109 protein-coding genes (2 of these 109 running past the window's edge) are annotated in these 115,343 nt (G+C 49.4%); 65 read left to right on the top strand and 44 right to left on the bottom strand.

Annotated features, from left to right (window positions below; all coding sequences use genetic code 11):
- Positions 1-244: the final stretch of a hypothetical protein gene (locus tag P6574_RS06380; protein WP_310619539.1), read on the top strand. Its footprint begins 551 nt before the window's first position; 244 of the gene's 795 nt are visible here — the last part of the coding sequence; its start codon lies beyond the left edge, outside the window; its stop codon occupies positions 242-244.
- A 36-nt stretch (positions 245-280) separates the two neighbouring features.
- Here P6574_RS06380 and P6574_RS06375 read toward each other — a convergent pair whose 3' ends face one another.
- The 3 genes from P6574_RS06375 to P6574_RS06365 are packed head-to-tail and all read right to left on the bottom strand — an operon-like array spanning position 281 to position 2,506.
- Positions 281-1,363 (bottom strand): glycosyltransferase, encoded by a 1,083-nt coding sequence (locus tag P6574_RS06375; protein ID WP_310619538.1) that lies wholly within the window; start codon positions 1,361-1,363, stop codon positions 281-283.
- 2 nt (positions 1,364-1,365) lie between these two features.
- Entirely contained in the window at positions 1,366-1,779 is a 414-nt protein-coding gene (locus tag P6574_RS06370; RefSeq protein ID WP_310619537.1) for a 6-carboxytetrahydropterin synthase, read from the bottom strand.
- A 1-nt stretch (position 1,780) separates the two neighbouring features.
- Positions 1,781-2,506, bottom strand: coding sequence for an SDR family NAD(P)-dependent oxidoreductase (locus P6574_RS06365; protein ID WP_310619536.1), 726 nt, complete (start codon positions 2,504-2,506; stop codon positions 1,781-1,783).
- A gap of 433 nt (positions 2,507-2,939) precedes the next feature.
- On the opposite strand from P6574_RS06365, the gene P6574_RS06360 reads away from it, so the two are divergent.
- Entirely contained in the window at positions 2,940-3,197 is a 258-nt protein-coding gene (locus P6574_RS06360; protein WP_310619535.1) for a YjhX family toxin, read from the top strand.
- Between the two features lie 68 nt (positions 3,198-3,265).
- On the opposite strand, the gene P6574_RS06355 is transcribed toward P6574_RS06360, so the two are convergent.
- The 3 genes from P6574_RS06355 to P6574_RS06345 form a co-directional block, all read right to left on the bottom strand.
- Positions 3,266-4,744, bottom strand: a complete 1,479-nt coding sequence (locus P6574_RS06355) for a multicopper oxidase family protein (RefSeq protein ID WP_310619534.1) — start codon at positions 4,742-4,744, stop codon at positions 3,266-3,268.
- Positions 4,745-4,979: 235 nt separating this feature from the next.
- Positions 4,980-6,092: an NAD(P)/FAD-dependent oxidoreductase gene (locus P6574_RS06350; RefSeq protein WP_310619533.1), complete on the bottom strand. Its 1,113-nt coding sequence runs from the start codon at positions 6,090-6,092 to the stop codon at positions 4,980-4,982.
- Positions 6,093-6,358: 266 nt separating this feature from the next.
- Positions 6,359-6,823, bottom strand: coding sequence for a hypothetical protein (locus P6574_RS06345; protein ID WP_310619532.1), 465 nt, complete (start codon positions 6,821-6,823; stop codon positions 6,359-6,361).
- Between the two features lie 122 nt (positions 6,824-6,945).
- On the opposite strand from P6574_RS06345, the gene P6574_RS06340 reads away from it, so the two are divergent.
- Positions 6,946-7,482, top strand: a complete 537-nt coding sequence (locus tag P6574_RS06340; RefSeq protein ID WP_310619531.1) for a chorismate mutase — start codon at positions 6,946-6,948, stop codon at positions 7,480-7,482.
- A gap of 64 nt (positions 7,483-7,546) precedes the next feature.
- Here the strand turns inward: P6574_RS06340 and P6574_RS06335 are convergent, their stop codons facing one another.
- The 4 genes from P6574_RS06335 to gatC all read right to left on the bottom strand — a co-directional run bounded on the left by P6574_RS06335 (position 7,547) and on the right by gatC (position 11,169).
- Positions 7,547-8,758, bottom strand: coding sequence for a DUF3179 domain-containing (seleno)protein (locus P6574_RS06335; RefSeq protein ID WP_310619530.1), 1,212 nt, complete (start codon positions 8,756-8,758; stop codon positions 7,547-7,549).
- Positions 8,759-8,912: 154 nt separating this feature from the next.
- A complete protein-coding gene (gatA, locus tag P6574_RS06330; RefSeq protein WP_310619529.1) occupies positions 8,913-10,391 on the bottom strand; it encodes an Asp-tRNA(Asn)/Glu-tRNA(Gln) amidotransferase subunit GatA in 1,479 nt (492 codons plus the stop codon).
- A gap of 5 nt (positions 10,392-10,396) precedes the next feature.
- Positions 10,397-10,870, bottom strand: a complete 474-nt coding sequence (locus P6574_RS06325; RefSeq protein ID WP_310619528.1) for a GNAT family N-acetyltransferase — start codon at positions 10,868-10,870, stop codon at positions 10,397-10,399.
- Positions 10,871-10,881: 11 nt separating this feature from the next.
- Positions 10,882-11,169 carry an Asp-tRNA(Asn)/Glu-tRNA(Gln) amidotransferase subunit GatC gene (gatC, locus tag P6574_RS06320; RefSeq protein ID WP_310619527.1) on the bottom strand — a complete coding sequence of 96 codons (288 nt, stop codon included), beginning with the start codon at positions 11,167-11,169 and terminating at the stop codon, positions 10,882-10,884.
- A 294-nt stretch (positions 11,170-11,463) separates the two neighbouring features.
- On the opposite strand from gatC, the gene P6574_RS06315 reads away from it, so the two are divergent.
- Positions 11,464-11,760 carry a putative quinol monooxygenase gene (locus P6574_RS06315; RefSeq protein WP_310619526.1) on the top strand — a complete coding sequence of 99 codons (297 nt, stop codon included), beginning with the start codon at positions 11,464-11,466 and terminating at the stop codon, positions 11,758-11,760.
- Between the two features lie 139 nt (positions 11,761-11,899).
- Here the strand turns inward: P6574_RS06315 and P6574_RS06310 are convergent, their stop codons facing one another.
- Positions 11,900-13,102 carry an MFS transporter gene (locus tag P6574_RS06310; RefSeq protein ID WP_310622111.1) on the bottom strand — a complete coding sequence of 401 codons (1,203 nt, stop codon included), beginning with the start codon at positions 13,100-13,102 and terminating at the stop codon, positions 11,900-11,902.
- 183 nt (positions 13,103-13,285) lie between these two features.
- Here P6574_RS06310 and P6574_RS06305 point away from each other — a divergent pair, with 183 nt between their 5' ends.
- Complete coding sequence (locus P6574_RS06305) at positions 13,286-14,311, top strand: GlxA family transcriptional regulator (protein ID WP_310619525.1); 1,026 nt, start codon at positions 13,286-13,288, stop codon at positions 14,309-14,311.
- An 83-nt stretch (positions 14,312-14,394) separates the two neighbouring features.
- On the top strand, positions 14,395-14,880 hold the full coding sequence (locus P6574_RS06300) for a TetR/AcrR family transcriptional regulator (RefSeq protein ID WP_310619524.1): 486 nt from the start codon (positions 14,395-14,397) through the stop codon (positions 14,878-14,880).
- 936 nt (positions 14,881-15,816) lie between these two features.
- On the opposite strand, the gene P6574_RS06295 is transcribed toward P6574_RS06300, so the two are convergent.
- Positions 15,817-15,993 carry a hypothetical protein gene (locus P6574_RS06295; RefSeq protein WP_310619523.1) on the bottom strand — a complete coding sequence of 59 codons (177 nt, stop codon included), beginning with the start codon at positions 15,991-15,993 and terminating at the stop codon, positions 15,817-15,819.
- A gap of 272 nt (positions 15,994-16,265) precedes the next feature.
- Here P6574_RS06295 and P6574_RS06290 point away from each other — a divergent pair, with 272 nt between their 5' ends.
- Positions 16,266-16,616, top strand: a complete 351-nt coding sequence (locus P6574_RS06290) for a hypothetical protein (protein ID WP_310619522.1) — start codon at positions 16,266-16,268, stop codon at positions 16,614-16,616.
- Between the two features lie 51 nt (positions 16,617-16,667).
- Here P6574_RS06290 and P6574_RS06285 read toward each other — a convergent pair whose 3' ends face one another.
- Together P6574_RS06285 and ung are read right to left on the bottom strand one after the other, a co-directional pair.
- Positions 16,668-17,381 carry a metal-dependent hydrolase gene (locus P6574_RS06285; RefSeq protein WP_310619521.1) on the bottom strand — a complete coding sequence of 238 codons (714 nt, stop codon included), beginning with the start codon at positions 17,379-17,381 and terminating at the stop codon, positions 16,668-16,670.
- 165 nt (positions 17,382-17,546) lie between these two features.
- Positions 17,547-18,233 (bottom strand): uracil-DNA glycosylase, encoded by a 687-nt coding sequence (gene ung / locus P6574_RS06280; protein ID WP_310619520.1) that lies wholly within the window; start codon positions 18,231-18,233, stop codon positions 17,547-17,549.
- 102 nt (positions 18,234-18,335) lie between these two features.
- Between ung and ruvX the strand changes: the two genes are divergently transcribed.
- Positions 18,336-18,830, top strand: a complete 495-nt coding sequence (gene ruvX, locus P6574_RS06275; RefSeq protein WP_310619519.1) for a Holliday junction resolvase RuvX — start codon at positions 18,336-18,338, stop codon at positions 18,828-18,830.
- A 54-nt stretch (positions 18,831-18,884) separates the two neighbouring features.
- The gene (locus P6574_RS06270) at positions 18,885-19,814 is read left to right on the top strand and encodes an AEC family transporter (RefSeq protein ID WP_310619518.1); all 930 of its coding nucleotides are present in this window, start codon (positions 18,885-18,887) and stop codon (positions 19,812-19,814) included.
- A 22-nt stretch (positions 19,815-19,836) separates the two neighbouring features.
- On the opposite strand, the gene P6574_RS06265 is transcribed toward P6574_RS06270, so the two are convergent.
- Both P6574_RS06265 and P6574_RS06260 read right to left on the bottom strand, forming a co-directional pair.
- Positions 19,837-20,829, bottom strand: a complete 993-nt coding sequence (locus P6574_RS06265; RefSeq protein ID WP_310619517.1) for a Rossmann-fold NAD(P)-binding domain-containing protein — start codon at positions 20,827-20,829, stop codon at positions 19,837-19,839.
- Positions 20,830-20,928: 99 nt separating this feature from the next.
- Positions 20,929-22,560, bottom strand: coding sequence for an acyl-CoA dehydrogenase family protein (locus P6574_RS06260; RefSeq protein WP_310619516.1), 1,632 nt, complete (start codon positions 22,558-22,560; stop codon positions 20,929-20,931).
- A gap of 152 nt (positions 22,561-22,712) precedes the next feature.
- On the opposite strand from P6574_RS06260, the gene P6574_RS06255 reads away from it, so the two are divergent.
- The 4 genes from P6574_RS06255 to dprA are packed head-to-tail and all read left to right on the top strand — an operon-like array spanning position 22,713 to position 26,783.
- Entirely contained in the window at positions 22,713-23,669 is a 957-nt protein-coding gene (locus tag P6574_RS06255) for an aspartate carbamoyltransferase catalytic subunit (RefSeq protein WP_310619515.1), read from the top strand.
- 10 nt (positions 23,670-23,679) lie between these two features.
- Complete coding sequence (locus P6574_RS06250; protein ID WP_310619514.1) at positions 23,680-24,984, top strand: dihydroorotase; 1,305 nt, start codon at positions 23,680-23,682, stop codon at positions 24,982-24,984.
- Between the two features lie 21 nt (positions 24,985-25,005).
- A complete protein-coding gene (gene plsY / locus P6574_RS06245; protein ID WP_310619513.1) occupies positions 25,006-25,623 on the top strand; it encodes a glycerol-3-phosphate 1-O-acyltransferase PlsY in 618 nt (205 codons plus the stop codon).
- Complete coding sequence (dprA, locus tag P6574_RS06240) at positions 25,623-26,783, top strand: DNA-processing protein DprA (protein WP_310619512.1); 1,161 nt, start codon at positions 25,623-25,625, stop codon at positions 26,781-26,783. Before plsY ends, dprA begins: the two co-directional genes overlap by 1 nt.
- 79 nt (positions 26,784-26,862) lie before the next feature.
- Here dprA and P6574_RS06235 read toward each other — a convergent pair whose 3' ends face one another.
- Positions 26,863-27,057 carry a hypothetical protein gene (locus P6574_RS06235; protein WP_310619511.1) on the bottom strand — a complete coding sequence of 65 codons (195 nt, stop codon included), beginning with the start codon at positions 27,055-27,057 and terminating at the stop codon, positions 26,863-26,865.
- 289 nt (positions 27,058-27,346) lie between these two features.
- On the opposite strand from P6574_RS06235, the gene topA reads away from it, so the two are divergent.
- The 5 genes from topA (at position 27,347) to rpmG (ending at position 34,145) form a co-directional block, all read left to right on the top strand.
- Positions 27,347-30,157: a type I DNA topoisomerase gene (gene topA / locus P6574_RS06230; protein ID WP_310619510.1), complete on the top strand. Its 2,811-nt coding sequence runs from the start codon at positions 27,347-27,349 to the stop codon at positions 30,155-30,157.
- Positions 30,158-30,191: 34 nt separating this feature from the next.
- Positions 30,192-32,519 carry a ribonuclease R gene (gene rnr, locus P6574_RS06225; RefSeq protein ID WP_405048075.1) on the top strand — a complete coding sequence of 776 codons (2,328 nt, stop codon included), beginning with the start codon at positions 30,192-30,194 and terminating at the stop codon, positions 32,517-32,519.
- A gap of 5 nt (positions 32,520-32,524) precedes the next feature.
- Positions 32,525-32,965: a DUF983 domain-containing protein gene (locus P6574_RS06220; RefSeq protein ID WP_310619509.1), complete on the top strand. Its 441-nt coding sequence runs from the start codon at positions 32,525-32,527 to the stop codon at positions 32,963-32,965.
- Between the two features lie 8 nt (positions 32,966-32,973).
- The gene (locus tag P6574_RS06215; protein ID WP_310619508.1) at positions 32,974-33,723 is read left to right on the top strand and encodes an NUDIX hydrolase; all 750 of its coding nucleotides are present in this window, start codon (positions 32,974-32,976) and stop codon (positions 33,721-33,723) included.
- A 254-nt stretch (positions 33,724-33,977) separates the two neighbouring features.
- Positions 33,978-34,145, top strand: a complete 168-nt coding sequence (gene rpmG / locus P6574_RS06210) for a 50S ribosomal protein L33 (protein ID WP_310619507.1) — start codon at positions 33,978-33,980, stop codon at positions 34,143-34,145.
- 516 nt (positions 34,146-34,661) lie between these two features.
- Here the strand turns inward: rpmG and P6574_RS06205 are convergent.
- Both P6574_RS06205 and P6574_RS06200 read right to left on the bottom strand, forming a co-directional pair.
- A complete protein-coding gene (locus P6574_RS06205) occupies positions 34,662-36,038 on the bottom strand; it encodes a PleD family two-component system response regulator (protein ID WP_310619506.1) in 1,377 nt (458 codons plus the stop codon).
- Between the two features lie 24 nt (positions 36,039-36,062).
- Positions 36,063-36,437, bottom strand: coding sequence for a response regulator (locus P6574_RS06200; protein ID WP_310619505.1), 375 nt, complete (start codon positions 36,435-36,437; stop codon positions 36,063-36,065).
- Positions 36,438-36,583: 146 nt separating this feature from the next.
- On the opposite strand from P6574_RS06200, the gene P6574_RS06195 reads away from it, so the two are divergent.
- From P6574_RS06195 to P6574_RS06180, 4 genes are all read left to right on the top strand, one after another.
- Positions 36,584-36,883, top strand: coding sequence for a DUF3572 domain-containing protein (locus P6574_RS06195; protein ID WP_310619504.1), 300 nt, complete (start codon positions 36,584-36,586; stop codon positions 36,881-36,883).
- Complete coding sequence (locus P6574_RS06190; RefSeq protein ID WP_310619503.1) at positions 36,876-37,544, top strand: hypothetical protein; 669 nt, start codon at positions 36,876-36,878, stop codon at positions 37,542-37,544. The genes P6574_RS06195 and P6574_RS06190 overlap by 8 nt, the downstream gene beginning before the upstream one ends.
- A 29-nt stretch (positions 37,545-37,573) precedes the next feature.
- Positions 37,574-38,893 carry a DNA polymerase IV gene (locus tag P6574_RS06185; protein WP_310619502.1) on the top strand — a complete coding sequence of 440 codons (1,320 nt, stop codon included), beginning with the start codon at positions 37,574-37,576 and terminating at the stop codon, positions 38,891-38,893.
- Positions 38,894-39,073: 180 nt separating this feature from the next.
- Positions 39,074-39,619: an AAA family ATPase gene (locus P6574_RS06180; protein ID WP_310619501.1), complete on the top strand. Its 546-nt coding sequence runs from the start codon at positions 39,074-39,076 to the stop codon at positions 39,617-39,619.
- 5 nt (positions 39,620-39,624) lie between these two features.
- Here P6574_RS06180 and P6574_RS06175 read toward each other — a convergent pair whose 3' ends face one another.
- On the bottom strand, positions 39,625-40,473 hold the full coding sequence (locus P6574_RS06175; protein WP_310619500.1) for a cell envelope integrity EipB family protein: 849 nt from the start codon (positions 40,471-40,473) through the stop codon (positions 39,625-39,627).
- 259 nt (positions 40,474-40,732) lie between these two features.
- Between P6574_RS06175 and P6574_RS06170 the strand changes: the two genes are divergently transcribed.
- The 4 genes from P6574_RS06170 (at position 40,733) to P6574_RS06155 (ending at position 44,116) form a co-directional block, all read left to right on the top strand.
- Positions 40,733-41,197 carry a RidA family protein gene (locus P6574_RS06170; protein WP_310619499.1) on the top strand — a complete coding sequence of 155 codons (465 nt, stop codon included), beginning with the start codon at positions 40,733-40,735 and terminating at the stop codon, positions 41,195-41,197.
- 98 nt (positions 41,198-41,295) lie between these two features.
- Entirely contained in the window at positions 41,296-42,084 is a 789-nt protein-coding gene (locus P6574_RS06165) for a glycerophosphodiester phosphodiesterase family protein (RefSeq protein ID WP_310619498.1), read from the top strand.
- A gap of 97 nt (positions 42,085-42,181) precedes the next feature.
- The gene (locus P6574_RS06160; protein ID WP_310619497.1) at positions 42,182-43,423 is read left to right on the top strand and encodes a GNAT family N-acetyltransferase; all 1,242 of its coding nucleotides are present in this window, start codon (positions 42,182-42,184) and stop codon (positions 43,421-43,423) included.
- Positions 43,424-43,684: 261 nt separating this feature from the next.
- Positions 43,685-44,116: an HIT family protein gene (locus P6574_RS06155; protein WP_310619496.1), complete on the top strand. Its 432-nt coding sequence runs from the start codon at positions 43,685-43,687 to the stop codon at positions 44,114-44,116.
- A gap of 58 nt (positions 44,117-44,174) precedes the next feature.
- Here P6574_RS06155 and P6574_RS06150 read toward each other — a convergent pair whose 3' ends face one another.
- From P6574_RS06150 to P6574_RS06105, 10 genes are all read right to left on the bottom strand, one after another.
- Entirely contained in the window at positions 44,175-44,525 is a 351-nt protein-coding gene (locus P6574_RS06150) for an AzlD domain-containing protein (protein ID WP_310619495.1), read from the bottom strand.
- Entirely contained in the window at positions 44,522-45,214 is a 693-nt protein-coding gene (locus P6574_RS06145; RefSeq protein WP_310619494.1) for an AzlC family ABC transporter permease, read from the bottom strand. The genes P6574_RS06150 and P6574_RS06145 overlap by 4 nt, the downstream gene beginning before the upstream one ends.
- A gap of 500 nt (positions 45,215-45,714) precedes the next feature.
- Positions 45,715-46,026, bottom strand: a complete 312-nt coding sequence (locus tag P6574_RS06140) for a DUF1905 domain-containing protein (RefSeq protein ID WP_310619493.1) — start codon at positions 46,024-46,026, stop codon at positions 45,715-45,717.
- On the bottom strand, positions 46,019-46,705 hold the full coding sequence (locus P6574_RS06135) for a helix-turn-helix transcriptional regulator (protein WP_310619492.1): 687 nt from the start codon (positions 46,703-46,705) through the stop codon (positions 46,019-46,021). Before P6574_RS06135 ends, P6574_RS06140 begins: the two co-directional genes overlap by 8 nt.
- Positions 46,706-47,008, bottom strand: coding sequence for a hypothetical protein (locus P6574_RS06130; RefSeq protein ID WP_310619491.1), 303 nt, complete (start codon positions 47,006-47,008; stop codon positions 46,706-46,708).
- Positions 47,009-47,152: 144 nt separating this feature from the next.
- Positions 47,153-47,839: an HAD-IA family hydrolase gene (locus tag P6574_RS06125; RefSeq protein ID WP_310619490.1), complete on the bottom strand. Its 687-nt coding sequence runs from the start codon at positions 47,837-47,839 to the stop codon at positions 47,153-47,155.
- Positions 47,805-48,158 carry a GFA family protein gene (locus P6574_RS06120; protein ID WP_310619489.1) on the bottom strand — a complete coding sequence of 118 codons (354 nt, stop codon included), beginning with the start codon at positions 48,156-48,158 and terminating at the stop codon, positions 47,805-47,807. Before P6574_RS06120 ends, P6574_RS06125 begins: the two co-directional genes overlap by 35 nt.
- A gap of 167 nt (positions 48,159-48,325) precedes the next feature.
- Entirely contained in the window at positions 48,326-50,749 is a 2,424-nt protein-coding gene (gene clpA / locus P6574_RS06115; protein ID WP_310619488.1) for an ATP-dependent Clp protease ATP-binding subunit ClpA, read from the bottom strand.
- Positions 50,750-50,761: 12 nt separating this feature from the next.
- A complete protein-coding gene (gene clpS / locus P6574_RS06110) occupies positions 50,762-51,091 on the bottom strand; it encodes an ATP-dependent Clp protease adapter ClpS (protein ID WP_310619487.1) in 330 nt (109 codons plus the stop codon).
- A 554-nt stretch (positions 51,092-51,645) separates the two neighbouring features.
- Positions 51,646-51,978, bottom strand: coding sequence for a phasin family protein (locus P6574_RS06105; RefSeq protein WP_310622109.1), 333 nt, complete (start codon positions 51,976-51,978; stop codon positions 51,646-51,648).
- 409 nt (positions 51,979-52,387) lie between these two features.
- Here P6574_RS06105 and P6574_RS06100 point away from each other — a divergent pair, with 409 nt between their 5' ends.
- Positions 52,388-54,064 carry a serine hydrolase gene (locus tag P6574_RS06100; RefSeq protein ID WP_405048074.1) on the top strand — a complete coding sequence of 559 codons (1,677 nt, stop codon included), beginning with the start codon at positions 52,388-52,390 and terminating at the stop codon, positions 54,062-54,064.
- A gap of 18 nt (positions 54,065-54,082) precedes the next feature.
- Here the strand turns inward: P6574_RS06100 and P6574_RS06095 are convergent, their stop codons facing one another.
- Together P6574_RS06095 and P6574_RS06090 are read right to left on the bottom strand one after the other, a co-directional pair.
- Positions 54,083-54,805, bottom strand: a complete 723-nt coding sequence (locus P6574_RS06095; RefSeq protein WP_310619486.1) for a DnaJ domain-containing protein — start codon at positions 54,803-54,805, stop codon at positions 54,083-54,085.
- A 14-nt stretch (positions 54,806-54,819) separates the two neighbouring features.
- Positions 54,820-55,551, bottom strand: coding sequence for a vWA domain-containing protein (locus P6574_RS06090; RefSeq protein ID WP_310619485.1), 732 nt, complete (start codon positions 55,549-55,551; stop codon positions 54,820-54,822).
- Positions 55,552-55,721: 170 nt separating this feature from the next.
- Here P6574_RS06090 and panC point away from each other — a divergent pair, with 170 nt between their 5' ends.
- The gene (panC, locus tag P6574_RS06085; RefSeq protein ID WP_310619484.1) at positions 55,722-56,573 is read left to right on the top strand and encodes a pantoate--beta-alanine ligase; all 852 of its coding nucleotides are present in this window, start codon (positions 55,722-55,724) and stop codon (positions 56,571-56,573) included.
- Positions 56,574-56,585: 12 nt separating this feature from the next.
- Here the strand turns inward: panC and P6574_RS06080 are convergent, their stop codons facing one another.
- Complete coding sequence (locus P6574_RS06080; RefSeq protein WP_310619483.1) at positions 56,586-57,020, bottom strand: DUF1489 family protein; 435 nt, start codon at positions 57,018-57,020, stop codon at positions 56,586-56,588.
- Positions 57,021-57,531: 511 nt separating this feature from the next.
- Between P6574_RS06080 and P6574_RS06075 the strand changes: the two genes are divergently transcribed.
- The gene (locus P6574_RS06075) at positions 57,532-58,236 is read left to right on the top strand and encodes a DUF599 domain-containing protein (RefSeq protein ID WP_310619482.1); all 705 of its coding nucleotides are present in this window, start codon (positions 57,532-57,534) and stop codon (positions 58,234-58,236) included.
- Between the two features lie 159 nt (positions 58,237-58,395).
- Here the strand turns inward: P6574_RS06075 and P6574_RS06070 are convergent, their stop codons facing one another.
- A complete protein-coding gene (locus tag P6574_RS06070) occupies positions 58,396-59,010 on the bottom strand; it encodes an ATP-dependent Clp protease proteolytic subunit (protein WP_310619481.1) in 615 nt (204 codons plus the stop codon).
- Positions 59,011-59,364: 354 nt separating this feature from the next.
- Between P6574_RS06070 and P6574_RS06065 the strand changes: the two genes are divergently transcribed.
- Together P6574_RS06065 and P6574_RS06060 are read left to right on the top strand one after the other, a co-directional pair.
- Entirely contained in the window at positions 59,365-61,428 is a 2,064-nt protein-coding gene (locus P6574_RS06065) for a putative bifunctional diguanylate cyclase/phosphodiesterase (protein WP_310619480.1), read from the top strand.
- A 312-nt stretch (positions 61,429-61,740) separates the two neighbouring features.
- Positions 61,741-62,625, top strand: a complete 885-nt coding sequence (locus P6574_RS06060; RefSeq protein WP_310619479.1) for a DMT family transporter — start codon at positions 61,741-61,743, stop codon at positions 62,623-62,625.
- Positions 62,626-62,747: 122 nt separating this feature from the next.
- On the opposite strand, the gene mgtE is transcribed toward P6574_RS06060, so the two are convergent.
- Positions 62,748-64,130 (bottom strand): magnesium transporter, encoded by a 1,383-nt coding sequence (mgtE, locus tag P6574_RS06055; protein ID WP_310619478.1) that lies wholly within the window; start codon positions 64,128-64,130, stop codon positions 62,748-62,750.
- Positions 64,131-64,587: 457 nt separating this feature from the next.
- Here mgtE and P6574_RS06050 point away from each other — a divergent pair, with 457 nt between their 5' ends.
- The gene (locus P6574_RS06050) at positions 64,588-64,839 is read left to right on the top strand and encodes a hypothetical protein (RefSeq protein WP_310619477.1); all 252 of its coding nucleotides are present in this window, start codon (positions 64,588-64,590) and stop codon (positions 64,837-64,839) included.
- Between the two features lie 209 nt (positions 64,840-65,048).
- On the opposite strand, the gene P6574_RS06045 is transcribed toward P6574_RS06050, so the two are convergent.
- A complete protein-coding gene (locus tag P6574_RS06045) occupies positions 65,049-66,017 on the bottom strand; it encodes a glutathione S-transferase family protein (protein ID WP_310619476.1) in 969 nt (322 codons plus the stop codon).
- Between the two features lie 244 nt (positions 66,018-66,261).
- Between P6574_RS06045 and P6574_RS06040 the strand changes: the two genes are divergently transcribed.
- Positions 66,262-66,681: a DoxX family protein gene (locus P6574_RS06040; RefSeq protein WP_310619475.1), complete on the top strand. Its 420-nt coding sequence runs from the start codon at positions 66,262-66,264 to the stop codon at positions 66,679-66,681.
- Positions 66,682-66,713: 32 nt separating this feature from the next.
- Here P6574_RS06040 and P6574_RS06035 read toward each other — a convergent pair whose 3' ends face one another.
- The gene (locus tag P6574_RS06035) at positions 66,714-67,628 is read right to left on the bottom strand and encodes a LysR family transcriptional regulator (protein WP_310619474.1); all 915 of its coding nucleotides are present in this window, start codon (positions 67,626-67,628) and stop codon (positions 66,714-66,716) included.
- 174 nt (positions 67,629-67,802) lie between these two features.
- On the opposite strand from P6574_RS06035, the gene P6574_RS06030 reads away from it, so the two are divergent.
- The 11 genes from P6574_RS06030 to P6574_RS05980 all read left to right on the top strand — a co-directional run bounded on the left by P6574_RS06030 (position 67,803) and on the right by P6574_RS05980 (position 78,045).
- Positions 67,803-68,498 (top strand): pirin family protein, encoded by a 696-nt coding sequence (locus tag P6574_RS06030; RefSeq protein WP_310619473.1) that lies wholly within the window; start codon positions 67,803-67,805, stop codon positions 68,496-68,498.
- A gap of 257 nt (positions 68,499-68,755) precedes the next feature.
- On the top strand, positions 68,756-69,814 hold the full coding sequence (locus P6574_RS06025) for a C4-dicarboxylate TRAP transporter substrate-binding protein (protein ID WP_310619472.1): 1,059 nt from the start codon (positions 68,756-68,758) through the stop codon (positions 69,812-69,814).
- A 50-nt stretch (positions 69,815-69,864) separates the two neighbouring features.
- Complete coding sequence (locus tag P6574_RS06020; RefSeq protein WP_310619471.1) at positions 69,865-70,356, top strand: TRAP transporter small permease; 492 nt, start codon at positions 69,865-69,867, stop codon at positions 70,354-70,356.
- A gap of 14 nt (positions 70,357-70,370) precedes the next feature.
- A complete protein-coding gene (locus tag P6574_RS06015; protein ID WP_310619470.1) occupies positions 70,371-71,711 on the top strand; it encodes a TRAP transporter large permease in 1,341 nt (446 codons plus the stop codon).
- Between the two features lie 202 nt (positions 71,712-71,913).
- Positions 71,914-72,348, top strand: a complete 435-nt coding sequence (locus P6574_RS06010; protein WP_310619469.1) for a translation initiation factor 2 — start codon at positions 71,914-71,916, stop codon at positions 72,346-72,348.
- A 159-nt stretch (positions 72,349-72,507) separates the two neighbouring features.
- Positions 72,508-72,723 carry a YqaE/Pmp3 family membrane protein gene (locus P6574_RS06005; protein ID WP_310619468.1) on the top strand — a complete coding sequence of 72 codons (216 nt, stop codon included), beginning with the start codon at positions 72,508-72,510 and terminating at the stop codon, positions 72,721-72,723.
- A gap of 103 nt (positions 72,724-72,826) precedes the next feature.
- Complete coding sequence (locus P6574_RS06000) at positions 72,827-73,735, top strand: helix-turn-helix domain-containing protein (RefSeq protein ID WP_310619467.1); 909 nt, start codon at positions 72,827-72,829, stop codon at positions 73,733-73,735.
- 112 nt (positions 73,736-73,847) lie between these two features.
- Positions 73,848-74,138, top strand: coding sequence for a putative quinol monooxygenase (locus tag P6574_RS05995; RefSeq protein WP_310619466.1), 291 nt, complete (start codon positions 73,848-73,850; stop codon positions 74,136-74,138).
- Positions 74,139-74,504: 366 nt separating this feature from the next.
- Positions 74,505-76,679 carry an FUSC family protein gene (locus tag P6574_RS05990; protein WP_310619465.1) on the top strand — a complete coding sequence of 725 codons (2,175 nt, stop codon included), beginning with the start codon at positions 74,505-74,507 and terminating at the stop codon, positions 76,677-76,679.
- A gap of 11 nt (positions 76,680-76,690) precedes the next feature.
- Positions 76,691-76,903, top strand: a complete 213-nt coding sequence (locus tag P6574_RS05985; RefSeq protein ID WP_310619464.1) for a DUF1656 domain-containing protein — start codon at positions 76,691-76,693, stop codon at positions 76,901-76,903.
- Positions 76,900-78,045, top strand: a complete 1,146-nt coding sequence (locus tag P6574_RS05980; protein WP_310619463.1) for an HlyD family secretion protein — start codon at positions 76,900-76,902, stop codon at positions 78,043-78,045. Before P6574_RS05985 ends, P6574_RS05980 begins: the two co-directional genes overlap by 4 nt.
- Positions 78,046-78,225: 180 nt before the next feature.
- On the opposite strand, the gene recQ is transcribed toward P6574_RS05980, so the two are convergent.
- The 3 genes from recQ to ilvC all read right to left on the bottom strand — a co-directional run bounded on the left by recQ (position 78,226) and on the right by ilvC (position 85,115).
- Positions 78,226-80,055, bottom strand: coding sequence for a DNA helicase RecQ (gene recQ / locus P6574_RS05975; RefSeq protein ID WP_310619462.1), 1,830 nt, complete (start codon positions 80,053-80,055; stop codon positions 78,226-78,228).
- A gap of 552 nt (positions 80,056-80,607) precedes the next feature.
- On the bottom strand, positions 80,608-83,394 hold the full coding sequence (locus tag P6574_RS05970) for a bifunctional aconitate hydratase 2/2-methylisocitrate dehydratase (RefSeq protein WP_310619461.1): 2,787 nt from the start codon (positions 83,392-83,394) through the stop codon (positions 80,608-80,610).
- Between the two features lie 701 nt (positions 83,395-84,095).
- On the bottom strand, positions 84,096-85,115 hold the full coding sequence (gene ilvC / locus P6574_RS05965; RefSeq protein WP_310619460.1) for a ketol-acid reductoisomerase: 1,020 nt from the start codon (positions 85,113-85,115) through the stop codon (positions 84,096-84,098).
- Between the two features lie 496 nt (positions 85,116-85,611).
- On the opposite strand from ilvC, the gene P6574_RS05960 reads away from it, so the two are divergent.
- The 4 genes from P6574_RS05960 (at position 85,612) to P6574_RS05945 (ending at position 92,370) form a co-directional block, all read left to right on the top strand.
- Entirely contained in the window at positions 85,612-86,484 is an 873-nt protein-coding gene (locus P6574_RS05960) for an acetoacetate decarboxylase family protein (protein ID WP_310619459.1), read from the top strand.
- A complete protein-coding gene (locus P6574_RS05955) occupies positions 86,485-87,525 on the top strand; it encodes a ketopantoate reductase family protein (RefSeq protein WP_310619458.1) in 1,041 nt (346 codons plus the stop codon).
- Positions 87,526-87,992: 467 nt separating this feature from the next.
- Complete coding sequence (locus tag P6574_RS05950; RefSeq protein ID WP_310619457.1) at positions 87,993-89,195, top strand: efflux RND transporter periplasmic adaptor subunit; 1,203 nt, start codon at positions 87,993-87,995, stop codon at positions 89,193-89,195.
- Between the two features lie 37 nt (positions 89,196-89,232).
- On the top strand, positions 89,233-92,370 hold the full coding sequence (locus P6574_RS05945) for an efflux RND transporter permease subunit (protein ID WP_310619456.1): 3,138 nt from the start codon (positions 89,233-89,235) through the stop codon (positions 92,368-92,370).
- Positions 92,371-92,694: 324 nt separating this feature from the next.
- On the opposite strand, the gene P6574_RS05940 is transcribed toward P6574_RS05945, so the two are convergent.
- Positions 92,695-93,821 (bottom strand): IS3 family transposase gene (locus P6574_RS05940; protein WP_310619455.1). Its coding sequence is split into 2 segments (ribosomal slippage): positions 92,695-93,557 and positions 93,557-93,821, totalling 1,128 coding nucleotides; the frame shifts between segments, so codons are not numbered across the junction.
- Between the two features lie 43 nt (positions 93,822-93,864).
- Between P6574_RS05940 and P6574_RS05935 the strand changes: the two genes are divergently transcribed.
- The 12 genes from P6574_RS05935 (at position 93,865) to P6574_RS05880 (ending at position 110,435) form a co-directional block, all read left to right on the top strand.
- On the top strand, positions 93,865-94,155 hold the full coding sequence (locus tag P6574_RS05935) for an IS66 family transposase (protein ID WP_310619454.1): 291 nt from the start codon (positions 93,865-93,867) through the stop codon (positions 94,153-94,155).
- Between the two features lie 88 nt (positions 94,156-94,243).
- Positions 94,244-95,188, top strand: coding sequence for a hypothetical protein (locus P6574_RS05930; RefSeq protein ID WP_310619453.1), 945 nt, complete (start codon positions 94,244-94,246; stop codon positions 95,186-95,188).
- Positions 95,185-96,069: a HesA/MoeB/ThiF family protein gene (locus P6574_RS05925; protein WP_310619452.1), complete on the top strand. Its 885-nt coding sequence runs from the start codon at positions 95,185-95,187 to the stop codon at positions 96,067-96,069. Before P6574_RS05930 ends, P6574_RS05925 begins: the two co-directional genes overlap by 4 nt.
- A gap of 1 nt (position 96,070) precedes the next feature.
- Positions 96,071-97,276 carry a hypothetical protein gene (locus P6574_RS05920; protein WP_310619451.1) on the top strand — a complete coding sequence of 402 codons (1,206 nt, stop codon included), beginning with the start codon at positions 96,071-96,073 and terminating at the stop codon, positions 97,274-97,276.
- Positions 97,276-98,385, top strand: coding sequence for a GNAT family N-acetyltransferase (locus P6574_RS05915; protein WP_310619450.1), 1,110 nt, complete (start codon positions 97,276-97,278; stop codon positions 98,383-98,385). Before P6574_RS05920 ends, P6574_RS05915 begins: the two co-directional genes overlap by 1 nt.
- Positions 98,386-99,402 carry a hypothetical protein gene (locus P6574_RS05910; RefSeq protein ID WP_310619449.1) on the top strand — a complete coding sequence of 339 codons (1,017 nt, stop codon included), beginning with the start codon at positions 98,386-98,388 and terminating at the stop codon, positions 99,400-99,402.
- 119 nt (positions 99,403-99,521) lie between these two features.
- Positions 99,522-100,853 carry a M16 family metallopeptidase gene (locus P6574_RS05905; protein WP_310619448.1) on the top strand — a complete coding sequence of 444 codons (1,332 nt, stop codon included), beginning with the start codon at positions 99,522-99,524 and terminating at the stop codon, positions 100,851-100,853.
- A 1-nt stretch (position 100,854) separates the two neighbouring features.
- Complete coding sequence (locus P6574_RS05900; protein WP_310619447.1) at positions 100,855-102,234, top strand: insulinase family protein; 1,380 nt, start codon at positions 100,855-100,857, stop codon at positions 102,232-102,234.
- Positions 102,235-102,463: 229 nt separating this feature from the next.
- A complete protein-coding gene (locus tag P6574_RS05895) occupies positions 102,464-104,785 on the top strand; it encodes a type I restriction-modification system subunit M (RefSeq protein ID WP_310619446.1) in 2,322 nt (773 codons plus the stop codon).
- A complete protein-coding gene (locus P6574_RS05890; RefSeq protein WP_310619445.1) occupies positions 104,785-106,194 on the top strand; it encodes a restriction endonuclease subunit S in 1,410 nt (469 codons plus the stop codon). The genes P6574_RS05895 and P6574_RS05890 overlap by 1 nt, the downstream gene beginning before the upstream one ends.
- A gap of 22 nt (positions 106,195-106,216) precedes the next feature.
- Positions 106,217-107,128, top strand: a complete 912-nt coding sequence (locus P6574_RS05885) for a GIY-YIG nuclease family protein (protein ID WP_310619444.1) — start codon at positions 106,217-106,219, stop codon at positions 107,126-107,128.
- A 34-nt stretch (positions 107,129-107,162) separates the two neighbouring features.
- A complete protein-coding gene (locus tag P6574_RS05880; protein ID WP_310619443.1) occupies positions 107,163-110,435 on the top strand; it encodes a type I restriction endonuclease subunit R in 3,273 nt (1,090 codons plus the stop codon).
- Positions 110,436-110,680: 245 nt separating this feature from the next.
- Here the strand turns inward: P6574_RS05880 and P6574_RS05875 are convergent, their stop codons facing one another.
- Positions 110,681-110,830 carry a hypothetical protein gene (locus tag P6574_RS05875; protein WP_310619442.1) on the bottom strand — a complete coding sequence of 50 codons (150 nt, stop codon included), beginning with the start codon at positions 110,828-110,830 and terminating at the stop codon, positions 110,681-110,683.
- 1,170 nt (positions 110,831-112,000) lie between these two features.
- Between P6574_RS05875 and P6574_RS05870 the strand changes: the two genes are divergently transcribed.
- From P6574_RS05870 to P6574_RS05855, 4 genes are all read left to right on the top strand, one after another.
- Positions 112,001-112,207, top strand: a complete 207-nt coding sequence (locus tag P6574_RS05870; protein ID WP_310619441.1) for a helix-turn-helix domain-containing protein — start codon at positions 112,001-112,003, stop codon at positions 112,205-112,207.
- On the top strand, positions 112,200-112,670 hold the full coding sequence (locus tag P6574_RS05865) for a hypothetical protein (protein WP_310619440.1): 471 nt from the start codon (positions 112,200-112,202) through the stop codon (positions 112,668-112,670). Before P6574_RS05870 ends, P6574_RS05865 begins: the two co-directional genes overlap by 8 nt.
- A 103-nt stretch (positions 112,671-112,773) precedes the next feature.
- Positions 112,774-113,076, top strand: coding sequence for a hypothetical protein (locus tag P6574_RS05860; protein WP_310619439.1), 303 nt, complete (start codon positions 112,774-112,776; stop codon positions 113,074-113,076).
- Positions 113,077-113,097: 21 nt separating this feature from the next.
- Positions 113,098-113,403 carry a hypothetical protein gene (locus P6574_RS05855; RefSeq protein ID WP_310619438.1) on the top strand — a complete coding sequence of 102 codons (306 nt, stop codon included), beginning with the start codon at positions 113,098-113,100 and terminating at the stop codon, positions 113,401-113,403.
- Positions 113,404-113,447: 44 nt separating this feature from the next.
- Here P6574_RS05855 and P6574_RS05850 read toward each other — a convergent pair whose 3' ends face one another.
- The gene (locus P6574_RS05850; RefSeq protein WP_310619437.1) at positions 113,448-113,939 is read right to left on the bottom strand and encodes a tyrosine-type recombinase/integrase; all 492 of its coding nucleotides are present in this window, start codon (positions 113,937-113,939) and stop codon (positions 113,448-113,450) included.
- 27 nt (positions 113,940-113,966) lie between these two features.
- Positions 113,967-114,734, bottom strand: coding sequence for a hypothetical protein (locus P6574_RS05845; protein WP_310619436.1), 768 nt, complete (start codon positions 114,732-114,734; stop codon positions 113,967-113,969).
- A gap of 133 nt (positions 114,735-114,867) precedes the next feature.
- Here P6574_RS05845 and P6574_RS05840 point away from each other — a divergent pair.
- The gene (locus P6574_RS05840; protein WP_310618446.1) for an IS630 family transposase occupies positions 114,868-115,343 on the top strand; it runs 588 nt beyond the window's last position. Within the gene, positions 114,868-115,343 belong to an annotated coding region that runs on past the window's edge; the region does not span the whole gene.

The raw sequence follows: 115,343 nt of genomic DNA, 5'->3' as shown, positions 1-115,343 counted from the left end.
TAGAAGGCGGATTCTGGACATCTATGATATTGCACCTCCCCCAAGAAACCTATGCTTAGAAGAAGAGTTAAAGAAATTTGGGCAGTCGGTTAAAGACCGAAAAGTGGATAAACTGTATCGAACATCATATGAGATACCCTCTACACTCGAATGGCTCGCTGACTTGAGCGATGATGAGCGCTTGCTATTGCTCTCAGAAAGTCGGGATTCAATGCCTGAATGGTGGGTCATACATCCAAAATAAACGGCTACCTAAGGTTTCGCAGAAGAGACTCGCTGATCAGGAGACAATCTCAATACCTTCCATAGAAAACCATGAGGATAGCCTGCCAAAAAGTGCCTCCAGTGAGAATGTTGCCGCCGCAGTTTCTCTGACTGACCTCCTGTTGAGCTCCAGAGCTGCATGGTAGTAGCCAGCAATTGATGTGGGCGTTGCCTCTGGGGAGATAAATCCAGTTTTTCCATGAAATATGACTTCAGATATCCCCCCTCGATCATATGCCAGGACTGGGACACCTGATAAAGTTGACTCAATATTTGCTATGCCCATCGCTTCGTCCCACTTGGGTGTTGCAATAGCTACGCGCGCATTTCCAACTTTCCGAACAAATTCATCGTGCCCCACAAAGCCAAGCCAATTGACTGCGACTTCCTTGTACTTATCCATAAGATAGAGCTTGTAAGCTTCATTTTCTGTTACCCCCATTATTTTTATAGGTAAATTTAACAGTTTTGCCACCTCAAGCGCATCTTCAATCCCTTTTTCCGGCGCAACCCGTGATGCAGTTATCAGGTGTCTTTCCGAGTTTTCGTAAAAGGTGTATTTCTCACTTTCAAATCCTGCATAAATAGGGTCTGTAAAATCTAGAATTCCAAAACTCTTTGCCTGAGCGACAGTATGGAATGCCATTCGTTTGGGCGTTCGCCTGTACACCTTATTAATAATATAGTTCATGGGCCCTGTCGTATTACCCATTGATATTAGATGGAAAATTGGCACATCAAACATTTCTGTCATGAAAATTGGAACATAATCGTAGGAAAGATTCAGGATTAAATCGTATTTCTCTTGAACTTTGTAGGCTGTTTCCACGAAGGACAAAGACATATCATCTTCGAAAAGAACAATTTTATCCTGCGGCTCCAAATGCTGCATCGGTATACTGCAGGTACCAGAAGAAAAAAGTACCCTTCCTGTATCGCTTTTGATCATTGAGCCTTTTGGAGCAAGTATATCAATTTTGCAGTTGCCATACTTGTGAATGCAGTTGAGAAGCGACGCCAAAGTGATATCCACGCCTCCTGCCCTCCCATTGCCAACAGGTGCAACAGAGCTGGAAATAACTAGCATGTTGGTGGACATTCTTAGCCCCCCATATATACAACGCTGTTGTTTGGAGTCTCTTCCAGTTCAATTGAATAAAGGTAGCGGGAAAGCGGCGTTTCCTCTAATATCTGCCATATAACGATTGCGATATTTTCCGCCGTAGAGACACGATGACGAAAGTAGGGCGAATCCAGATCCAAGTTCTTATGGTCAAAATTACCGGTAATTTTATCATCCAGAACCTTCGCAACATCTGCAAGGTTAAGCACCATGCCAGTCTTTTCATCAACCGGGCCTTTCAGGCAAACAACCACACAGTAATTATGGCCATGACCATTTGGATTATTACACTTCCCATAAATTCTCGTATTCTCTTCGTCCGTTAAGAAGCTTGAATGCAATCTGTGGCTTGATGAGATCCAAACTTTTCTTTTTATAATTACTTCGGGCATCTCAGCCTCCTAGTGTATCGGACATTAAGTCCATGGTTACCCCGGTAATTGAAGATGCACCAAAGTCGCCACAGAGCTTAAACCCAATCTCCGCAACTCTCTCTGCGCTGGATGCGGCATTAATACTTGGAAAGTTTGACGAAAACATCTGAGTATCTATTGAGCCAGGGGCAAGGCAATTAACATTGATGCCATATTCCATCCCCTCGACTGCCAAACTCTCAGTTAGGCCAACGATTGCATGTTTGCTTGCGATATAGGCCGACATACCTTTGAACTTTTGAGCAAATCGTATTCCAGAAAGAGAACTGATATTCAAAATATTCTTCTTCCCTTCGTGCCGTTTCATATACTCAAAGGAGTAACGGCACCCCAAGAAGCAGCTATCAAGGTTCAATTGAATACTTTTTTGCCATAGCTGGTAGTCATAGTCTGCAAAATCTCTTAATTCCAAATACCCAACATTGTTGATCGTAATGTCAATGCGGCCAAACTCCTCATGGATACCATTAAATAGCTTAGTGACGTCTCCCTCATCGACCATATTGCACACGACACCACGAACAGTTTCACAGCCAAATTGCTCCTGTAACGCATTCATGGCAGCAGTCAGATTTGTTTCATTGGAGGAGCAAATTACCACATTAAAATCTCGTTTCGCCAAAAGTTCAGCGAACGCAAATCCGAGACCCCGACTGGCTCCTGTCACTAAGGCAACTTTGCGCATCTGACCTCCTCATAAAACATCACTATACACACACCTAAGAAAATGCGGCGTAATTCATAAGTAAAAATGAAAAAATCATTAAAATATCGCTCATTTTATACCAGAACAAACCCAAGCAATAGATGAAGCTAGGAAGGTTTATATCACCACCACAAGCAATCGCGCAAAAGAACGGATTCAAAGAAAAAATTTATTGCTCCCAGCATTTAAATTAAACTGTGCCCCTTCTGCACTTGCGTTAATATTATGGTCTCTGCTAAAAGCAGCCGGTACCAAAATTGGAGATTTTATGCGCTCTTCACGAGAGGCCCATTAAAGCCCTGTCTACTTAGCGTTGACGGGGCCTGCACATAAGTAACCTTCCTGCCACTCGCGGCGAGCAACAGCCGTTCGAGACAGGGTTCGTGCAACTAAAATCTTCGAAAATTATACAATGGACATATCAAAAGCTGAACAGCGCATCATGCATGTGCTGGCACAAGGCGGCTGTATTGAAGTACGCCGAGACGAAAATGGTAAAATCCAAAAACTAAATTGTGTCACCCGTGATGGTTGGCATTTCAACGCTCTGAACTTGAAACTCTTTCGCAAACTAAAGCAGCGGAAAATGATCAGCTCTAAAAACAGTGCGCCCTACCGTATTACCAAACTGGGCTTAATCCGCGTTCGATCTCAAGTTGATAACCGTTAAACTCCCGTAAACGCAGGGGAGATTCTTGGCTCGTCAGTCATTTCAGGCGAGCCAAGAACCATAGGCGATCACGCTTTGGGCACATACCGCACCGGTTGCAGCATTCCCACAACCAAGTGCCATATATTGTGGCAATGATAGGCCCACAAACCCGGGTTATCCGTATAAAACTCAATTTCAAGCGTAGTTCCGGGCGCAACCCAGACACTATCCTTCACAGGCGCAAAGGCCGAGGGGCCGCCCAACCCAAGCACCCTAAATGTATGCCCATGAAGATGCATGGGATGCACCATGGGAGACTTATTCACCATTTTCAAACGAATGACCTCTCCCTCGGACACATCTAAATATGTCTTCTCGGGGTTTGGGCCTGCATAGGGTTCTGGCCAGTAGTTTTTATTCATCATCCACTCGAACTTGGGCATATTGCCAGAAAGCAATACATCCAGCGTACGCGGCTCCACACTGGGTAAAGTAGACGGCTCCAGACTTTCCAGATTACGAAAGCTCACTGATTTTCCTGAAAGCACCGCCGGTTTATCATTGGCTTGGGGAACAATGTCACTTGTATGCAGAACTCCAAGAGCTTGCTTACTATCCCCCATAGCTGCTGCATGCAATGTATAGTTCCCGCTCTCAGGAATTTCTACAATCACATCATAACGCTCTGATGTTCCGATGAGCACATCATCGGCAACGATCGGCTTCACCTTATGCCCATCACTTTCGATCACCGTCATTTTTAGGCCATCAATTGTAACCCGAAAAAAACTACTTCCCGAAGCATTGATAATCCGCAGGCGCAGCTTTTCTCCGACTTTAACCTGCAATAGCCAAGGGTCAGTTGGAGGTTTGCCATTCACAGTGTATTTGTCGTAGGGAACATCCACTTCAAAGCGGCGGACCCCTTCAGGCAAATATGGCTCGTTGGGCTTTTCCCTTTCCTTTCCGGACCTGAGGGACTTGATAACTTCATCCCCGTCTTTTGCGATAATATCGTTCAACATGACCACCACATCCCTATCATAGGCAACTGGCGGATTATTTTCCTCAATGATCAGCGGCCCGAGGAGCCCATACTGCTCTTGAGTACTCAAGTGGGAGTGGTAGTAATAGCTCCCTGTTTGAACAAGTGGAAATTCATAGTACTGGGAACTTCCCGCGAGAATAGGAAGCTGAGCTATGCCCGGCACTCCATCCATGAGGGAGGGTAGAATAAGCCCATGCCAATGAAGGCATGTATCCTCGCTCATGCGATTATTGATGAGAACTTTGAAGGTATCACCTTCTGCGTATCTTATGGCGGTTCCCGGAAATATCCCCCCTGACAGGAGAGCATTTACACTGGTTCCACCAATATTGAGGGGTTTTTCCTCCACATTCAAAACAAAATCCGGGTCTGCAAATTCTACAGGCGGCATTCCCACTTTATCACCGGAGGTGGAATTAGCTTCCTGCGTGGTTTGTGCATGGGCCCTTCGAAAAGATGTAGAGGCGAGTGCAGTTGCTCCACCAGCAAGAACATCCCGACGCAATAAACCGGCCATGCATTTCCTCCATTTCTGCCTCTATTGCCTTGAAGTGTTTTGCTGAAACACCTCGAGGCGATAATTTATTGTTTTCACGTATCTTTATCCAAAAATCGGCATCCACTTTTCGAAGATACGCCCTAGGCTTTCTTTAAAAAGCCATTTGCAAAGCCATGAAGACAGAAAAACACAGGAGGCTATAGAAGCTTCTAACAATCCCTAGCAAATCCCGCAGGAAAGCTTCAGGAGACATTTAGAAAGCCGACTGAACTGATAGCAAGCGCGATGCCATGCGCCCTAGGCATAATGAAGCCGTGAGACCGGGTGATTCAACGCCACAAAACGCCAGCAAGCGGGAATGGTCACCATGCCCACCGCCCAGAATCTGGAAATCGGCAGCACGTGCGCCTTGAGGCGCTATTTTGGGCCGAATTCCTGCGAAACCCTCATGAAGTGAGTTATCGGGGAGTTCCGGCCAATAATGGCGAATTTTCTCATAGAATATATTTTTACGTGCTGGATCAACCGTGTAATCCACGTGGTCAACCCACTCTACATCAGGGCCAAAGCGGGCCTGTCCGCCCATATCCAGCGTGAGGTGCACACCAAGCCCGCCATTTTCGGGCAAAGGATAAATGAGGTGAGAAAACGGAGCAGACCCCGTCAAAGAAAAGTAATTCCCTTTAGCATAATAAAGCGGCGGCACTTCAAGGGAAGGGCTTTCCTTCTTGAGAGTCGAAAGCAGTTGATTACCACCAAGGCCAGCAGCAACAATTACATGCTCCGCCCTAAGTGAGTAGCCACCCACCATTGTCAATTGGTAGGCTTCACCAGTTTTTTCCAAGGCACTGACAGTCTCTCCAAGAACGACCTGCCCTCCGCGGGCCTCCAACGCACCTTGCAAAGCCAGAAGTAGAGCATGCGTGTCCACAATACCTGTAGAGGGAGAAAGCATGGCAGCATGACACGATAACGCTGGCTCCAATGCACGTACGTCTTGGGCACTGAGCATCCTCACGTCATCAACATGATTGATCCGCGCCTGCTCGTACAACGCCTGTAGTTGCGGCTCTTGTTCAGTGCTGGTTGCAACAACAAGCTTGCCTATGCGCTTGTGAGGCACCCCATATTCGCAGCAAAACTCATAGAGGAGCGCTTTACCTTCCACGCACGCCCGAGCCTTCAGGCTGTGTGCAGGGTAGTAAAGACCAGCATGAATGACACCACTGTTGCGAGAGCTGATCTCCTGCCCTACAGCATCGTGCTTTTCCAGCACCATCACCTCACGCCCTTCACAGGCAAGGGCATAGGCACAGGAAAGCCCGATAACACCTCCACCAACGACAATTGTGTCTACTGTTTCCATCTGGAAGCCCATAGCTGCCCATTATGTGAAACCAAACCAATGGGACCATACGTTTTCTAGATGCAAGCATACTTATATCGCCAAAACAAGCAGGCTAATCGAAGAACACAAGATTTGAGAGAGAGACAGCCACTCATGAATCTATTCAAGCTTGGCTTGTCTAAACGGATCAAACCACCTCCGCCCGCAAAAGTTTGTGTAATAATATAAGGGCAAGCAGCACGCAAAAAGCTTGCCCTCATACTACGGATTTTAATTGGGATAGACTAAAACTCACCAGCCGCCAGTTCTTCACGTTCCTGCGCTGCCTTTTCTAGGGAGTTGGCCTTCTTCTCGCCATCCTTATTCGTTCCATGGTCATCACCGGCACGCTCATGTGCTTGCGCGGCCCTCTCCTTGGCGGCTCGGGCATTTTCACGCTCTGCAGCAGCCTTTTTCTCGGCTTTTATTTTTTCAGCCTTATTCGTAGAAGCCTTGGCAACTTTATCCCAGTTTTTTGCTGATTTTGAGTGGTTATCAGAGGCTTTGTTTTCCTCATCAGCTGAGCTGTCTTCGCCGTCGCCCGCTTCACCATATTTATGCTTGCCACGCGCTTTATCCGCTGCCGCCCTGTGCTTTTTCGCGTTATCTGCACGGGTTTTACCAGCTTCAGACCAGTTACTTGCTGCTTCCTTCAACTGTTTAATAGTATCACTGGCAAGAGCTTCAATGTCTTTCAGCATCTGATCCATAACTTTTCCTCCCAAATGGAACAGCACTTCAGGGAAGCCCATAATTTTACAGTATCTTTAGTATAAGGGGGAGACAAACACCGGAATGACCGCAGCTGAACAGGAATTATAATATCATTTTCATGAATAAATTATTTTCAAGTCTTCTCATCCTCTTCTCTATTGCACACTGGGGCGCTTTCGCCTCTGAGCCAGCGACCTTTCAGCTGATCAACGAGCGGCTCTCCTACATGCGTGATGTTGCCCTTTATAAGGCGCAGAACCACCTGCCCGTTGAGAATGTAGCGCGAGAGGCTATTGTGCTTGAAAAAGCACAGGAGCAGGCACAGAAGTTAGGGCTCGATCCTCAAACCACGCTCAATTTCTTCAAAGCACAGATCAGCGCAGCCAAAGCCATACAATATCGTTACCGTACCCATTGGCTTTCCAGCCCAGACACTCTTCAAAAACAACCAAGAGATCTGGATAGCACCGTTCGCCCTGCTTTGATTACTTTAGGAAATCAGATTCTTAACCAGATAGCTGTGCACTTGCGCGAGAAAGGCCCCTATACTGAAAAAGATCGAAGTCATTTCATGATGAGCGTTAATGTCCCAAACCTATCACAGGCAAACAAAAATGGTCTCTTTGAGAGTTTGATGGAAGTACGCCTTAAGTGAAGGCGTCCTATATCCTAGTAGAGATCGTGGGCGTCGTTCCAGAGGAATTAAGTGGCGGGAAGTTCTACCCATTAAGTCCACTTTCAGGGTACCAATGTGACCAAATCATCCAGAAGAGCCCGTTATGCATAGGGAGCTTAGTCAATTTACCCTGTGCGACATTCCCATCTATATCGATAGCCTCCACTCGCGCGGTTTGGCCATTGAGTTCCCTATCAAATAGGCTCACTGTGTCCAAGTCCTTGTCATAGACCAGCACAAGCGGTTTTCCGGCTAACTGAAACTGGTAGATCGGGTTATCTTCTATAAATTCTTTTGAAAACGCCGTTTGTTCCCCATTTAAATCCACCCCCCAAACAGTTTCTTTTTGCGGTAATCTGTTGTCTTTCAAATCCAGTGTGGGAAACATGGGACCGTGATCAGGATCGAACTGGCGCTCCATAGGCCCTTCAAAAAGAGACAACAAAACCGCATCTAAGGGGCGATTATATTGATATTCGAAGATCTTTGCTTCTGGATACCGTTTCTTAAAATTGCCCCAGCTCATTAAGTCGTTGGGGTACACCTTAAGTTTGTCACCCGAAAACTCTTTTGTGCCCGTTATTTGCTGGATCAGGTCACCTGAGTTCTTATCCTTCATTACCATGTTATTATGAACCTGAATCAAAATAGCGAGGTTCATTTTCTTGTCATCAGAATTCTGGTCAACGACAACAGGAAGATTACTCAGCGCACAGAAGGTCATGGCAACCTCCTCCCCGCCAATGGTATCACCCGCTATATGTGGAATTTCTAGGTGTTTGCGCGGAAAGCCACGCACATCTCCGTTTATCTCCACGGCATAAATTACATCCTGATCTTTAAGAAATTTGTCGGCCTCTTTCATTGAAACGTAAGTTGCAGTGCTTTGAGACGTCGGGAACAACCATGGCAGAAGAAAGTTTGCGATTATAATACAAAGCAACACGCCAATAGTGGCCAACATCATCAGTATTCGGCTCATGAATTGGTGGCGACGGTTAATACCCCACATGGAGGCCAGCAAGATCAGGTTGATAACGATATAAACCCAACGAAATGAATAATAACCGATAACCCAATCGCGGGGGACATTAAGCGCTTGCCCTGCCTCTGTCATCACAATAGCAGGATAGATTGCTAAGAGGGCTGTCACCAACCCCAAAATAAGAAAAAGAAATATGGCAAGCCAGCTGTTGGAAGTCAGTTGCTTTTCTACCATTTTCTTCGCCTTTTCCATTTTCCACGGCATATTCATGCACTTGAGTGGGTTTGAAAGTTCTAGTGGCAAATCCCCAAGATTACCCTAATTTCCGTCCTTAATGCATGGTGAAGATGGATGAATAAAAATACCCGCTGCACAAGCATACAGCGGGTAAAAGGTGTTTTAACAATTAAACCAAATTGGTTGCTTATTTACTCCACCAATCCTTGGCATCAAAGCGGCCAGCAGACTGCTCAATGACTTCGCCCAGCTGGAACAGTGTTCCTTCGTCGAATGGCTTACCTATGAGCTGGAGGCCGAGGGGCAGGCCGTCTTTGTCGACACCTGCAGGGACGGAGATGCCCGGAACACCTGCCATGTTTGCTGTCACGGTGAAGATATCGTTCAGGTACATGGTGACAGGGTCAGTGATCTCACCCGGTGCGAATGCAGCGTTTGGCGTGGTTGGGGTGAGGATGGCGTCCACACCGTTTTCCCAAGCCAGATCAAAGTCGCGTTTGATGAGTGTGCGCACCTTCTGGGCTTTCAGGTAGTATGCGTCATAGTAACCGGCGGACAGCACATAGGTGCCGATCATCACGCGGCGCTTGACTTCATCGCCAAAACCTTCACCGCGGGTGTTCTCGTACATCTCTACGATGTCATCACCCGGGACGCGCAGGCCGTAGCGTACGCCGTCATAGCGGGCAAGGTTGGAAGAAGCCTCAGCTGGCGCCACGATGTAGTAGGCAGGCAGGGCGTACTTGGTGTGCGGCAAGGAGATTTCAACGATTTCCGCACCAGCTTCTTTCAGCCAGTTGATGCCCTGCTGCCAGAGCTGATCGATGATCTCGGGCATACCATCCAGACGGTACTCCTTTGGAATGCCGATTTTCATACCCTTAACGGACTTGCCGATAAAGCTTTCATAGTCCGGTACAGGAAGGTCTACAGAGGTTGTATCTTTGGCATCAACAGACGCCATGGACTTCAGCAGGATGGCGTTGTCGCGCACGGTGCGGCCAATGGGGCCAGCCTGATCCAGAGAAGATGCGAAAGCAACCATGCCATAGCGAGAACAGCGGCCATAGGTTGGCTTGATGCCCACGGTGCCTGTCAGTGCAGCTGGCTGACGGATGGAACCACCCGTATCAGACGCAGTAGCAGCAACACAGATTTTTGCTGCAACAGCCGAGGCAGAGCCACCGGATGAACCACCGGGAACCAGCGCTGTATCAGACCCCTCACGGCGCCACGGGTTCACCACGTTGCCATAATAGGACGTCTCGTTGGAAGAGCCCATGGCGAACTCGTCCATGTTCAGCTTGCCTAGCATCACCGCGCCGTCATCAAACAGGTTCTGGGTAACGGTGGATTCGTATTCGGGTTTGAATCCGTCAAGGATGTGGGAGCAGGCCTGAGTGTGTACGCCTTTGGTGGCGTAAAGGTCTTTGATGCCCAGAGGAATACCTTCCAGCGGGCGCGCTTCACCGCTGGCGATTTTGGCATCAGACGCTTTTGCCTGTTCGCGGGCGATATCACCTGTCACTGCCACATAGGCGTTCAGCGCACCATTGGCGTTGTCGATGGCAGAAAGGTAGCTCTCGGTGAGTTCGGTTGCAGTAAATTCCTTTGCGCTCAGCTTATCGCGAGCTTCGGCAATGGTCAGGTCAGTGAGCTTGGTCATAGGATTTAAATCTCAACAGTGGCCGCAAGCGGCTTTACATAAAACACAGATTCAGGGTGCTCGGGATAATCCAGAATAGGGCCGCAGCGGGTAAACCCTTCGCTCTCATAAAGATGAAGCGCGGCCTCATAGTTCCAGCCGGTCTCTAAGACCAGCTCCGACAGTCCCTTTTCCTTCGCAAGGGCTGTTATCTCATTTAGAATTTTCCTCCCGGCTCCCAGCCCTCGTGCCTGGCGCGAGGTAAACATGCGCTTGACTTCGCCAACGGCACTGGAATGAACTTTCAACGCACCGCAAGCAACCGCCACGCCATCGTTACGGGCCACAAACACCGTGGTGCCCGCCTCCTTCATCTGCTCAGGTGTCAGATGATGGCAGGCATCTGCAGGCGTCAGCTCGTGCAGTTCATCAGTGAGCCTCTCAACAAGAGCAACCACATCTTTCTGGAGCGGGTCTTCAATTTTAATGGATAAGCCCAAAGCAAATGTCCCTATTCAACAACCTTGGGCACCATGAAGAAGTTATCTTCAGAGACTGGCGCGTTGGAGATGATCTCGTCGGCTTTGTCGCCGTCGGTCTTACCGTCAACGCGCTTTTTCATGGACTGCTCAACGACGGAAGTCATTGGCTCCACGCCGTCAATATTCACTTCGTCCAGTTGCTCAACAAAGCCAAGAATGGTGTTCAGCTCGCCGGTCATCTTTTCTGCTTGCTCATTGCTCACTTTAATGCGGGCAAGGCCGGCAACACGCTTTACCGTGCTCAGATCCACTGACATGGTTCTCTCCATATGCGCACCGGCAAAAGCGCCGGATTAAAACACTAATGAAAAAGCTATAGACAAGGGAATGCGGCTGAGCAATGGGAAGCCTCTGATTACTCCTCAGCTAAAAAAGATTAACGGAACTTATTGGGACCGTTATTCTTAGAGTTTAAACCAGTAGATTTTACCTATTAAATGATAGTAGATTCTCTCTACCTTCCTTATCACCGAAAACTCGGGTATTTAACTTAATGCCGGGGGAGACGTCCCCATTCCTCCCAGACCCAGCAGCACAACAAGAGGCACCTAATGTCCAGTGATTATTATGTTACAGCGCAGGTTCGCGTGAAATCGGATGCTATTCAAGAAGCGAAGGATGTTCTTGGCGCCCTTGCAATTGGCTCGCGTACAGAAGCTGGGTGTGTTTCCTATGACTATTTCCAGTCGGAGGACGATGCATCTGTGTTTATCTCGGTTGAGCAGTGGCGTAGCGTGGAAGCCGAGGAGGAGCACTGGAACACCCCGCACCTCAAAACAGCACTGGAGAGTTTGGCTCCGTTGCTCGAAGGTGAAGCTGTCATAAACAAATATCGCAAGTTCACTTAGAGATACTGGAGCGTACCACCGAAAAGTGGATACCGGTTTTTAGGTGAAGGTACGCGCCTAGACAATAGGTTAAAGCAGCGAGCTGTTTTAGTAAAACCTCTCACTGCTTTAATACCAGTCAGTATTTTAGAGGCCGCTTCTAAACCATATTCACTGGCCGCTGGCGGAGGCTTTGCGCTCCAATGTACAGCAGGCACATTGCAAACAAGGGCAGACACAGCAGAACGAGGTTCTCCCACCCCAAGTTTTCCAGTGCAACACCAGAGACAAGGGATGCAATCACAGTCGCCAAGCCAACCAATGTGTCATTGAGCCCCTGCATGGCAGGGCGTTCATTGTCCTTCAAATTGGCATTCAAGTAACTTGAGGCACCCACAAAGCCAAAGTTCCAGCCAAGCCCAAGCAGAATGAGGCCACCGTAAAAATGGAAGAGCTCCACGCCGCTGTAAAGCGTGAGGCAGCTTGCCGTCAGCAGCACCATCCCAAGGGAAATTATCAAAGGAGCCCCAAACCGGCTGATCAATATGCCCGTAAAGAAACTGGGAGCAAACATGGCGATGACATGCCAGCCGATCACCTCGCTGGCCGGATCCACATCAAAGCCGCAAAACGCCATGGCAAGGGGCGTTGGAACCATGACAAGCGTCATGACACCATAGGAGACAACACCGCCCACAATCGCAGTGCTAATGGCTGGACGGCGCAAGATTTCACGCAGTGGCGGGCGCTGTTCATGTACCTCTTGAGCCTTCTTCGCTATAGGTAGGTTGATAAAAAGTGTCGGCAAGGCGCTCAAGAAGCCAACCACCGAAATAGCAAGGTAAATACCTGCAAAGGGTATGGGTTCGAACACGTCCCGAGTTGCTTTAACAATTTGGGGAGCAACAAGAGCTGCAACCAGTCCCATGGTCATAGCCAATGACAGGGCCGTTGATTTCCAGCGTTCAGTGGCCGCATCTGCAGCTGCAAAGCGGAAAAGCCCGACGGCAGAGGCGGAAATACCAAAAAGAAAGTGCCCAAAGCACAGCAGCCAGAAACTGCCTGAGAGCAACGCGAAGGTTGCCACACCTCCCCCTATCATGCTGGCACATGACCCCATAAGGAAGCCCGGCTTGCGCCCGAAACGCCCCATGAACAAAGAAAGAGGCACGGCCCCCATCAACAACCCCAGCATCTGCATTGTCAGCGGCAGAGTGGAAAGAGACGACAAAGGTGCAAGATAGGCTCCCGCCAAGCCGCCTGTTGCAATGAGCGCGGGAAGCTGAATGGCAAGGATGCCATTCGCCGCAAGCAAAAGCGGTAGGTTACGCCGCATAAGTGAGTTTTGAACAATTGGTGCCACGGTCAAATTCTAAGTATCCCAAACGATTAATTTACGAATGTTATCATTATTCCTGAAAAGTGCCTCGGCACATATGACAATCAAACATCAAATAGTGCCAAGCCCTTCAATAGTCGCAGGTCTGTGCCTTGTAACCACATCAGGGGGCCTTTAGAGTGCCCTCACCATGACATGAAGAAGCCAATGAGCCATACAACGCGATCTATTGATATCTTTGTTTTTGACGGGGTCAACCTGTTGGACCTTGCAGGGCCCAGTCAGGCTTTCACCAGCGTTTCACAACCTGCGATCCAATCCAGAATGAACTACAAAATTCGGTGCCTCAGTCTGGATGGAAACCCTGTGACAAGTGATCCGGGCATCAAAATTGCCGTTGATGGAAAATTGGCTGACTGGGATCGCTCCGCAGACTTTCTGTTTCCCGGCGGGCATGTGAACAGGTATCTAAATGACCCGCGGATCACGCAGGCCGTCCAGCGCGCAGCTGACCGCGATGGAAACCAGCGCCTCATTTCTGTATGCTCCGGGGCGCTGTTTCTTGCCAGTGCCGGCGTTCTGGATGGGCGACACGCCACAACGCACTGGTGCCGCAGCCAACAGGTAAAAGCAAATTACCCCAATGTGCAGTGGCAGGTGGACCGCATTTTCGTTAGAAGCGAGAATATCTATACCGCCGCGGGTGTGACCTCCGGCATTGATCTGGCCCTTGCACTCATCGAGGAAGATTGCGGCAGTACGGTTGCACTGCGCGCGGCGCAGTATCTGGTGGTCTATATGCAGCGTTCCGGTGGACAGGCGCAGTATTCTGCCCCGCTTGCCTTGCAATCCGCCTCCCTGCCTGCCCTCGCCAAACTGAGCGAAGTGATCCTTTTAAACCCCGAACAGGACTGGAACGTTGAAGCTCTGGCAGATTGTGCTGCCATGAGCCCGCGCAGCCTTTACCGGCATTTCCAGCGGGATCTAGCAATGTCACCTGCCCAGTTTGTAGAAAAAACACGACTGGACCTTGCTGTTTCCCTACTTCACGGGGGGATGCCCCTCCAAAAAGCGGCGGATCGTGCGGGTTTTGGCACACTTCAAAACCTGCGACGCGCTTTTGATAGGCGCTACGGCGTTACACCAAGTGAATATATCGCCCGTTTTCCCTCCAGTATTCGCCCTCGCAACACTCATGGGCACCAAACCACGCAGCCCTCCCGCCTGTCATGAGTACTCCTGTTCAAACCTTCCCTCCCCCCCACTCACCAACGAAAAGGGGACGCCCACGGCAAAAGGATTTGGGAAAGCGTATATTGAGCCAGACCCTAAAAGACTTGGCAGAGCAGGGATATACGAACCTTAACCTTCAAGAGATTGCACAAAGCGTTGGCACCTCCAAGCAGGCTATTTACAGGCGCTGGCCCGACAAAAGAACGCTTGCAATAGAAGCGGTGCGTTTGGGGTTCCGGCAAGTCCCCCCCGTCCCTCCAATTTCCGGATCTTTGCAGGCGGACCTCAACGCGACACTCCTGCAACTTGCCACAAGTCTGTTTGAAGGACCTCTGGGCCGAGCTTTTCTGGCGCTTTTATCGGAACCATCCTTAAGGCAAGAAGCGCAGTATATTGAGGGCGAGCAAAGAACGCTGATGCGCCAACTTTTCGTTTTTGCAGGGCAAACCGAAAAGATGGAAGACCAAATTGATGCTTTGCTGGGGCCAATTTACTTCAGATGCGCTATTCGCGGCCAAAAGGTGGAGACCAGATTTATTTATGACCTAGTTCGAAATACCCTCTCATAACGTGATCCAGCACCGCATGGAAGCCATACTGAGAAAAACAATTCTGTTCTAGCAAAAGCTCAAAGCAGGACGACACCATGGTCTGGTTTTACTATAGGCCATAGCTTCCAAGGAGCTGTGTGGCTGGTGACATAACATGCCTTTAATGCAGGCAACGGATACCTGTTAAATACAGCGATACAATCTTACTTTAGTTACGCCAATTCTTATTTAGAGAATAAGAAAATTGATCGTATATGTGGGAAAATGAAATTGCGGTTACATTCGAAATGAAAAGCGAATTCAAAGACCTAATATTCAGCATCTCATATTTTATAGCTTGCCTATTGATACTGACGTTGATGTTCTATCCTGCGCTTTATTCATACCAAATTATTCCAGTTCCATTATTTATTATGATCTCAATTTTAACTTCGATAACTGGGGTAATGTTGGCAATTACAACAAGATGGTACCTTATAATTATTTCGTTAGGAGCCGCATATTACGTCACACTACAGATGTCACCTCAATTCAAGCAGATGAACAACTTACGGATATTACTGACGGATACCAAACAGCTTCCAGATTATGGTGAGATAATTAAGTGGGGGGAGTTCAATTGGTTCCCCTCACAAGACTATTTTTATCTTACAAGAGAAAAGAAAGAAAATATGAAATCTGATACACCTAATGTGCGCTTACAAACCAAATGTAATGTTAAAGTTACTCAACTTATCGATGATTACTACTTGATAAATGTTAACTGCCTTAAAGGCGAACTATTTTTTTAACCTACCGTTATGTTATCAAGTAACTGCCGAGGACTAATATCCTACGAAGCGGCGTAACAGGAGCGCATCCACTTATAAATATCGCTCACCTGTCCAAACAAACCGAGCCACCTCACTTTTCGGCAATACTCTGTAACAGAGCCTGATGAACCGCCAGCCTCGATTAATAGCCTATGATGAGTGGCCGCAATGAAAACACAATGATAACGGCAGCAAACACACTTAAGAGAATGATATAAAAAATTGTCTTTGCGCTGCTTTTCCTGCGCGGGCCTTCACCTTCATCCAGAAACCGCTTGAAGTCATCCAGTCTATCTTGAGGGTCAGGTTTGCTCCCCATAGGGTTCTCCCTTACATTAGAACTATTTCTAACCAGAGTTCCTAGTCTACAAAAACGGAGCAAACCAAAAGTAAAATAACAAACACCCTACAATATTAACTGAATAAAAAACACTAAATTTGTCTATAGCTAAACAATCACTTAATTAACCTAATAATTGTAAATTAACAAATAAAAAAATTTACTTAGATACCAGCCTTCATATTATATATATCGTTGTTTTTTATTATCATAGTGATGCTCTTTAAAACTGTCGGTAAAGAACAGAAAAGATGATAGCAACACAAACTTCAAGCTTGCATGAGCATCTAGTGACCTGCGAGAGGTTTCTAAGGGACTGCGGAGAATCTTATTGGGCGTCAAATCTGGAGGCAACCAGATCAGTTGATGCAGTTGGAAACAAAGTCGTCGACATCTACGCGCTTATGGAACTGTTCTCCCCCGGTCAAGGCTTCACAGAACTTACATTGTCTCCCTTACACGGACACAATATAGAGCATGGAGACAGTGAGCTGCTCGCCAACGTGCAATTGAGCGAGCTGCGCCTCTCCATATTTCACTTGGCCAATAAGCACCAAAGAGGAGAAGAGGACGCTATCGCAGTGATGTCAGGACGCTACTAAGGACCTGCCAGACAGCCGCTCACGGGATAAGCCTGTCACTTCTGGATGCGCTCAGCAGCTAACCTCGATCTCGTCTGCGAGCGCAAGCACAGATACTTTTTTAGCGTCAGCCTCCATATGCTTAACATACGCATCCGCGCTTTGATCCAAAATGGGGAAAGTGGCGTAGTGCATGGGTATTATCTGCTTGAAATTGAAGTAGCGCTTGCACGCCATAGCGGCAGTATTTGCACCCATGGTAAACCGGTCGCCAATGGGGACCAGCCCCACTTTTGGTGCGTAAAGCTCATTGATTAGCGCCATATCACCGAAAATATCAGTATCTCCCATGTGGTAGAGCGTGGGTTCACCTTCTGCCTCAATGATCAGGCCATTGGGGTTTCCCATATAAATGGGGGTGCCGGTCTCTGCCTGCGATGACGAGCTGTGAACTGCATTGGTGAGCGCCACTTTAAAGGGGCCCACATCCACACGGCCTCCGCATCCCATGGGGTTGATGCTTTCTATGCCATGGGAAGAGGCCCACATACAGACTTCAAAACAAGAGGAAAGCTGAGCCCCTGTATTCTTGAGAATATCCAGAGCATCGCCCAAGTGGTCATCGTGTCCATGCGAAAGAAGGACATGCGTGACGCCGCTTGAGACCTGTTCTACGCTTTTGTCCTTCGGGAAGTGGGGGTTTCCCGACAGGAACGGATCAATAAGTATCACCGCGTCTTTAATTTCTATTCGAAAAGCGGAATGTCCCCAATATGTGATCTTCATTGATACCTCCTGCCAGACTTTTGTTTTGTGTCCAGCTAGCTTCCTAACAAAACAAAAGGATTAAATTCTGAAGGCATTAGGAAACAGCTGTGGCATCAATTGGAATTCCTGAATTATTAGGCTCCCAAATACAGGAAGTCGAGCAGTCCCCTCCTCGTTCAGGACTTAATCCAATGCGGGCAAGGACCAGTCAATGGCATCCCCCCCCTGCTCCTTCAGGAATGCATTGATCTTGGAAAATGGTTTGGAGCCAAAAAAACCACGGTAAGCAGAAAGGGGAGAAGGGTGAGCCCCGCTCAACACCAAATGCTTCTGGCAGTCAATCAGCTTAGTTTTTTTCTGCGCATGAGCTCCCCACAACACAAAGACAAGACCTTGTCTTTTCTCGCTCAAAGCCTCAATGGCGCTATCCGTAAATAACTCCCAGCCCAGTTTTGCATGGGCTCCCGCTTTACCCTCTTCAACAGAAAGCGAGGTGTTCAATAGTAAAACACCCCGCTCTGCCCAAGCTTGCAGGAAACCATGTTTGGGCGCAGTGATTCCAAGGTCACTCTCCAGTTCCTTATAGATGTTGCGCAAGGAAGGCGGGATTTTCACATCCGGCTGAACAGAAAACGACAGTCCATGTGCCTGCCCAGAGCCGTGATAGGGATCCTGCCCCAAAATCACGACGGATACTTTTGAAAAGGGCGTTGCATTAAAAGCGGAAAAGCGTTGATCCTCTGGCGGGTAAATGACTGCCCCAGCCTCTCCCCGCTCCTTCAAAGCATTTTCAATCTCTTTAAAATAGGGTTGTGTGAACTGGGAACCAAGAACTTTACGCCATTGAGGTTCCAATGCATCTTGATGCATACAATTTTCCTGTTGTTTTTTGAAAGGCTCGGGAGACAAGCTTTCTCTTAGCCAAACAAGCGGTCTCTTGGCAACCTTGCAGCTCTATGTTAGAGCGCAGCCATGGCAAATGACCCAACTTATTCTACAGAAGAATTTGAAGCTCACCTTCAATACGGACAGCGCGTTCTTGGCATGGATCTTGGCACGAAGACCATTGGCCTTGCCCTTTCCGACATGGGGCGGCGCATCGCGTCTCCTCTTGAGACCATCAAACGCAAGAAGTTCACCATTGACACTGACCGCTTACTCGAACTTTGTGCCCAACATCAGGTTTGCGGGTTGGTTCTCGGGCTACCACTGAACATGGACGGAACAGAAGGCCCACGCGCACAAGCCACACGCGCTTTTGCCCGCAATCTGGCCCAGCGTACGGACATTCCGATTACTTATTGGGACGAGCGCCTTTCCACCGCAGCTGTAACCCGTACACTTATTGAGGCTGACCGCTCCCGTGCACGGCGAAGTGAACTGGTCGACAAAATGGCAGCTAGTTATATTTTACAGGGGCTTCTGGATCGTTTACAGGTTGGCGCCACTTCATTTTTCAACGACTAACTCCCCCAACCTTTCTGCACGGGGCGCTTTATCCAGACTTTAGAAAGACCCCGCATGCAATTGGTTGTTTCAGCAATCCTTCCTATTATCTTGCTGCTTTTGACTGGCTGGGCCCTTGGCTACAGCCAGTTCATCCCGCCAGAGGGCTGGGCCTCAATCGAGAACCTGTGCTACTGGGTTTTGATTCCCGCACTTTTGATCCCCAGTGTGGCCAGCGCGGATTTTTCCAGCATTCATGTGGGAAAGTACGCCGTCGTTATGTTAGGGTCCGTTACTTTTCTCATTGCAATTTTGATGGCTCTACACCCCTTACTGCAACGCTATCTGGGGGTCTCCGGCGCGTCGTGGACATCTCTGGCGCAAGGAACCATTCGCTGGAACGGCTTTATTACGTTGGCGGTTGCCACAAAAGTATTAGAGGATACAGGCGTTTCCCTCATAGCCATTGCCTTTGCAATTTTGACGCCGTTTAACAACCTGTTGTGCGTCCTCCTAATGATTCTCTACACACGATCGCACGCCATCAGCTTACAAAGTGTTTTGGGAGGGGTGCTGAAAAATCCTTTCATCCTTTCCGTGTTGGTCGGCCTTGTATTAAATGTTACTCATATTCCTCTGCCGGAGGTTCTAGATGGCTATCTAACATTCCTCAGCTCAGCCTCTGTCCCCATGGCCATTTTATGTGTGGGGGCTGCAATTGATCTGCGTATGCTGCGCAAGCCCAACTTCCAGCTGATCACCGGTGTCGCTTTTCGCCTGCTCATAGCTCCGGCTGTGGCCTTGGTTTTTGCAACACTTCTGGAAGTGGACGAGACCCTAAAACTTGCACTTGTAATTGTGTTTGCAGGTCCGACTGCTGGCTCCGCTTACATTCTCTCCCGAAAAATGGGGGGAGATTACGCTCTCATGGCTCAAATTATCGCTGCCCAAACTATTTTAGCAGCACTCACCTACGCGGGCTGGCTTATTTTCGTTATCGATTAACAGGTATGGCCTGTTTCATTCTTCATGGCTTTTGGGATGCTTCACCATGCCACGGACCGCATAAGTCTTCTAAAATACGCCAGAACTCCTCGATTAATGGACCCTTTGTAAAATAGGGGTTCATTGGAAGCTGGTCGCTCAAGGGTCCGAGTGTTCTTCCAGCGGGAGCCCCCAGAACTTGTCCATGAGTTCCAACTGTGCCCTTGAGACAGTCGGCAAATTTAACTGCTCCCTCCTGCGGGCCTGCACTTTGCCCACGCCATCTCATGAACCGGATATATACGTTCGTCAGTAACCAACGCTGAAGCGCAGGCATCCTATCATTGATATGAGTTCCATAGGTGAAGCCGGGGGACATGGAAATGAGGCTCGCCTCTCCGTCCAGAACACTTGCCGCTTTTTGGAGCCACAAGACCCCTGTAAACTTGCCGATAGCATATGCATCCATCGCTTTATAAGGTTGAGCCAATTGCCGTGTCTGGAGGATGTACTCTCTCAGTTCCTGTGGCTGTGAAAACTGCGGCTGAGCTGCCACGTATTTGTAACCCCGCGACATTTCTCCGCCAGCGAAGACAACTCTACATCCCTTTTTCAAGAGTCCCCGATTTTTTAGAGCCAAAAGGGTTGCATGAGAGCCAAGAGTGTTTTTGCAAACATTTTCCTCTACCTCATACTTTCCCCAGGGAACTACTTGAAACGACTTGGAGAAAACAGGGCCACCCACACTCAAAAAGACCATATCAAAGGGCTTGTCCTGCGGAAGTGTATCAACGGATGCCCGGATTTTCTCTAGAGAATACATATCGAAGCCCCCGTAGGGCTCCAACTGGGTATGGTTGGCGGCGGGAAGTGCGCGAATAAGGTCCTCGCGGACCTGAACTGCAGAGGAGTGACTTCTACATGCAAGGGCGATTCGCCCCAAGTCCTTTTCCGCCAGTAGCTGGCAGGTGATCCTGGCTATTCCGCCATTTGCACCGGTAACAAGCAGAGACTGTTTTTTCCACTCCTCCGGCATACCCGCCCTCCTTTTGGCCCCTCCTGTCTCACTGCATATTTCAGGGCAAACTCGTGGGAGGAAGTTACCTTGAATATAATTCTTGCCTGTCAGACAGCCCTAAAGTGGAGGATAGAGCCAGTCAATAATGTCCTTAGCATTGTAACGTTGCTCCAGCATACCATAGGTGGAACGCCATTGGCCTGCCAACCGGGTCTCCATGAATGCATCCGAGATTTCTGCGGGTACAGACTGCTTTAAGGCGGCCGCCGCGCCTGTTATTGCCAGTTGCTCAGTCAATATGCGCGCATTACCAGGATCTTGCTGCGCACTCTCCGCTGCAGACTTTAGAACATCGATGGAGACCTCCCCTGAAGGGCCCAGCGCTGCCTTCAAGAGATTGCAGAAACTCTCAAATACATCGGGATTCTTGTTCAGAACACGAAGAACATCCAGTGCCATCACATTGCCGGAGCCTTCCCAGATAGCATTCACCGGAGACTCGCGGTAAATGCGGGCCTGATCAAAATCTTCAACATAACCGTTGCCACCAAGGCATTCCATCGCCTCGCCTGTAACAGCCCCAGCCACTTTGCAAATCCAGTACTTGGCCGCAGGCGTCATAATACGTAGGAACGCCGCCTCGCTTTCATCCTCATTGCAAAGCTGCAGAGCATAGGCAAGGCGCATGGCCAAAGCGGTAGCAGCAGCCACATCCAGCGCCATATCCGCCAGAACCCTCTGCATTAACGGCTGCTCGATAAGATGCTGCCCGAAAACACTGCGATAACGCGTGTGATGGACTGCCCGCATGAGGGAGGCCCGCATGAGAGCTGCCGACGCCAAAGCGCAATCAATTCGCGTTGGCGTCACCATTTTCAAAATTCTCTGGATGCCCTTGCCTTCTTCCCCCAGCAGCCAACCGGCAGCATCCACGAACTCTACTTCACTCGAGGCATTGGAGTGGTTTCCCAGCTTGTTTTTCAATCTCATCAGATTGAGGTTGTTCACCTCGCCAGTTTCAAGCAAACGCGGAACCAGAAAACAGGTTGGCCCTGCCGGACGGCGGGCCAATACCAAAAATGCATCGCACATGGGAGCGGAGAAAAACCATTTGTGACCATTTAAAAGGTAATAGTCCTCACTGGTTATTTCGGCTGTGGTGATGACCCGCCGAAGGTCCGTGCCGCCTTGTTTCTCGGTCATGCCCATGCCAATTGTAACGCCTTGCTTGGCGTTAACCGGCAAAAACCGCTGATCATACTTTCTTGATTTGATTCGAGGCAGCCATTCAGCCCCCAGTGTCTCCGAATCTGCCAAGGAAAAGCCTGCGGCATTTGTCATTGTTATCGGGCAAAGGTGACCCGCTTCAACTTGCGTCATCATGTAAAAGAGGCAGGCCCGCTCGAGATGGACATGACCGGCAGCAGGGTCCATAGCCTCCACAGAGGCACAATGGAGGCCCACATCAAAGGACCGGCGCATGAGCGCATGATAGGAGGGGTGGAACTCGACTTGGTCCAAGCGTCGTCCATAGGGATCGTGGGTTTTGAGCTGCGGTTTATTCTCATTGGCCAAGCGGCCTAAAGCAAGGCTTTCCGCGGCCCCGCAACGTTTACCATACTGAAAGAAAGATCCATCCGGCGTATTTTCCAGCCCGTACAAAGCTCTTATAGAGCAGAGCTGACGATCATGGGACGCCAAATTATAGCCCGCAAAGGGTGGAGACTGGTTTTGCACGGGGTCTGTCATAAATACTCCCTTTGCCTATCTCTCATACCCGACATCTGCGAAGGCAGTGTCTTCAAGAATGACGGCAAACACAACCCGAACATGTAAAGGGACCTGTTACTTCTATTTTTTCCTTTACGATCCTTTAAAAATCACCTATTTGGATATCTTCGATGACCCAACAAACACCGCATCGAATCCAACCCTTCCCACACCGGCACCTTCTTGGAATAGAGAAGCTGGAGCCGCAAGATATCCTTTATTTGTTAGATCTTGGCGAAGAAGCTGTCAGCGTTTCGCGTCAAGTAGAAAAACAGAAGGCTGTTTTGCGTGGCCGGACGCAAATAAACCTCTTCTTCGAGGCATCCACCCGCACCCAGGCATCGTTCGAGCTAGCAGGCAAACGATTGGGCGCGGATGTGATGAACATGTCCGTTTCAACCTCTTCGGTCAAGAAGGGGGAAACTCTCATAGATACGGCAGCAACGCTTCACGCAATGCGGCCCGACTTGCTGGTGGTTCGCCACCACGCAGCAGGCGCTGTCCACCTTCTTGCCCGTAAAGTGGGCTGTTCGGTGGTAAATGCCGGTGATGGAGCTCACGAGCATCCCACACAGGCCTTGCTGGATGCCCTCACCATCCGCCGTCACCGCGGCGATATTGGCGGTTTGACCGTGGCAATTTGCGGCGACATCCGCCATTCGCGCGTTGCCCGTTCCAACATGATTCTCTTGAGTAAACTGGGTGCCCGCATTCGTGTGATTACCCCCTCAACCCTGATGCCCTCTGGCATTCACAATATGGGGGTGGAAGTCTTCACAGATATGCGTGAAGGGCTCAAGGGCTGCGATATTGTCATGATGTTGCGCCTGCAACGTGAACGCATGAGCGGCGCCTTTGTTCCCTCCACTCGCGAGTACTTCCGCTACCATGGACTGGATGCGGAAAAGTTGAGCTATGCCAATAAGGATGCGCTCGTCATGCACCCTGGCCCCATGAACCGCGGCGTAGAGATTGCCGCCGAAATAGCAGACGGCCCCCAGTCGCTTATTCGCGAGCAAGTGGAAATGGGCGTTGCAATTCGTATGGCGGTTCTGGAAGCCCTTGCGGCCCACATGCCCAACAATTGAAGGACAGGCAATGATTGAGAACTCAAACCCGCTGGTTTTAAAAAACGCCCGCGTCATTGACCCTGCCTCCAAACTGGACACAATCGGTTCGATTATTCTATCGGAAGGCAAAATCGTTGCTGCAGGTCGTGAGGCACATAACCAAGGCGCTCCGGAAGGAGCTGTGACAATTGACTGTAACGGTGCGATTGCCGCTCCGGGCCTGATTGATATGGGTGTAAGCGTTGGCGAGCCCGGTGAAGAGCACCGTGAAACGCTGGAAAGTGCCAGCCAAGCTGCTGCTGCGGGCGGGGTCACCACCATGGTTATTGACCCTGACACGGCACCAGTGATCGACGATCCGTCTCTTGTGGATTTTGTACTAAGGCGTGCCCGCGATACGGCCATAGTCCACGTTCTGCCCATGGCAGCCCTGACCAAGGGCTTAAAAGGGAAAGACATGAGTGAGATCGGCCTTCTTCAAGAAGCCGGTGCTATCGCTTTCACCAACGGCACCCATCCGGTGAGTGATTCTTCCGTTCTGCTGCGCTTACTTACCTACGCAAAAGACTTCAACGCCCTTGTGGTACATCAGGCGCAGGACAAGGACCTTGCCGGATCGGGTGTGATGAACTCGGGACTAAGGGCCACATGGCTCGGGCTTGGAGGGATACCCCGCGAGGCGGAGTTCATTGCTATCGAACGGGATATGCGCCTCGTTGCCATGTCGCAGGGCAAGTATCACGCTCGCATAATTTCCTGCCCGCAAAGTGCAAGGGCAATCCAAAATGCCAAGCAAGAAGGGCTGAATGTTACTGCCGGTATCTCCATCAACCACCTGACACTTAATGAAAACGACATTGGTCCCTATAAGACCTTCCATAAAATGTCACCTCCACTGCGTGGCGAGGAAGACCGGCTGGCAATGGTGGAAGCGGTCGCAAACGGCACAATTGACGTTATTATGTCCGATCACAACCCACAGGATGTGGAAACAAAGAGACATCCTTTTGCAGAATCTGCCGATGGTGCGTTAGGACTGGAAACAATGTTGGGTGCGGGCCTGCGACTGGTGCACAATGGAGATCTTTCCATTATGCAGCTTTTGGCAACAATGACCTGCAATCCGGCGGACCGTCTGGGACTTTCCAGCGGTCGATTGGCAAAGGGTGCACCTGCCGACATTATCGTCTTCGATCCGGATAGACCGTGGATTGTTGAGGAAGAAAAGATTCGCTCCCGTTCAAAGAACAGCTCGTTCGAGAATGAAGTTTTAACAGGGCGGGTTTTGACAACACTGGTTGCAGGGCGCATTCTTTATAATTTGGCGGCCTAATAAATAAATTGGAGATAAAACGTGCCGGACCCCATCAGCTGGTCCTATGACCTGCCCTACTATCTACTGGCACTGGCCTTTGGCTACGCGCTGGGTTCAATTCCGTTCGGTCTCCTGATTACCAAGGTAGCCGGTCAGGGCGATATTCGCTCTATCGGCTCTGGAAATATTGGTACCACCAATGTGCTGCGTACAGGCAAGAAAAGCCTTGCTGCGCTCACATTGCTTGGCGACGCACTCAAGGGCACTTTTGCTGTCGTGCTTACCTATGCCTATGTGGGCATAGATATGGCAGTTATTGCCGGTTTTGGCGCATTCATCGGCCACCTTTTCCCTGTTTGGCTCAAGTTTAAGGGCGGCAAGGGTGTGGCAACCTATCTGGGTGTCCTTTTCGGGTTTTACTGGCCTGCCGGACTGGTTTTCATAGTACTTTGGGCTTTAGTGGCTTTTCTCACAAAATACTCTTCCCTATCTGCCTTGGTGACCTCGCTGGTCATACCATTGGTATTGTGGGCCGTTGGCCTCCCCCAGATAGGACAGGCCATGGGGCTTATGAGCATCATTTTGTGGGTCAAGCACCATGAAAATATCAGCAGACTTCTTAAGGGAACAGAAAGTAAAATCGGGAACAAGAGCTGATGACCCAAGCCACGCGAAGCAAAGGACACCAGCTTTCAAGGGTCCAGAAACTTGCGTGGCTTCAACTTATCCGCTGTGAAAATGTTGGCCCAAGGACATTTCGCGAACTCCTGAACCATTACGGCTCGGCCAGACATGCCCTTGATGCCCTTCCTGAAGTTTGCGCGCGTGGGGGACGTAAATCCTATGTCCCCTATCCGCAGCAAAAGGCCGAGGAAGAGCTCGACAGGGTTGAGGCTGGCGGTGCCCGGCTGGTGGCCATGGGAGAGGCTGACTATCCGCCCCACTTAATACACATAGACTCCCCCCCGCCTCTTTTGACTATTCATGGCGCCCCTGTCACCCACGAGCAAAAGACAATTGCTATTATTGGAGCTCGCAACTGCTCTTTATCTGGGCAAAAAATCGCGCGAAAGCTCGCGGGTGAACTGTGTGAGGAAGGGTATTCAATCGTCTCCGGTCTGGCACGGGGAATTGATAGAGCAGCTCATCAAGCCAGTCTTCATTCCGGCACAATTGGTGTTTTCGCAGGTGGAATAGATGTCATCTACCCCCTTGAGAACAAAGGCCTCTATGAGGATATGCTGGCAAACAATGGCTGCGCCTTGACTGAAATGCCTCTCCACCGCAAACCAAGAGCGGGAGACTTTCCAAGACGCAACCGCTTGATCTCTGGCATCTCTTTGGGCGTCATTGTGGTAGAGGCCGCGTTAAAGTCTGGAAGTTTACACACTGTGCGCTTCGCGCTTGAACAAAACCGGGAAGTGTTCGCCGTGCCGGGCTCGCCTCTTGATCCCCGTTCAGCAGGTGCAAACAGGCTGATTCAGCAAGGGGCCATGCTGGTTACAGAAACCGAGGACATATTAAAAACGCTTGGTCCGTTGACCAGCCCCCAGTTGCCCCTTCGTGAAGATCTGGATCCAGAGCAACCCGGTTTTCACCTTACCCCGTCAAATGAGACTGGCCCGAGCATACAGTCTCCCTGCGAAAATGACCGGATACGTGTTCTTCAAGCTTTGAACCAGACCCCTTGCGAGCTGGACGAACTTCATCGTTTTACACAGATCCCATTGAAAAATCTGCAGTTTATTCTTCTTGAATTTGAACTTGCCGGGCGACTTGAACGCCACCGCGGCAATCAGGTCTCGCTTCTTCATTAAATCCCCAGAAAAGGGAAACCCGAAAAAACCTAGTGGAATTGCAGGTTTACCCTAATGGGGAAATGTCATACTAATTAATTTAATGATCAATTTTAGGGGGTCGAGAGCAGATGTTCTCGGTTTCTTTTTCCGTGATCTCTAACATATAGGAGAGAAAGGGAAAGTTATTCTCGTCGGCCATTTGTGCCAATTCATGACACATTTCTCCGCAATATTCAGCAAAAGCCTTGCGTTCCATGTCACTCTCAAGCTCTTGGGGTGTGGTATGTTTCATCCGATTAACCCTTCGTAAAAAATACCTTTTCGTAAAAATACAGAGTAATTTCCATTCAACTTAATGCGTAGAGGACTCCTCCATTTGTTTAGGTTGCAAAATTGCTAGGGATTTTGAGAATTCAATGGTTTCATTTTTCAGGAATTCATTTTCCTCTCTTGACCTGCGCCTGTGAAAAGGCCATTTGACAGCCGCAACGTGATCCTTGATGTTCAAGGATCGACTCATGAGTTCACAGTTTGTGAACTTGAAATTTCAAAGACAGTTGCTCGCGAGAGTTTGGGTATCGATGAATATCGTTATTGTGGAATCACCGGCGAAGGCCAAAACCATCAACAAATACCTTGGCAAGGACTATAAGGTTCTGGCCTCATACGGCCATGTGCGCGATTTGCCCGCCAAAGATGGTTCGGTGTTACCCGATGATGATTTTAAAATGTCATGGTCCACAGATTCAAAGTCCCAGAAGCGCCTTTCAGACATCGCAAACGCCGTTAAAGAATCTGACCGCGTGATTCTGGCAACCGACCCCGACCGCGAAGGGGAAGCCATTTCTTGGCATGTGCTGGAAGTTTTGAAAAAGCGCCGTCTCTTGAAAGACAAAAAGATCGAGCGCGTGGTTTTCAACGCCATTACCAAAAGCTCGATTTTGGAAGCAATGAAAAACCCAAGAGATCTGGACGAGCCGCTGGTGGATGCATACCTTGCCCGCCGCGCCCTGGATTATCTGGTTGGTTTCACCCTTTCACCTGTTTTGTGGCGCAAATTGCCCGGGGCCCGTTCCGCAGGCCGCGTTCAATCGGTTGCCCTGCGCCTTGTGTGCGAGCGGGAAGGCGAAATTGAAAAGTTTATCTCTCAAGAATACTGGTCTATTCTTGCAAACCTGACCACTCCGTCGGAAGCGGGAGTACAGGCACGACTGACAGCCTTCAATGGCAAGAAATTTGGCCGTCTGGATATTAATTCGGAAGCGGAAGCCCTAAAGCTGAAAACCATGCTGGAGGTGGCCTCCTTCTCGGTTGCAAGCGTTGAATCCAAACCGCAAAAGCGTAACCCGTACGCACCGTTCACCACGTCTACCTTGCAGCAGGAAGCCTCGCGTAAATGTGGCTTTGCCGCCGCACGCACCATGCAGATTGCGCAAAAGCTTTATGAAGGCGCCAATCTGGGCGGTGAAACAACCGGCCTGATTACCTATATGCGTACGGATGGGGTGCAGATTGCACAAGAAGCCATTCACAGCTGCCGCTCTGTCATCGGCAAGCGCTTTGGTGATGAATATGTACCAGAGAAACCCCGTTTTTATTCTTCCAAAGCCAAGAACGCCCAAGAAGCGCACGAGGCGATTCGTCCGACAGATTTGACACGCCATCCCAAAGATATGGCCAAGTTCCTCGATCCTGATGAAGCCCGCCTTTATGAGCTGATCTGGAAACGAACCATTGCCTCCCAGATGGCCTCAGCGGTTTTAGAGCGCACCACCATCGACATTGACGCCCTGAACGGCGGTGATAAGGCGGCTCTTCGTGCATCCGGTTCTGTCATACGCTTCGATGGCTTCCTTGCTCTTTACCAAGAAGGCAGGGATGACGAGGACGACGAAGAGAGCAAACGCCTTCCAGCCATGAGTCAAGGCGATAAGCTGGGGCGCAAGGGCATTGAAGCCAATCAGCATTTCACCGAGCCCCCTCCCCGCTTTACCGAGGCAACTCTGGTTAAGAAGATGGAAGAGCTGGGAATTGGCCGACCTTCCACCTATGCGGCGACTTTGCAGACCCTGCGGGACCGCGAGTATGTGGATCTGGACAAAAAGCGCCTGATCCCGCAAGACAAAGGCCGCTTGGTGACAGCTTTCCTCGAAGGCTTCTTTGATCGCTATGTGGAGTATGACTTTACCGCATCCCTTGAGGATCAGCTGGATAAAATTTCTGCGGGTGAACTGGAATGGAAGGAAGTTTTGCGCCTTTTCTGGGAACCATTCAACGAAATTTGCAGTGAAGTCGTCAAACGTTCCAACACGGAAGTGCTTGACGCTCTTAACGATATTCTGCGTGCTCATGTATTCCCTGATAAGGAAGACGGATCTGACCCGCGCAAATGCCCTAAATGCGAAACAGGTCGCCTTTCCCTGAAAGTGAGCCGTTACGGTGCCTTTGTTGGCTGTTCCAACTACAACAAAGACAAGAACAGCGGTAAAATTCCGAATGAGGACCCACCGCACTGTGATTATACCCGTCAACTCACATCGGGCAGCGAAGGTGAAGCTGCTGCAGTAAGTGATGGACCGCAAGTTCTAGGAGTTGACCCTGAAACCGGTCTTGAGGTTTCTATGCGCACTGGTCGCTTTGGTCCCTATGTGCAACTGGGCGAGGAAGCAAAGCCCAAGCGTTCTTCCCTACCCCGTGGCTGGCAGGCATCCGAGCTGACTTTTGAAAAAGCGCTACAGCTTTTATCCCTGCCACGCGAAGTGGGCCTGCACCCTGAAGACCAGAAGCCCATTTCCGCAGGGCTTGGCCGCTATGGACCTTTCGTTCTTCACGATGGCACCTATGCCAATCTGGAAAATCCAGAAGAAGTCTTTTCAGTGGGCATCAACCGTGCAGTTTCCCTGTTGGCCGAAAAGAGGGCCAAAGGCGGCGGAAGACGCGCTGCTGCCAAGCCTCTCAAAGAGCTGGGAGACCACCCGGACGGCGGCGCAATTGGCGTTTACGCCGGACGTTACGGCCCCTATGTGAAGTGGGAAAAAGTCAATGCCACGCTTCCCAAAGGAAACGAGCCTGAAACCGTGACACTGGAGCAGGCCATTGAACTGGTGAATGCGAAAGCAGCCTCCAAAGGCGGAAAGAAGAAGGCAGCTCCTAAAAAGGCCACCGCCAAGAAATCATCCGCTAAAGCCAAGAGTGCTTCCAAGGAAGCACTTAAGGACTTCGGGGATCACCCGGAGGGCGGGCACATGAGCCTGCGGGATAGCGGCCGCCTTGGTATTCGCCTGAAATGGGATAAAACCTTTATCTCCCTGCCAAAAGGTACGGACCCAAAAACAGTTTCCTTTGACGATGCTGTTGCCCTTGTAAACTCCAAGAAAGCAACGGTCAGCTAGTTTAACCCGGCCTTGATGGCCATAGAAGCAGCTTATGGCTGCACCGAGAGAGACTTTGAGCCGAAAAAAGCTCGCTATGCCGAAAAGCAAGGGAGAGGCAAAACTGCCCTCCCGCGATGAAATCCTTGCATTTATCTCCCAAAATCCGGGAAATGCCGGAAAAAGAGAAATTTCCAGACACTTTGGAATTAAAGGCTCCGCCCGCATCGCCCTGAAGCAGATGCTGAAAGACCTGATTTCCGAAGGACTTATTGCCGGTAGCCGCAAGGCAATGATGCGCCCGGGCGACCTTCCTTCCGTATTTGTTGCCACCATCAACCAGCGCAGCCGTGATGGGGAAATGATTGCCCAGCCCGTGAGCTGGGATAATGAATTTGGCCCCGCGCCAAAGATTTTGATCTTACCCTCCAAGATACGCGGGAAAGAGAAAATTCCAGCGGGACTGGGCGATCGCGTCCTCATTAAACTTGCCGATCAGGATCCGGGGGAAGAAGCTAACCGTACGGCGCGTGTGATCCGCAGACTGGATAAACAGTCCGGTGCCATTGTCGGAATTTTGCGAATAGATCCGGAAACAAAGGCCGCTCATCTGGAGCCTGTTGACCGCAAGCAGAACGAGGTGGATGTCAATCCGCTTGAGATGATGGATGCGGCAGACGGGGATCTGGTTCGCGCCGAAGTTTCCAAAAGCGGCCGCTTTAACACAGCGCGTGCCAAGATCGTTGAGCGAATCGGCTCCATGAACTCGGAAAAGGCCGTTTCTGAAATTGCCCTGTTCTCCCATAATATTCCAAAGGACTTTCCAGAGGCTGTTCTGGCAGAATCTGAAAACGCCAAGCCTGTAACCGTTGGAAAGCGGGAGGACTGGCGTGACATACCGCTGCTGACCATTGATCCGGCGGACGCCAAGGACCATGACGATGCGGTGTTTGCGGAAGCTGATGATGACCCAGAGAACGTTGGCGGCCATGTGGTTTATGTGGCCATTGCCGATGTGGCAGCCTATGTGAGGCCGGGTAGCGCAATGGACAAGGAAGCCGTACTACGCGGAAATTCCGTCTATTTCCCGGACCGCGTCATCCCCATGCTGCCCGAGCAGATTTCCAACAACCTGTGCTCCTTGCGTGAAAAAGAAGACAGGCCTTCCATGGCTGTGCGCATGGTGTTCGGCTCTGACGGAAAAAAGCGCTCCCACACGTTCCACCGTATCATCATGCGCTCTGCTGCCAAGCTTTCTTACCAGCAGGCACAAAAGGCTATCGAAGGGGTAACTGATGAAAAAACAGAGGTACTTCTGGAAGGCGTTCTCAAGCCACTTTGGGCTGCCTATGAAGTCCTCAAGCGCGGGCGGAACAAGCGCGGCCCACTGGAGCTGAATATTCCAGAGCGCAAAATTAAATTGAAAGACGACGGCACCGTTGATCGGGTAATTGTGCCGGAGCGGCTGGATGCTCATAAACTCATTGAAGAGTTTATGATTCAGGCCAATGTGGCAGCCGCGGAAACGCTGGAGAAGAAGAAGACCGCCCTGCTTTACCGCGTGCACGATGCATCTACACCGGAAAAGCTGAAAACCCTGCGGGACTTTCTGGCCAACCTCTCCATAAAGCTGCCACATCAGGGCGGGTTGAGAGCCTCGGTTTTCAATAATATCCTTGAAACTGTCAAGGACACTGCCAATGAAACCATGGTTAATGAAGTGGTGCTACGCTCACAAGCACAAGCAGAGTACCATCCGGAGAATATCGGCCATTTTGGCCTGAACCTACGCCGGTACGCGCACTTCACGTCCCCTATTCGCCGCTACGCTGACCTGATCGTTCATAGAGCTCTGATTTCAGCGTGTGGCTTTGGCGATGACGGCCTTCCCTATGGATTTGAAGAGAATCTGGAAGCAATTGCAGGAGAAATATCTGCGGCAGAACGTCGCGCCATGCTGGCGGAGCGCGAGACTATCGACCGCCTCATAGCCCTTTGGCTTTGCGATAGAATTGGCGCTGAGTTTGCCGGACGTATTGCCGGTGTAACCAAGTCCGGACTGTTTGTACGCCTTAACGATACTGGTGCTGATGGGTTTATTCCTGCCTCAACCATTGGTAAGGATTATTACGCATACGAAGAATCAGCCCACGCCTTGGTTGGACGAGCTACCGGAGAAACGTTCCAACTGGGTGATTCTGTCGATGTGCGGCTAGCGGAGGCAGCGCCTTTTGCTGGTGCTCTGCGCTTTGAAATGCTTACCAAGGGCAAAGACAGAGGAGATGCGCTAGGAAAAATTGCAAGTCCTACGCGCTCCAAAAGATCGAGGAGAGGTGATAAACCTCAGGGACTGAGGAAATCAAAGTCCCGCAAGAAACGGTAGAGCAAATGAGCAGCACAAGCGATCGCATGACACCGCCAGCCCGAGAAATTAGCCCAGCTATGATCAGGGGGGGCCTGTGCAAGTGTCCCGCGTGCGGCTCTGGTAAAATGTTCAAGGGATATCTCACGGTATCCCCTGAATGCTCCAAATGCGGTGAGGAGCTGTTTCATCACCGCGCCGATGATGCTCCGCCTTATTTCACCATTTTTATCGTTGGGCATATTGTGGTGGGCATGGCCCTTTCCGTAGAGATGTCCTGGTTCCCGCCCATTTGGCTACATATGGCTCTCTGGATCCCCTTGACAATAATTATGGCACTGGCCCTGTTACGCCCCATCAAGGGCGCAATGGTCGGGTTACAGTGGGCTCTGCGCATGTATGGCTTTGATGCCAGCTTTAATGAGGAAGATGAGTACGTGTCAGGCTCATCTGCGCACTACCAGTAAGACGATAAATGAAGCACAACAGTCCCAAAGATATCGCAGCCGACAATTCTTCGCCAAACCGCAAAGCCCTGCGTCCACAAGATGCTGCTACCCTGCTCATTCTCGATCGACGGAATACGGGTGAACCCCATGTCCTAATGGGAAAGCGTCATATGGGTCACAAATTCATGCCCGGGAAGTTTGTTTTCCCTGGTGGCAGGGTGGATACGAGTGATTCGCGAATCCAACCGCTCACCCCCTATGACCCCAAAGTGGAAGAAAAGCTGGCCAAGCATCCCAAAAACTCTCCTACAGCTGCCCGTGTACGCGCATTTGCAATGGCTGCTATTCGTGAAACCTATGAGGAAGCCGGCCTCTTTATTGGAAAGTCACAGGATCAAGGCCCTATACCGCCTCTTGGCGAAGGGTTTAGAGCATTCGAAGAACGCAGCATTGTGCCGTCCCTCGCCCCTATGCGCTTTATAGCAAGGGCGATCACACCGCCAATGCGCCCTCGTCGCTATGATACAAGGTTTCTCAGCGTTTGGGCCGATGAAATTGCAGACCAACTGCCAGAGGGGACCGGACCCACGGGTGAGCTGGAAGAATTACAATGGCTTAGCCTAGAAGGCTGTAAGGCTTTGGATTTGCCAAGGATTACTCTTACAATCATCGAAGAGTTGCAACAACGCCTTTGCATTGATCCAGACCTAAATCCAGATACACCGGTTCCATTTTATTACTGGCGCGGTGTTGGTTTTGTGCGCAAGGAACTCTAAAGTGAGCGTTGCGAAAGCGGCATTTTTCATTTTCCTGTGTTCTTAGATAAGAATTCATGTGATTTGAGCCCTCAAGTCCATTGGATGTTGAGAACTGATCTTGACTTTACCACTGTGATCAGTAGTGTGCCGCTAAATTTCCGAGGTATCGCTTGAACGGGTACTTGAGAAGACGAGGGTCTTCTGGCAAGAAGCCTTCAAGTTTGATGAAGCAACCGGCCATGTAAGGCCGACAACTGACAGGACCCTGAGCCATGGCCAAGGCGACCACTATTAAAATCAAACTGCAGTCCACTGCAGACACTGGTTTCTTTTACGTAACAAAAAAGAACTCCCGTACAATGACCGAAAAAATGGTCAAGCGTAAGTACGACCCAGTTGTTAAAAAACACGTTGATTTCAAAGAAACAAAAATCAAATAAGTTTCTTTTCAAAATTTTTGAAAGAAGGCGCTTTAGGCGCCTTTTTTATTGGGTAAAGCGATATTCGAAATTCGCTACAGGCTTGCAGCCCGTCTGGAAGATTACTGAGAACCCATGGGAATTGATTTTTGGAAAGTGGTGGTCGGTGAGAAGCGGATGATTCGAGGAGGCCACTCTGAACCCATTTCCTCACCGACCAACCCCACGGACCCAGGAGATGCGGCGGACCTGAGCTCTCCGTAGGGCATTTAAACTGACTGCAGTAACTTGGCTTTCAAGAGCAGTTGCCCGTTAAAAATCAATATGATTATTTTATGAGCCAAGTTTGCAATTAAATTCATCAACGATGTTGTCTAGCAACATTGCAACAATTACGACTTTAGTAAAGCTGTAAGGTGAATGCGCTCCTGAAATACAACTGGATTTACAATATATTCACAGGTAATTCGCATATTTTTGTCTCTTTTTTTAATTTTATTATTAATTTCCACCCAGTAAAACTTCTCCCTTAGTAAATTACTGATCAACTTTAACTGTAATAACGCGATTGCGCCCCTGTCGTTTGGCTTCATAAAGCGCTTCATCCGCTCGCTTCAAGAGTATATCCCCTCTTTCATCGACAGTAGATAAAACGGTCAACCCTATGCTGGTGGTGATATTCATAGATTGTCCGCTGCCACTATCAAAAAAAGGTTTATCAGCAATAGATTCCCTTAACCTTTCCGCAACGTCCTGCGTCATTTGAAGGTCAGATTCTGGCGTTACAACAACAAACTCCTCACCGCCCAAACGACAAACCAGATCCAGCCCCCTCACACCAGACTTCAGCCTGCGGGCAAACTCAACCAGAACCTGATCCCCCGCATCATGGCCATACGTATCGTTAACCTGCTTGAAGTGATCAATATCGAGCATCATCAGCGCCAGCGGGTGAGCCTCATTAATAGCGTGAGCAATATAGCTTTTAATTCTGTGCTCGAAAAACCGGCGATTATAAAGGCCGGTGAGTGCATCAGTAATTGCCATTTCAATGGTTTGCTGCATAGCAAACAACAACCGGTCAGCCGTCCGTTTACTTTTGATCTGGGCTCGGGAGCGGAGTTTTAATTCAGCAGTATCAATCGGTGTTTGCACAAAATCATTCACCCCTAACTCCATTGCTTTCAAAAGCCGCTTGCGCTCCATGCCTGCCGAAATAAGGATGATGGGTATGTGGCGGGTTCTTTCTTGAGACCTTAGGTGTGCCACCAACCGGAAAGGATCATAATCACTAAGACCGCTATTAATAATAATCAGCTCTGGAAGTCTTTCAATAATTGTGAAAAGAGCACGCGCAGCATTCTTCTCGCAAATGACGATGGAATCTTCCTCCAGCATTTTACTAAGTACCTGTGAGCGGTGCGGATCATCGTCCACATAAAGAATGGTGCTGTTTATTCCATCAGGTTCAGTGCCTTCCAGATCCTCAAGCATGGTCAGCTCGCTATCATTACGGGCCCGCATGCGAAGCTCATCCATGCCCCGCTTCAACCGGATGAGATTTTTCACCCTTGTGACCAACTCGACATCATCAACAGGCTTGGTAAGAAAATCATCTGCACCTGCTTCCAGCCCTTTGATCCTATCGGTCCGGCTTTTCAAAGCAGTAATGAGAACAACAGGTATGTGACGCGTGTGCTTATCAGCCTTTATGCGTTTGCAAATATCGAAACCGCTGATATTAGGCATCATCACATCCAAGAGGATGACATCGAACGGTTTCTTCTCTATTGCCGATAAAGCGGAGTATCCATTGGAGGCGGCTTCGACCTCAAAATATTCGGCAGACAGACGCGCAGACAGCAGTTTGACATTTGCCTCGATATCATCGACGACCAGTATACGCCCTGTCATGCGATCTCCATCGCAAGAGGATTGTTAGGCAGGCTCCTCGAGAAAAGAACGTACCGTTTGCAGAAACTTTCCGACAGAGATAGGCTTGGAAATATAGGCTTCGCAGCCTCCTTGACGAATACGCTCCTCATCTCCCTTCATTGCAAATGCTGTGACCGCAATAATGGGGATATTTTTTAAAGCCTCGTCCTCTTTTATCCATTTGGTGACTTCAAGACCGGAGACTTCCGGTAGCTGGATGTCCATCAGAATCAGGTCAGGAGTATGGCTGCGGGCAAGATCAAGCGCTTCAATGCCGTTTCGTGACTTCAAAGTAGCATAACCATGCGCTTCTAACAGATCATTAAAGAGCTTCATGTTGAGTTCATTATCTTCAACAATCAGCACGGTCTTTTGCATTTCCAGTTAATTCCCGCTGTAAAACATTGACCTTCCCCCAAAGAGTGGGAAAGGATCCCTTTTGCAAAAAGTAGCCTTAGTCATTATCTTGCATTAATTTGCAAAGACTAAGTTAATCAAGATTCGTTTCCGAAAGGCAAATGCCAATGTTTGAGGGGAAACCAGCCTCCATCACCCACGAAAGTGCGGAAGAACTTGCAGTGAACGCACTTAGCTTCCTTGCCCAAGACATTGAAGCATTGGGGCGCTTCCTTTCTCTGGCCGGAATTGGTCCTCAAGATCTTCGCAGCTACGCACAAGAGCCGGAGTTTCTAGCCGGAGTTCTGGAATTTTTTATGGCAGACGAGCAACTTCTTTTGACCTTTACACAAATGCAGGGGATTCGCCCCACAATGATTGCCGCTGCCCGTTTCGAGTTGGATAAGGCCAAGCATCCCCATGACTAAATTCCTGCAGCCCAGCGCATACGCCCTTCAGCAAATCAAACAGGTGCCTTTTGAAGATCGCCCCTTGTTGATTTGTGATGTGGATGAAGTCCTTCTTCAGTTCATTCCGCAAATCGAAGCCTTCGCAAATGAGCAAGACATTGGCTTCAAGGAACATGTTTATGCATTTGAAGGGAATTTGATCGAACTGTCCACCGGCGCGGATGTCTCGCGTGATCGTATTCGCCGCTTGATTGACGACTTCTTTAAAGCGCATGTAGAATCTCAGGAACCGGTTACCCATGCGGTGGAGCAACTTGAAAGGCTCTCCCAGAACTATCAGATAGTAATTCTCACTAATCTACCGGGCCTTGAGAACCACCCCAAGCGGACACGGCTACTGCAATCCTACGGGATCAATTATCCGATGGTATTCAATCACGGCCCCAAAGGCCCAGCTGTCGCCGCGCTTTGTGCAAACAGGTCACACCAAACCACTGTATTCGTGGATGATAGTCCTTTGAATATGACATCAGTAAACAAGCATGCGCCCCATGTGCACCTAATTCACTTCATTGCTGACTCCAGATTTTTCGAAGGGAGTATCACACTTTCTCAAACAACTTTGAAAAGCAATTGTTGGCTTGAGGCCGGTGATTTTATTCATGGGCTTTTGCGCTAGATTTCAGGCAGCACCGGGAGGGACATTTTGTGCAAGCTGGTCCCATTTTGGATTTTTCAGATCCACAAAACCATAGGCTCTTATGCCGCGACTGTTCGCACAGAGAAAACACCAGTCATTCACGCTGTCCCAAGTGTGGCAGTCCGCGCCTGCTCCAGCATGAAGAACTGGATGAGTTGCATATTGCTCATATCGACTGCGATGCATTTTATGCCTCTGTCGAAAAACGAGACGACCCTTCACTACAGGACAAGCCGGTAATAATTGGCGGGGGAAAGCGCGGTGTGGTCGCAACCTGCTGTTATATTGCCCGCATGTACGGCGTGCACTCTGCAATGCCCATGTTCAAGGCGTTGGAAGCATGTCCGCAAGCGGTCGTCATCACACCTCGAATGTCGCTTTACGCCTCCATTGGCAAAGACATTAGAAAACGCATGCAGGCGCTTACGCCTTTGGTGGAACCACTTTCTATTGATGAGGCCTTCCTAGATCTTGGCGGGACAGAGCGTCTTCACATGGCAACGCCCGCCGAGGTTCTTGTGAAGTTTGTCAGGGACGTTGAGCGGGAAATTGGCATCAGCGTCTCCGTTGGGCTGGCCGCCAATAAGTTTTTGGCAAAAATCGCCTCCGATCTGGACAAGCCACGTGGTTTTTCCGTGATCGGTGCCGGGGAAGCCAAGAGCTTTCTTGCAAGCCAGTCCACAAAAATCATCTGGGGCGTGGGGGCTGTCATGCAAAAGAAACTGGCGGCAGACGGAATTAAGACTGTAGGTGAACTGCAAAAACGGGATCCTCTGGATCTGGCAAAAAAATATGGCGCCATGGGTCTTCGTCTTTCCAAGCTATGTCAGGGCGAAGATGAGCGTTCGGTCGTCTTGCCACAACGTGCCAAAAGTATCAGTAATGAAATTACTTTTAATCAGGACCTGTCCTCCTATGAGGAGCTCCGAAAAGTCCTGTGGCAGCTGAGTGACAAAGTCTCTCACCGCGCTAAGTCCGCTAACCTTGCGGGGCGCTCAGTAACGTTAAAACTAAAAAACGAAAATTTTAAAAGCATCACACGCTCCAAGCATCTGGAAAGCCCAACCCAGCTCGCCGATAGAATATTTAAAGTGGGGAACCGCCTTTTGGAAAACGTTCTGGATGGTAAACAACGGTTTCGCCTTATCGGCATCGGAATTGGGGACCTGTGTAGTGATGAGCTTGCCGACCCCGTCGATCTGGTGGATGAGAAGGCCTTCAGGCAGGCGAAGGCTGAACGGGCGATGGATTCCTTGCGTGAAAAGTTCGGAGATTCTTCTGTACTGCGCGGCATTGGGCTTTCCGCAAAAGATCAAAAGTACAAATAATCCCACTGCTCAACCACTGTGAAATTACAATATTCTCAAAGCGCTCCAAGAAGAGATAAGGAACAGCGGTCAAACGGCTTGAACTATGCCTATGCTCTTTTAAAAGCTGTTTGAGAGTCGCGGGTTGAGCCCCTCCCAGAACTCCCCAATAATTGTCCATAATATAGAAAGGATGGCAGTATGTGTGACCATATGGTTGTCGTCACCAGAGGTCCCGGTTCGGGAAAAACCAGCTTGATTAAAACTTTAGGGCAACGGGGCATTTATAGCATGCCGGAAGCGGGGCGCTCGATCATACGTGATCAGATAAAAATCAACGGACATGCTCTACCGTGGAGCAACCCTTCCTTATTTGCGGAACTTATGCTTGGTTGGGAATTGCGTTCCTATCACCAAGCCCTGACCATGACAGGGTTCGTTGTAATGGACCGCGGCATTCCCGACACAATCGGTTTTCTAAGGATCTGCGGCTTACCTGTTCCCGATCATATCTGGCAAGCAGCAAGACTATTCCCATATAACAAACGCGTATTCCTAGCTCCCAGCTGGGAGGTTATTTACACTCAAGATGACGAACGTAAACAAACTTGGAAAGAAGCTGTAGACACAAAAAAGGCTATGGAGAAAACCTACAGGCAACTAGGCTACGAGATAATTGAGCTTCCTTTGAGCGGGCTGGAAGAGAGGGCTGACTTTGTTGTCGCGCAGCTGGAAAACCAAGCCTGACCGGCTCAACTGCAAGGTACTTCCGGTAGATGCTCAAAATGGACAAGGCGTCCAAAAATCTCAAAAGCCCCATAATTGAGCACCAAATCATGGGATGCGCCATTTTCGTGAAGGACAAACTCGAGTTGATAATCTGGCGTCTGCTCACTCTCGTGATTGGCATTTTCCTGCTTGAAGTAGGAAACCGTAACCGGCCACGCCGTTGTTGACCCAATTCCCGATATAGCCTGCTCCGAAGAGCCATAGTCCCTTGGAATAATATCAAAGCTTTTACCAATCAAAGCGGTTGTATCAAAAACGGTATCCCCGCTCTCGCTGCCATCAAACACACTGGCAAGCAGGAAGCTTTCTCCCCGCCGCGCCGCATGGATGATTTGAGAAAGATGTTCGGTCGGAAATAAAGTTTCCCCGTCAATTTGTAGTGTTTCCTGACGGGGCTGCTCCAGATTCACATTGATAGCCCCTTGCCGTTCTGCGGCAGCTCCTTCTATCTCCTCTGCAAGCTCATCATTGATATAAGTGCGGTTTGCAAAGCGGAAGACTTCTCCATTGGCCCCCTCAAAGGTAGTGGATTGCAAATCCGTCAGCTGAGCCTCCCCTCCATCGCCTTCAATTTGCAGCATAAAGCGAACAGATACCGAGTGGCCACGGCAGGTATTCCCCGTCAACTCGTAGACCATTCTTCCATTCACATCCAAAATACCAGAACTGTCGTCGGCTCCAATCAGCTGCATATCATAAACGGCTCTGTGGGAGGTCAACTCCACACTCTCCGCCGCAGGTGCTGAGGGAACCGCGATACAGGTACCTGCAATGAATATGAGGGAATGGGAAAGGTGAACGAGATTGGGCATCAAGACTCCAAGGACTTCTGGTTTTTTTATCTTCTTTTACAACCAGTATTACCGAACCAGACTGCCCAAATAGCAAACCAAGTGCAAACCCCTTTATGCCGGAAGGTATATACTGGTAAATTTTCCGAATATACATTGAGGGAATTTCCCTTGCTTCCCATAGGGCTTGCGTTTACCGGATTATTTTTGCAAAGGTCTGCTCTGTTTAAAAAGCTCCAGAGGCAGCGAAGAAAATCGAGAGTTAGAAGGATCAGAGTTGATGACGACCACAGTCGAAACACGTTTGAGCGAGATGGGTATTTCTTTGCCAGAGGCCGCAGCGCCCGCGGCCAATTATGTTCCTTTCGTTCGCACAGGAAACCAGTTGTTCATTTCCGGTCAACTCCCCATGCGTGATGGCAAGATTGCCTTCACCGGTAAAGTCGGTTCGGACTTGAGCGAAGAAGACGGGGCAGAAGCTGCCAAACTGTGTGCTATCGGCTTACTTGCCCAAGCAAAAGCCGCCGTGGGCGACCTTTCAAAAGTGGTCCGTCTTATCAAGATTGTCGGTTTTGTGAACTCTGAGGGCGATTTCGGAAGTCAACCAAAAGTGATCAACGGAGCCTCTGATTTTCTTGTAGAAGCAATGGGGGAAAGTGGCAGACACGCCCGCTCCGCAGTAAGTGCAGGAGCCCTGCCCTTTGGAGCCGCTGTTGAGATCGAAGCAATCTTCGAAGTTCAATAGTATATAATTTTGAAACACATGTTGTGCTAGCCTCTTGTCCATAATGATGAGGCACAACATGTGTCCTGCCATAGACCCTAAGACCTCAGGAAAGCAGAATGCGCGATCTCCCCTGGTTAACCAGCCGTCCAATTGCCCACCGTGGATTGCACAATAAAGAGGCTGGCTGTGTTGAGAATACGTCTCAAGCCGTCAAAGCAGCCATCTCCCGCAATTTCTCAATTGAAGTTGACCTGCAGCAGACAAACGATGAAGAAGCTATTGTTTTTCATGATGAGGCTTTGGAGCGCCTGACCGAGGGGGCTGGAGAAGTCGTGCAAACCAATCTGGCGGACCTACGCAAATTGAAGATGCGCGGATCTAGTGATCCCATGTGGACACTGGATGAGCTTCTTGAGATTGTGAATGGCTCAGTACCACTGGTTATTGAATTAAAATCGCTCTTCAGGGGTGACTATCAAGATGGCTATTTGACAAAAGTGGGAAAGACGCTTTCTCGCTATAAAGGGCCTATTGCAGTCAAGTCATTTGACCCGCATATGCTGCGTTTGTTTAAACACCAGCAGCCACAAATTTTCCGGGGAGCACTGGCTGGAAATCTGGATAGGGAACAAAAGAAGGAAATGAATAAAATACAGCAGTTCGCAGTGCCGCGCCTGCTGCATATGGTCAGGACGCAACCTGATTTCATTTCCTATAGACTTGAGGGGCTTCCTGTTCCTATCGCGCGGTATATGAGGCGCTGGCGCCAACTCCCCATCATCTCCTGGACGGTGAAATCACCACAGCAGCAACAGCTTGCCCTTCTTTACGCAGACCAAATCGTCTTTGAGGGGTTTGATCCGGACATAGCTGACACTACGGGTGCATCACTAAAACAGGCTTGATCCCTTTATTTCCCGAGGATTTTCAGTAATCTTGGTGCAAGGATCACCGGCTTTGACCCCCAGAGCCGGTGCCATTTGGTAATTTGTCAGGAATAAAATGCAAGGCGCCCAATCTCTTAGCCTTAGAACCGTAAGCTCGCTCAGCCAAATCTCCAAGACGCAATGGAACGCCCTTGCAAATCCCGGCTGGATTCTGGAGAACGCCGCGTGCCCCATATTCCAAGGGGGACAGGCTTCACAGGACACCGCGGAATTTAACCCCTTTGTCTCCTATGAGTTTCTCAGTGCGCTCGAAGATAGCCGCTGTACGGGAGAGGAAACTGGCTGGATTCCAAATCACCTGCTGCTTGAGGACGGCGATCAGTTACTAGCCGCCGTTCCCACATACCTGAAACTACACAGTCAGGGGGAGTATGTTTTCGACCACGCTTGGGCAGAGGCCATTTACAGCGCAGGGGGCTCCTACTATCCTAAAGTTCAGTGCAGTGTGCCCTTTACACCAGTAACCGGCCCAAGACTTCTGATCGGTCCGAACATCGAGCAACAAGAAGCCATCTCTCTTCTGCTTCGCGGGCTGACGGGCCTGTGCCAACACACCGGCTCTTCATCGGTGCATTTTACTTTCCTGCCTAAAGCGCAATGGCATGCGCTTGGGGATTTAGGCCTTCTGAAACGTACCGACCAACAGTTCCATTGGCAAAATGCGAAATACACATCCTTTGAGGATTTTTTGAAGGCTCTTTCGGCTCGCAAACGAAAGGCCATCAAAAAAGAAAGAAAAGAGGCGCTGAGCGCTGGAATTGAAGTGGAGTGGTTAACGGGCCCCGAGCTTACAGAGGCCCACTGGGATGCGTTCTATGGCTTTTATATAGACACTGGGCACAGGAAGTGGGGCACGCCATACTTAACCCGAGAGTTCTTCTCTCTACTCAGCGAACGTATGGCAGCCTCAACCCTGCTCATCATGGCAAAGCGCGAGGGACGTTATATTGCCGGTGCCTTGAACATGATCGGATCCAAAACACTTTACGGACGTAACTGGGGCTGCATCGAAGATCACCCCTGTTTACACTTTGAGATTTGTTATTATCAAGCCATAGAGTTCGCCCTTTCCAGAGGGCTGCAGCGCGTTGAAGCGGGCGCGCAAGGTGCGCATAAACTGGCGCGTGGATACCTGCCGTCCACCACCTATTCGGCCCACTGGATAGAACACCCCGGACTGCGGAGCGCGGTTGAGCACTATCTGGACGAAGAGCGCAATATGGTGGAGCGGGACAAGACAGTTCTTGAAGGGCACTCCCCTTTCAAGAACTGCGCTCCAGTTGACACTTCAAGTTAAATAAATCGCATAACTCATTGATATAACAAATCAACAAACACCAAGTTAAAGTAAACTTTCAAATATATTACAACATGAAGTACGCATATCAGACATCCATGTGAGCCAATTTTTCATTGGCAATATCCAACTGCAAACGGTGGACATTCTTGCAAAAACTACATAGGCCTCTTATCCAGAACCCTGAGATCGCTGTAGATTGTATAGCGTGATTCTGACAGGTACTACGAGTCCTGATTGGCGGAAAATTGAGGAGGGACCATGTCCACACCAGCCTACGACAGTAACAATATTTTTGCCAAAATCCTGCGGGAGGAAATGCCATCCCACAAGGTGTATGAAGATGACAAAACAGTAGTCATCATGGACATTATGCCTAGGGCAGATGGCCACTTGCTGGTTTTACCCAAAGCCCCTTCCCGTAACATTTTAGACATTGGTGAAGACGACCTTGCCGCTGTTATCAAGACCGCCAAAAAGATGGCACTTGCCTTGGTAAAGGCTTTTGATGCAGACGGAACAACGCTGACCCAGTTTAGCGAGCCGGCAGGCGGGCAAGTGGTGTTTCATACCCATGTGCATGTGATGCCACGCCACAAAGGCGTTGAGCTGCGCCCACACACAGGCAAGATGGCAGACAATGCAGTACTAGCAGAACATGCCGAGAAAATTCGTATTGCTCTGAAAGGCTGATAACCGCCTCTGTTTAGCCATGCTCCCCGAGTCTGGTGAGCATGGCCTTACTCTAAAATCAACCAAGGAAATACCAGCCCGCCAGAAGTGTCGTTTCAGCTGTAACGATCCCTACCAGCAAGCGCCCCCCTGATATATTGAAAGCAAGAAATCCGAGCGCCGCCGCGACTATACGCACCAGCATGGGCGCTTCCGAAAGTACCCCTGTTGGAAAGAGAATAAGACGGGCAATAATGCCTGCGATCAAGGCAGTTGCCACCGCACGCACCCATAGGAATACTTGAGATTCTTCGTGCAGACGCCCCGCAGCAAATACACCGAGCCAGCGCCACACATCCGTTGCCAGCCATCCGGCCACAACAATGATAAGGTAGGGCCACCACCATAGCTGGGACGTCTCCGCTATCATTTGGTTTCCCTTTTGCTGCGCCAGTAAAATATCCCGTAGGCTGCAGTTCCCCCAATTAATCCCGTAAGAAGCAGCCCCAAGGTCTCTGAGTAAAGGTGAAACGCAGGGCCAAGCACCAAGCCCATAAGCATGGCAAGCTTATCCGATCCCAACCGTGAAGCACTCCACATGGACATGAGGAAGTAAATTGGCGTCAACAGCACCAGCCCGCCGGCCAGCATGAACGGTATTTGCGGGAAAGACCAATAGGCGACAATAGTCACCAAGAATACCGTCGAGGAAACAGTTACTGCAAAGCCCCCGAAAAACGCTGCGCGTCCATGACGGGGCATATCGGGCAAATGCGTCATGGCATAAACCCATGCGGTGACTGCAACAAAATGAGACAGAAGCAAAGCATGCCACGTTTTCGTTTTTCCCTTCTCCCGCATAATGGGCATCAAAGCCACAGTCATTGGGAGGAGGCGAACAGAGGCCAGCGCAACAGCAATGGCGGTGGTGAAAAGAGAGGCATTGCTTGCAAGCGACTCAGTCAGCACCACAATGCTTGGAAGCGCCCAAACCAAACCCGTCATCAATGCTGTTTGTGACAGAGAAAGATCATTCTCCCGCGCCAAACTGGCAAAACCGATAAATGCCATTGCAAGAATAAACGTCGGCAGCGAAAAGGCACCGCGCATCCCTTTCATCCAGTAATGACGAGAGGTTTTGTGGGGTATGTCAGTAGCGGATTGGCTTAGATATTTCATTGATAAGGTCAACAGTGCAAAGAAAGCGCAGCAAGCAGTATGCAAGCCAGACGACATGGCCGAAGTAGACTAATGCAATTTATTAGGTGGATATACCTAAAACTAAAAATCAATTAAGATTTCAGTGACCAACTTGGGATCCCCCATGATTTCCTTCGAAAAAGTTGAACCTGCATTTTCAATGGATTTCCTAGTAGCCTTCAAAAATGCGACCCAAATATTTTTTGGAGAAGAGGCAGATGAAAGGTAGCTCCCGAGCCTTCGTTGGCGTTTGTTAAATATGTCTGATGCCAAAGTTTTCTTGGCGTTGAATAAAAACGGTCAAATTGCAGGCTTTAAAGCCGGGGACACAGCTAAAGTCGATCAATATTATAGGTCACGACGATAAAGGAGGAACCAAACAAATAATGATGCAAAAAGAAATTTAGGCAAAAGCCCGTTTACACATTGAGTTGTAGGCTCATCTTGACGACGGCTTCATCCCCTTCGCCCAACTTCTCAGCTTTGCGAATTGACGCCTTCACAGGCAAGATATATGAGCCCGACCGTTTATCGGGAAAAATTGATGTCTGCCAACAGCTTTTGCCAATGGTCACCATGACGGGCACTGACCCCCAACCGTTGCTCAAAGAGCCCGTCATGAACTTGATTTGATCCGCATAATCCTGCGGCACAGATATAAAATGCCAAGCCGCTTGAGAGTTGCGCGTCAGCCAGATGGACGCTTTGAAGGAGAAGCTTTCATCAAGCATTTTTTTTCTCCTTCACGAGAGCCAGATAATCCTTGTAGGTCTTACCTTTTTCTAAGGAGAAAGTACGATCACTCATTTCAACTCCAGCTATTCTGTCGATACGGAACATTCGAAAATCACAACGCTTTTCACAGTAGGCGACCAGGGTCCAGATTTTGCCCCAGTAAACAAGAGCAAGCGGACGAACAGAGCGGGTGCTTTCCACGTCATTTGCATCGCGATAATTGAGCGTAACAATCTTCTTTCTCTCCTCCGCAAGTCGGAGAATTTCCAAGGTATCCCGCGCCTGATCTTGCGTCTGGAAATACACATGCATGCTGCTGGTATCAAAGGTAGAGCGTCCTTGATCGCGAATAATATCCCTGATCTTGACAGAGACCTCCTGCGCAGCCTCTGCCATTTGCCCATCTCCAGTTGCCTGCACCATGTCCATCCCTAAGCGAATGGCCTTCAGCTCCAAAGGAGTAAATTGCATTGGCCGAAGTTCTATGGGCTCTTGAATCAAATAGCCGACACCCCGCTCGCCGATTATCGGTATACCGGAGGCTATCAGCCCTTGAATATCGCGGTAAACAGTGCGCAGGGAAACGCCGAGCTCACCTGCAATGAACTCGGCTGTGCGCAGGCGTTGCCCCCGCAGCAATTGTAGAATTTCAAAAAGTCGGTCGACTTTCCGCATTTAACCCATCTTTTGAACCGTGAGATGTTGCAGACGGACCGTCTGCCCATCAATCATCTTCATCATTCCTTGCACCTGCTCAGCCTTTGGAAACACCTTGGACGCATGACTTGCCGCGTCCATATCCCGCCATTGCACGATGTCTGCCCAAAGCCCATCTTCACCTGCCGTCAGATACCGGCCTTCACACCCATCCAGTGATTTTATAAACTCCTCAGCCGCCAAAGCTTGCTGCAAAAACTCTTCCGGATTTGCACCGCTGTTCAGCTTGAACTCTACAACCTCGAGCACCTTATTGGTCATTGCTTTCTCCTTCGTTTGATATGCAATGAGCTTTGGGTATCATAGAGCTCCTGACACCTTTTGTCAGTTATGTGAAAGAGCGCGTTACTTATTAACAGTGCACAAGGGATCGTGTTTTATATTGCAACCCAATCCCAAAACTTCTCATCCCAGCTCAAACCTTTGAATGATTTCCGGCAAGTTTTGAAACCTATCAAATGTGGATTGCACAGCTCTTTCTGAATGGACACCACAAAACTGAAGAGCAGACATTTTTGCTGATTTTGCAGCTTCAATGCCCACTTCACTATCTTCTATAACCAAGCAGTCTTGCGGTTTTACCCCCATGGATTGAGCTACATGCAAAAACAGTCCCGGATCAGGCTTCCAGCTTCCGACTTCATATGAGCTAAAAACCCTCCCCTTAAAGAACTGGGAAAGACCAGTGTGGTTCAGTGCATTCTCAATTTTTACTCGGGGGCCGCTCGATGCAACACACATCGGCAATTCGATTTTCGACAGAGCCTCAGGTACGCCTTCAAATGAAACAAGCTCTGTTTGAAAGAGCGCCGCCACCCGTTTTCTGTATTGATCTTCAAAAGATCTAGGTAGCTTGCGACCAAGAATCAATTCGAGCTCACCTAGAATAACTGACAGTTTCAGGCCCTTGAAGCGTGAAACAAGCTCACAGACCGGTATATTAATCTCTGGAAGCAAGTCCAAAAACGCTTGATTACACAGGCCTTCGCTATCCACGAGTGTGCCATCCAGATCAAAAATTATGCAGCTAACCATGATGCCTTTGGAACCGACTGTCTTAATCCAGATAGCGCCATGTATCTGCGCCGTCAAAATGGCGAATCTTGTGACGGGAAACCTCATCCAGTTCGGTAAGTTTCATATTCACAGCCATCCTGTTTCCCTCTCCAAGCGGAGACCAGTGCGAGGTGCAACCACATGTCTTACAGCTATGAAACTCTAGAGTATGATCTCCCCATTGATAGGATAGCGTAGCATCCGGCTCTGATATTATCTTGATTTTATCCAACTCAGCATGGGCCCAAACTGTTCCCATTTTCCGACAGGCACTGCAGTTACACTCGGTCAACCACTCCGGTTCCATATCCAGTTCAAATTTTACCGCACCGCAGTGACAGCTCCCAGTAATCATCCTAATCCCCTTCCCCGTTTTAGTTTTTAAGCGCAATAAAATGCTGCAATGATGCTACTTCATCTAGAGATTATAAAACAACACCTTCGCATCGCAGAATTGCAAATAAAAAGACAAAAGGCCGGCACACGAAGTACCGGCCTCAACGTTTTGTTCCTGCTAGGGAATTAATCCCTCATGGGTTCTTCCTTGACGTCTTTTTCCGCCTTTTTCCCAATAGAGGGAACCGAACGGGTCTTAGGCTTGGTTGCGGTTTTCTTTGCAGGAGGCGTGTTTTCTGTAACAGGCTTATCCTCCACCGTTTCCAGAAGCAGTCCCTCCAGATCTTCGGAGACTGACACTTTAACAGTACCGCCCTTCTTCAACTTCCCGAACAGCACTTCGTCGGCCAGCGGTTTCTTGATATGCTCTTGAATGACACGGCCGAGAGGCCTTGCACCCATTTGGCGATCATATCCTTTTTCCGAGAGCCAGGCGACAGCCTCCTCCGTCAACTCAAACGTAACATTGCGCTCGGCCAGCTGTGCCTCAAGCTGAATGACAAATTTCTCGACAACCTTATGAATGACTTCCGTATCAAGATTAGAGAACGGAATGATGGCATCGAGCCGGTTTCTAAACTCTGGAGTAAACAGCCTGTTTATAGCCTCCAGATCATCGCCTTCTCTGGCAATCTGGCTAAAGCCCATAGGCGCTCGGGCCATATCGGAGGCTCCGGCATTGGTGGTCATAATCAAGATGACATTCCTGAAATCCACCTGCTTGCCATTGTGATCTGTGAGTTTGCCGTGATCCATAACCTGCAACAAAATGTTGAACAGATCAGGATGGGCTTTTTCAATCTCATCAAGCAGCAGCACACAGTGCGGGTGCTGGTCAACACCATCGGTAAGCAAACCGCCTTGATCAAATCCCACATACCCGGGAGGAGCGCCGATCAAGCGGGAAACCGTGTGACGTTCCATATACTCGGACATGTCAAAGCGGATCAGCTCCACACCAAGTGTGGATGCAAGCTGACGGGCAACTTCCGTTTTACCCACACCAGTTGGGCCGGAGAACAAGTAGGACCCGATAGGCTTATCCGGTTCACGCAAACCAGCGCGAGCCAGTTTGATGGCCGCAGACAAGGCTTCAATGGCACCATCTTGCCCATAAACAACCCGTCTCAAGCTGTTGGTCAGATTGGACAGGACTTCCGTATCATCCTTGGAAACCGTTTTAGGTGGTATCCGGGCCATCGTTGCGATGGTTGCCTCAATCTCCTTGACGCCAATGGTTTTACGCCGTTTTCCTTCAGGAACCAGCATCTGCGAAGCACCCGATTCATCGATAACATCAATGGCTTTATCGGGTAGTTTCCGGTCTGTGAGATAACGCGCCGACAACTCAACCGCAGAACGGATCGCGTCATGGGTATACTTAATCTTATGGAACTCTTCGAAATATGGCTTCAAGCCTTTTAGAATGCTGATCGCATCTGGAATGGATGGCTCATGCACATCCACTTTCTGGAACCGGCGCACAAGAGCGCGGTCTTTTTCGAAGAACTGGCGATATTCCTTATAGGTGGTTGAGCCAATGCAGCGGATTGTCCCAGAGGCCAGTGCAGGTTTCAGCAGGTTGGAAGCATCCATTGCCCCGCCTGATGTGGCTCCGGCACCGATTACCGTATGTATCTCGTCGATAAACATAACGGCACCGGGGTAGTCCTCAATTTCCTTGACGACCTGCTTCAAGCGCTCCTCAAAATCTCCGCGGTAACGGGTTCCCGCAAGTAACGAGCCCATATCCAGCGAAAAGATCGTCGCGTCTTTAAGAACCTCAGGAACATCACCCACTACGATCCGGCGGGCGAGGCCTTCAGCAATGGCCGTTTTACCAACCCCAGGGTCGCCAACATAAAGCGGGTTATTTTTAGCTCGGCGGCACAGAATCTGGATTGTTCTCGAGATCTCCTTGGTACGACCGATCAGAGGATCAATCTTTCCGGAAAATGCTTTTTCATTCAGATTAACGCAATAAGCTTCCAGTGCATCTGTTTTGCGCTTATTCCCTTCCGAAGACGTCCCTGCAAGCCCCTCAGGAATATCCATATCTGAATCTTCATCTTCCTCGACACCGCGCACCGGTTTTGAATCAGATGTACCTGGACGCTTAGCAATACCGTGGGAAATATAATTAACCGCGTCGTAGCGGGTCATATCCTGCTCTTGCAGGAAGTAAGCGGCATGGCTTTCCCGCTCGGCAAAAATTGCCACGAGAACATTGGCTCCGGTCACTTCTTCACGCCCGGAAGATTGAACATGAATTACAGCACGTTGGATGACCCTCTGGAAACCTGCAGTCGGTTTAGAATCGTCATCTCCATCCATCACCAAGCTTTCCAGCTCGGTATCAATATACTCTACAATATTTTTGCGCAGCTGGTCCAAATCTACATTGCAAGCACGCATGACTGCAGCAGAATCCTGATCATCAATAAGTGCAAGGAGCAGGTGCTCCAAAGTTGCATACTCTTGATGGCGCTCGTTGGCGAAAGCCAGAGCCTGATGGAGAGCTTTTTCTAAACTGCGGGAAAATGACGGCACAGGCGCCCCCTTCTACTTTTTCTCCATAACGCATTGCAATGGATGTTGATGTTTCCGGGCGAAATCCATAACTTGTGTGACTTTCGTCTCAGCCACTTCGTACGTAAAAACGCCGCATTCTCCGACGCCGTGATGGTGGACATGAAGCATAATCCGTGTTGCATCCTCTCGGCCCTTATGGAAAAACCGTTCAACAACATGAATGACAAACTCCATGGGAGTGTAGTCATCGTTGAGCAGCAGGACACGATATAGGCTGGGCCTTTTTATTTTGGGCCTGGTCCTGGTTATCGTTATCGTTCCGCCATCATCACCATCATCCGGTCCGATGCCGCTGCCCATAGTTTCTTTCTGCCCTTCCAAATATACGGAAGATGACTTTATAGTATTTAAACATAATCCCCCCGAATATAAAGGGGGAATTTGTACTGGGCGGAGCCGAAAGGGCGTTTGTATGTTTGAATATCCTGATGCCCTTAAAGAAGGAGTTACTGCGCCTCCTTCTTCCCTTTTCACGTCATCTAACGAGCGTTTTTGAGGATCTTCTACGACCTCTAGCCTCATGGTTTCCCCTTGTATACCATAGCCATTGAAATGCAGCTGCAACTCATGCCACTCATGTGCACACGACACCATTTACCTGCTTAGTGCGCTGTCTCAATTTACAAAATTTCTTTTATAATAGTTAGTCATTGCGGGACACGCAAACAACAACGCAACAATTGTTTTTTCTCCCGTCCAGCTTCTTGAACAACTTTTGGGTGAAAAATTGAAAGTGAAGCGGCGACAGCGCTACTGGCTGAAACTGTTTAGCGCACCTCAAAATTCGTGGTAAAAAAGAAAAGGCCCGCAGTAATTACTGCGGGCCTAAAATAAATTAAATTAACCCAAGAAAGTTAACTGCCGGATTTGGGCATGACACCTTCAAACGGCTTGTATACGTCCTTTGCAAGATCGGCATACATTTCGCTAAGCTTAGTCATTTCCCCAACGAGTTCTTCGTAGGAGCTTTTCGCAAACTCGCTTTGGGCTTCAAACGCCTTGTCGAGCGATTTGGCTGATACGACTTTCTCCATCGCCGAGCCACTTTGCTCAACGGACTTTTTGGAGTAGTCGGCGACTTCGGCACTGATCGCTTGCAGGCCTTTTGTCATGGCCCCGAAGCTCTGCATGGCGAGCTCCATGTTGTCTTTGCCGAGTTTCTGCATATTCTCTATTCCAATGATCATGTAGATACCCTCGTCCGTCAGCAGTCTTTTAACCGCGCTGTCAAACATCCCCCGCCTAATATAAATGGCGTTAGAATTAACGCTACGTACTTTGGTGCATTGCACAATGAAAGTCAACACAATTTCGCAATGCAATAATACCTAGGGTCTCTAGAGTGTTTCTTAAAGATCTGTTAAGTAGAAAAAATCTCGGAAATGATGTTTTGTATTTACACATTCGTAACTGCGTCTGCGTCATTGTGAGTTAAGAAGCTGCTGGGGAGCCTTCCTGTAATCGGAACGTAAGAGCATTGAGCCTAACCGCTCGTGTTTCAGCAGAAGCTGCCAGTTTTTTGGCGGGTGAAGTGATGCATAACAGTTGATGATGGGGCGAGTATTGATGGGTCTGCGTGTCTTTGGGCCATTGAAGATGTTTAAACAAGTTTCACAGGTAATTGCTGCATTTTTAATGCTCGCACTGGCAAGCTTGTTCATGATCGGGGCAGCTGAAGCGAATCCCAAGTATGCCGGTATTGTTGTTGATGCGAAGACCGGGAAGGTCCTCTATTCACAAAACGCGCATGCCAAACGGTTCCCCGCATCAACCACTAAGATCATGACCCTCTACGTTCTGTTTGAAGAGCTTGAGGCACGGCGTATGAGCCTTAGTACACGCATGCGGGTTTCAAAATACGCCTCGGGCCGTCCCCCGACAAAGCTTTATTTAAAAGCGGGCGGAACACTGCGTGTGAAAGATGCCATCTACGCCCTTGTAACCAAATCCGCCAATGATGCCTCTACGGTTATTGCCGAGCACATTTCGGGAAGTGAAGCGGCCTTTGCGCGCCGCATGACAGCGACTGCGCGCAGCATCGGGATGAAGAATACAACCTTCAAAAACCCGCATGGTCTGCCGAACCGCTCGCAAGTCACCACGGCCTACGATCTTGCTATGCTGGGCCGCGCCATTCAGGACCGCTTTCCAAAGTACTATAAATATTTCAATACCCGCTCTTATACCTACGGCAAAAAGCGCCTTGGCAACCACAACCGGTTGCTGGGAACCGTGCGCGGCGTTGATGGCATCAAAACCGGTTACACCCGTGCCTCCGGCTTTAATCTGGTCACCAACGTCAAGCGGGACAGACGCCATATTGTTGCAGTGGTTTTAGGCGGGCGCACCGGTAAAAGCCGTGACGCGCAAATGGTTAAACTGATCAGCAGGTACATGCCCAAAGCTTCAAGAGGACGCAGGACCGCCCCTCTCCTTGTGGCGCGCACCACCACACCTGATCGGAGCGCCTACACGAATGCATTGCCTGTGGGTAAACCGGGCTTCACACAAATTGCGATGGAAACACCGCCGCTTCTTGCCTATGCCAAGCCCGCGGAAGGCTCGCTTCCTCCTTCAAAGCCAGTCGATGCCATTGCAAGCTTGCTTGAAAACCGGAACTCCCTTGCGCCAGTTGTAACTGCTACAAATTTGCCAAGAAAAGATCAAAAACCGGTGCAGGACTTGAAGCAAACCACACCAATATTGCCTAAAACAACCGCAGAGGTTACTGCAACGCCCGCCAAGCGCGAGCCAAAGACAACTCCGGTAACTGAACCAATCCTTGTAAAGACGGTTGCAATCCAACCAATTCGTCCAGCGGCCCAGCCACTCCCTCCCCTTGAGGAAGCCAAGGAAATTGTGACTGCTTCCGTTGAGCAAGTCCCAGCACCTGTCAAAGCCGTGTCAGAACCGGCAGAGGCCACGCCTGCTCCTGTCAAAACTGCGTCAGCACCTGTTGAAGCCGTATCGGCGCCTGCAGTTAAAAAGGAAAAAGCCACCCAAGCAGAGGTAAAACCTGAACAGCAAGGATGGCAGGTTCAAATTTCCGCAAGCGATTCCAAGGAAAAGGCTCTTGCTCTTTTGCAGGAGGCTAAAGCTGCAACCGGAAATGCTTTGGAAGACTACATACTCTACACCCAGCCTGTAACAAGCAAAAACAACCAGACCTTATACCGCGCCCGGTTTTCCGGCTTTGAAACCAAAACTGCGGCTTGGAATGCCTGTTCCTCTTTGAAACAGGCCAAATATTCATGTTATGCCGTTTATCAGTAACTTGCGTATCGGTGATTGTTAATGTCTGTTGAGAAGCAAATCTTTAGCCTCGTTGAGCTTGGAGGCCAGGAAGGCGGATCCGCCACTGTCGGGGTGGACCCGCTTGATGAGGCGGCGATGGGCCGTGCGGATATCACCCGCGCTGGCCCCCGGAGAAAGCCCAAGAACTTTGTAGGCCTCCTGTTCGGTCAAGGTTCCCGTTCCCGCCGGTTGACTATGCCCCGCTGTTCCATCCGGCTTGAAGTTTACACGCCAGTTGGAGAGCCTGCTGTCGAGATATGTTTCGAGTAGGTCAAGGCTATCCGCCTCCAGTCGCAACGACGCCCATAATAGCTCAAGCTCCTCAACATCCAGAGAGCTTAGGGTGCGCCCTTGAAGCTCACCTCGTGTAACTTCCCCGTCCAGATCTCCGGTATCGTGATCCAAAACCATATCAAGGCTGGCGGTGCGCACAGACGAGGTTCCGCCTTTGCTCTTCACACTCCCTATTCCCGCAAAATTGGTAAATCTGCTCAAAAGTGACGACTTGCCAATGCCAAACAAAGACAGGGCAAAAGCCGCAATAGGCGCAGCAACCGCCCATCGTCCTGTAAAGGCCAGAACGACGCTCACAGCCAGCAGGCAGATCGCGAGCAAGACCTTGGCACGTTTGATAATGTCAGCTGGCTTGGCACCTGAAAATGTACCTGCAGCATAAAGGAGGATAAGAAGGAGCAGCAGACCTGCCACTAAATAGGCCATATTAACTCTAAGGGTTAGGAGCGAAAACTTTCAATTAATAAGTGCGCCCCTTTATGCCCTTTCAAACGAAGACCTTCAAGAGCTTCTCTTCCTCCTGCTGCATAAGCCCCCACAGCACTGAGAAGGTCTTTCAATTTGGAAGAGGAGGAGGCGTCGAGACGATGATAGACCCCGCCCGTAAGGCGAACCATCTCACGAAATGCTTCTTCGGCCACAGGATCACCCCCCTCTTGAAATATAAACAAAGGTACCCCTAGCATTCCAAGCTGCCCTGCCCTGTCACACAAAGTATCTACATTCTCCTCCATGGCATCGCCTATATAGACCAGCGCTTGAACCTTGTGCTTTCGAGTCTCTGACAAGCCGTGTGAGAAGACCTTGCCAATCTGGGTATGACCACCGCGACATTGCAGTCCCTGCATTAAACCGGAAAGACGCTGAGCACCCCCAACCCACTTCGATGCCCTGCACTCGCCAAACCCTCTGAAATAGACAAGCTGAACGCTCAATGTCCCCACCTGTGAAGCACTTTTGAACATTTCCGCTTGAAGCTGGCAGGCAGTATCCCAGGTCGGCTGGCGGCTCATGGTTGCATCCAGCGCAAAGATTAACCGGCCCATATCACCTACAGACACCGAAGTTGTCGCCTTGCGAGCCTGTTTCAAAAACGCAGACACTTCTTTTGCCGAAGAAACAGCTGGCTTGGAGGGAGAGGATACAGATGTGGGTATCTTCTTACGGTTCATCTTCCACCTCGCTATTCGCACTGTTTCACTCAAGATCCTAGCATAACATGTCGCACGATTATGTAAGGCAAACACTACCACCTATTTCCCAGTGATACTCACAGGACTTTCTGTTAGTAGAAAAGCAAACTAACAAAAACTACTCTCAACTATGGAGAAAGACCACTCCCATGGCCCAGACCCCACCCGTGTTCCGTCATATTCACGAGATGCGACAGGCACTCACCCCGTTCCGCAAAGCAGCCCAGACCATCGCGCTGGTTCCCACAATGGGAGCGTTGCATAAGGGGCATTTGGCGCTTGTTCGGGAAGCCAAGAAAGTTGCCGATCATGTTGTTGTCTCTATTTTTGTAAATCCCACGCAGTTTGCACCGGGTGAAGACTTTGATGCTTACCCAAGGACAGAAGAAACTGATCTGGAAAAACTCGCTACTTTAGGCATCACTGGAGCCTTTATTCCCAATGCCAGTGAGATGTACCCCGAGGGCTTTGCAACGTCTATTTCCTTAGCAGGACCAGCCCAAGGGTTGGAAACAGACCACCGCCCACACTTCTTTTCCGGTGTTGCAGTTGTCGTTTCCAAGCTTCTGCTTGCAGCACTTCCGGACTTTGCACTCTTTGGGGAGAAAGATTTTCAGCAACTGCGCGTTATAGAGCGCATGGCGCAAGACTTAAACATTCCGTGCAAAATTATCGGCTCGCCCACAATACGTGAAGAAGACGGCCTCGCTCTTTCTTCTAGAAATACCTACCTTAGCCTTGAGGAAAGACAACGGGCCCTCGCTCTTCCAAAAGCCCTGCAAAGTGCTCAAACGGCATTATCCAGAGGGGAAAGCTGGGGGAGCATTCAAGAAGCCGCGATCACAAGCCTTGAGGAGAATGGCTTTAGGGTGGATTATTTCGAGATTAAGGATTCTATTTCGCTCGCAGAACCGATCCGGGGCCGGCCGTGCCGCATTCTAGCGGCTGCCTGGCAAGGAAAAACCCGCCTCATTGACAACTGCCCAGCCGAGCTCACCTAACTGGGAGTTTTCTTAAACCAAACAGAGGTTTTGCAGCTCACGGCGCATAGCCTCTGGAATATCTTCGGTAATAACTGCGCTTGATATATCCGCAGGAGCCTCACTCCCTTTCAAGTAGCGCCAGCCTTGGAAAGGGCGCCTCGGGTTCATCTGCGTTAACACAAGGTGCGGCTCCATAATAATGTCGCAGCACTTCTTTCCCGCGCCATCCTTATAAGCATGAATGTCGATGATTTTTTGTCGGGCTTGAATGTTGCCTTTGATGACCCAATAGAGAGATCCTCCGTCCAGAATCTCTTCTCTTCGCGTCGGAACCATACGTGTTGTGTGAACCTGAGCATCTGAACGGCCCTCAGCCAGCGCCAGTATCTGCCGCTGTTCAATGTAAGACTGAAGTTGCTCAACGCTTTCCACGCCAACACAGAGTTTCACGAGATGAAGGGTCATTCTACATCCTAATACAGCCTAGTCCGACTTTTTGAAACACAAGCTTTCTAAGTCAAAAAAGGGTGCACCATCTATTGGTTAGCACCCTTTCAAATCCGAGGTTACCTACCCACTTCGGGCATTACCCTCCAGTTCCTGCAAACACATATACCAGAGCCAGAGCTCCACCAAATGCAATAAGGGTTCTGATAGTAAACCCCCAACAGGACTTTTGCGCGTGTTGGTCCATAAAACCTCGTAGGAATGACAGTTTTCTTCGCATAAAGTCTAAGACGTTCGCGACGAGGCGCGGAGATATCCCTTTCTGTTTGAAAGTGCAAGTGCTTTTTGGAGAGCGGGAACGGCCTGAGCATCCATCCATTTAAATTAAACAATAAAATCAGTTAATTAGACTATATTAAACTCCTGAAAGTTTATCAGATATATTAGAGTATTATAGAATAAATCACTTGCGGCACTAATTTCATCCCGTAATCTTTCATCACTTAAATACGAGTTCCCGAGGCCTCGCGTGACACTGATATCATTGGCAGACTTAGCTGCCCTCATATTTTTTATTGTTTGCTGGCTGTTTTATGGCTGGATCATGTACCACAGCCCGTGGAAAACCATGTCCCTGTCCTATTTGATGGATGAGCATCGCTATTCGTGGATGCAGGCGATGGTGTCCCGTACGGTTCGTATTGCAGATACCAATATCGCAGCTGGCCTTCAGCAGGGAACTGCTTTTTTTGCGTCTTCCTGTATGCTGGCAATTGGTGGAGCCTTCGCCATTCTGAATTCAACGGAACGGGTTGTTGATGTAGTCTCGGACTTTCCCCTCCAAACCAACATGGACCCCCTTTATTGGGAATTAAAAGCGCTGGGGCTCATTGTGATCCTAGCCTACGCGTTTTTCAAATTCAGTTGGGCTTACCGGCTTTTCAATTACACAACCATTGTCATCGGCAGTATCCGTGAAGACTGTTATGAGGACGATGGGCAGGCTCTATCCGCATCAAAACGGGCTGCGCGCCTTGCCACATTGGCAGGCAGGCATTTCTCCAAAGGACAACAAGGTCTGTTTTTTGCTATGGGATATTTGGGGTGGTACGCAGGCCCCTGGATAATGATGGCCTCTACCCTGTGTGTGTTGGGTGTCCTGCTCCGCCGACAGTTTGCCTCACGTGCGCGCAAGGCCGTCTTAGATCCGGGACTGGAACAAAAGCCGTTCTAAAGCGTGTCACCGAAAAGTAGATACCGATTTTCAGGTAAAGGTACGCGCCTAAACAATAGAATAAAACTGTGAGCTGTTTTAATAAAACGTCTCACAGCTTTAATCTACACCTGCTCAGCAGCTGGAAGGCAAGTGCAGTGCCCTGCCCTCCAAAAACAGCTAGCCGAACTCTTTGATATTGCTGACAACCTGACCAACAAGACCATATTCAATGGCTTCTTCTGGGCTCATCCAATAATCTCGGTCCGTGTCTTTTTCAATGCGCTCTAAGGTCTGACCAGTTGCATCAGCAAAAATCTGGTTCAGGCGATCACGCATCTTCAGGATTTCTTTTGCCTGAATCTCAATATCGGTGGCCATACCACCAGCACCACCAGATGGTTGGTGAAGCAAGAAACGGGTATTTTTTGTGCAGAAGCGACGCTCTTTTGGAACGGATGAATAAATCAAGGCACCGGCACTTGCGACCCATCCCATTCCCAAAATGCGAACTTCAGGGCGAATAAACTGGATCATATCGTGAATCATATCGCCTGATTCCACATGACCGCCCGGCGAGGACACGATAACAGTGATGGGATCATCGGAAACCTGAGAAAGAGCCAGCAAACGAGCGCTCACATCCTGAGCCAGTTCCTGTGTAATTGACCCGGTGATCAAAACGGTTCGTGCATCGAACAGATGCTTATCGACCGGAATGGACTTCTCAGCTTTGGTCTTCTCTTCGGCTTCATCATCAAAACGAGCCGGATTTGGAGTAGAATAGTCCGTCATATGGATGACACGCTCCCTTGCATTAAGCGGCCGCAGAAAGCGGCATTCTCTATCCATTCATACTTAGTGTGTGGATCAAGCAATCGCAATTGCCAAAGACACAAGAATAAAAAAACCCTAGGAAATTATGGAAAGTATCCTCATCTCACCAGCTGCACATAACTATTTTAAATGGCAAATACTAAAAACGCGCCTATGAAGCGTATTTTCGAAGAATCAATAATTCTGATAACTATTTAATAACTTTTGAACTTCCATTATTCATTTAAATTTTTAACAATAAGAAACCAATAATAAAAAAGAGGTGTTTCATTCCCCCCGCTGATGTCAGTGGTAGCGAATCGGGAGGTTATCATGGCCGTAAGCGAGCCTGCTTCTACAAATTCACAGGACTATCATGCAGATATCAGCGAGGAAGATAAAAGGGCTCTCAGCCGGATTACAGTACCTTTGTATGTAGTGGATCCCGCCACCTTTCAAATAATCTGGCTCAATAATGCAGCCAAGGTGCATCTTGATGCTGACTGGCGCAAGAAGCACAAAACTGCAAGTGGCCTTCCCCTTCCTTCCGCATTTGATACTCCGCACTACCGTCAGAGTGTTCCTTTGTGGCTGGAGCGACTAAAAGCGGGGGAAGTGGTCTACGAGCAGTTCACGATTATTAATCAATCAGAGCCCCTTAAAATCCATTACTCCATGACATTTCAGCCCTTGAAGGACGGAAGGCCAGGGATTCTTGCCCAGTTCATCAGCGACACGTCCGCAGATCAGGTGCAGCCGAGGATCGCTCAGGCACTCCTTCATACAGCCTCGATGATTGCCCTGTTTGAGGAAGATGGTGCTCTCATTTTCGAAAACCCGGCAAGCCGGTCTGCACGGCCTAAAGACGCCGAACACCTGTCACGCCGTTTTTGTAACGAGCGGGATTTTCTTACTTTAAAAAAGTCTTTGGAAACACAGTCGCAGGTTCAACTGGTCTCGCTGATGAAGTCCAAAAATGGCCGGCGCTGGTATGACATTAGTGCAAGAAGGGGCTATGATAGCGTCACGGCAAAAAGCAGCATCCTGTTCAGCGCTATTGATGTCACCAAGCGGCTTGAAGCAGAACATGAGGTTCGATATCTGGCCCACCATGACACCTTGACGGGTCTTCCAAATCGTAATTTTCTGGAAATGGAAATCGAACGCCACCTCGATGAGGCTAAAATAAAGGGCACGTCGGGCGCACTCCTATTTATAGACCTGGATCGCTTTAAAAATATCAATGACACTTTAGGACATCAGGTCGGGGATGATCTGCTGTTGGAGGTCGCCAAACGCCTGAAAGAAATTGCTTCGGGGATGGGTTTTGTGGCTCGCCTTGGTGGAGATGAGTTTTTACTCCTTCTCGTTAACTTTCCCTATAAAGACATTATCAAGTCTGTGGCGGAAACCATTTTAAAAGAGCTGGCAAAACCCTTCGATACACGCGGACACTCTTTGCAGGTAACTCCCTCCATTGGTATGACCCTTTACCCCGATCATGGCACAACCTTAAACGCGCTCATGCGGAAGGCTGACCTGGCCATGTATAAAGCCAAGGAACAGGGACGAAATCGCTACTGTTTCTTTACTCAGGAAATGGCTGAGCACGCAAAAGAGCGTCTGAATATGGAAACCGCATTGCGCGACGCCATAAAGAACGAAGAGTTTGAACTGCACTATCAACCCCGCCTTGACGCACGTACCAACTTGATAGTTGGCGCAGAATGCCTGTTGCGCTGGGACCACCCAAGACGGGGAATGATTTCGGCTGGGAGCTTTATTGATATCGCCGAAGAGGTCGGAATCATTGAACAAATCGGAGACTGGGTTGCCAAAACAGCCATTAAGCAGCAAGTCGACTGGGAATGCATGGGATACCCGATTAATATATCGCTCAACCTTTCCCCTGCCCAATTTCGACGCCCGGGCCTTGCCACCCGCCTCACCCGGATTGCTGATGAATACAAAGCCAACAAAAGCCGCATCAACCTGGAAATAACCGAAAATCTTCTTTTGGAGGAAGCCCATAATATCCTAGAGGAGTTGACCCTTTTAAGAGAGGCAGGCTTCCGGCTGGAAATCGACGATTTCGGCACAGGCTATTCCAATCTTGGCTATCTGCAACGATACCCCCTAACCGCCTTGAAAATTGACCGCTCGTTTATAGGGGATGAGGAAAAGTGGCCAATCGTCCAGCTCATTACCCAAATGGGACGCTTGCTTGACCTGACACTAGTAGCAGAAGGCATCGAAACATCAGATCAGCTCAGCCATATCAATTCGCTGGATTGCCATGAATATCAAGGGTTCCTATACAGCCCAGCAGTCAAACCGGAGGAACTGGAAACACTGCTTTCAGAAAACCACAGCTCTACCGAGGAAGAATTGGCCTAGCAGTTCCTCCCATAGCAAACTGAATATATAGCGCTTCATTTGATGTTGAGGGCGGGAGCTCCAAAAGTCCACGAAGGCCCGCCCCTCTTACCCTCCCCCCACGGCTTTTTCTTCCGCCAAGATACCTGCCCACCGCATGGACCATGTGCCACATGGCTCCTGTAAATTAAAATAGTCCGCAATCAGCTTGCAACTTTTGGATTCGCGTACAGGCAAACCCTGTTTCGGTGTAGGAGATGATATTATTTCCCCTTGCTATTATTTTAGTAGCGAACTATCACTACTAAAATAATAGTAAAAAGGTCCTTTAAGGTGTTTATTCTTCCATCCCTAGCTGCAATCAGTGCCTCAATGGGCTGGGCTGTCGGTTTTATCCTTGCGCAAACTCCTGCTCGCCGGATCGGAGCTTTCGAGTTTACACGAATTCAGTTATTGGTATGTGCGGCAATCTCCGCCTTTATCTGTACGTTCTTAGGGTACTGGCAGTCGCTGGACTGGTCTTATTACCCATCATTTTTTTTGAGTACAGGGATCGGAATTATTCTGGGTAACCTGCTCATGATCGAATGTTTGAGATTGGGCGGAGCACGCCGTGCCGACCTCTTAATGACTCTCAAAGCACCCATTGTCTCCATCCTAGCCTATTATTGGCTAGGGGAAGTGCTATCCATCATTGATATTATTGGAGGGGTGATCATACTATCTGGCATTGCAATTGCTATTTTAAACGAAAGCAAAGACCAGTCGGAGGCTGTTCGGGGGCCAATTGCACTTGTTATCCTGCTGGGTCTGCTCGCCGCAAGTTGTCAGGGCTTGAGTTTTCTTCTCTTGAAGCCTGCCCTTCTTTCAGGGAGCGAGCCCCTTGCCATTACTGCAGTGCGTCTTACCGGGGCTGCCCTAATACTGTCACTTATTGGACTATGGCCGGCACACCCCATCGCGCCTCAGGCCAAACTAGACAAACCCTTGTTATTTCAAACAGCAATACCCGGCATTCTTGGTTATATTGTTTCCTCGTCTTTTCTACTTTATGCCATTTCCAACACGCACACAGGATTGGCAACCATCCTCGGTTCCTTATCTCCAGTTATCGTACTGCCAATTATGGCATTCAAAAATCGAAAACTCCCCAGTTTTTCGGGGTTAGCAGGGGCAACCCTTTCGGTTTTAGGAGCTGGCATTATCATTATTTTCTAAAGCGTATCTCCCAAAAGGGAGATCACGGTTTTCGGATAAAATATGCGATAATAGTATTATAGCCTTAAGGCATTTCAATAAAACATCTCAAGGCTATAAGGGTAGAACTTCTTCCGCCTCAATTACATTGGAAGTTGGAACCACCAGGCGGCAAGTCCGAGGAACGAGAAGAAACCCACAACATCCGTCACCGTTGTTACAAAAACGGAGGAGGCAATCGCAGGATCAACGCGCAAGCGCTCAAGGGTATAGGGGATAAGAAGCCCGAAGAGACCGGCGCAAACCCCGTTCACAAACACGGCGGCGCCTATGACCAGCCCTATGTTATGATCTTGAAACCATGCGGATGCAATAATCCCCACAAGCAAGCCCACGGCGAGACCATTAACTCCACCCACCAAGGTTTCGCGGCGTAAGACACGCAGTAAATTTCGTCGGCCCAAGTCCTGTGTTGCGATAGCACGCACGGAAACCGTCATGGTTTGAGTTCCAAGGTTCCCTCCAACAGATGCAACAATCGGCATAAGGACGGCGAGAGCCACCATCAGTTCGATTGTATCCTCAAAAAGAGAAATGACAGACGCAGCGAGCAGTGCCGTGAATACATTTACGACAAGCCAGCCAATACGGAGTTTCGCAATCTCAAAAACACTATCTGAGATTTCCTCGTCCCCCACACCGGCCATGGCAAGCATATCCTCTTCCACCTCTTCTTGAATAACATCAACGATGTCATCAATAGAGATGATCCCTACCAAACGGTCGGAATCGTCTGCAACTGCGACTGAGACAAGATTATAGCGCTCAAACAGACGCGCGACCTCTTCCTGATCGTCTGTCACCCGTACCAGATGGCGTGCTTCCTCGACAATTTGCGAGACTTTGGTACTGCGCGGTGTGGTCAAAATCCGATCGAGAGGTATGGATCCTAGCAGGCGAAAGCCCGGATCGACAATATAAATGGCATAGAACCGTTCCGGCAGGTCCTCGGAGGCTCGCAAGTGATCAATCACCTGCCCCACACTCCAGAATGGAGGTACGGCCACAAAGTCCGTTTGAACCAACCGGCCCGCCGTATCCTCTGGATATTCAAGGGCACGGCGAAGTTGGACACGGTCCACACTTGGCAATTGAGAGAGGATCTTTTCCTGCTCTTGCTGGTCCAGATCTTCCAGAATTTGAACAGCGTCATCAGATTCAAGTTCACTAATCCCATCCGCAATCTCCTGATCAGGCATTGCCTCGATCAAACGGTTACGGATAGGCTCATCAACTTCTGTTAGAGCTGTAAAATCAAAGGCATCCCCCAGTAAGGAGACCAGAGCGATCCGGTCATTCGAATGCAGATATTCAATCAACTCACCCAGATCTGCTTCATGCAAAGATCCCGCAAGCTCTATGACGCGTTCTTTATTTTTGGCGGAAATTGCCTGTTCAACCTCACGAACAAAGCCAGAGGCAAGCCGCCCTTCAGCTGTCCTGATCTGTTCTGGTGAACTGTTCACGCCTGATATTTCGGTAGGTTCCGTTTCAACCACAAGAAACCTCCACTCATTACAAACTTAACATCGACACATGGGAGCAGGCCTCGGCATGTTTAGGGTGTGATTGCACAGCCGCCGGTTAGTCACCTGAAGTGATCCTTTGGGGGCGACTAAACATTCCCGCCAATCTCATACCAACAAAGAACCCTAGAGAAAAAGAGCGTAAATCACTTTCTCTACGAGTTTTACGAGGGTTTGTTTGCCTTCCCCCAAAAACTCGATTGAGGCATCTCTTAGATCACTAGTGTTACAGGCACATAAACGTGCTTGCAACCAAGGATCATTTAAATAGGCCTAGTGGCCCAGCCTGCTCACTCTCAGTTTTACGAAGCTCCGGTAGACTCTATAGGACCTACCGGTTCATGACTTATCAAGGATCTTTCACCAAGATAAGCGTACCTGCATCAGGAAATGAAAAATGAAAAAGATAATCGTTTTCCTAGGCATCCCTTGCATTTTGAGCATAGCTGCATGCCAGACTGGGGACAACCTTCCCTCCTCCTCCGCATATAACCCATATCCGGCAATGAACTGTGATGAGTTGGAATTACAGCAGGCGCGGCTTGAAAGGCAAGGAGGAGAAGACGCGATGGCAGAGGCAAACAATATTGTAGCCTACAAAGCCCAGAGGATGTGCGGCCTTGATGAGGATACCCAAATTTACTTTTAGTAATATCTGCGTTGCCTCTGAGGGACCTATCCCGCAGCGAAGAACAATGGAGGCACGAACAACCAATACCACCGCATATAAGAGTGGGGTTATGGCTGGGGTGCCGCACCTGTGGGCGACACCATGCTTTAAAGCGGTGCATCCGCGTATCTTTGTCCAAAAAACGTTATACACTTTTTGAAGGTACGTTATAGTCCGCCGACTATATACTAACCAGCCCGCTTATGAGGGCGTGAATAGTCCAGAACGGGGCCCTTAGGCACCACTTGGGTGGGGTTTATCGTAGTCTGGCTCACATAATAATGGGACTTAATATGCTCAAAGCTCACAGTTTCAGCCACACCGGGGTATTGATAGAGTTCCCGAAGATACCCTGAAATATTGGGGTAGTCCTCAATGTGTCGCAGATTGGTTTTGAAGTGCCCATAGTAGACCGCATCAAATCGAATGAGAGTTGTAAACAAACGCCAGTCGGCTTCCGTCAATCGCTCTCCAACCAGATAGCGGTGAGTTGAAAGCCGTTCCTCTATCTTATCAAGTGCAGAGAATAATGCGTCGAAGGCTTCTTCATATGCGCTTTGTGTAGTGGCGAACCCAGCCCGATAAACTCCATTATTAATATTCGGATAGACAAAGTCATTAACTTCATCAATCTCACTGCGAAGCTCTGCGGGGTAAAAGTCCAGTGTATTTCCCGTCAGGTGATCAAATGCAGAGTTCAGCATACGGATGATCTCGGAACTCTCATTGCTAACTACTGTTTTGCGCTTCCTGTCCCACAAAATCGGAACGGTAACGCGCCCAGTATAGTCGGGGACCACACTCGTATAAACTTGATAAACGAAACTATGGCCTCCTAAGGGATCACCACCGGTTTCCAGATCAAACTCCCAGCCGTTCTCTAACATATGCGGATGCACGACAGTCAGTCCGATCAAATTCTCCAACCCTTTGAGTTTTCTAAATATCAAAGTCCGATGCGCCCATGGGCAGGCCAATGATATATAAAGGTGGTAGCGGTCCGCCTCCGCCTTAAACCCATCGCCGCCACTGGGCCCAGCCGCACCATCTGCGGTTATCCAGTTTCTAAACTGTGCCGATTCTCTTCGAAATTTCCCATTGCTGTTCTTTGTTTGATACCAGGTGTCCTGCCAAACACCATCCACGAGCATTCCCATTTCAGATCCCTTCTCAGTCATTGAGTGGACTGGATGATGCCGTGTCTAGGGCCGTATTGGTAGAGATTAATTGCGCAATACATTATTGCAACGTGCGCACCATTAATGCGCTTTAGGTTTCCCACTAAGGTTCATATGACCCAATTTTGCAACAATGAATTGCGTAATTGGTCTCTTCTGCATATTCTCCAGAATGCATAGTTTGGCCGAAGTTCAATGACGACCACTATTTTGGAGCCAAACGATGGAAAAATCTCTTTCTGCTTTCGAACCTGTTGCTGCCCCTGTGGGCCGCGCCTTTGTGGCACTTTTATTTATTGGAGCGGGCTGGGGGAAAATAACCGGCTATAGCGGAGTTGCCGGCTATATGGAGATGATGGGTGTCCCGTCCCTGCTGCTACCCCTTGTTATTCTTCTGGAGCTGGGAGGTGGCCTTATGCTACTGGTAGGCTATCAGACACGCTTGATCGCTTTACTTCTTGCAGGCTTCTCACTGCTGTCCGGCGCCCTGTTTCACCTAGTTCCAAGTTTTGGAATGGAAGGCATGGCTGCACAAAATGAAATGACCCACTTCATGAAGAACCTCGCCCTAACCGGTGGTCTTGGTTTTATTCTTGCATATGGTGCCGGTGCCTTTTCTCTGGATAAGAGGAAGAGCTCATAATCAGAGATTTCAGGGGCACTTTAATTGTGCCCCTACTTCAATTTTGACTCTTCTGCGCGAACTGCGTCCTCAACGAAACCGGTAAACACACTGACTTTCTCCGGCAGTTGTTCGTAGGGTGGGAAATAGGCGGTCAACCAGATCTCAGGTGCCTTCCACTCTTCCAGACACGGAACAAGACTGCCCTTCACCAATTCATCGGCAATAATGAACTTCGGCAGAAAAGTCATACCCGCTCCGCGGCTGGCAAGAGCTGCCAAAAGATCACCACTGTTGGTTTCAAAACCATGATGCAGGGGTACTTTCACCTGTTCTCCTGTTCCCTCATTCTTCAGGGAAACCGTCGCACCGCCTGAATAATAGCTGTACGCTAGGATATTATGTTCCTTAAGCATGGACGGGTGATCAGGCCACCCATTTTTCGTCAAATATTCCGGTGATGCCACCAGACAATGAGAAATACCAAGAATTTTGCGCCAGATATTGGAGACACCTGCGGGAGGACCTGAAATTCTCAGGGCCATGTCGTAGTTTTCCCTCTGCAAATCAACGAAGCGATCGGTCATATCAACCTGAAGTTCCACTTCCGGATAGGTGCATTGGAACTGATAGAGAATGTCGGGCAAGAAGCGCTGACCGAAGGATATCGGCGCACTGAGCCGCAAGGTTCCTCTCAAGCTATCATGCTGGGTCTTCACCAGATCCCGCGCCCTGTCCAGGTCTTCCAGAATGGGCGCTGTACGCTCCAGGTAAAGGCGCCCCGCTGTCGTCAGGGATACTTTGCGGGTGGTGCGCACCAAGAGCTGCACGCCCAGCTCTGCCTCAAGCTCGCTAACGTAGCGGGTCACAATTGACCGACTAACTTTCAGATCTCTTGCAGCCTTTGCAAAGCTCCCCAGTTTCGCCACCCCATTGAATATACGGATACGCTCTATTTGCCCCGACATCAGCTACAATACCTTGCTTTACACGAAATAGTTTCCAGAAACTCTGCTTTATTATTGCAAATCACGCAATAAATAAACGCAGGATTTGTGTCTACCCCTTTCCGCCTGCCCGCCTATTTTTATTGAAAGAGCGTTGCTCAAACAAACTAACCACCCAGAGAATTGCGAGAAAAAATGAAGTATCATCGTCCCTCAAACGAACGCGGTCGCGGCTTTCACGGTTGGCTCGATAGCCGTCATACGTTTTCCTTTGCCAACTACTATGATGCAGGTCACATGGGTTTTGGCCCTTTGCGGGTTATCAATGAAGATAAGGTGTTGGCGGGCCACGGGTTCGACACCCATCCACATCGGAATATGGAAATTATATCCTATGTGGTTGAGGGAGCTTTAGAGCATCGGGATTCCATGGGAGAAGTTGCTATCATCAAACGCGGTGATGTGCAGCGAATGAGCGCGGGAACAGGTGTTTACCATAGTGAATATAATGCCTCTAAAGAAAACCCCGTTCACTTTCTCCAGATCTGGATTATGCCAGACACAAAAAACATTAGTCCAACGTACGCACAAAAACGTTTTGAAGATTTGGACGGCAAACTACGCCTTGTTGCTTCTCACGATGGGCGGGACGGTTCAATTTCCATTCACGCTTCCGTCGACCTGTATGCTTCGAAACTCAAAGAAAAAGAAATCGCTCATTTACAGATCGGTAAAGATCGTGGTGTTTGGGTACAGTTGGTCCACGGCCAAATTTTTGTAAATGGCCAACTGTTAGAAGCTGGCGACGGCTTAGCCCTTGCCAAAACACCTGACGTTTCCATTGTTGCAGAAGACAGTAGCGAATTTCTTCTCTTTGACATGGCCCTATAAGTAAATTTATGCAGTTTTCATGCAAGCAGCTAGGTGCCGTCATAATACGGCACCTAATTATATATCTCTTGGGAATGAGTACTTATTCAATTACCCGAAGGCACTTGAGCATCACGTAAGTAGTAGCGGAAAGATCGCCTCTCTTCTTTTTCTTCTCCCTCTCCAACATCATTGCAACTTTGAATAAATACTGTAAATTTTACTAAATAGAATTCGATTCTAAATAGTAGAACAAAACTATGTATTAGGGGGGACCGATGAAACTGCTAGGGTTTATTGGTGCATGCATTTTGTTTTTGTCACTAAATCAAAATACACATGCGGGCACATACATCACGCAAGGTGAAGCGGGACCAAACAGAGGTCCCAGAGCCGCTGCTATTGAGTGGTTTGCTCAAGAAGTGGAGCGCCGTTCACAAGGCGAAGTTATTATAGATACCCATTGGGGAGGTGCACTTTTAAAAGCAAGCACCGCCGTGCAATCTATCTCCGATGGTGTGTCTGATATGGGAACGGTCATTGCCACTTACTTCCCACAGGGGATGCTAGGGTTCTCCATTGCCGACTTGCCCTTGGACAACCCCGACACATGGGTTGGGCTGCGGGCAACAGATGAGTTTATGCGGACCACTGAGAGCATAAAAGCTGACCTTGCCAGAAAAAATCTGGTCCATATTGCAACCTTTACAACAACTCCAGTTCACATTGCCTGTAAAGGTGCGATAATCCGCGGTCTCGAGGACATAAAGGGTAAGAAAATTCGTGGAGCTGGTGCCTACGGAAAAGTGTTCGCTGAGTTTGGTGCCACCACGGTAAACATGAATGTTTACAAGACTTACCAAGCATTGGACAGCGGTCTCATAGATTGCTCTCAAAGTTATTCCTACGTGATACCTGCCCTGAAGCTCGATGAAATTATTGACAGCTATACCCTCCTTAACTGGGGACAGGTTGGAGCCGTCGGCTTGTTCATGAATAAAGAAATTTACGACAGCATGAGTGCCACAAATAAGGCAATTCTGGAGGACGTTGCCAAAGACACAACCGATAAATTTGCACGCTTGGTGGAACAGGCCAATGCTGCCGCCCTCCAAACTATGAAAGATCACGCAAATGGGCGCAAGATCGAGGTAATCGAACTGCCCGAAGGTGACCGTCTTGCGCTTCTGGAAGCAGGCCAAAAACATGTCGATAAATGGGAGATGCAGGCCTCAAAGGCGGGCTTTGATGGTCCAGCATTACTTGCCCAGTACAAGTCTCTTTTGAAAAAGTATGAGGGTGAGAAACTGGAACTCGGCTATCCTTGGGAGCGCTAGCGCGCCTCAGAACTCCCCATTTTTGTAAAGTTGTGAGGCCTTGTGGCGACATGCTCCATTTTATAGAAAAACAACTGCTGAACACTGCAGTGATCTGTGTGATTTGTCTTTCCATCATCATGACACTCAGTGTTATCAGCAGAGCTGTATTCAACTGGAGTTTCCCCGATGCAATAGTTCTTGTTAGAGAGCTGATGGTTGGGGCTATTGTGTTGCCACTGGCCTTGACGACTGCAAGGCGCGAACATGTTTCCGTTGAGTTTATTACCAAGCGGTTCAGCCCTCAAGTTCAAGCTGCACTGGGCATTTTCGGCCTATTCATCGGACTAATCGCTCTTTCTCCTTTCGTCTTTGCCGGCTGGAGGGAGCTTCTACAAACCTGGAACTCTAGCAGCTACTTTTATGGTGATCTGGACCTTCCCAAGTGGCCTGGCCGTCTCCTGTTTTTCATAGGGGTATTGTTATGCTGGATACGCCTCGCCACCTTGCTGATTTCCGACACACATAAACTTTTCTTTTCAAAATCGGCTCCCAAGCTCTAGTTCACGGAGACAACATGGATCCTATTAGTATTGGCGTTATGGCGTTTATTGCTGTTCTGGTCTTACTTGGCTTGAGAGTTCCCATCGCCTTTGCCCTAGCAAGTGTCGCCAGCCTTGCCACGTTCATCCTTTTTGCTTTCCGAACCGGAAGCTTCATGCCGGAACGAGCGATCAAGGCCACATCGTCCCTCGTGTTTAATAGTTCTTTCGACCTGATCCACTCCTATGACTTGAGCATGATTCCGCTTTTTGTGGCATTAGGGCATATTTCTTATAGGGCGGAAATTACAACCAGAATTTATCATGCAGCGCGGGTATGGCTCACTCAGGTACCTGGCGGAGTTGCGATGGCATCGATTATCGGGTGTGGTGGTTTTTCAGCAATTACCGGCTCTTCCATCGCCTGCGCCTCCACGATGGGCCGCATCTGCACACCAGAAATGCTACGGATGGGCTATGATCCTCGACTGGCGACAGCCAGTGTAGCTGCGGGGGGAACTCTTGGCTCTCTCATTCCCCCAAGCGTCCTGTTCATCATCTATGGAATTTTTACTGAGACATCCATTAGTAAGTTGTTTCTGGCGGGCATCATACCCGGCCTGCTCACCTTAATGGGGTTTTTGCTGGTTATCTTTTTCTGGGTTCGCAAAGATCCTACTCTTGTCCAAGGAACTCAGTTGGAATTAAGCCTTTCACAAAAGCTGCAAAGCGCGGCTCAGGCTTGGCCTGCACTGCTCATCTTCACCATTATCATTGGCGGAATATATGGCGGCATATTTACCCCAACCGAGGCTGCGGCAATTTCCGTGGCCCTCGCCATAAGCGTCGGCCTTGTTCAAAGAAAGCTCACCGCATTAAGCCTTTGGGACTCTTTTAAAGAAACATGTATTCAGACTTCGGCAATTTTCTTCATTGCAGCAGGAGCCAAGATCTTCGTCAGTTTTGTCGCCTTAACAGGCATTGCTCCGGTTCTTGTCGAGACTGTAAGCGGCGCGGATATGTCGCTTTGGATCTTCATGCTTGGCATCGCGCTTATATACTTAGCCCTTGGAATGTTTCTCGATCCCATAGGAATTATGGTTCTGACACTGCCATTCATTCTGCCACTGGTGGACAATTACTCTTTAGACCTCATCTGGTTTGGAGTCGTGGTCATCAAACTTCTGGAAATTGGCCTTATCACTCCCCCCGTCGGGTTGAATGTTTTTGTCATCAAAAATGTGGTTGGAAACAATATCTCGATCGGCCAGATTTATGCAGGTATTTTGCGCTTCTTAAGTCTGGACCTCATTATTCTGGCGATTATCATCTCCTTCCCAATCCTGTCCCTTCTTCTTCCCGGCACGATGCGGTGAAACCGGCCATGCAACGCTCAGGATCATTTTCCAAGTGTCCTGACACCGCTGCTCTTTCTTAGGATTGTATTTTTGAGACCAGAGATTGCGGTGTTTAGACTATATAACTAAAGGGGTTAGATATCCTCAATTAAAATGTGGCGAATCTTTGACAGCTTCTTCGTGTGCTCCTAAGTCCAACTGACACATTACGGAGAATATCATGTCAAAATTATTTTATGTTGGCGGTATCGTTGCCGCAGGCATCATGCTGCAAGGTTGCGGCACAGTTGTGCGTGGAACCAGCGAAGACGTTGTTATCAATGTAGAGCCGGCACATGCCAAAGTGACATCTACGACAGCTCATACATGTACAGGTCCTTGTGTCATTAAAGTTTCCCGCAAGCAGGAAATGACTTTGACAGCCTCAGCTCCCGGCTATCAGACCGAAGTTTTGAATGTTGGCACTCGTGTGAGCGGTAAAGGTGCAGCTGGCATGGCCGGAAATGTGCTTATTGGCGGCTTTGTTGGTATGGGTGTTGATGCAGCAAGCGGTGCAACTTTGGACCACTATCCGAACCCAGTTTACTTCAGCCTTGAGCGCGGCAAGGGTAAAAAGACCATCACCGCTGAAGAAGCCTCAAAGCCAAACTCCTGATAGTTTTCTAAGCAACAAAGCAGCGCACAATCAGTATACATCATCTGCGCTGCTTTAATTCCCATTGGAAAACTGTTTGAACTTCCCCTAAAAATTATTAGGTTTAAAACTAGGAGCTCGCTTAATCAGAATGATTGAGTCTCGTGCTCCGCTTGTGCAATGTTCGGAGTTTATTTAATGCGTTTAATCTTGGCTATATTACTGCCATTTGTTGTGTTCTTCACAATCAAACGCCCCATACAGGGAATCTTCTGCTTTATTTTACAGATAACAATACTGGGGTGGATACCTGCAGCCATTTGGGCTGTTTATGCTCTTAGCCAATATAATACGGATAAAAAACTCCTAGAAATGCAGCATCTGGACAAACAGTAATCCGTTTGCGTTGCACCTAATCAAAGAGGGCTAGCTTACCCTAGCAAACGTTAGGCCCTCACTTCAGGTGCACATATTCTACTGGTCAGGAGATGGGGAGTGTATGAAGCATTCAATTATTGGCTATACTTTGGAAAATACACTCCTGATTCCAGAATCCCTATACAAAATGGAAGAAGCGCAGCTAATTATGGCCCACGGGTGCGCAGCTATATTTCATAAGCTCATTCACAAGGACATGCGCGACATCGAGTTTTATACTAACGCGCCCTGTCTTGCCTTTGTTCTATCCGGCTGTGAGACATTCACCTCCGCCGATCATGAAGACTTTCTCATCGAACAAGAGGAGATGCTTTTTATGGGCCAAGGTCAGCATATGGTATCCGACTTCATAAATAGCGAAGGCCCCTTAGAAGCGGTTCTTTTCTTCTTTGACGAAAAAACCATTTTCAAGTTCCTCCAAAGCTGTTCCAATATAGACAAAGCCGCCCCACTTCAAAGCAGGCCTTTTAAGGTTAAATCATCACCGGTTCTGACGAATTACGTAAGCACAATAAAGCTCATTTATCAGGGCCTAGGAGAAAAATCCTACAGCTTGCTTCAGACGAAGCTCTTGGAGTTACTCCTGCTTCTCGAAGCCTTGGACACACAGGACCGGCTTCGCGGTTTTTTAGCCGCCGACAAGAGTACCCAATCCAAGAGAAATATAAAGCATGTGATGAACACTCACTTATCAAACAATTTCAGTATCAAGGATTTTGCCAGTTTAAGCGGGCGATCTCTATCTAGCTTCAACCGAGATTTTAAGCGCTTATACGGCATCACCCCAAGCAAGTGGCTCAAAGACAAGCGCTTGGGCAGAGCAAAAGAACTTGTAAATAGCTCAGAACTATCCATGACGGAAATTGCTATGGCTGTCGGTTACTCCAACACCTCCCACTTCATAAAATCCTATCGGGAGAAGTACGCTGTAACGCCCAAGCAGGCACGAAAGAGAACCGCACTCCTCTAAAACCAAAGTGAAACAACTAACTGACTGAAAAACGGTATTTTTGAACTTTCCCGTGTATTTGTACTCCCAAGGAGAAGCTAGGGTCTCATTGTTTGAAATTTGGAGTACAAAGATGACAACTCTAGCGACATTGCAGATGAAAGTTCAACCCGGCGCCTATGGCGATCTGGAACACTTCTTAAAAGACAACCTCCAGCGGACGCGCGGTTTTGCCGGAGCTTTGAACATCAATATCTATTATGATGCTGAGACAAGTAACTTCATGCTTTTGGAGGAATGGCTGGCACGCGACCACCACCAAGCCTATATAGATTACATATCAAAGCATGGAATTATGGAGCAACTCCTGCAGTTTATGCAGGGGCCACCAACTGTTACATACTATGAGCGGGCCGTGCTCTAACTTTAATTTTGAATCTCGTACCAATACAAAAAGAGGTCAAGTAGCAAGAATATGTCACTATTTAAGCTACTTGATCACTTCATGATAAATTCAAAAAACCAAAAAATCTCAAACTTTCATCACTATTGCTCCCCAATGAGTACTCTTTGAAAGCTCTCTGAAGAGCCTGATTAGGATGCGCTCTTTATGCTATGACGACGTACTTGCTGGTGGCGGCTCTGCAGGTTCTGTTTTTGCGGATTGCCTCTCCGCCCCCCTCCCTGAAAGAAGCATCTTAACCTAACGAAGCACTAACCGAGTTTTTCTGAGGCAGACATTCAGGGCAAGAAATAACGTTCGCTTACCATTTTTTTGAGAGGGTTGTCCTTGACCAAGTCATTGTTCAAGGAGACCAAGATTTCAGATCTCTTCAAGAAATCTATTTACAGGCCAGCTATTAAAGTTGCACTTGCCATGGTTATTGCCTATGCAATTGCGCTCTACATGGGCTGGGAAAAGCCTATGTGGGCCGCATTTGCTGTCGCATTTATTTCCCTTGATACAACTGGTCAGTCTCTCAACAAAGGGGCCCTTCGTCTTGCAGGAACTGTTCTGGCGGGTGCCGTATCCCTCACCCTACTGGCACTCTTTGCCCAAGATCGCTGGGGGTTCATCGCAAGCCTGTCTGTATACATATTTATTTGTACCTACATGATGGCCCATTCCCGACATTCATATTTCTGGTTTGTAGCGGGTTTTGTGACAAATATTGTTCTTGTAGACGCCACCTTCAGTACAGACGACCCTTTCTATACCGCAATATTGAGGTTGGAGGAAACCGGACTAGGCGTACTCGTCTACAGCCTCATCGCGGCACTGCTCTGGCCAAGCTCAACTCCACGCGCCCTCATTATCACCTTAAAACAACTCAGTGCCTGCGCCCATAAATCCTTTACACGATACGTCCCCCATCATTTTGCTGAAAAGGGACTGCACTCTACTGAGAGCTTGGGAGACTACTATAAACTGCTGGAAGCTTACACTGACCTTTCCCGCGTTTCTTTTCTGGAAAGCTATCGGGTTTGGGAACTACAAAAATATTGGGAGCAATCCTCACAGAGCTGGCAGGAACTTGGAGAGGCGCTTGAGGTCTGGCGACAGTGCCTCGAAGATATTCCGCTAGATGATTTGGCCCAGCGCATCCCTTGGTATGAAAGCTATCTGAACGAGGTCAATCTAAGATTTTCCGAGATATCTGAATTACTTGAAACAAAAAGGATCACACAACGCGACGTACGAAGAGATTTCTCTGCCATGGAGGTTATTGCGCGAGATCTCCCCCCCTTTGATAGGGCAGCCTTCTCTCTTTGCATTCAGCAGCTGCACACAATTGAAAGGATTACCTTTGACCTGAGACAGATCACAGGGATCCTCATGGGCCGTATTGAGCCTCCCCTACAAGTTACTCCAGCAAAATCGAATTCTTCGAAAAGCTTCCTTGATCTTGGGCAAGCAAAGGGGGCGCTCAGAGCATCTCTTGGCCTCCTTACTGCATTCCTCCTTTATATTTACATTCCCGATTTCCCAAGCGGCCCTGTGATACTGATTCAGGCGGGGTCTTTTGGAATTATGTTTGCCTCCAACCCCTTTATGAAAATGCGCAGTCTTTTACTACCAGGGTTAGCATCAACAGCAATTGCGACTGTCATATACGTTCTTGTCATGCCTGCTCTCCATAGTTTCTGGACACTGGCTCCTGTCGTCTTTTTATACGTGTTTGCGGTGCTGCTCTTATTACACAAGCCAGAAATGGCACTGGCCCGCGCATTATGCCTCCTGATGTTCATCACCATTACAGATATCTCGAATGAGCAAACCTACAGTTTTTTGAATGCGGCCAACTCCGCTTTGGTTTTGATGTTCACGGTCTTGATACTTGGCGCGCTTTCCAGATTTCCATTCCGCCTTACACCTGAAAAACAATTGATCGCTGGAATTAAGCGCATTTTCAGTTCGGCCGAGTATCTTGTTTACTCCCAACGCCAGTCCCAAAAAGGAAAATACTTTCCTTGGAGTGGACTACGCAGACGTTACCACTTGGACGTTCTGAGCAAATCGCCAGAGAATTTAAGAAAATGGGCAGCACAAATGGAAAGTGCGTCATTGAAACAAGGATTGGAGGACACCTTGATTGCAGTTGAAACCCTTTCCCTGCGAACAAGAATTCTTGCCGCCCAGCAGCCCATTCCAGCGCTCAATACAAACTACGTCATAGCCTTCCAAAACTGGAGGCAGCAGTTAGAAGCGCTCTTAAACCAGTTAGCCCAGAACCCCATTTCCCAAGGAGAGGATACAGGAGAGAGCTCACAGTCAGTCAAACATCTAGTTACTGAAATCTCAGAGACTTTTACCGCCAGACCCTCGACGGAAAAGTTACTGGAGGAACGCTTAAAGCTTTACAGGCTTTTGGGCAGTCTGCGCGGGCTTAACGAGGCTATTTCCACCTACAAGCGCTCCAGCAAAGAGGTGGATTGGCCCCAGCTTCTAGAAGCCAGATTCTAAGGGAATAGACAATGAACGGAATCCCCAGTGAGCTTTCTATCGGTGATGTTTATTTCCCTCCGCTTCTTATCGTAGCTCTTTTGGGGTTTCTGCTCAGCTGGATAACATCACGAATGCTCAACAGATACCGCCTTACCCGCTTCCTTGTTTATCCCCCCGCAGTATTTGTGGGCCTTGCCGTGATCTATAGCGCTATAATCGGGAGTTGGATAATCCCCATATGAAGCAGTTCAGTAAAGTTCAAAAATTTGCGCTCACGAGCAGTATTCTCCTCATCGCCTTGGGCGCATTTATCTGGAAATACTATGAGTATATTTCAAACCCGTGGACGCGGGATGGACAGGTTCGGGCGAACGTCATCCAGATCGCAACACGGGTATCAGGCCCCATTGTTGCCCTGCCCATAAAAGACAACCAAAGGGTAACGGCGGGTGACCGGCTTTTCCAAATTGATCCTCGTACCTACCAAGCAAGTCTGGCAAAAAGCAGTGCGGACCTTGACCGCACAATTGACCAGTTAAAAGCGTTGGAGCGGGAAAAGGAAGCCGCCCAAGCAAGTGTTTCCCAATACAGATCCTTGATCGAGGAATCCTCCTCACAGGTGAAAGCATCCATTGCCACCCTTAAAAATACCGAGTCTAATTACAAAAGGTATGGCCAACTGGTGGAGGACGGCTACGTCACCCAACGGGCCTTTGATAAAGCAGAAACCGATTATCATGTGGCCCTTGCCAACAAGGAACAGGCGGATGCCAACCTTGCACAAACCAAAGCCGAGCTTGCCGAAGCGCTGGCAACACTTGCGCAAGTGCAAGCAACACTTGGGGCCTCAGGAGAGGACAACGCTCAATTACGGGCTTCCAAAGCTGCGGTTCGCAACGCCGAACTCAACATGGAATTTACAAATGTAACCGCACCCGTTGACGGGTATATTACAAACCTGCGCCTGCGTCTTGGCAGCCAGACGGTGGAAAATGAACCGGCACTCGCGCTTGTGGACGCTGCAAGCTTCTGGATTGACGCCTATTTTCCAGAAACAAAAATCCGGCGTATTTCCATTGGTGACAAAGTTGTCGCCACTCTCATGGCCTATCCGGACAAAGTTATTGAGGGACAGGTGGAGAGCATCGGATGGGGGGTATCCCAGACCGATGGCAGCACGGGGTCTGACCTTCTTCCCAACATAAGTCCAACTTTTGAATGGATTCGTCTGGCTCAGCGCATTCCCGTGCGGGTAAAATTGAACAAGCTTCCCAAAGGAGTGCTGCTGCGCGTTGGAACCAGCGCCTCGGTTTTGGTGATGAGTGGGACTGCTGGAAAGAACACCCCCCTCACAGCCCCCCCTGCCCCGCTCCTCCTGCAATGATACCAGTCTGCCGATAAGTGTTTTCTATCGCGCGTGAAACCGGTCCCCGGATTAAGTCTGGGGCAATATTCCAGATTCTTTGTGAGGTCATACCGGCCACCGAACCGGTATCCATAAATAACCCTAGAGGTTCCTCCTAATACTGACAGGTCTAAGCCAACCGGTTCATTTGGGGTTTCCTTATTTATCGCGTATGAGCTCTAAAAAGGCCTCTCCAAACCGTTCCAGTTTCGCTTCTCCAATTCCAGATATTTCCAGCATTTCCCCAAGGCGTTGCGGGCGATCTGTCGCCAGCTCGATCAAGGTTTTGTCATTGAAGATGACATAGGGCGGAACGTTGCGCTCCCGTGCAAATTCCAGGCGCAGAGCTTTCAGCTTGTTAAACAAAGCCCTATCCTCTTCATCCTCGATCTGGGAGGCAGCTGGCGCTTTGCTGCGCCGCTCCAGACGAGCGGAGTTGGCGAGCTGATCCACCTTCAATTTGAGGGTCCGGCGCTCGCGCAAAAACTCCATGCCCATTGCCGTCATTTTTAAAGAGCCATGTGCTTCATGGTCAGCATAGATAAGGCCAGCTGCGAGCAGTTGTCTGGCAATTGCGTTCCACTGAACCTTGGTGAATTCACCGCCAATATTAAAAGTAGAAAGGGTGTCATGCCCGCGGGAGATAATCCGTTCATTGGTATTGCCAAGGAGAACATCAATCACATAATTCGCTCCAAACCCCTGTCCGGTTCGCAATATACAGGACATGAGCTTTTGCGCCGCAATTGTACCATCCATTGTCTTTGGAGGGGATAAGCAGGTATCGCAGTTACCACAGGGCTCACATTCATCGCCAAAATACCGCAGCAGGACCGACCGGCGACAGGTGGCAGTTTCACAATAGGCAAGGAAAGCCCGTAGTTTCTGCCGTTCAATCTGTTTTTGATTATCGGGCGCTTCGCTTCTGTCGATCATCTGGTTCAGCAGCACAACATCCTGCATGCCATAAACAAGCCAAGCTTCCGCAGGCAGACCATCGCGGCCAGCGCGGCCAGTTTCTTGATAGTAAGCCTCTATATTCTTTGGCAGATCCAGATGCGCAACAAACCGCACATTGGGCTTGTCGATCCCCATACCGAACGCAACCGTGGCCACCATAATGAGACCTTCTTCTTTGATGAAGCGGTCCTGATTGGCACCTCGTACACTATTGTCAAAGCCCGCATGATATGGCAGCGCATCCAAGCCTTCTGACACAAGCCATGCTGCGGTCTCTTCCACCTTCTTGCGTGAGAGGCAGTAAATGATGCCGCTTTCCCCTTGTGGCCGTTCTTTCAAAAAACCAAGGAGTTGACGTTTCGGGTTACTCTTGATCCCAACCGTATAAGTGATATTCGGGCGATCAAATCCAGAGGAGATCAAGCGCGGCAGGTCAAGGCGATCTTGAATATCCTTGCGGGTCGGCTCATCAGCCGTCGCTGTCACCGCAATACACGGTACGCCCTCAAGCCGCGCCCGTACATTGGTCAGCTCACGGTATTCCGGGCGAAAATCGTGCCCCCACTGGCTGATACAATGGGCCTCGTCAATGGCAAGCAGCGCAACCATGTTGCGCGCGTTCAACTCTTCCAAGAGGCTGACAAATTCCGGACGAACCAACCGCTCCGGTGCCACATAAAGCAGATCGAGCTCGCCAGCACGCAAAGCCCGATAGGCCTCCTGAACTTCATCAAAGGACAGTGCAGAGTTGATGGAGGTGGCCTTCACGCCCAGCTCCCTCAATGTTGCAATCTGGTCCTGCATGAGCGCAATCAAGGGAGACACAACGATACCCACACCGCGGCGGCACAATGCGGGGATCTGATAGCACAAGGACTTCCCCGCCCCTGTTGGCATCAAAACACAACAGCTCTCACCGGAAAGAACACTCTCAATCACGGTTTGCTGGTTGCCGCGAAAGGCGTCATAGCCAAAGATCTTTTTCAAAATATCTTTTGGCGCTGCAATTATGTCTTGTTCAAATTTCACGTTCGGGTGCACTTGTCTTGTATTTCGGGGGCTTTTGCCAAGTTCCAACTATTGGGACAATATAGCCACTGAGTAAGCAGAATTATTCCCAGTGCTGCACAGCTAATTCAACTCTTCCCCATTCCATCCCCTGTAAGCGGCTCAAGAACTTGAACTCACTTCAGGGCTGGATTTGCCACTTAAGTCCATTGACCGGAGCGAGATCGAATACCAAGTTGCATTATTTGGAACCTACAGGAAATCTCTTTCTAACTCAGATGGAACTGGACCCCGCATCAAGTTCGGGAGACATCCATGGTTCCTCTTATTGCTGACTGGCAGAATGACTTTGCCTTGTTGTTTCCAAGGCATGAGCGGCAAGGATTTAAACTGCTTTGAACGGCAATGTTACAACTGTTTCAATGTTGAAAAATGAGCCTGCGCTTTGGGGAGCTATCTCGAAGAAACAGGTAGAGGCTGATTGGTATTTAAGAAATGGTGGTCACTATTTGTCCCCGCCGTGACGAAGGACGGTGGTAAGATAGTGACCACCATTTTTGTTATAAACTTCTCTTAGAAGTGGACTGACTTAGTGTCCAAAGGCTTCTGGAGAGGTGGGGCGAACTTGGTGAGGTTGATGCCTTCTACCGCTGCCTTGTACTCGTCCATGTTTGGTGTACGGCCAAGGATTGCGGACAAAACCACAACCGGAGTAGAAGCCAGCAGGGACTCGCCTTTTTTGTCGGAAGCATCTTCCACCACACGGCCTTTGAACAGGCGGGTAGAGGTTGCCAGAACGGTATCGCCTTTTGCTGCCTTTTCCTGGTTACCCATGCAAAGGTTACAGCCGGGACGCTCCAAGTACATAATGTTTTCGTATTCGGTACGCGCAGTTGCTTTTGGCAGTGCATCGTCGAATTCGAAACCGGAGTACTTTTGCAAGATCTCCCAGTCGCCTTCTTCCTTCAGCTCATCAATGATGTTGTAGGTAGGCGCAGCAACAACAAGCGGTGCATTGAACTCAACCTTGCCGCCGTCTTTTTCAAGGTTCTTGAGCATCTGGGCAACGATTTTCATGTCGCCTTTGTGAACCATACAAGAACCAACGAAGCCCAGATCAACCTTCTTGTCGCCGCCGTAGTAGGAAACAGGACGGATTGTGTCGTGGGTATAGCGCTTGGACACATCGTTGTTGTTCACGTCAGGATCAGCAATCATCGGCTCATTGATCTGGTCCAGATCAACAACAACCTCTGCGAAGTACTTGGCGTTGTCATCCGGTGTCAGCGCTGATTTCTCGCCAGACTTGATCTCGTTAATCCGCTTGTCCGCTTTTGCGATCAAACCTGCCAGAACCTTGCCATCGTTGTCCATGCCCTTGTCGATCATGATCTGGATGCGGTTCTTGGCCAACTCGAGAGAGCCAATCAAGGTTTCATCGTTGGAGATACAGATGGAGGCTTTTGCCTTCATTTCTGCAGTCCAGTCGGTGAATGTGAAGGCTTGGTCTGCCAGCAGTGTGCCGATGTGCACTTCGATGATGCGGCCCTGGAACACGTTGTCGCCATGCTGCTTGAGCATCTGCGCCTGTGTTGCATGCACAACATCGCGGAAGTCCATGTGATCCTTCATGGTGCCCTTAAAGGTCACTTTCACGGATTCTGGAACCGGCATGGTTGCTTCACCGGTTGCCAATGCAAGTGCAACAGTACCCGAATCTGCACCGAATGCGACGCCTTTGGACATACGGGTGTGGCTGTCGCCGCCGATTGTGATGTCCCAGTCGTCAACAGTGATGTCGTTGAGCACCTTATGGATCACGTCTGTCATGGCGTGATAGACGCCTTTAGGATCGCGTGCGGTGATCAGGCCGAACTTGTTCATGAATTTCATGAGTTTAGGAATGTTGGCCTGCGCCTTCAGGTCCCAAACAGAAGCTGTGTGACAACCGGACTGGTACGCACCGTCAACAGTTGGAGAGATGACGGTTGCCGCCATGGACTCCAGCTCCTGAGATGTCATCAGGCCAGTGGTGTCTTGTGAGCCAACAATGTTCACCTTCACGCGAACGTCGGACCCGGCGTGCAAAGTTGCGCCCGGTGTGGTGCCAACGGCGTTGCGGTTGAAGATTTTCTCAACGGCGGTCAGGCCCTGACCTTCAACGGAGATTTCTTTGGAGGGTGCGAAAGCGGATTTCAGCTCAATGCCCAGTGTTTCAGAAGCAAATGTCTGCAGCTTTTTACCGAACACAACAGCGTAGGAGCCGCCTGCTTTCATGAACTCAACTTTTTGAGGTGTGAAAGCGGAAGAAATGTCGACCAGCTCTTTATCACCGTCATAAAGCTTCTTGGTTTTGGTGTTGATGGTCAGCACCTTACCAGTCTCAACAGAGTAAGCCTGCTCCAGAACCGGATCACCATTTTCATCCAGAACTGCCTTGCCGTCTGCATCCAGCTTCTTGACCCAGTTTTTCAGGTCAAGACCGATACCGCCAGTCACGCCAACAGTGGTCAGGAAGATTGGAGAAATGCCGTTGGTGCCTGCAACAACCGGTGCGATGTTCACGAAAGGAACATACGGGCTTGCCTGCTTACCCGCCCACAGCGCAACGTTGTTGACGCCGGACATACGGGAGGAGCCAACACCCATGGTGCCTTTTTCCGCAATCAGCATCACGCGGGCATCAGGGTTTGCTTTCTGCAGCTCCTGAATTTCCGCCTGTGCTTCAGGGGTGATCATGCATTTACCATGCAGTTCACGGTCTGAGCGGGAGTGCGCCTGATTGCCCGGAGAAAGTAGGTCGGTGGAAATATCGCCTTCACCAGCGATGAAGGTAACAACCTTGATCTCTTCTTCAACATCTGGAAGTTTGGTGAAGAACTCGGCCTTCGCGTAGCTTTCCAGAATGTCTTTTGCAACAGCATTACCGGCTTTTAAAGCAGCAGCAAGGCGGTCTGTGTCCGCTTCGTACAAAAAGACCTGTGTTTTGAGAACGTCAGCTGCTTTTTGTGCTGTGGACGCATCATCACCCAGAGCCAGATCAAGCAGGACCTCAACAGAAGGGCCACCCTTCATGTGAGAAAGCAGTTCAAACGCGAAGGCTGGAGTAATTTCCTCAACAGCTGCTTCGCCAAGAATGATTTCTTTAAGAAACTTCGCTTTTACACCCGCAGCGTTGGTTGTGCCCGGCAACGTGTTGTAAATGAAGAACTGGAGCGAGTCTGCTCTGTGTTCGTTTTTCTCGTCTTTAATTTGAGAAATAAGCTCGGCAACCAGCGCGCCATCTTCAATCGGCTTGGGGTTCAAACCCTGGGCTTTGCGGTTTTCAATTTCTTCTAAGTAGTCAGTGTACAAGCTCATGATTATCCTGGCGAATTAGTGTTAGATGTAGCTTGGACGCTGGGTCGTAATAAGGATTAAACGAGCCAGCATAAGTTTGTTGTATGCGGATGTATACCAAACGAGAATGGCTTGCAAGATGTTTCAGGCGTGTAGAGCATTTCAACATCCTCTGTGCCAGTCTAATCTTAATAACTGGTATGCACCCGTTATCAAGTTGCAATAAATTATCAGGAAACGGGATTTAGCACCGCATGGGATCCATGCAGTGGGCGCGGTGGGGCTCGTTAGTAACGAGTGTGGCAAGGTGGGCAGGCCATTGCCTGCGCATTGATAATATAAATGTTTCTTCGGCTCTGGCTTTTCCGCCTTGCCCGGGATTGTTTTATGCGAAATATCGGGGTAACCAACGGCAGTCGAAAGTGCAGTTTCCTGCCGCTGCTCTCGAAAGCCGGGGGGGCTCCTTGCATCCGCCAGACCCTACAGCAAAGCCTGAACATATTTCACCGGGCGCTTTGAAGATGCGTTACCTCCCCAAACAGCCCCATCCCGACCCATAACTTGACGACGGACGGTCCGCCGCTGCCCGTTTTTATGGGTACGAAAAGAATGATAAATCAAGAATGCTGGAGGGGGATAATTTGTGGGCGGGCAAACTAGAAAAAAAAGCGAAAGCCCGTCATGTTTAACGGGCTTCAGTCAGTTTAAAGGTTCGCCTTTGACTAGTTTTTGGTGCGGTCAACAAGTGCGGAAGATTTAATCCAAGGCATCATTTCACGCAGGGACGCGCCCACGGCCTCAATCTGGTGTTCGTCTTTCAGGCGGCGCGTTGCTTTGAAACGGGCCTGACCTGCCTTACACTCCTGCATCCAGTCGGAGGTGAACTTGCCACACTGGATCTCTTCAAGGACACGCTTCATTTCCCTTTTTGTTTCAGGAGTAATAATGCGCGGACCAACCATATATTCCCCCCATTCGCAGGCGTTGGAAACAACATAGTTCATGGTGGAAAGGCCGCCCTCATAGATCAGCTCTATGATGAGCCTCAATTCATGCTGGCACTCGAAATAAGCGATTTCAGGGGCGTAACCGGCTTCAACGAGGGTATCAAAGCCCGCACGGATAAGCTCGGCAAGGCCACCGCAAAGGACAACCTGTTCACCGAAAAGATCACTCTCACACTCTTCGCGGAAAGTTGTCTCAATGATGCCGGAGCGGCCACTGCCAAGAGCGGAGGCATAAGAAAGCGCCAGATCCTGCGCGTTTCCGGAGGCATCTTGATAAACCGCGATCAAACTGGGAACACCGCCACCTTTGAGGAACTCATTGCGCAGCGTATGGCCGGGGCCCTTTGGGGCAATCATAACCACATCAACGGTGGGTTTGGGCTGAATAAGCTCAAAGTGAACACTGAAGCCATGGGTAAAAGCGATTGTGGCACCATCGCGGATATTATCTGCAATACTGTCCCTGTAAATGTCGCCCTGTAACTCATCGGGTGTTACCATCATGAGAACGTCCGCCCACGGGGCAATTTCTGCGGCGGTTGTGACTTCAAAGCCATCAGCCTTTGCTTTCTTAATTGTGGCGGAGCCCTCCGGTAACGCCACAACCACCTCTTCAACGCCGCTATCCCTCAGGTTTTGCGCGTGGGCATGCCCCTGCGCCCCGTAACCTATGACTGCTACTTTCTTGGCTTTAATCAGGTTGAGATCGGCATCACGATCATAAAATACACGCATGGGGCATTCCTTTCCAAGTTTCAAGCTGAGCTAATGATTGGCTGTGCGTTGTCTTGCTCATTCCTTTCCGGCAATCGTTCGATGATGACGTATTCTTCCGGCGAACTCTTTTTTAGCTGATAAGGCTTGGGCCTATGGGTCTCAAACCAAGGGGCCATTGCCTCCGGTTGAATATTGGTAGCGTCATCTGGCGTTTTGCTTGGGCTGCTCTGTGAGCGGGGGCATGCCAGCAGGTACGTTACGGCTGGTGATGTATGACCCAACCTAGTACCGTACCGTACGGTACTAGGTGACTATTCCCTTATCTGGTCAAAAGAAAGGCAACTTCAAAATATGAAATGTTTTTGGGTGGGTTGGACGGCTTCTCTTTGCCGGAATGGTTAAACGCGTCAGGCGTGTACTTGTAATGTGTTTACATCCTAAGTTAGTTTGTGGGCGCAAAAGGATTCTATTGGTGCTTGTTAACCAATAAAAATATAAGAGCGAAGAGGCGGGAATGGACGTAAACCTGAACATCAAGGAAGAGTTACTTCCAAATGAAGAGCAATTTAAGAATAGCTTCTTTAGCAGGTTTGACCTTCGAGAAAGAGATGAACCGCTTCAGCTGAATGATAGCATAGCCAAGGACTACCGCTTTCCCACGTTTTATGCCGATTCCAGTTGTGCGATTGCCATCTTCCATTGCGACTATGAAGCCGCAAAGGCAATAATGCCTCACCCAAGTATGGAACCGGTGAAAATGACTAAAGGGAGATCTCTGGTCATTTTCTCTTGTTATGAATACCGCAATGTCATGAACGTGGCACCCTATAACGAAATTGCTGTGACGATACCCGTGATATGTGATGGCGCACGGAATATCCCCATCCTGACAATGCTCCGAGGCGATAAGCACGAGAAGTTCGGGTACTACGTTTTTCATATGCCCGTAACATCTCTGGAAAACCGTATTCGGGGCCGCAAGATTTGGGGCCTTCCAAAAGAGGTCGAGAAAATCGACATCCAAAGGCAGGGCGGAATGTGCAATGTTGCCGCCTCAGTAGACGGTCAGGATCCATACCTTCGCCTTTCAATTCCAACGGGCGGCAAGCCTCAGGATTTTGATGTTCGCTCCAACCTCTATTCCATTCTTGGAAACCAGCGGTTGACCAGCCAAACGCAGTTTAAAGGCACTTTCAATCTCACCAAAGGTTTTGGGACGCTGTTCAAAAGATCATCGACGGCTAACGGGGCCGCGATCTCTTTGGGACAAGGTCCGATTGCAGATAAGTTGAGGGCCTTGAAGATTGAACAGAACGCCTTCCAGTTTCGCAATGCGGACACAATGAACGCCTGCTTTGATCTGGCCCACGATTCCATGGAGCTCTAGATGTCTAAGAAAAATATCCTTGTCTTTGGAGCGGGTGCCATTGGAACAACAGTTGCCGCGTGGCTGGGTGAGGCCGGACACGCTGTTACACTGTTTGACAAGCAAGCCGTTGCAGACACCATTAACGCGCAAGGTCTTTGCGTTTACTGGGGTGAGCAGAAAGACGTTCCTTTTAAAATTAAGGTACCTGTGCTGCATGATCTGGAGGATGTGAGCCCGCCTGATCTGATCATCATATGCGTAAAGAACTACAGTCTGGATGGGGTCTCAAAGGCACTTCTAGAAAAGTTCGGGGCTAATGTTCCGGTACTTGGCCTGCAAAACGGGCTTGAGAATCAGGAGATTTTACCCAAATACTTCACTCGGGTTCTTTATGGGGTCGTTTGCTATAACGCTTGGGTTGACGGCGCCGGTATTGCAGGTTTCCAGAAAAAGGGCCCAATTGCCATTGGCCACAACGGCGGAATACCGGAGCAAGATGTTGCTGATATCGTATCGGCGCTCAACCAGGGGGTGGAGAGCTTTTACTGCAAAGAATATCAGGACGCCGCTCATTCGAAAATTGTTATCAACCTTGTAAACTCTCTCACCACGTTGGTGGCGCTTCATGAAAACGACCTTTCAAAAAGCGTCGCGTTTCAAAAACTTCTCACGGGCATGACCTATGAGGGTATGAAGGTGATGAAAGCTGCAGGATATAAGGAAAGCAAGCTGGGCGGCATGCCAAGCTGGCTGCTTATTACTGCCGCCGGTGTCCTTCCCAGCTTTATGACCCGTAAGCCTTACTTGAAAAACCTCAAGAAAATGGTGGTCTCCAGTATGGCGCAGGATATCATCTTGAATGGTGGTACAACTTCCGAGCTGGAAACAATCAACGGCTACGTTTTACAGCTGGCGCGCCGGCATGGGGTGAAGACGCCGATTAATGACGCTATCTATGAAATTTGCAGGGAAGAGTTCAGCAAAAAACCGTTCAAGTCCGTAACCGTGGACTATATCTGGGAACGGGTATCCTCCTCAAAGGAAGCCAAGGCCGCGTAGTGCCTGACTGGAACAGCTGAGTTTACCACCAACGCTCCTGCCTTTTTCTTTGCGCTTTAAACGTGAATGAGAGAGGCGGGAACAAACAGCACCAGTGCCGAAGCACTTCCCACATGACATCAAACAGTCAGCTCATAGCCGTTCAACCGCAACAGGCTAAAATGGATACTGGCTCACAGCATGAATTTGTATCAATTTGTCGCCTGAGTTTAGCATAGCTTTAAAGCGTTACCATTTTTAAGTAGGGGCCGCTTGAATTCAGGAAGATTTAAGAACAAGCATAGCTGGAGGTTTAGGGTACACTCGTGGCCCTTTGAAAGTGAGCTGGTCAATCTTTCAATTGAAACACTTAGCTGGTTTAATTGAGTTTGCACGTATCTTTTTGGAAAGCCACCAATCAGTTTCCTACGGGCGGGCTGTTAAGTGGACCTCATTGTTATGTGAGCGCGGTGGTTGGAGACTAATTTATGCCATGGTCAAAAAAAACAATATTGCCTTTTGTGCTATTGCTGGGGGTATCTCTGGGAGTTTTTTACCACGCATATCCTGAGTTTGTCAGTTCAAAGTTTCAAGGCGAAGACGACACTCAACTTGCTCAGGCCTCTGTAAGTTCCTCAAAAAAAGGAGCTTCCAGTGCACGGCCAATGGCTGCAACTGCCAGAAATATAATCTTAGAAGCAGCCGATAATCGCATACAGGCCATTGGTACTTCTTACGCGAGTAAAAAAACTACTCTTTACCCGGAGAGTTCAGGCCGTATTTCGAAAATCACCGCCAAGCCAGGTCAACACGTTGAAAAGGGTGATATTCTTCTGGAGCTAGATAACCAAGAGGAAACATTGGCTCTGCGTCAATCAGAGGCCATTTTGCAAGAGGCAAAAGAGCAGGTTCAACGATTTGAAAGTTTGATACAGTCAAAAACTATAACGACTGTACAGTTGAATCAGGCACTCTTGGCGCAAGTTCAAGCCGAAGTGGAAAGGGACCGAGCCCGTCTTAACTTGGAACGGCGTAGTGTCGTTGCGCCTTTTGGAGGCGTTCTAGGTATTATCGACGTGGAAATTGGCGACTATGTTACTCAATCCACCCGTATTGCCTCATTGGATGACCGAAGCCAGCTGCTAATAGAGTTTGTTGTTCCAGAGCGCTTTACCAATAAAGTAAAGCTGGGCTCGCAAGTTGAACTTAGAGCTGAAGCAGTGCCTGACCGTGTCTTCACAGGTGAAACGAGTGCAATAGCTGCCCGTGTTGATGAACTCTCGCGAACCCTCAAAATACAAGCAAGCGTTGATAATGGGGATGGGCTACTTGTAGCGGGTCTCTCATTCGATGTGCGTGTCTTACTTGAGGGTGAGGAATGGCCCTCTGTTCCGTCCCAGGCTCTTCGTTGGGACAATAACGGTGCCTATATTTGGCTCTCGCGACAAGGGAAGGCAACCCGAGAATATGTACGGATCATCCAACGAAATCCGGAAAGTGTTCTGGTAGAGGGCAATATTACGCCCGGTGAAATTGTCCTAACTGAAACCATCCTGCGGATGCGCGAAAATACTCCACTCACGTTAAGTACTGAAGCGGGCCAGGAACTGACAGTTCCTGACAATGACAGTTTAGATAACTCGACGGCAATAGGGAACGTAAACCTAGATCAACAGCGCCCTGCTGGATGAGTGTCTCAAATTAAAACAGCTAAGTGAACCCGTAAAAATGTCGAGTAGAACTCACCCCAAGTCTCCAACTGACCTCAGTGGAATTTATGCACTGTGCGTGCGACGGCCCGTTCTGGCAATAGTTTTGAACCTGCTTCTGGTCGTCGCCGGTATCGCAGCCTTACTTGCTGTTGAAGTCCGCGAAATGCCAAATGTTGATAGGCCTATCATTTCGGTGAGGACAACCTACTCCAGTGCACCGCCTGAAGTCGTCGACGCGAAGGTCACGAGCATTGTCGAAAAAGCAGTGGCAGGTGTTTCGGGAATTCAATCGATATCTTCGAACTCCAAACAAGGCAGCAGCCAAGTTAATGTCGAGTTCGCCGATACTGTTGACTTGCAAGAAGCTGCAAATGACATTCGGGATGTGGTTGCACGACTGGAGAAAGACCTACCAGATGAGTCGGATACGCCCATTGTTATCAAGGCGGATGCTGACGCACAGCCCGTTATTCGCGCTGTCGTCTATTCTGACTCTATGAATATTGGTGAGCTTAGTGACCTGGTCGATAACACAATAGTAGACCAGTTTATTGCCATACCTGGTGTAGCCAGTGTGAGCACATATGGCGCTCAAGATCTCGTCTTTAAAATAGCTGTAGACTTAACAGCCCTTTCCAGCCGTGGCCTGTCTTTGACCGACTTGGAAGATGTTATTTCTAAACTTGCTGCCGATACATCAGCCGGTACGCTCAAAAGTGCCGACAACGAAATATATGTGCGGGCAAACAGCGATATCCAAAGTGCCACCGACATATCAATGGTGAAAATAGACAGCACCACTCGGATAAAGGATGTGGCTTTTGTCAGTTATGGGCCCGAAACAGCAACGTCGCGAGCCTATGTCGGGGGACGGCAGGCAATTAGCCTTGGCATCGTTCGTTCCGCAAGTTCAAATACTATCGATATTGCTGAGGAGGTCCACAAAGTCGTTGCGGATATGCAGAAGACACTTCCAAGTCATGTCCATGTCAAAGTAACAAGCAATGATGCCATCTTTATCGCCAGTGCTCTCAAAGAGGTCCTCTTCAGCTTAACTCTGGCAACGCTCATTGTTATTGGAATTATTCTTCTTTTTCTTGGCTCTTTTAGGGTCACACTTATTCCCGCTGTCACGGTACCGGTCGCACTTGTCGGAGCCGTCATTGGTATCTGGTTTGCCGGGTTTTCAGTCAATATTCTCACGCTGCTTGCCCTGCTACTGGCCACAGGAATGGTCGTTGACGACGCCATTGTTGTTTTGGAAAACATTACGAAACGCGTAGATAAAGGTGAAGGTCCACGCGCTGCTGCCATACTTGGTACTAGAGAGGTTTTCTTTGCGGTTATCAGCACCACCGCAACACTTGCCGCTGTTTTTATTCCTATTTCTTTTCTGCCGGGCACCGTTGGGCGGCTTTTCTCCGAATTCGGTTTCGTCTTGGCCATATGTGTGATGTTGTCGTCTTTCGTCGCCATAACGTTGGTGCCTATGATGGCCTCTCGTATACTAAAGAAACGGGCTCCTCTTGAAACCAGAAAGGTATCCAGCCTATGGCTGGCGATTTCAAGCATTGGGCAAAGTTTGGCATTCGTGTATTCTAAGATCCTGCGTATGTCTTTGAACCATCCATGGACTGCTTTGCTCCTAACATTGGCATTTTGCCTCGCCGGTTATACGCAATATAATAGGCTCCCAAGTGAACTGACCCCGCCTGAAGATCGATCTGTTATACTGATGCGCGTGGAAACCGAGCAAGGTTCCAGCCTGGAGTATACCCGTTCAAAAATCTCACAGGTGGAAGAAGTCGCGAATAAGTACATCGAGAGTGGGGAAGCTGCCACGCTATTAACGATCGTTGGAAGGGGAGGCAGTTCCAGCAGTGGTTTTATGGTAATGCCGCTTGCTCAGTGGTCCGAACGTGACAGGACACAAGGGCAAATTGTTACAGAAATGTCCTCGCAACTGAACAAGATTCCGGGTGTCAGTGTCTATCTCATTCAACCCAATACACTGGGAATCCGTGGTGCAGGTTCAGGCCTAAGTTTTGCAGTGACAGGGACCAACTATGACGTTCTGTCAAAAACTGCAGAGGAAATAGCAGCTGAGATGGAACGCCGCTTCGGGGATAAAATTAGTCGCGTCAGTATTTCCTATGAGCAAACACAACCACAACTTATAGTCAGTGTTGATCGTGAGAGGGCTAAAGATCTCGGTATCTCAGAGGAGTTGGTAGCCAATAATCTGCGCATACTTTTAGATGGCAGTGAGGTTGCCGACCTCTTCATTGAAGATGACGGTATACCAATGGTTATCGAAGCTGGCGGGTTTCCCATTCGCTCAACGCGGGACTTGGAAAATATCTTTATGCGCTCAGGCAACGGGACTATGTTACCTTTGTCTTCAATTATTACAATTGAAGAGGAGGCCGTGGCTCCAACTCTCACTCGAGAGCACCAACAGCGGGCCGTACCTGTTTCCATTGGTCTTAGTGATGACTATGATTTGGCTCAGGCAATTATAGACCTGAACCAAGTTTCTAGTAGTATTCAGCCCGAGGGTGTGCACATTAAACTGCTCAGTGAAGCGGCCCTTCTGGAGCAAACATCTCAAAGTATGCTTCTCACGTTCGGCTTCGCTGTCCTTGTTGTATTCCTTGTACTTGCGGCACAGTTTGAAAGCTTTGTGAGTGCCGCAATAATTTTGGTCACAATTCCTTTCGGTTTGGCCTCCGCCGTAATCGCCATTGGAATAACGGGTGGATCGTTAAATGTTTACAGTCAGATAGGTATTATTCTTCTTATTGGCCTTATGGCAAAAAATGGAATCTTAATTGTAGAATTTGCCAATCAACTCAGAGAACAGGGTAAGTCTATCCACGATGCAGTACATGATGCATGTATTTTGCGTCTGCGCCCTATCATTATGACAGTTGTTTCAACGGTTCTGGGCGGCCTGCCGCTTATCATAGCATTTGGTGCCGGTGCCGAGGCTCGCTCTGAGCTTGGCTGGGTCATTGTTGGCGGCTTAGGATTTGCTACTATATCCACCTTATTCGTGACACCCGCAACCTATGTGTTACTTACCCGTTTCTCCGGTTTGAGACACAAACAGGAAGAGCGCCTTGCCAAAGAAATGCGTGACGCACTTGAATGAGACAAGGCCGCATTCTGCGCTTGACGGTAAGAGACCGGATCAAGCTTACTAAACCACACACCGCAGTTCCTTGAGCCAGCGGTGTGGCAAGGAGCGTATACGCTTAAAATCAAGGTAACTGCCCAAACAAAGCGGACCACTTCAATCAGCGCGAGAGCCTCCATCGCAAATGAGCGAAAGTGTCAGTAAACCTCGTGATTGATGGCTGCCTTTGCTGGTTCGAGCCAAGCTTCGCAGGTCTCCTGCAATAAAATCTTCTCGTAGCGCGATCTCTGAACCCACAATCCCCCTGAGCAGCCCCGTTTGAGTGGTCCGCTTTGAAAGTTAGTGCATGGTTGGCCTTTGGTCTATCGGAATAATGACTTCCGGAACTGGAGGGCGGTAGCCCAGAGCACTATGCGGTCGTTTGGTATTGTAGTGTTTCCTCCAGCGTTCTATGATTATTTGAGCTTCATGTAGCGAGTAGAAGATTTCTCCATTCAATAATTCATCACGCATTCGCCCATTGAAACTTTCGCAATATCCGTTTTCCCAAGGCGATCCTGGCTCAATGTAGGCTGTTTGGGCTCCGACGGATTTGATCCACTTTTGAACCGCCTCCGCCACGAACTCCGGGCCGTTATCTGAACGAATATAGGCAGGTATGCCGCGCAGGATAAACAGGTCCGTCAGCGCATCGATGACTTCGCTCGCATTCAGCTTTCGCTTCACCCGAATAGCAAGGCATTCACGCGTATACTCATCCAAAATATTCAACGTTCTGAATGCCCTGCCATCATCAGTGCGATGATGGACAAAGTCATAGGACCACACGTGATTGCGATACTGTGGCCGGAGACGTATGCAAGACCCATCATTGAGCCAGAGCCGCCCCTTTTTTGGTTGCTTCATGGGAACTTTCAGCCCCTCTCGTCGCCACAGACGTTCAACACGTTTATCGTTCACTTGCCATCCAGCCTCTCGGAGCAAAGCGGCAATGCGACGGTAACCGTAACGGCCATATTGGCGTGCCAGCTCAATCATATCTGCAACCAGCTGATCTTCATCCGCTCGCCCTTTGGGGAAGCGACGCTGTGTGGAGCGATGCTGACCAAGAACACGACAAACACGCCGCTCGGAAACCTTCACCTGACTGCGTATATGGTTAATGCAGGCTCTGCGACGAGCAGGGCTCAGAAGTTTCCCTTTGCAGCCTCCGTAAGGATCAGCTTGTCCAGTGTCAGATCCGAGACCGCACGGCGCAAACGTTCATTTTCTTTCTGCAGCCGCTTCAGTTCCTTGAGTTGCTCCGTACCCATTCCGCCATACTGCTTCTTCCAACGGTAATAGGTTTGCTCGGTAACGCCGATCTGGCGGATCGCATCCATGCGCGCCATTCCTTGCCCCGTCAGGACTTCAACTTGCCGCAGTTTAACGACAATCTCTTCTGGTTTGGGTCTCTTGATTCCCATATCGAGTCCTCCGTTTTCCTAATCATAAACGTGGACCACTTCTTTGGGGGAGGCTCATACCGAGGAACGGCAAGTCGTTCGCCAACAAGATGCAAAACCGGTTCTAGATGAACTGGAAGTCTGGCTGCAAACACAACTCCCAAAGATCTCCAACAAGTTTCCACTTGCTAAAGCGATCCGGTATGCCTTGACCCGTCTACCGAAAGTTCGGCCCTATCTGGATAATGGATTTTTGGAAATCGACATGAGCTATAATCTAACATCGGAAAGTGACTGGGGTGGCTTACGCCCTTTCAAGGCCGCTTTAAAGAAAGTGGTAAAGACATTAGGTTGAACTTTGCATAAAACCCAAGTTAGCACTTCACAATAGAACCTATCTTGCGTTAAGAATTCAATTTTATGTTTCATTTCCGGAGAGTAGATTGCGTCTAAAGTGGCTTCGATTGCTTGCACAAAAGCACATTGATATTAAGATAAACAATTCACCTCACCTGAAGACACGTATTGTTGAGCGCCCCGGCCTTTGGATGACTTCGACCGAGTTAGATCGTTTGCGTGAAGATTTGCATTTAATCGCGGGTAAAACGCTTGATGCAAAAGATCTTGAGTATGGTGTGTTTTCAAAAGACATCGAGATCTTAGAACACGTAGTCATAACAGTGATTTACAGAAGGGCAGATAATCACCCTATCGCCTTTAATGCCCTGAGGTTTATGCCTTGTGACTTGGGTGGGGTAAAGCATGAAGTTTTACACCTTGGATTAGTGATGGTAGACCCCGAGGAGCAGCGTCATGGCCTTTCTTGGGTGCTCTACGGGTTAACATGTTTCCTATTATTCCTGCGAAACCAGTTCCGCCCGCTTTGGGTTTCCAATGTAACGCAAGTGCCTGCCGTTGTTGGCATGGTCTCCAACACGTTTTCTCAGGTCTATCCCAATCCTGGGGAAGGCACCCGGCAAAGCTTGATGCACCTTCTACTCAGTCGATCTATTATGATGAATCACCGCTCTGCATTTGGTGTTGATGAAACAGCGGGCTTCAAGGAGCACGAATCTGTCATAACGGATGCATACACAGGGGGATCTGACAGCCTTAAAAAAAGATTTGTAGACGCTACGTCCCATCGGGATCCGGTGTTCAATGCCTATTGCAAAGAAGTATTGGACTATGAGCGCGGTGACGATGTTTTGCAGATAGGCAAGATCGACCTCGCTGCAGCCCAACGGTATATACGTGACCAAGTCCCACGTAAATCTCTACGTTCATTGTTGACAGCGGCCTGTTTTGTGCTTTTACAGCGCCTATTACTGCCAGTGCTCCACTGGTTTGACAGTTCTCGCAATTGGAAAACACTAAGGCCGCAATGAAAATGCCCCCCCCCTTTGAATATGATGAGTTTACGAAACGTAATCTTGGATTTCTTACGGCTGATCAGCAAAAAAAGCTGGCAGGCGCAACTGTATTTATCTGTGGGGCTGGCGGCATGGGGGGGGCCTGTATCATGTCGTTAGCGCGTGCTGGTGTGGGAAACCTGATTATTGCGGATCTAGATGGCTTTGAAGTTTCCAATTTGAACAGGCAGCTGTTTGCCACGCTCGAAACCATTGATCAGCATAAGGCTGAGGCGACCAAAGAAGCATGCTTGAAAATCAATCCGCGTATTAACGTGGAAGTTTATCATAGAGATTGGCCTGAGCACATTGATCTAATCTTGCAAAAAAGTGATGTGATTATCAATGGTTGTGATGACTTGAGCGGTTCGCTGTTGCTTTACCGGAAAGCAAGGATACACGGCAAAACGATTATTGATGCTTATGCCTCGCCGTTGCCATCCGTTTATGTCACAGCCCCCGGTGATCAGACACCCGAAGAACGGTTGGGTTACCCGACACTTACGACGGAATGGAATGCCTTAAGTGAAGAACAGCGTACGCAGTCATTCTTGCGGGAAGCAGAGCATATTGTCCTACATTCCTCCTCACGGCATTATGTTGATCTTCAGATGGCTGGAGAAGTTGCTACAGGGACGCGAAGTCGCATGTCATTCGCCCCAATGGTGATCACCACAGGCATGTTGATGAGCTATGAAGCCTTCGCAGTTATTTTAGCTCAACCCAGCGCAGTGGACTGCAAAGGTTATTTCTTCAACCCCTATAAGGCATGCATAGAACGTCCTAAACCTGATTGGCTTGCAATTCTATTGCGCCCACTGGTGAGGCGTTTTTTGAATAAAGTGCTGGGAGCGTGAGATGGACGGCACTAATCTTTTAGTAGATAGCGTAATTTCGCTTTCCGCGTTTACTGGTGCACTTGTGTTGATCTCGACACTAAAACAGCGTAGCCACAATGACTATCTCATCAGGCGTTTCTTATGGGTGCTCTATTTGATTTCAGGGGTTATGCTTACCCGAACGATTGAATGGCACACAGGGGTTGCAAGTTTTGCAGTTGTCACGGTGGTAATTGCGAGCCTCATTCCCTTAAGCGTCTTGTTACTCACCGAGGCATTATTGCGCCGACATGCTCCTTTATGGAGTAAATGGTTTATGTCAGTGGGCACAGTGATATTGCTTTTTTTCGCCCTAATACCAGGCACGTTTACCGCTTCTATTAGAACTCATTTCCTTTTTTTACTCCAAGCGTTTTCCTTTGTATTCGCGGCATATTGGGTTGTCATGCGTGACAAAAACTCGTTAAGGGCAGAGGAAAATCAAGCAATTTCACGCCTCGCCTTAGCGCTTATTTTTATACTGCCACTTCTCATTTCCGACTTTGCCAAATTAAACACCCTCTTTCCCGCTCGCCTCTCAGGTATTGCGGTGCTGTTCACATGTTGGTTGACCGTTACGTTAAGTCGAGCGCACTTAAGCCATAAGGATGCATTTATTTCCTTGAGTTTTATGGCCGTGATTACGGTCATAGCGACCTGGAGCCTCAACGTGTTCGTGCCGCTCGCAACAGAAAGTCAATTACAAATCGCAAGTATGATACTTGCATTGCTGATGGTTTTCTCATTGTTGCTTGAAGCTCATTGGAACTGGACTAGCAAACGCAATTTGGGTTTACTGCGCCATGCTGTTGGCGGGTCAATGGACAGTTTAGAATGCTTCCTTCGATTTGAGCAGCCCGGTTCTCCCTTTAGCGCCTCAGTTATTCTTGATCAGAAGGACCTTGAAGAATTTAATCTTGGAATATTGCAAAAAGTCTTTTCCGATAAGGTCGTCCTGCGCAAACCACAAGCGTTGACAAAGGGAGAAGTGTCGGACCCAGATAAAGACCAGATAGACTGGCTATTTACCAAGTATGATGCAACTCATATTCTGTTGATTGGACAGGCTCCCCTTCGGATCCTTGCAGTTAATTTACCAGATATCTCCAGTTCTCCGACTGGAGATTTGGAATTTGTAGTATTTCAGCGTATCGCCTATCTAATTGCTAAAAGTGAATTCGTTTGATGATTACAATAGTTGAAAGAGACATACACTCATTTTTTAAAGTTCCTTTTCACGCTTACCCTGCCCAGTCTCTCTATGTTTCACCAATGAAAAGCGATATCAGTCGCTTTCTGTCTGCTAAGACGAATCCGCTGTTTGAAAATGACGGTGACTTTACTTTTTTCACAGCTATCAAGAACGGGTTTCCGGTAGGAAGGATAACAGCACATATTCACCGAGCCTCGCAGATTCTGCACGATCCGGACCTAGCATATTTTGGCTTTTTTGATTGTGTAAATGATAAGGACGTTGCACGCCTTTTACTCTCAAAAGCCGAAGACTTCGCGCGACAGAAAGGTATGCGGCGCATTTCAGGAAATTTCAATCTGACGGCAATGCAACAGATTGGCATACAAACAGGAGGTTTCAATCATCAGCCTTACACGGACATGGTCTATGGTCCTGATTACCTGCCAGCGATACTTGAGCAAAACGGATATGAACGCTTCTTTCCAATGCAGACAATCGAGATTGACCTAACTGCACTAGATACTTCCAGAATGTCGAGTACACAGAAGCAGCAAACATTATTAAAGCAAGGATTTAGCTTCGCTCCAATTTCCCGAAACAACCTTCACCAAAGGCTGGAGGAAGCACGTCAAATACTGAATGCAAGCTTTGCCGATAATCCGATGTTCGTACCTGTAACCTCAGAAGAATTTCAGTTTCAAGCTAAAGAGATGAAATGGATTATAGATCCGAGAATATCATGTCTTATGCACTATAAGGGCGAACCTGCTGGCGTTGTGATTGCAATACCGGATTTGAATCCGTTCCTTAAAGCAACAAAATCACGTTTACGTTGGTCGACACCTTGGTATTTTTTAAAACATCATATGAATCGAAAACGGGCAATTATCATCTTGCAAGGAGTGCTACCTCGTTTTCAAAATATGGGAGTAAACCCAACGATGCTGGCACACGTCATGAGACAGATGAAACAAGCAGGATATAAGAGTACCGGAGGTACTTGGATTTCTGATAGCAACCATGCCAGCATGAAACAGGTTAAAAAGGCAGGTGGTCAACCACTACATCAGCTCCATCTTTTTTGCAAAGCACTCGCATAAATGGTTCATGTGCTTTCCGACAGTCAATTCAAAGAACTGGTTACTCAAGCAAACTTGGCTCCTACTGTCCATAATGTTCAACCGGCACGGTGGAGACGCTTTTCAACGAAAAGCATCGAGGTGCTAGTTGACTTATCTCGCACATTACCTGCTGCCGATCCTCACTTCATGGATATTGCACTATCTTGTGGGTGTACTATCGAAGGAATGCTCATCGCACTGTCCGGGATGGGTTATATGGCGGACGTGGAACAGATGGTTGATCCTTCGTCTTGGGAACAGGACAAAAACCAGTTGGTTGCAGTCATCAAAATCTCCGAAAAGGGGAGAGGACAAGACCCATTGTATCCCTATACTGCTAAACGTTATACATGGCGCAGCAAATTCCTTCCTTGCCAAAAGGAAAAGCTTGAGGAGCTGCACACATGGGCTGCAACTACGTTAGATACAATCATTGTAAGCGATGCTAATGATATAGCTCAGTTATCAGCGCTGAATGATGAATCCAGCCTTCGGTTTATGAGTGAGGTAGCTTATCGAGCAGAACTGGTAAGCTGGATGCGGTTATGCCGTAAGCACTCTCGCTACAGCCTAGATGGGATGAACCTTGAAGCCATGAACATGACCCGATTTGAGGGCTTTGGCGCAAGCATTGTTTTGGGAGCAACTGTGTTTCCGCTGTTGCATTTTCTCGGGCTAACCAAAATTCTTCTTAGTGAGAAAAAACAGACAACCAGCGCCAGTGCGATAGCGCTCTTTCATAGACCTGCAGACGAAAGTTGCGTAGCCTCGGGCCGTGCTTTTTATCGTTTTTGGTTACTACTTACAAAATTTGGCTTCATCTGTTGGCCCATGGCTGCACTGGCAGACAATAAGAGTACCAACGCGGTGTGCTGCAAATCATATGGTGTCCCTGATGATCACCGTTTCATTAACGCACTAAGATTAGGCAAAGCACCAGATCAGCCATCAGCGCGTGCTCGAGTTCCAGTTACTGAACTCATCTGTGAAGAGTAACATAGAAGGGTGGCTTATTCTCCAGCAGAACACGTTTTGAAATATTCACGAAGGACTACTTTCGAAGCAGCTGCAATCATTCAGGTGTTTAGCAAAACAAAGCACCCTCAAAAATCACGATGTTAGTTTTGATCAAATTACCTTTTCAAAGGCTCATGATAATGCACCTTGTCCGTTTGTTTCTATCATTTTACTTCTTAATCTTTGCGGTGGCAGTTCAGGCTCAAAGCGTCATTGAGCTTACAGATAGAGGTGGGTTACACGCTGCCTATGTTGTTCCAACAGATGACTTCAATCGCGTCGACGTGCAATTGATCGTACTTTCTGGAATGTTTGACGATCCGGAACCATCTGGCACAGCCCATCTTACAGAGCACCTAACCGCTTTCTCCTCAGATGCCACAGTACTTAGCAATCCAAGAGAACGCGATATCAATGCGACAACCGACTCTGTATCCACGGTTTATACAAATTCTGGTGCGCCCTCTGATGCTGAATTGTTGCTACGGCTATCACGAGCTGTTCTTGACACGCCAAATGTGCCAAAAGATTTTGCGGAGAGTGAAATCGACATTATTCGGCGCGAAACATTGCTTCGTGAAAGACAGTTTTCAGGGCGTTGGCTGAAGAGAATGGCTCTTCAAAACCTGTATGGAACTTTACGTGGCCGTGCAAATAATGCAGTTGAAGACCTTTCAAAACTCAGTGTTGAAAAGGCCTATCAGTTTCACAAAAAGCACTATGCTCCTTCAAATGTTACATTGATTGTATCTGGAAAAATTCAGCCGGATAACGCCGCCGAATTGGTTGCGCGTGTATTTGGAGACACAGAACCTTCAGCCGTTCCTGAAAAAAACTGGCTGGATCAGAAACCTGACCCTGAGCTTAGATCTGTCGAATACATAGAAACGGACAGGTTAACACGGGATACGGTACAATATATAAAATTCGTGGATTTTGCAGATCGATCATCTAGCATCGACATGCAGGGTGCATTTTTTATCGCGACCAATATTTTGATGAGTAGATTGGAAAATGCTTTCCACTTTGAAGACCAGAGGTTTCTCATCGATGAAATAGGCTTGCACTTCGTAAAGAACGCTGATCTTGAACTCAGCATAGATGTACAGCTAATGCCCGATTTCAGCTTAGACGCAGCGCATAACACCCTAATTAACACCGTCTCCAATTTGTTGAATGAGCCAATCAGCAGTCATGAGATTGATCAGGCCCGCCAGAAGGAAGTGACATCTGCCTTGCACGCCAAACGGCGACCTACGGATTTTCTTGCCTTCCTGAAAAATGTAGCTGCGGATGGCTTTCCTCCTGTTAGCCCCTCAGTTTTCGCTAACTTGTTAACCCGTACAACAGATCAGGAAGTTATTGATTTCATCGAAACAGTCATGAAACCTTCTGCAACGTCAGTCATTTTAGCCAAAAGAGTAGATTAAAATGCACGTATTCAAACACACATTGACCTCCTCCTTGTTGGCGCTTTTGTATTTAATATCCGCACATCAGGTGCGGGCCGAACTCATTGCAGCAAACGATATAGCAAAGTTCTCTTATCTTTCTCCACTTCACAACGGACTTTCGGCAATAACCCTTGTTTGGCAGGTAAATCCTCCGACGCAAAATCGCGCAAAGGTTTTAATGGCCGGCCTCTCAAGTGTAATGTCAGGCGGGACAATGTCCCACTCCTCCTCTGAAGGGTCCACTTACCGTCGCACAAAGGGGATCGAGTACAACATCAGTACAAATGGTCAAAATCTGTTGCTTACGGTGTCTGCGCCAGACGAAGTTTTTCCAGAAACACTTGACTATCTTGAGAGCCTCTTAATTGAAGCGAACTACTCACAAAGCTGGTATGAGAGGGAGCTTCAAAAAATCCGTCTTATAAATTCTAGTAAGACCGGAAGATCCTCTGATGTTATAGACGAAGTCTTTCATTACCTTAATTTCGAACCCGATAATGTGGTTGTCGATGAGAGTGATAGTGACATCCGTTTCGGCCAGCCATATCAGGTTATTTTGAGGTCTGGAAATAAAGACGTAGAGCACCATGTCGAACAACTGCTCATGAAGCTTCCCCAAACACGCCGTCAGTTTAGTTTCACTGAATGGGCCGCTGCGCTGACTGGCTCTGCCGAGCGACCCTTTGCTTTACCAACTGGAACAATACATTTCGCAGATCCCGAAACTTCCGAGATGTTGATCCTGTTTATTAAAGCCGAAGAGTTTGAGGATGCGGACGATCAGATCGGCGCAAATCTGTTACTGGACTATATCGGAGGCAACTCTGGTTCCGAGATGTTCCGCATAATTCGACAGAAATTGCGAGCAGCTTACGATCCACGTACCGACTTTATTGTAGTGGACAAAAACAAGTCTATTCTTTCATTAAGTGCGACTGTTGAAGCGGAAAGATGGCCTGAGATTTATGGTGTAATGAAGGAGATTTATGCAGATACACGTACTGGGAAAGTAGAGTTGGCAGGGTTGAAAATACAGAAAGATCGATTCAATACGAATTATTATAACCTTTTCTTCAATAGCCCTGTCTGGGGCGTAAAGCATTATCTCAATGAATACCCTAAAGGAGCGGAAGGCGCGATAACTTTGCCGCTTTTAAATGCGCAGGAGACTGCGCCTATCAATCAGATAGTTGCAAATTCAGAGGAACATTTGCCCCCCTTGGACAACTACCTTCTAATTTTAATCGGTGGTGGTCTCGTTCCAGAAGAAACACTAAGGTCAAAAGGCTACTGCGCGTTACCAAAGAACACTCCCCTTAGTTTTTGTCTCGATAAATTATCGAATGTTTCAAGCTAAGAGTTCTGGCTGTTGTCACTTCGAAACGGCTAGGCATATACTTTTTATAGTGAATGACATAGCGGTATTGGGCCGCTATGTACTTCATGCTTAGATGATCTCCCCTCCTCCCCTATACACTGCCTAATGAATTCTCCTCCTTTCTAATGCGCGGGATTTCATTTAAATACAGCGGTGTTGATTTACTCAGTTAGTTTACGCAGTATCTGTAGAAGGTTCCTCCGCGCCCATGTCTCATACCTCCGATAATCTTGCCTCGTTCATTTGGTCTTTGGCCGACCTTTTGCGGGGGGATTTTAAGCAAAGCCAGTATGGCCGCATCATTTTGCCGTTCACCTTGCTGCGCCGTCTGGAATGTGTGCTGGAGCCAACCAAGGCGGAGGTTTTGAAAAAAGCGAAGGAAATCGAGGCGCTTGGCATGGCCGAGACGGCAAAGGAAACGCTGCTTACCCGCGCCGCTGGCCTGAGCTTTTTTAATACGTCCAGAATGGACCTTTCCAAGCTGGGGGAAGCTGGCATTAAGGATAATCTGGAGAGCTACATTCTGGGCTTTTCCAAGGATGCACGGGAGATTTTCGAGCACTTCAAGTTTGCCGAGTTCATCGCCCAGCTGAGTGAAGCCAACCTGCTTTTCAAAGTGGTGAAGAGAGTGCGCGAAGCGGACCTCAGCCCCGCCAAAGTTTCCAACCATGAAATGGGTCTGGTGTTTGAAGAGCTGATCCGCCGTTTTGCGGAAGGCTCCAACGAGACGGCGGGGGAGCACTTCACCCCGCGCGATATTGTGCGCCTCACCACCTCGCTGGTGTTTATGGAAGATGACGACGCCCTGACCAAGCCCGGCATCATCCGCACCATTTACGACCCCACCGCAGGAACCGGCGGCTTTCTCTCTTCCGGCATGGAGTATGTGCACGAGCTGAACCCTCAAACAACCATGCGCGCCTTTGGGCAGGAGCTGAATCCGGAAAGCTATGCCATCTGTAAAGCGGATATGATGATCAAGGGGCAGGAGGTCAAGAATATCAAGCTGGGCAACACCCTCTCCCAAGACCAGCTTTATGCCGACAAGTTTGACTATATGCTCTCCAACCCGCCCTTTGGTGTGGACTGGAAGAAGATTGAAGGTGACATCAAGAAGGAGCACTCCGGCAAGGGTCATGACGGGCGCTTTGGCCCCGGCCTGCCGCGTGTTTCAGACGGCTCCCTGTTGTTCCTTATGCATCTCATTTCCAAAATGCGCGGCGCGGATGAGGGCGGCGGGCGCATTGGCATTATTTTGAACGGCTCGCCGCTGTTTACCGGCGGCGCAGGCTCGGGCGAGAGTGAAATCCGCCGCTATATTCTGGAGGCCGACCTGCTGGAAGCCATCATCGCTCTGCCAACGGATATGTTCTACAACACCGGCATTGCCACTTATGTTTGGGTGCTTTCCAATAAGAAAAGCGCGGAGCGGCGAGGCAAGGTGCAGCTCATCAACGGGGCGAACCTTTCTTCCAAAATGCGCAAATCCCTCGGCTCCAAGCGCAACCAGATGAATGAGGGGGACATTGCCACCATCACCCGCTGTTTTGGCGCGTTCGAGGTGGTGGACGCCCGCACGCTGGACAAGCCGGAGGAGCCTGCCAGCACCCGTGGGCGCAAATCGGCAAACGGCAAGAAGGACACGCCCAAAACCTTTGCTGCGAAAATCTTCCAGACCCATGAGTTCGGCTATCGCCGCCTCACCATCGAGCGTCCGTTGCGCGAAAGTTTCCAGTTTTCTGATGAACGAATTGCCGCCCTGCGCTTTGCCCCCAAGCCGCTGGGCGCTGTTATGCAGTGGATCTATGAGACCTATGGCGAGAACTGGTCCGACGCGCCGGATTGCCCGCACTATGGCGAGCTGTCCCAGTTGACTGCGGAAATCCGCGCCCACATCAAAGCGAGTTTTGCGGAGCTGAAGGAAAAGCACATTAAGGATGTTCTGAAGCTTGAGACATGGGCAAATCAAAAGGCCATTCTGCTTGCCGCCAAGGCCTTGCAAAAGGTCATCGGGACAGACCAGTTTGACGACATGAACACCTTTGACGGCCTGCTGAAAACAGCGCAAAAGCAAACCGGCCTCAAGCTGGAGACAGGCGCAAAGAAGCAGATCACCGCTGCCGTGAGCTGGAAGAACCCGCAAGCCGCGCCGGTGGTCAAGAAGGTGCACAAGGGCGTGGAGGCGAACCCCACCTACGGCCTGTTTTCAGTCCACGGGCAAACGTTGGAATACAAACCGGATGGGGACCTGCGCGACAATGAAAACGTGCCGCTGGACCCAACCCGCACCGTCAATGAGGCCAATGAGGTCTACTTTGCCCGCGAAGTCGCGCCCCATGTGCCCGAGGCGTGGATTGATGCCAGCAAGAAAGATGAGCGCGACGAAGAGATCGGCATCGTCGGCTATGAAATCCCCTTTAACCGCCATTTTTATGTCTACCAGCCCCCACGGGACTTGGCAGAAATCGACGCCGAGCTGGACGCCGTGAGCGCAGAGATTATGCAGCTGCTGCAGGAGGTCCACTCCTGATGGCTGGGCTTTCAAAGGTATATAGCGAATACTCTTACTCAAATTATTTTGATCTAGAACTACCATCACATTGGGAAGCTAAGAGCCTTAATCTCTTAGCAAGTCGAGAACTTAACGCTTTTGTTGATGGCCCTTTTGGTTCCGATTTAAAAAGCAATGAGTACCAAGATGAAGGAGTTCCTCTAGTCCAGCTCAATAATATTCGAGACGGAAAACATGTTCTTAGAAACATGAAATTCATTTCGAATAACAAAAAAGAACAACTTGCAAGGCATGTTGCGACGCCTGAAGATATAGTGTTCGCAAAAATGGCCGACCCGGTTGCAAGAGCTGCCCTAGTTGATCAGCGTTATAGCGAATATGTTATCGTAGCTGACTGTGTTAAAATGACAGCAGACACAAAGCTGGTTGACCTTGCATTTCTCATTTGGGCGGTAAACTCAGACCCTGTTCGTCGTAATGCAGAGCTTGTATCAACGGGTACCACACGTATACGGATCAGCTTGAGTGAACTCAAGAAACTAAAACTTCCATATCCCCCACTCCCGGAACAACAACAGATCGCCAAGTTTCTCGATTTTGAAACCGCAAAGATTGACCGGTTGATCGAGCGGCAGGAGCGGCTCATTGTCCTTTTGGAAGAAAAGCGGCAGGCGGTGATTTCTCACGCGGTCACCAAAGGCCTGAACCCAAACGCCCCCCTCCGCCCCTCCGGCATCGACTGGCTCGGCGATATTCCGGAGCATTGGGAGGTTAAGAATTATCGTTACGCCACGCAGATATACAGAGGGAAATTTGGGCATCGCCCACGAAATGATCCATCATTATATGATGGAGGGACAAAGCCTTTTATTCAGACTGGAGATATAGCTAGAGCAAGTAGAAAGATTTCTGAATTTAAGCAAACCCTCAATGACAAAGGATGTTTAATTAGCCAACTATTCCCAGCTGGTACGCTTGTTATGGCAATTGCTGCCAACATCGGAGACACTGCAATACTGGACTTCGAAGCCTACGCGCCAGATAGTGTGGTAGGGTTCAAACCTACAAGAAATATTGATCTTGAATTCTTGCGTTATAGCTTTATCGCAGCGCTTCCTGCTTTAGAACAAACGTCAACTCAAAGTACGCAAGCCAACCTAAATATTGACCGGATTGGCGCAGTACCTGCTACATTTCCGCCGCTTGAAGAACAAAAAGCGATTGTGCGAATGCTCGACGCAATGCTTGAGCGCTATGCAGTTGTCAATATAAAGGCCCAAGCCGCAATCGACCTCCTCAAAGAACGCCGTACTGCTTTGATCTCCGCCGCTGTCACCGGCAAGATTGATGTGCGGGACTGGGTAGAGCCAAAAGACGACTTTCAACCTGCGCAAGAATCTGCAAGTTTGACAGCAGCATCCATCTAAAACTTACGGGGGAGAAGCACGCATGGCGTCCAAGGGTCGATCACTGGAGCTGTTTTTTGTCGATGGCCGCCCCGACGGCCTGCTGGTGGCAGAGCTGTTCAACTGGACCGGCCACGTGCTCCTTGTCCCCCGCACCCAGCTGAAACAGGCGCTGCAGCGCACCGAGGCCAGCTACACGGGCATTTATATTCTGCTGGGCGAGAAAGACGGCGAGCCCCTTGCCTATATCGGCGAGACCGAGGACATCGGCCAGCGCATCCGCTCCCATGACAGCCAGCGCGACTGGTGGACGAAGGCCGTGTTCATCACCACCGCCGACAACAAGCTCAACAAAGCCCACGTGCGTTATTTAGAGGCCCGCTGCTACGCCCTTGCCACCTCAGTTGGCCGCATCACTTTGGAAAACGCCGTCACTCCCCAAATGCCTCAGATTTCTGAAGCCACCAGCGCCAACATGGAAGGTTTCCTCGAGAACCTCACCATGATCCTGCCAGCGCTGGGCATTGACCTGTTTGTGGAAAGCAAACGTCGCCTAGCAACTTCGACGGCAAATGATCGCTCTACAGGAAATGCACGTTTCGAGCTGGTTAGTACGAAAGCAAACGTCCAAGCATTTGCCCAAGTCGTAGATGGAGAGTTTATCGTTGAAAAAGGATCAACGCTAAGGCGAGTGTGGGAAGGCGTTTCAGGCCGCAGGCCGGGCGCACTTGCCATACGACAAGAACTTGAAGCAAATAATCTTGTGCAAGCAAATGGTGAAAACCTCACATTGCTGGAAGACTATACGTTCAATAGCCCAAGCATGGCTGCAAGCGTTGCCTTAGGTTATTCCGTCAACGGCCTAGAAAAGTGGAAACTTGTGGGCACTAAAAAATCCTACAAGCAATGGGAAGCTCAGCAATTGGAAGATTTTGCCGAGCCTGAACCCGCCTGACCCGCTGAATTATAGATTATCGGAATTTTATTTTATGAGCCTTTCTGCAGACAAAACCAAAGAACGTATTTTTCAAGACGATATTATTGCCCAACTGCAAGAGGGCGGCTGGCTGCTGGGTGCTCCCAAAGGCTACAACCGCGCCCTTGCGCTCTATGAAGAAGACCTGCTGGATTTTGTGAAAGAGACACAGGACGCGGACTGGCAGAAATTTGCCAAAAACCATCCTCATGATACGGAGCAAAAATTTCTGGAACGGGTCGCCAGCCAGCTTGCCAAGGCCGACCCACGCGCCGCCGACAAACAACTGCGCTCCTTTGGCACCCTTGGCGTGTTGCGCCACGGCATTAAAGACCGCAATGCCCGCTTTTCCCTTGTCCAGTTCAAACCCGAGCATGACCTGAACCCGCAAACACTGGCACGCTACCACAAAAACCGCCTGCGCGTGGTGCCCGAACTGGTCTACAGCCCCTATGCCTCTGATGAGCACAAAGCACAGACCGGAGCCAAGGCCAAACGCTGGCGCATTGATCTGGCGCTGTTCGTCAACGGCCTGCCCGTGGCAACGCTGGAGCTGAAATCCGAGTTCAAGCAAGCGGTACAAAACGCCGTCACCCAATACAAACGGGACCGCCTGCCCGTAGACCCAGCCACCAAAAAAGCCGAGCCGCTGCTTACTTTCAAGCGCGGCGCGCTGGTCCATTTTGCGGTAAGCCAGTATGAGGTCTACATGACCACCAAACTGGCAGGCGCCGACACTTTCTTCCTGCCCTTCAACAAAGGCAGCATCGGCGGCGGTGCGGGCAATGATGTGCCAGAAAACAAGGATGAATACGCCACCGCATACCTGTGGCGCGAGGTTCTGGCTCCCGATAATCTTTTGAACATTCTCGCCCGCTTCATGCATCTGCAAATTGAAGACAAAGAAGACTGGCAGGGCAAGAAAAGCAAAAAAGAAACCATGATCTTCCCCCGCTACCATCAATGGGATGTGGTGGGCAAACTCATTGGAGCGGCAAAGCTTGAAGGCGCTGGGCACAAATACCTGATCCAGCACAGTGCCGGCTCCGGCAAATCCAACTCCATCGCGTGGACCGCACACCAGCTTTCCTCTCTCTACACCGAAAGCGGAGACAAGCAGTTTCACTCGGTGATCATCGTCACCGACAGAACGGTGCTCGACGCCCAGCTGCAAGACACCATCTACCAGTTCGAGCATGTGGACGGCGTGGTGGGCCGCATCAACCGCGCTGAAGGCGAAGGCTCCAAGTCCGAAAAACTGGCAAAAGCGCTGGAAACTTCCCAGCCCATCATCATTGTCACCCTGCAAACCTTCAACCATGTTCTTGACGCCATTGAGAACAACACCAGCCTGCAAGAGCGGCGCTACGCCATCATTGCCGATGAAGCCCACTCCTCGCAATCGGGCAGCACCGCCCGCCAAATGCGCGAAGTCTTGATGAAAGAAGCCAATGACGACGGCGAGACTCTTTCTCCCGAGGACATGCTGGAGGCAACAATCGCCGCGCGGCGCGCTTCCGCAAACCTCAGCTACTTTGCCTTTACCGCAACACCAAAAGCCAAAACACTAGAACTATTTGGCCGTCCTCCAAACCCAGAGGAACTGCCCTCCAAAACCAACAAGCCCCTTGCCTATCACGTCTACTCCATGCGTCAGGCCATTGAAGAAGGCTTCATTCTGGATGTGCTGAAAAACTACACTAGCTATCAGGCCGCCTATCAACTGGCCCTCAAAGCACGCGAAAAAGACCGCGAAGTGGAGAGCAAAAAAGCTAAGGTCATGTTGGACCAGTGGGTGCGCCTGCACGACTACAACATCTCGCAGAAGGTGCAGGTCATCGTTGAGCACTTCAAGGCCAATGTCATGGGCTTGCTGGGCGGTCAGGCAAAAGCCATGGTGGTTACCAACTCACGCAAAGAAGCCGTGCGCTATAAGACGGCCTTTGATAAATACATCAAGGAAAAGGCCTACAACAAAATTCAGGCGATGGTGGCGTTCTCTGGGGACGTCCAGTTTTCTCAAAACGACCCCAACAGCGAAGGACTCTTGGGCGAGAAGTTCACTGAAAAAAATATGAACCCCGGACTGAAGGGCCGCGACATGCGCAAGGCCTTTGCGACCGATGACTATCAGGTGATGATCGTTGCCAACAAATTCCAGACCGGCTTCGATCAACCCAAACTCTGCGCCATGTATGTGGACAAAAAACTGGCGGGCGTTGAATGCGTTCAAACCCTATCGCGGCTCAATCGCACCTATCCCGGCAAGGCCGAATGCGGCACCTTTGTCCTCGACTTCTTCAATGAGCCCGATGAGGTGTTAAGCGCTTTTCAAGAGTTTTATCAAACAGCCGCGCTAACGGGCGTCTCTGATCCTGATCTGGTCTTTGATATCTTTGAGAAACTACGCAGCTCCGGCATTTTCCTATGGACCGAGGTGGAGCAATTCGCGCAGGCCTTTTACCAGAAAAACAAAAGCACTGCCGCCCTTTCCAACATCTGCAAACCGGCAGTGCAGCGGTGGACCAGTCGTTATCAATCGGCAAGCAGCGCATACCAGGACGCGCAAAGCCTGTTTGAACGTACAAAAAGTACCGGTGATGCAGTTCTCATTGCCAATGCGGAAAAGACCTTTAAGGAGTGCAGACGGGAAAAGGATGGTCTGGAGATCTTCAAGAAAGATCTGGGGTCTTTCGTGCGCTTTTATGAGTTCATCTCGCAAATCATCGAATATGACAGCGAGGAACTGGAAAAGCTCAGTCTGTTCGCCCGCAACCTCAGGCCATTACTAAACGAACATACCGATAAAGATGGACCGATTGACCTAGGGAATGTGGAGCTCAGCCACTACCGCCTGTCCAAACTGTGCCAGCAAAACCTCATCCTTGAAAGTGATGGCAGCGAGGGACTGTCACCCGCAAGTGATCTGGGAAGTGGCAAGTCGAAAGACAAAAAGGAAGAGTTCCTCTCTCAAATCATCTCCCGCCTGAATGAGTTGATCGACACAGAAGGCTTAAGTGATACGGACCGCCTAAACTACGCCATCACCGTGAAAGACAAACTGCGCGAGAATACTAGAGTTATGGCACAGGTCAGCAACAACTCCCGTGAACAGGCACTGATTGGAGATCTCCCCGACGCCCTCATCGACGCAATCATCGAAAGCAGCGACATTCACCGGGGCAACGCACAACTATTCCTAGGGAGTGAGGCAAAGAGGGCTGAATTTGCTCATCTCATCTTCGATTTATTAAAGCATGGGAAGCCGCTACACCAGACCAGTTAAATTGGTTGCGAGAGTAGAGCAGCGTTCAATTGGATCAGACCCTTAGGGGGTACTGCCAGCCTCTTACCGTTTTCCTGGCAGGTCATTTGTCAGCATCTCACCAACCCCGGCAGTCGCTCCGGGTTGCCTGACCGGCGCCCCGGAGCGAGGGAGTGTGTGGTGAATTTGGGGTGACAGCGCCCTTCTAACCGAAGCGCGCTGGACCGCTCCTTATCTCATCTTGGTTAAGGCCGGGTGCCATCAACCTAATTTCGTGCGGAGGAGAGGCCGCCGCCGCGCTCCGCCTGACCGGCTGCGCGCGACGGGTCCCGTGTGGCCAGCTCAGCGGCGGCGCGGCTCCTGACCGGCAGCCGCGCACGGGCAAAGTCTATCCCCTTTTCACAGCCCTGTCTCATGCTGTGTTAGGATTTTAGTTCCATGGAACTTTCTTTCTGAACAGCGACTTAGGTTGAAAGCCCCATCAACTCTTTCGAATTCAGCACTTTCACTTCCCGTGATCTTTCTAAACAGAGGCGAGAAAAAACTCTCATTACACCCTTGACTTTTCACATAGGGTAAGTTGTAGTTTTGGCTATCGGCCACTTTGTGGCCCAGTGTGGCAGCCGACCATATAAAAAGCGGCGAGAGGGGGAAACCCCTAACTCAATTTAATCACCTTGTGTAACACAGGTTGCACATAGAATGACCGCATCGCACAGACGGTGCTATTTTGACACACTGCTAACTTTCGACGCTGGTCGTAATGGCCAGATCAAAAGTGGCACGTGGACCATGCTCGGGCCTATGTTATTTCACTGAAGTACACTAGGACTTTGAGATTGCTATGCGTCTAGCCTTTCCAAGGATAGCTTGGCGGATGCCGTCTGACTTTAATTTCAGATGAGCGTACTCCCACGCCTTAATGCGTGTAGAAGCTGCCGCCTGTGGCCAGTGCGCCATCCGGTGCTACAAACGATTGCATGCTATTGTTCAGCCCTAAAGGCGCTGTTGATGCCTGCATATGCCAAGAGGGCTTAGATCCCTCCGGCTTCCCAAGCTGGCTACAATGCCCAGATCTGGGTACGCACGTGAAGCGTGCTCAAGCCTTGTGCTGTATCCATGAAACACACTTGGATTTGAAGGCTGCCAGCCTTTCTCCTCTCCAAGGATAGCGGGTTGACGCTATCTGCCTGCTCTTTTGATGAAGCAATTTTACCGCGCCATGAATGCGTGTAGATGCTGCCACTTGTAACTCAGGTACAGCAAGCCAAAACATGCTTTTCTCGCCCCTTCACGGGCTGTCGGTGCATGCCCATGTCAAGAGGGCCTAGATCCCTCACCTTTCCCAAGAAACCAATGATAGCAGAGCAAGCTGTTGGGTTTGGCCCTGCGCCAGAGCTTTGCTTGCTTGCACGTCCGCTCCAGCGGAGATCCCAGCCGAATAATCACCTCCGGTCAGGAGGTAGTCCCATTGCATCTGGAAATGCGTGGGGCGAACAGGCGTCTGGAGACGGGCGTCGCTGAGCCGAACGGCAGGCCAGTTGTTCTTACAAAAGATGAGGCATGTGCCAGAGAAAGGAAAGATTATGGCTCACTCTACTTTGAATAAGGACCCGCAAAAGTCGCAGCATCGGTGTCTTCACGTCCGCTCCAAGCTGACCCGCTACCAAAGCCAGATCCTGATGATGGTGGCTCAGGGGAATAGCCAGAAGGACATTCAAGCCTGGCTGAAAGCCCATAAACTTGCGGTTTGCCCATCCACCCTCTCACACTGGATTAAACACCATGGCTAAATTTGCCCGTGCCAGCACGCAGGCCAGAAGCGTGATGAAACAACTGCAACACACCCACATCAAGTCCTTAGGGACAGTGCGCACCTATGAAAGCGCCCTGACCCAAGTTGCCAGCTCCAGCTTTGTTCAAAAAGCCAAGGTATCGCTGCGCAGCTTTACTGTAGAAGGTGCGGAAGCCTACCTGAAGTGGCGCGCCCAAGAAGTCCGGCAGGCGACCCTCAATCAGGAGCGGTTAGCGCTGCAGCTGATGATGCGTCATGTGAGCCATACATTGGGGAAGAAGGGTAAATTACAGGTGATCCTGTCACGGGTGCCCACCCGTCAACCCTCCCGCAGCTACTCTTATAAGCAAGTCCTCCTCCTCACTCAGGCGCAGCGTATTCGCAACCGACTGGCTACATGGCTCGCCTATTTCGGCGGCCGAACTACTGACCCTGCTGCCGTTCAACGAGTGCCCACCTGATGAGCGCCCCGAACTCCCCTCCAAGTTCAGGGGACGCCTCGGAACGCTTTACACCGTCAAAGGAAAAGGCGGGCTTAGGCGGGTTGTCCTTATTCCGCCCCACTTGGTCCAGGAGCTGGAAGCCCGGCGTCTGGCACAGCCCAAACGGGTCTGTGACCGCAAAATCAGGTACTGGCAACACTATGACATCGGCGGAGGCAATGCCTGGAGTTCCAGCTTTACCGAGGCTTCCAAGCGGGCGCTAGGCTGGTCCAAGGGCGGCCATGGCCTGCGGCACAGCTACGCTCAGGAACGGATGATCGAATTGCAGGTGGAGCTTTTTCTGGAGTGGTCGCTGGCCTTAGAGACGGTATCGCAGGAAATGGGGCACTTTCGCCCCGACATCACCCTCACCTATTTGCGATGAGGCTCTATTGATCCCAGTTTCATGAACAGGTCTGACCCCAACAACACTGGTAAGCGAGCACGCAGCCGCTTAGAGGCTCCTCGCCGTACGCCCGAGAGTTTCTTGGGGGAGCCTGTTACCACTGAACGACTTGAACGAGCGGTGGCGCTGTTGGCGTGGCTGGTGATCAATGACAGTGAAGTCTATGCGCCGCTGTTTCGAAAACTGAAAACAGAGCTTAAGCTCCGAGAAAGCATCAAAGAAGAGGCGGCTGCGTTTTTGCAAGAACGACAGGGACAAAGTGCTTACCCGGTGCGGTTGCTCGGCTATGACAGCAAAAACTCATGAAAGTTCTCGGGAACTGGCAGGACAATGCTTTCAATCGCTTCTCGCTACAACGACAACGGTGGCCCCTCGCCGTAAAGAGAGCCATCCGTTGCATGCCCCATAAGCCAGCGACACATTTCTTCACTCACTTTTTGCGCTCGCAAGCGATCCTTAAAGGAATGGCGCAAACCATATAATGAAACACCATCGGGACATAAGTTCCGGGTCCGCAGGTACCGATTAATTTGAGTGGTCGCCGTGTTGTTTTTATCATAGTAGCGCTCCAGACCCTTTGGAAACAATTTGATCGCTTCCAAAGCTACCCCCACCAGAGGTATCTCCCGTGATGATGGATCGGTTTTCAAATGGCGCAGTTCCGGTTTGATGGAGACAAACGGGATCTCACAGTCAAGGTGGATATTGTTTCCGGTTAACCCACAAATCTCAGAGGGGCGCAGCCCTGTCTCGATCATAATATAGACCAGCGCCCGCAGGGAGTGGGTCAGCCCCCGCAGTGTCTCTGAGGCCAATAGGTTTTTTAAAATATCTTCTACCATCCAAGAACGGCGGACATTGGTATCATCCTAGCCCAGTGCCAGATCGGCAAAGGCATCCTCCATCTGCAGTTGCCGTCTTTTGTTCACCGCCCAATGCATGGCTGCAAGATCAGAAAACTGACGATGGGCAGTCGCCTTCTTTTTCCCGGTGGCGGCGATCTGCTGCAACCAATGTTCGCGAAACTCAAAAGTATGCTCACGGGTGATGTCTTGCAGGTCCATATCTCCCACCAACTTGAGAAACGCATTTTGAGCGCGTAGATGCGAGCCTTGAAACAGGCGGATTTGCTCAGGAGACTTTCCGGTGAGCTTCTCAGGCTCCAGGTCGATATAGGTCTTATAAAGCTGTGACAGAAGCAGCGGCGGCTTCTGGGTCGTCACCCCCAGCAAGGCAGGCGCCAGGTCTTTGGCTTTCTCCCGTTGGTCGATGAGGGTTTCCACGCGCTTGACGATTTCTTCCACTGGTCCCAAAGACAGGTGGTTCAGACTAAGCGGGGCAAAGCCAAATCGTTTGCACTGGGCAACCGCTGCGTCATAGGCTTCCTGCGCTGTATCTTCAGTCGCCAAGATGGGTTGGTGCTGCGCGAGTTGGCTGGACCAATAGGTTTCCAGCTCTTTATTCAACTGCGCGGCGACCAACATGGCTTTGGCCCCTAAAGGGTCGTCATCCACCCGCACTTTGGTGGTAATCCGAACGCGCCGTCTCAGCTCAATCTCGGAAAATTGGGTGGGAACCCGGCGGAGAAATTGCCAAACTCCGCCTCGCTTTTCCAAGTGTGAGGGCTTTACGCGCATGTCTTACAGCTCTTAGAATGCCCTCCCCAACTCTGATAGGTAAGTATAATACCAACGGCACCTGTTTTTGACTCGGGATGAGGATTCCCAAATCACTTGAATTGTGATTCAACATTGGGAAAGGAGATTCCCAATGTCAGCGATCCCATTGCGCCGAGACTATGATGCTTCTTCGTTACGAACTCTTGCTTGTCAAAGTAAGGATGTCAGGCAGAGCCGCCGCCTTCTTGCTCTTGCTGCTGTTTATGATGGGTTGTCGCGCTTGGAGGCGGCACGCATGGGCGGCATGGACCGCCAAACACTGCGAGACTGGGTGCATCGGTTTAACGCAGAAGGGCCGCACGGCCTGTACAATCGTAAGAGCCCGGGCCGTGTCCGGTGGTTAAATAAAGAGCAAATGGCTGAATTTGCAGATCTGGTTGAGGCTGGGCCTGATTTACAACAACACGGCGTAATTCGCTGGCGTCGGCGGGATCTGCAAGGTGTGATCGAGCAGAAGTTTGGGGTCAGCTATAGCGAAAGGGCTATTTCAAGCCTCCTCAGAGTTCTGGGATTTTCTCGGGTCAGCGTTCGGCCACAGCACCCGGCACAGGACGAGCAAGTTATGGA

This window comes from Pseudovibrio sp. M1P-2-3 (assembly GCF_031501865.1).
Taxonomy (GTDB): Bacteria; Pseudomonadota; Alphaproteobacteria; order Rhizobiales; family Stappiaceae; genus Pseudovibrio; species Pseudovibrio corallicola.
The sequence above is the reverse complement of the archived record's forward strand: the minus strand, read 5'-3'. Positions and strand labels throughout refer to the sequence as shown.

Excerpts from the sequence above, each read along its gene's own strand:
- P6574_RS06375 (WP_310619538.1), bottom strand. The coding sequence starts at position 1,363 with ATGTCCACCAACATGCTAGTTATTTCCAGCTCTGTTGCACCTGTTGGC.
- P6574_RS06370 (WP_310619537.1), bottom strand. The coding sequence starts at position 1,779 with ATGCCCGAAGTAATTATAAAAAGAAAAGTTTGGATCTCATCAAGCCAC.
- P6574_RS06365 (WP_310619536.1), bottom strand. The coding sequence starts at position 2,506 with ATGCGCAAAGTTGCCTTAGTGACAGGAGCCAGTCGGGGTCTCGGATTT.
- P6574_RS06360 (WP_310619535.1), top strand. The coding sequence starts at position 2,940 with ATGGACATATCAAAAGCTGAACAGCGCATCATGCATGTGCTGGCACAA.
- P6574_RS06355 (WP_310619534.1), bottom strand. The coding sequence starts at position 4,744 with ATGGCCGGTTTATTGCGTCGGGATGTTCTTGCTGGTGGAGCAACTGCA.
- P6574_RS06350 (WP_310619533.1), bottom strand. The coding sequence starts at position 6,092 with ATGGAAACAGTAGACACAATTGTCGTTGGTGGAGGTGTTATCGGGCTT.
- P6574_RS06345 (WP_310619532.1), bottom strand. The coding sequence starts at position 6,823 with ATGGATCAGATGCTGAAAGACATTGAAGCTCTTGCCAGTGATACTATT.
- P6574_RS06340 (WP_310619531.1), top strand. The coding sequence starts at position 6,946 with ATGAATAAATTATTTTCAAGTCTTCTCATCCTCTTCTCTATTGCACAC.
- P6574_RS06335 (WP_310619530.1), bottom strand. The coding sequence starts at position 8,758 with ATGAATATGCCGTGGAAAATGGAAAAGGCGAAGAAAATGGTAGAAAAG.
- gatA (WP_310619529.1), bottom strand. The coding sequence starts at position 10,391 with ATGACCAAGCTCACTGACCTGACCATTGCCGAAGCTCGCGATAAGCTG.
- gatC (WP_310619527.1), bottom strand. The coding sequence starts at position 11,169 with ATGTCAGTGGATCTGAGCACGGTAAAGCGTGTTGCCGGCCTTGCCCGC.
- P6574_RS06315 (WP_310619526.1), top strand. The coding sequence starts at position 11,464 with ATGTCCAGTGATTATTATGTTACAGCGCAGGTTCGCGTGAAATCGGAT.
- P6574_RS06305 (WP_310619525.1), top strand. The coding sequence starts at position 13,286 with ATGAGCCATACAACGCGATCTATTGATATCTTTGTTTTTGACGGGGTC.
- P6574_RS06295 (WP_310619523.1), bottom strand. The coding sequence starts at position 15,993 with ATGGGGAGCAAACCTGACCCTCAAGATAGACTGGATGACTTCAAGCGG.
- P6574_RS06290 (WP_310619522.1), top strand. The coding sequence starts at position 16,266 with ATGATAGCAACACAAACTTCAAGCTTGCATGAGCATCTAGTGACCTGC.
- P6574_RS06285 (WP_310619521.1), bottom strand. The coding sequence starts at position 17,381 with ATGAAGATCACATATTGGGGACATTCCGCTTTTCGAATAGAAATTAAA.
- ung (WP_310619520.1), bottom strand. The coding sequence starts at position 18,233 with ATGCATCAAGATGCATTGGAACCTCAATGGCGTAAAGTTCTTGGTTCC.
- ruvX (WP_310619519.1), top strand. The coding sequence starts at position 18,336 with ATGGCAAATGACCCAACTTATTCTACAGAAGAATTTGAAGCTCACCTT.
- P6574_RS06270 (WP_310619518.1), top strand. The coding sequence starts at position 18,885 with ATGCAATTGGTTGTTTCAGCAATCCTTCCTATTATCTTGCTGCTTTTG.
- P6574_RS06265 (WP_310619517.1), bottom strand. The coding sequence starts at position 20,829 with ATGCCGGAGGAGTGGAAAAAACAGTCTCTGCTTGTTACCGGTGCAAAT.
- P6574_RS06260 (WP_310619516.1), bottom strand. The coding sequence starts at position 22,560 with ATGACAGACCCCGTGCAAAACCAGTCTCCACCCTTTGCGGGCTATAAT.
- P6574_RS06255 (WP_310619515.1), top strand. The coding sequence starts at position 22,713 with ATGACCCAACAAACACCGCATCGAATCCAACCCTTCCCACACCGGCAC.
- P6574_RS06250 (WP_310619514.1), top strand. The coding sequence starts at position 23,680 with ATGATTGAGAACTCAAACCCGCTGGTTTTAAAAAACGCCCGCGTCATT.
- dprA (WP_310619512.1), top strand. The coding sequence starts at position 25,623 with ATGACCCAAGCCACGCGAAGCAAAGGACACCAGCTTTCAAGGGTCCAG.
- P6574_RS06235 (WP_310619511.1), bottom strand. The coding sequence starts at position 27,057 with ATGAAACATACCACACCCCAAGAGCTTGAGAGTGACATGGAACGCAAG.
- topA (WP_310619510.1), top strand. The coding sequence starts at position 27,347 with ATGAATATCGTTATTGTGGAATCACCGGCGAAGGCCAAAACCATCAAC.
- rnr (WP_405048075.1), top strand. The coding sequence starts at position 30,192 with ATGGCTGCACCGAGAGAGACTTTGAGCCGAAAAAAGCTCGCTATGCCG.
- P6574_RS06220 (WP_310619509.1), top strand. The coding sequence starts at position 32,525 with ATGAGCAGCACAAGCGATCGCATGACACCGCCAGCCCGAGAAATTAGC.
- P6574_RS06215 (WP_310619508.1), top strand. The coding sequence starts at position 32,974 with ATGAAGCACAACAGTCCCAAAGATATCGCAGCCGACAATTCTTCGCCA.
- rpmG (WP_310619507.1), top strand. The coding sequence starts at position 33,978 with ATGGCCAAGGCGACCACTATTAAAATCAAACTGCAGTCCACTGCAGAC.
- P6574_RS06205 (WP_310619506.1), bottom strand. The coding sequence starts at position 36,038 with ATGACAGGGCGTATACTGGTCGTCGATGATATCGAGGCAAATGTCAAA.
- P6574_RS06200 (WP_310619505.1), bottom strand. The coding sequence starts at position 36,437 with ATGCAAAAGACCGTGCTGATTGTTGAAGATAATGAACTCAACATGAAG.
- P6574_RS06195 (WP_310619504.1), top strand. The coding sequence starts at position 36,584 with ATGTTTGAGGGGAAACCAGCCTCCATCACCCACGAAAGTGCGGAAGAA.
- P6574_RS06190 (WP_310619503.1), top strand. The coding sequence starts at position 36,876 with ATGACTAAATTCCTGCAGCCCAGCGCATACGCCCTTCAGCAAATCAAA.
- P6574_RS06180 (WP_310619501.1), top strand. The coding sequence starts at position 39,074 with ATGTGTGACCATATGGTTGTCGTCACCAGAGGTCCCGGTTCGGGAAAA.
- P6574_RS06175 (WP_310619500.1), bottom strand. The coding sequence starts at position 40,473 with ATGCCCAATCTCGTTCACCTTTCCCATTCCCTCATATTCATTGCAGGT.
- P6574_RS06170 (WP_310619499.1), top strand. The coding sequence starts at position 40,733 with ATGACGACCACAGTCGAAACACGTTTGAGCGAGATGGGTATTTCTTTG.
- P6574_RS06165 (WP_310619498.1), top strand. The coding sequence starts at position 41,296 with ATGCGCGATCTCCCCTGGTTAACCAGCCGTCCAATTGCCCACCGTGGA.
- P6574_RS06160 (WP_310619497.1), top strand. The coding sequence starts at position 42,182 with ATGCAAGGCGCCCAATCTCTTAGCCTTAGAACCGTAAGCTCGCTCAGC.
- P6574_RS06155 (WP_310619496.1), top strand. The coding sequence starts at position 43,685 with ATGTCCACACCAGCCTACGACAGTAACAATATTTTTGCCAAAATCCTG.
- P6574_RS06150 (WP_310619495.1), bottom strand. The coding sequence starts at position 44,525 with ATGATAGCGGAGACGTCCCAGCTATGGTGGTGGCCCTACCTTATCATT.
- P6574_RS06145 (WP_310619494.1), bottom strand. The coding sequence starts at position 45,214 with ATGAAAGGGATGCGCGGTGCCTTTTCGCTGCCGACGTTTATTCTTGCA.
- P6574_RS06140 (WP_310619493.1), bottom strand. The coding sequence starts at position 46,026 with ATGCTTGATGAAAGCTTCTCCTTCAAAGCGTCCATCTGGCTGACGCGC.
- P6574_RS06135 (WP_310619492.1), bottom strand. The coding sequence starts at position 46,705 with ATGCGGAAAGTCGACCGACTTTTTGAAATTCTACAATTGCTGCGGGGG.
- P6574_RS06130 (WP_310619491.1), bottom strand. The coding sequence starts at position 47,008 with ATGACCAATAAGGTGCTCGAGGTTGTAGAGTTCAAGCTGAACAGCGGT.
- P6574_RS06120 (WP_310619489.1), bottom strand. The coding sequence starts at position 48,158 with ATGATTACTGGGAGCTGTCACTGCGGTGCGGTAAAATTTGAACTGGAT.
- clpS (WP_310619487.1), bottom strand. The coding sequence starts at position 51,091 with ATGGGCAGCGGCATCGGACCGGATGATGGTGATGATGGCGGAACGATA.
- P6574_RS06105 (WP_310622109.1), bottom strand. The coding sequence starts at position 51,978 with ATGATCATTGGAATAGAGAATATGCAGAAACTCGGCAAAGACAACATG.
- P6574_RS06100 (WP_405048074.1), top strand. The coding sequence starts at position 52,388 with ATGTTTAAACAAGTTTCACAGGTAATTGCTGCATTTTTAATGCTCGCA.
- P6574_RS06095 (WP_310619486.1), bottom strand. The coding sequence starts at position 54,805 with ATGGCCTATTTAGTGGCAGGTCTGCTGCTCCTTCTTATCCTCCTTTAT.
- P6574_RS06090 (WP_310619485.1), bottom strand. The coding sequence starts at position 55,551 with ATGAACCGTAAGAAGATACCCACATCTGTATCCTCTCCCTCCAAGCCA.
- panC (WP_310619484.1), top strand. The coding sequence starts at position 55,722 with ATGGCCCAGACCCCACCCGTGTTCCGTCATATTCACGAGATGCGACAG.
- P6574_RS06080 (WP_310619483.1), bottom strand. The coding sequence starts at position 57,020 with ATGACCCTTCATCTCGTGAAACTCTGTGTTGGCGTGGAAAGCGTTGAG.
- P6574_RS06070 (WP_310619481.1), bottom strand. The coding sequence starts at position 59,010 with ATGACGGACTATTCTACTCCAAATCCGGCTCGTTTTGATGATGAAGCC.
- P6574_RS06065 (WP_310619480.1), top strand. The coding sequence starts at position 59,365 with ATGGCCGTAAGCGAGCCTGCTTCTACAAATTCACAGGACTATCATGCA.
- P6574_RS06050 (WP_310619477.1), top strand. The coding sequence starts at position 64,588 with ATGAAAAAGATAATCGTTTTCCTAGGCATCCCTTGCATTTTGAGCATA.
- P6574_RS06045 (WP_310619476.1), bottom strand. The coding sequence starts at position 66,017 with ATGGGAATGCTCGTGGATGGTGTTTGGCAGGACACCTGGTATCAAACA.
- P6574_RS06040 (WP_310619475.1), top strand. The coding sequence starts at position 66,262 with ATGGAAAAATCTCTTTCTGCTTTCGAACCTGTTGCTGCCCCTGTGGGC.
- P6574_RS06035 (WP_310619474.1), bottom strand. The coding sequence starts at position 67,628 with ATGTCGGGGCAAATAGAGCGTATCCGTATATTCAATGGGGTGGCGAAA.
- P6574_RS06030 (WP_310619473.1), top strand. The coding sequence starts at position 67,803 with ATGAAGTATCATCGTCCCTCAAACGAACGCGGTCGCGGCTTTCACGGT.
- P6574_RS06025 (WP_310619472.1), top strand. The coding sequence starts at position 68,756 with ATGAAACTGCTAGGGTTTATTGGTGCATGCATTTTGTTTTTGTCACTA.
- P6574_RS06020 (WP_310619471.1), top strand. The coding sequence starts at position 69,865 with ATGCTCCATTTTATAGAAAAACAACTGCTGAACACTGCAGTGATCTGT.
- P6574_RS06015 (WP_310619470.1), top strand. The coding sequence starts at position 70,371 with ATGGATCCTATTAGTATTGGCGTTATGGCGTTTATTGCTGTTCTGGTC.
- P6574_RS06010 (WP_310619469.1), top strand. The coding sequence starts at position 71,914 with ATGTCAAAATTATTTTATGTTGGCGGTATCGTTGCCGCAGGCATCATG.
- P6574_RS06005 (WP_310619468.1), top strand. The coding sequence starts at position 72,508 with ATGTTCGGAGTTTATTTAATGCGTTTAATCTTGGCTATATTACTGCCA.
- P6574_RS06000 (WP_310619467.1), top strand. The coding sequence starts at position 72,827 with ATGAAGCATTCAATTATTGGCTATACTTTGGAAAATACACTCCTGATT.
- P6574_RS05995 (WP_310619466.1), top strand. The coding sequence starts at position 73,848 with ATGACAACTCTAGCGACATTGCAGATGAAAGTTCAACCCGGCGCCTAT.
- P6574_RS05985 (WP_310619464.1), top strand. The coding sequence starts at position 76,691 with ATGAACGGAATCCCCAGTGAGCTTTCTATCGGTGATGTTTATTTCCCT.
- P6574_RS05980 (WP_310619463.1), top strand. The coding sequence starts at position 76,900 with ATGAAGCAGTTCAGTAAAGTTCAAAAATTTGCGCTCACGAGCAGTATT.
- P6574_RS05970 (WP_310619461.1), bottom strand. The coding sequence starts at position 83,394 with ATGAGCTTGTACACTGACTACTTAGAAGAAATTGAAAACCGCAAAGCC.
- ilvC (WP_310619460.1), bottom strand. The coding sequence starts at position 85,115 with ATGCGTGTATTTTATGATCGTGATGCCGATCTCAACCTGATTAAAGCC.
- P6574_RS05960 (WP_310619459.1), top strand. The coding sequence starts at position 85,612 with ATGGACGTAAACCTGAACATCAAGGAAGAGTTACTTCCAAATGAAGAG.
- P6574_RS05955 (WP_310619458.1), top strand. The coding sequence starts at position 86,485 with ATGTCTAAGAAAAATATCCTTGTCTTTGGAGCGGGTGCCATTGGAACA.
- P6574_RS05950 (WP_310619457.1), top strand. The coding sequence starts at position 87,993 with ATGCCATGGTCAAAAAAAACAATATTGCCTTTTGTGCTATTGCTGGGG.
- P6574_RS05945 (WP_310619456.1), top strand. The coding sequence starts at position 89,233 with ATGTCGAGTAGAACTCACCCCAAGTCTCCAACTGACCTCAGTGGAATT.
- P6574_RS05925 (WP_310619452.1), top strand. The coding sequence starts at position 95,185 with ATGAAAATGCCCCCCCCCTTTGAATATGATGAGTTTACGAAACGTAAT.
- P6574_RS05920 (WP_310619451.1), top strand. The coding sequence starts at position 96,071 with ATGGACGGCACTAATCTTTTAGTAGATAGCGTAATTTCGCTTTCCGCG.
- P6574_RS05915 (WP_310619450.1), top strand. The coding sequence starts at position 97,276 with ATGATTACAATAGTTGAAAGAGACATACACTCATTTTTTAAAGTTCCT.
- P6574_RS05910 (WP_310619449.1), top strand. The coding sequence starts at position 98,386 with ATGGTTCATGTGCTTTCCGACAGTCAATTCAAAGAACTGGTTACTCAA.
- P6574_RS05905 (WP_310619448.1), top strand. The coding sequence starts at position 99,522 with ATGTTAGTTTTGATCAAATTACCTTTTCAAAGGCTCATGATAATGCAC.
- P6574_RS05900 (WP_310619447.1), top strand. The coding sequence starts at position 100,855 with ATGCACGTATTCAAACACACATTGACCTCCTCCTTGTTGGCGCTTTTG.
- P6574_RS05895 (WP_310619446.1), top strand. The coding sequence starts at position 102,464 with ATGTCTCATACCTCCGATAATCTTGCCTCGTTCATTTGGTCTTTGGCC.
- P6574_RS05890 (WP_310619445.1), top strand. The coding sequence starts at position 104,785 with ATGGCTGGGCTTTCAAAGGTATATAGCGAATACTCTTACTCAAATTAT.
- P6574_RS05885 (WP_310619444.1), top strand. The coding sequence starts at position 106,217 with ATGGCGTCCAAGGGTCGATCACTGGAGCTGTTTTTTGTCGATGGCCGC.
- P6574_RS05880 (WP_310619443.1), top strand. The coding sequence starts at position 107,163 with ATGAGCCTTTCTGCAGACAAAACCAAAGAACGTATTTTTCAAGACGAT.
- P6574_RS05875 (WP_310619442.1), bottom strand. The coding sequence starts at position 110,830 with ATGAGACAGGGCTGTGAAAAGGGGATAGACTTTGCCCGTGCGCGGCTG.
- P6574_RS05870 (WP_310619441.1), top strand. The coding sequence starts at position 112,001 with ATGGCTCACTCTACTTTGAATAAGGACCCGCAAAAGTCGCAGCATCGG.
- P6574_RS05865 (WP_310619440.1), top strand. The coding sequence starts at position 112,200 with ATGGCTAAATTTGCCCGTGCCAGCACGCAGGCCAGAAGCGTGATGAAA.
- P6574_RS05855 (WP_310619438.1), top strand. The coding sequence starts at position 113,098 with ATGAACAGGTCTGACCCCAACAACACTGGTAAGCGAGCACGCAGCCGC.
- P6574_RS05850 (WP_310619437.1), bottom strand. The coding sequence starts at position 113,939 with ATGGTAGAAGATATTTTAAAAAACCTATTGGCCTCAGAGACACTGCGG.
- P6574_RS05845 (WP_310619436.1), bottom strand. The coding sequence starts at position 114,734 with ATGCGCGTAAAGCCCTCACACTTGGAAAAGCGAGGCGGAGTTTGGCAA.